The organism is Streptomyces laurentii, from assembly GCF_040635425.1.
Taxonomy (GTDB): Bacteria; Actinomycetota; Actinomycetes; order Streptomycetales; family Streptomycetaceae; genus Streptomyces; species Streptomyces laurentii.
Map to the genome: position 1 here is coordinate 1 of NZ_JBEYHT010000013.1, position 109,073 is coordinate 109,073.

General features: G+C 72.6%; 110 protein-coding genes, 1 tRNA gene and 1 pseudogene (1 of these 112 running past the window's edge). 48 read left to right on the plus strand and 64 right to left on the minus strand.

The genetic code is table 11. From position 1 onward, the window contains the following. Positions 1-175 precede the first annotated feature (175 nt). A pseudogene (locus ABZ693_RS11075) lies at positions 176-622 on the minus strand (ATP-binding protein); the annotation flags it as partial. A 164-nt stretch (positions 623-786) separates the two neighbouring features. Then, the gene (locus ABZ693_RS11080; protein ID WP_359875682.1) at positions 787-1,356 is read right to left on the minus strand and encodes an HdeD family acid-resistance protein; all 570 of its coding nucleotides are present in this window, start codon (positions 1,354-1,356) and stop codon (positions 787-789) included. Positions 1,357-1,480: 124 nt separating this feature from the next. Here ABZ693_RS11080 and ABZ693_RS11085 point away from each other — a divergent pair, with 124 nt between their 5' ends. Continuing rightward, entirely contained in the window at positions 1,481-2,224 is a 744-nt protein-coding gene (locus ABZ693_RS11085) for an enoyl-CoA hydratase/isomerase family protein (protein ID WP_359875536.1), read from the plus strand. Between the two features lie 28 nt (positions 2,225-2,252). Here ABZ693_RS11085 and ABZ693_RS11090 read toward each other — a convergent pair whose 3' ends face one another. After that, positions 2,253-2,900 (minus strand): DJ-1/PfpI family protein, encoded by a 648-nt coding sequence (locus ABZ693_RS11090; protein ID WP_359875537.1) that lies wholly within the window; start codon positions 2,898-2,900, stop codon positions 2,253-2,255. A gap of 48 nt (positions 2,901-2,948) precedes the next feature. Next, positions 2,949-3,926: a GlxA family transcriptional regulator gene (locus ABZ693_RS11095; RefSeq protein WP_359875539.1), complete on the minus strand. Its 978-nt coding sequence runs from the start codon at positions 3,924-3,926 to the stop codon at positions 2,949-2,951. Positions 3,927-4,102: 176 nt separating this feature from the next. On the opposite strand from ABZ693_RS11095, the gene ABZ693_RS11100 reads away from it, so the two are divergent. Both ABZ693_RS11100 and ABZ693_RS11105 read left to right on the plus strand, forming a co-directional pair. Then, positions 4,103-4,966, plus strand: a complete 864-nt coding sequence (locus tag ABZ693_RS11100) for an SCO6745 family protein (RefSeq protein WP_359875540.1) — start codon at positions 4,103-4,105, stop codon at positions 4,964-4,966. Positions 4,967-5,203: 237 nt separating this feature from the next. Then, the gene (locus ABZ693_RS11105; protein ID WP_359875541.1) at positions 5,204-7,645 is read left to right on the plus strand and encodes a Tex family protein; all 2,442 of its coding nucleotides are present in this window, start codon (positions 5,204-5,206) and stop codon (positions 7,643-7,645) included. 61 nt (positions 7,646-7,706) lie between these two features. Here the strand turns inward: ABZ693_RS11105 and ABZ693_RS11110 are convergent, their stop codons facing one another. Genes ABZ693_RS11110 through abc-f form a run of 4 tightly spaced genes read right to left on the minus strand, consistent with a single transcriptional unit; the run spans position 7,707 to position 11,099 of the window. Then, on the minus strand, positions 7,707-8,285 hold the full coding sequence (locus tag ABZ693_RS11110; protein ID WP_359875542.1) for an AAA family ATPase: 579 nt from the start codon (positions 8,283-8,285) through the stop codon (positions 7,707-7,709). A gap of 8 nt (positions 8,286-8,293) precedes the next feature. Next, positions 8,294-8,701, minus strand: a complete 408-nt coding sequence (locus ABZ693_RS11115; protein WP_359875543.1) for a hypothetical protein — start codon at positions 8,699-8,701, stop codon at positions 8,294-8,296. After that, entirely contained in the window at positions 8,698-9,462 is a 765-nt protein-coding gene (locus tag ABZ693_RS11120; RefSeq protein ID WP_359875544.1) for a 2-phosphosulfolactate phosphatase, read from the minus strand. The genes ABZ693_RS11115 and ABZ693_RS11120 overlap by 4 nt, the downstream gene beginning before the upstream one ends. Further along, positions 9,462-11,099 (minus strand): ribosomal protection-like ABC-F family protein, encoded by a 1,638-nt coding sequence (gene abc-f / locus ABZ693_RS11125; protein ID WP_359875545.1) that lies wholly within the window; start codon positions 11,097-11,099, stop codon positions 9,462-9,464. The genes ABZ693_RS11120 and abc-f overlap by 1 nt, the downstream gene beginning before the upstream one ends. 87 nt (positions 11,100-11,186) lie before the next feature. On the opposite strand from abc-f, the gene ABZ693_RS11130 reads away from it, so the two are divergent. Further along, on the plus strand, positions 11,187-12,149 hold the full coding sequence (locus tag ABZ693_RS11130) for an FAD-dependent oxidoreductase (protein ID WP_359875546.1): 963 nt from the start codon (positions 11,187-11,189) through the stop codon (positions 12,147-12,149). A 210-nt stretch (positions 12,150-12,359) separates the two neighbouring features. On the opposite strand, the gene ABZ693_RS11135 is transcribed toward ABZ693_RS11130, so the two are convergent. Both ABZ693_RS11135 and ABZ693_RS11140 read right to left on the minus strand, forming a co-directional pair. Further along, positions 12,360-12,671: a hypothetical protein gene (locus tag ABZ693_RS11135; RefSeq protein WP_359875547.1), complete on the minus strand. Its 312-nt coding sequence runs from the start codon at positions 12,669-12,671 to the stop codon at positions 12,360-12,362. Positions 12,672-12,787: 116 nt separating this feature from the next. Beyond that, positions 12,788-14,098 (minus strand): M14 family metallopeptidase, encoded by a 1,311-nt coding sequence (locus tag ABZ693_RS11140; RefSeq protein ID WP_435842400.1) that lies wholly within the window; start codon positions 14,096-14,098, stop codon positions 12,788-12,790. A 401-nt stretch (positions 14,099-14,499) separates the two neighbouring features. On the opposite strand from ABZ693_RS11140, the gene ABZ693_RS11145 reads away from it, so the two are divergent. Beyond that, positions 14,500-16,041, plus strand: a complete 1,542-nt coding sequence (locus ABZ693_RS11145) for a M1 family metallopeptidase (protein WP_359875548.1) — start codon at positions 14,500-14,502, stop codon at positions 16,039-16,041. A 197-nt stretch (positions 16,042-16,238) separates the two neighbouring features. Here the strand turns inward: ABZ693_RS11145 and ABZ693_RS11150 are convergent, their stop codons facing one another. After that, entirely contained in the window at positions 16,239-16,793 is a 555-nt protein-coding gene (locus ABZ693_RS11150) for a GNAT family N-acetyltransferase (RefSeq protein ID WP_359875549.1), read from the minus strand. 47 nt (positions 16,794-16,840) lie between these two features. On the opposite strand from ABZ693_RS11150, the gene ABZ693_RS11155 reads away from it, so the two are divergent. After that, entirely contained in the window at positions 16,841-17,425 is a 585-nt protein-coding gene (locus ABZ693_RS11155) for a TetR/AcrR family transcriptional regulator (protein WP_359875550.1), read from the plus strand. A gap of 52 nt (positions 17,426-17,477) precedes the next feature. On the opposite strand, the gene ABZ693_RS11160 is transcribed toward ABZ693_RS11155, so the two are convergent. From ABZ693_RS11160 to ABZ693_RS11170, 3 genes are all read right to left on the minus strand, one after another. Beyond that, the gene (locus tag ABZ693_RS11160) at positions 17,478-18,116 is read right to left on the minus strand and encodes a LysE family translocator (RefSeq protein WP_359875551.1); all 639 of its coding nucleotides are present in this window, start codon (positions 18,114-18,116) and stop codon (positions 17,478-17,480) included. 157 nt (positions 18,117-18,273) lie between these two features. Then, positions 18,274-19,209, minus strand: a complete 936-nt coding sequence (locus ABZ693_RS11165) for an oxygenase MpaB family protein (protein WP_359875552.1) — start codon at positions 19,207-19,209, stop codon at positions 18,274-18,276. Positions 19,210-19,480: 271 nt separating this feature from the next. Beyond that, entirely contained in the window at positions 19,481-19,966 is a 486-nt protein-coding gene (locus ABZ693_RS11170; protein ID WP_359875553.1) for a F0F1 ATP synthase subunit B family protein, read from the minus strand. Between the two features lie 173 nt (positions 19,967-20,139). On the opposite strand from ABZ693_RS11170, the gene sph reads away from it, so the two are divergent. Then, complete coding sequence (gene sph, locus ABZ693_RS11175) at positions 20,140-21,138, plus strand: sphingomyelin phosphodiesterase (protein ID WP_359875555.1); 999 nt, start codon at positions 20,140-20,142, stop codon at positions 21,136-21,138. 119 nt (positions 21,139-21,257) lie between these two features. Here the strand turns inward: sph and ABZ693_RS11180 are convergent, their stop codons facing one another. The 3 genes from ABZ693_RS11180 to ABZ693_RS11190 are packed head-to-tail and all read right to left on the minus strand — an operon-like array spanning position 21,258 to position 24,478. After that, entirely contained in the window at positions 21,258-21,812 is a 555-nt protein-coding gene (locus tag ABZ693_RS11180; protein ID WP_359875556.1) for a hypothetical protein, read from the minus strand. 29 nt (positions 21,813-21,841) lie between these two features. Continuing rightward, positions 21,842-24,337 (minus strand): hypothetical protein, encoded by a 2,496-nt coding sequence (locus ABZ693_RS11185; RefSeq protein ID WP_359875557.1) that lies wholly within the window; start codon positions 24,335-24,337, stop codon positions 21,842-21,844. 12 nt (positions 24,338-24,349) lie between these two features. Beyond that, positions 24,350-24,478 carry a hypothetical protein gene (locus tag ABZ693_RS11190; protein WP_359875558.1) on the minus strand — a complete coding sequence of 43 codons (129 nt, stop codon included), beginning with the start codon at positions 24,476-24,478 and terminating at the stop codon, positions 24,350-24,352. Between the two features lie 461 nt (positions 24,479-24,939). Here ABZ693_RS11190 and ABZ693_RS11195 point away from each other — a divergent pair, with 461 nt between their 5' ends. Further along, the gene (locus ABZ693_RS11195) at positions 24,940-25,992 is read left to right on the plus strand and encodes a metallophosphoesterase family protein (protein WP_359875559.1); all 1,053 of its coding nucleotides are present in this window, start codon (positions 24,940-24,942) and stop codon (positions 25,990-25,992) included. Between the two features lie 89 nt (positions 25,993-26,081). On the opposite strand, the gene ABZ693_RS11200 is transcribed toward ABZ693_RS11195, so the two are convergent. Both ABZ693_RS11200 and ABZ693_RS11205 read right to left on the minus strand, forming a co-directional pair. Then, entirely contained in the window at positions 26,082-26,549 is a 468-nt protein-coding gene (locus tag ABZ693_RS11200) for a hypothetical protein (RefSeq protein WP_359875560.1), read from the minus strand. A 90-nt stretch (positions 26,550-26,639) separates the two neighbouring features. Then, positions 26,640-27,122 (minus strand): macro domain-containing protein, encoded by a 483-nt coding sequence (locus ABZ693_RS11205; protein WP_359875562.1) that lies wholly within the window; start codon positions 27,120-27,122, stop codon positions 26,640-26,642. A 77-nt stretch (positions 27,123-27,199) separates the two neighbouring features. Between ABZ693_RS11205 and ABZ693_RS11210 the strand changes: the two genes are divergently transcribed. Continuing rightward, the gene (locus ABZ693_RS11210) at positions 27,200-27,988 is read left to right on the plus strand and encodes a MerR family transcriptional regulator (protein ID WP_359875564.1); all 789 of its coding nucleotides are present in this window, start codon (positions 27,200-27,202) and stop codon (positions 27,986-27,988) included. A gap of 18 nt (positions 27,989-28,006) precedes the next feature. On the opposite strand, the gene ABZ693_RS11215 is transcribed toward ABZ693_RS11210, so the two are convergent. The 4 genes from ABZ693_RS11215 to ABZ693_RS11230 form a co-directional block, all read right to left on the minus strand. Continuing rightward, complete coding sequence (locus ABZ693_RS11215) at positions 28,007-30,187, minus strand: 3-hydroxyacyl-CoA dehydrogenase NAD-binding domain-containing protein (RefSeq protein WP_359875566.1); 2,181 nt, start codon at positions 30,185-30,187, stop codon at positions 28,007-28,009. Positions 30,188-30,226: 39 nt separating this feature from the next. Then, on the minus strand, positions 30,227-31,450 hold the full coding sequence (locus ABZ693_RS11220) for an acetyl-CoA C-acetyltransferase (protein ID WP_359875567.1): 1,224 nt from the start codon (positions 31,448-31,450) through the stop codon (positions 30,227-30,229). A gap of 115 nt (positions 31,451-31,565) precedes the next feature. Next, positions 31,566-32,717 (minus strand): acyl-CoA dehydrogenase family protein, encoded by a 1,152-nt coding sequence (locus tag ABZ693_RS11225; RefSeq protein WP_359875568.1) that lies wholly within the window; start codon positions 32,715-32,717, stop codon positions 31,566-31,568. After that, a complete protein-coding gene (locus ABZ693_RS11230; protein WP_359875569.1) occupies positions 32,714-33,898 on the minus strand; it encodes a CaiB/BaiF CoA transferase family protein in 1,185 nt (394 codons plus the stop codon). The genes ABZ693_RS11225 and ABZ693_RS11230 overlap by 4 nt, the downstream gene beginning before the upstream one ends. 183 nt (positions 33,899-34,081) lie before the next feature. Between ABZ693_RS11230 and ABZ693_RS11235 the strand changes: the two genes are divergently transcribed. Then, the gene (locus tag ABZ693_RS11235) at positions 34,082-35,281 is read left to right on the plus strand and encodes a saccharopine dehydrogenase family protein (protein ID WP_359875571.1); all 1,200 of its coding nucleotides are present in this window, start codon (positions 34,082-34,084) and stop codon (positions 35,279-35,281) included. A 43-nt stretch (positions 35,282-35,324) separates the two neighbouring features. Here ABZ693_RS11235 and ABZ693_RS11240 read toward each other — a convergent pair whose 3' ends face one another. Together ABZ693_RS11240 and ABZ693_RS11245 are read right to left on the minus strand one after the other, a co-directional pair. Continuing rightward, positions 35,325-35,729: a VOC family protein gene (locus ABZ693_RS11240; protein WP_359875573.1), complete on the minus strand. Its 405-nt coding sequence runs from the start codon at positions 35,727-35,729 to the stop codon at positions 35,325-35,327. Between the two features lie 59 nt (positions 35,730-35,788). Further along, a complete protein-coding gene (locus tag ABZ693_RS11245) occupies positions 35,789-36,526 on the minus strand; it encodes an endonuclease V (protein ID WP_359875575.1) in 738 nt (245 codons plus the stop codon). Between the two features lie 186 nt (positions 36,527-36,712). On the opposite strand from ABZ693_RS11245, the gene ABZ693_RS11250 reads away from it, so the two are divergent. Further along, entirely contained in the window at positions 36,713-37,015 is a 303-nt protein-coding gene (locus ABZ693_RS11250; protein WP_359875577.1) for a YciI family protein, read from the plus strand. 72 nt (positions 37,016-37,087) lie between these two features. On the opposite strand, the gene ABZ693_RS11255 is transcribed toward ABZ693_RS11250, so the two are convergent. Further along, the gene (locus ABZ693_RS11255; RefSeq protein WP_359875579.1) at positions 37,088-37,807 is read right to left on the minus strand and encodes a FadR/GntR family transcriptional regulator; all 720 of its coding nucleotides are present in this window, start codon (positions 37,805-37,807) and stop codon (positions 37,088-37,090) included. Between the two features lie 58 nt (positions 37,808-37,865). Here ABZ693_RS11255 and ABZ693_RS11260 point away from each other — a divergent pair, with 58 nt between their 5' ends. The 7 genes from ABZ693_RS11260 to ABZ693_RS11290 all read left to right on the plus strand — a co-directional run bounded on the left by ABZ693_RS11260 (position 37,866) and on the right by ABZ693_RS11290 (position 45,620). After that, positions 37,866-38,669: a gamma-glutamyl-gamma-aminobutyrate hydrolase family protein gene (locus tag ABZ693_RS11260; protein ID WP_359875581.1), complete on the plus strand. Its 804-nt coding sequence runs from the start codon at positions 37,866-37,868 to the stop codon at positions 38,667-38,669. Then, positions 38,669-40,129 carry an amino acid permease gene (locus tag ABZ693_RS11265; protein WP_359875583.1) on the plus strand — a complete coding sequence of 487 codons (1,461 nt, stop codon included), beginning with the start codon at positions 38,669-38,671 and terminating at the stop codon, positions 40,127-40,129. Before ABZ693_RS11260 ends, ABZ693_RS11265 begins: the two co-directional genes overlap by 1 nt. A gap of 337 nt (positions 40,130-40,466) precedes the next feature. Next, a complete protein-coding gene (locus ABZ693_RS11270) occupies positions 40,467-41,636 on the plus strand; it encodes a tyrosine-type recombinase/integrase (RefSeq protein ID WP_359875684.1) in 1,170 nt (389 codons plus the stop codon). A gap of 659 nt (positions 41,637-42,295) precedes the next feature. Beyond that, entirely contained in the window at positions 42,296-44,116 is a 1,821-nt protein-coding gene (locus ABZ693_RS11275; RefSeq protein ID WP_359875584.1) for a tyrosine-type recombinase/integrase, read from the plus strand. Then, positions 44,113-44,649 (plus strand): DUF6262 family protein, encoded by a 537-nt coding sequence (locus tag ABZ693_RS11280; protein ID WP_359875585.1) that lies wholly within the window; start codon positions 44,113-44,115, stop codon positions 44,647-44,649. The genes ABZ693_RS11275 and ABZ693_RS11280 overlap by 4 nt, the downstream gene beginning before the upstream one ends. Before the next feature lie 120 nt (positions 44,650-44,769). Then, positions 44,770-45,111 carry a DUF5713 family protein gene (locus tag ABZ693_RS11285; protein WP_359875587.1) on the plus strand — a complete coding sequence of 114 codons (342 nt, stop codon included), beginning with the start codon at positions 44,770-44,772 and terminating at the stop codon, positions 45,109-45,111. Between the two features lie 101 nt (positions 45,112-45,212). Continuing rightward, entirely contained in the window at positions 45,213-45,620 is a 408-nt protein-coding gene (locus tag ABZ693_RS11290) for a hypothetical protein (protein ID WP_359875588.1), read from the plus strand. 94 nt (positions 45,621-45,714) lie between these two features. On the opposite strand, the gene ABZ693_RS11295 is transcribed toward ABZ693_RS11290, so the two are convergent. Together ABZ693_RS11295 and ABZ693_RS11300 are read right to left on the minus strand one after the other, a co-directional pair. Continuing rightward, complete coding sequence (locus tag ABZ693_RS11295) at positions 45,715-46,272, minus strand: hypothetical protein (RefSeq protein ID WP_359875589.1); 558 nt, start codon at positions 46,270-46,272, stop codon at positions 45,715-45,717. A gap of 72 nt (positions 46,273-46,344) precedes the next feature. Continuing rightward, positions 46,345-46,911, minus strand: a complete 567-nt coding sequence (locus ABZ693_RS11300) for a zinc-binding dehydrogenase (RefSeq protein WP_359875590.1) — start codon at positions 46,909-46,911, stop codon at positions 46,345-46,347. On the opposite strand from ABZ693_RS11300, the gene ABZ693_RS11305 reads away from it, so the two are divergent. After that, positions 46,877-47,092 carry a hypothetical protein gene (locus ABZ693_RS11305; protein ID WP_359875591.1) on the plus strand — a complete coding sequence of 72 codons (216 nt, stop codon included), beginning with the start codon at positions 46,877-46,879 and terminating at the stop codon, positions 47,090-47,092. The genes ABZ693_RS11300 and ABZ693_RS11305 overlap by 35 nt on opposite strands. Before the next feature lie 269 nt (positions 47,093-47,361). On the opposite strand, the gene ABZ693_RS11310 is transcribed toward ABZ693_RS11305, so the two are convergent. Beyond that, positions 47,362-48,459, minus strand: coding sequence for a WD40/YVTN/BNR-like repeat-containing protein (locus tag ABZ693_RS11310; protein WP_359875592.1), 1,098 nt, complete (start codon positions 48,457-48,459; stop codon positions 47,362-47,364). Between the two features lie 84 nt (positions 48,460-48,543). On the opposite strand from ABZ693_RS11310, the gene ABZ693_RS11315 reads away from it, so the two are divergent. From ABZ693_RS11315 to ABZ693_RS11325, 3 genes are all read left to right on the plus strand, one after another. Continuing rightward, a complete protein-coding gene (locus tag ABZ693_RS11315) occupies positions 48,544-49,011 on the plus strand; it encodes a (4Fe-4S)-binding protein (RefSeq protein ID WP_359875594.1) in 468 nt (155 codons plus the stop codon). Positions 49,012-49,256: 245 nt separating this feature from the next. Further along, positions 49,257-49,673, plus strand: a complete 417-nt coding sequence (gene ssgD, locus ABZ693_RS11320; RefSeq protein WP_359875595.1) for a spore wall synthesis regulator SsgD — start codon at positions 49,257-49,259, stop codon at positions 49,671-49,673. Positions 49,674-50,080: 407 nt separating this feature from the next. Then, positions 50,081-51,721, plus strand: coding sequence for an ABC-F family ATP-binding cassette domain-containing protein (locus ABZ693_RS11325; RefSeq protein WP_359875597.1), 1,641 nt, complete (start codon positions 50,081-50,083; stop codon positions 51,719-51,721). Positions 51,722-51,907: 186 nt separating this feature from the next. Here ABZ693_RS11325 and ABZ693_RS11330 read toward each other — a convergent pair whose 3' ends face one another. Beyond that, complete coding sequence (locus tag ABZ693_RS11330; RefSeq protein WP_359875598.1) at positions 51,908-52,318, minus strand: RidA family protein; 411 nt, start codon at positions 52,316-52,318, stop codon at positions 51,908-51,910. Positions 52,319-52,398: 80 nt separating this feature from the next. Between ABZ693_RS11330 and ABZ693_RS11335 the strand changes: the two genes are divergently transcribed. Then, a complete protein-coding gene (locus ABZ693_RS11335; RefSeq protein WP_359875599.1) occupies positions 52,399-52,776 on the plus strand; it encodes a winged helix-turn-helix transcriptional regulator in 378 nt (125 codons plus the stop codon). A 374-nt stretch (positions 52,777-53,150) separates the two neighbouring features. Then, positions 53,151-54,125: an acyl-ACP desaturase gene (locus ABZ693_RS11340; RefSeq protein ID WP_359875600.1), complete on the plus strand. Its 975-nt coding sequence runs from the start codon at positions 53,151-53,153 to the stop codon at positions 54,123-54,125. Positions 54,126-54,281: 156 nt separating this feature from the next. On the opposite strand, the gene ABZ693_RS11345 is transcribed toward ABZ693_RS11340, so the two are convergent. Together ABZ693_RS11345 and ligD are read right to left on the minus strand one after the other, a co-directional pair. Further along, positions 54,282-54,554, minus strand: a complete 273-nt coding sequence (locus ABZ693_RS11345; protein ID WP_359875685.1) for a WhiB family transcriptional regulator — start codon at positions 54,552-54,554, stop codon at positions 54,282-54,284. Positions 54,555-54,742: 188 nt separating this feature from the next. Continuing rightward, entirely contained in the window at positions 54,743-55,738 is a 996-nt protein-coding gene (ligD, locus tag ABZ693_RS11350) for a non-homologous end-joining DNA ligase (protein WP_359875686.1), read from the minus strand. Positions 55,739-55,897: 159 nt separating this feature from the next. Between ligD and ABZ693_RS11355 the strand changes: the two genes are divergently transcribed. From ABZ693_RS11355 to ABZ693_RS11365, 3 genes are all read left to right on the plus strand, one after another. Beyond that, the gene (locus tag ABZ693_RS11355) at positions 55,898-56,956 is read left to right on the plus strand and encodes an ATP-dependent DNA ligase (RefSeq protein WP_359875601.1); all 1,059 of its coding nucleotides are present in this window, start codon (positions 55,898-55,900) and stop codon (positions 56,954-56,956) included. A gap of 302 nt (positions 56,957-57,258) precedes the next feature. Beyond that, complete coding sequence (locus tag ABZ693_RS11360; RefSeq protein ID WP_359875687.1) at positions 57,259-57,513, plus strand: hypothetical protein; 255 nt, start codon at positions 57,259-57,261, stop codon at positions 57,511-57,513. Positions 57,514-57,655: 142 nt separating this feature from the next. Continuing rightward, on the plus strand, positions 57,656-59,758 hold the full coding sequence (locus ABZ693_RS11365) for an MDR family MFS transporter (protein WP_359875603.1): 2,103 nt from the start codon (positions 57,656-57,658) through the stop codon (positions 59,756-59,758). A gap of 57 nt (positions 59,759-59,815) precedes the next feature. Here the strand turns inward: ABZ693_RS11365 and ABZ693_RS11370 are convergent, their stop codons facing one another. The 4 genes from ABZ693_RS11370 to ABZ693_RS11385 all read right to left on the minus strand — a co-directional run bounded on the left by ABZ693_RS11370 (position 59,816) and on the right by ABZ693_RS11385 (position 62,366). Beyond that, positions 59,816-60,277: a YchJ family protein gene (locus ABZ693_RS11370; protein WP_359875605.1), complete on the minus strand. Its 462-nt coding sequence runs from the start codon at positions 60,275-60,277 to the stop codon at positions 59,816-59,818. 52 nt (positions 60,278-60,329) lie between these two features. Beyond that, the gene (locus ABZ693_RS11375; RefSeq protein WP_359875606.1) at positions 60,330-60,923 is read right to left on the minus strand and encodes a GNAT family N-acetyltransferase; all 594 of its coding nucleotides are present in this window, start codon (positions 60,921-60,923) and stop codon (positions 60,330-60,332) included. Between the two features lie 70 nt (positions 60,924-60,993). Next, entirely contained in the window at positions 60,994-61,917 is a 924-nt protein-coding gene (locus ABZ693_RS11380; protein ID WP_359875608.1) for an aminoglycoside phosphotransferase family protein, read from the minus strand. Positions 61,918-61,979: 62 nt separating this feature from the next. Continuing rightward, positions 61,980-62,366: a VOC family protein gene (locus ABZ693_RS11385; RefSeq protein WP_359875609.1), complete on the minus strand. Its 387-nt coding sequence runs from the start codon at positions 62,364-62,366 to the stop codon at positions 61,980-61,982. A gap of 17 nt (positions 62,367-62,383) precedes the next feature. On the opposite strand from ABZ693_RS11385, the gene ABZ693_RS11390 reads away from it, so the two are divergent. Next, positions 62,384-63,724, plus strand: coding sequence for a 6-phospho-beta-glucosidase (locus ABZ693_RS11390; RefSeq protein WP_359875611.1), 1,341 nt, complete (start codon positions 62,384-62,386; stop codon positions 63,722-63,724). A 112-nt stretch (positions 63,725-63,836) separates the two neighbouring features. Here ABZ693_RS11390 and ABZ693_RS11395 read toward each other — a convergent pair whose 3' ends face one another. The 3 genes from ABZ693_RS11395 to ABZ693_RS11405 all read right to left on the minus strand — a co-directional run bounded on the left by ABZ693_RS11395 (position 63,837) and on the right by ABZ693_RS11405 (position 65,836). Beyond that, a complete protein-coding gene (locus tag ABZ693_RS11395) occupies positions 63,837-64,643 on the minus strand; it encodes an SAM-dependent methyltransferase (RefSeq protein WP_359875612.1) in 807 nt (268 codons plus the stop codon). Between the two features lie 74 nt (positions 64,644-64,717). Then, positions 64,718-64,954: a DUF397 domain-containing protein gene (locus ABZ693_RS11400; RefSeq protein ID WP_359875614.1), complete on the minus strand. Its 237-nt coding sequence runs from the start codon at positions 64,952-64,954 to the stop codon at positions 64,718-64,720. Continuing rightward, entirely contained in the window at positions 64,955-65,836 is an 882-nt protein-coding gene (locus tag ABZ693_RS11405) for a Sco1979 family transcriptional regulator (protein WP_359875616.1), read from the minus strand. 258 nt (positions 65,837-66,094) lie between these two features. Here ABZ693_RS11405 and ABZ693_RS11410 point away from each other — a divergent pair, with 258 nt between their 5' ends. The 3 genes from ABZ693_RS11410 to ABZ693_RS11420 all read left to right on the plus strand — a co-directional run bounded on the left by ABZ693_RS11410 (position 66,095) and on the right by ABZ693_RS11420 (position 67,785). Continuing rightward, the gene (locus ABZ693_RS11410; RefSeq protein WP_359875618.1) at positions 66,095-66,523 is read left to right on the plus strand and encodes an ATP-binding protein; all 429 of its coding nucleotides are present in this window, start codon (positions 66,095-66,097) and stop codon (positions 66,521-66,523) included. A gap of 74 nt (positions 66,524-66,597) precedes the next feature. Then, on the plus strand, positions 66,598-66,957 hold the full coding sequence (locus ABZ693_RS11415) for a hypothetical protein (protein ID WP_359875688.1): 360 nt from the start codon (positions 66,598-66,600) through the stop codon (positions 66,955-66,957). Between the two features lie 90 nt (positions 66,958-67,047). Further along, on the plus strand, positions 67,048-67,785 hold the full coding sequence (locus ABZ693_RS11420) for a class I SAM-dependent DNA methyltransferase (RefSeq protein WP_359875620.1): 738 nt from the start codon (positions 67,048-67,050) through the stop codon (positions 67,783-67,785). Here ABZ693_RS11420 and ABZ693_RS11425 read toward each other — a convergent pair. From ABZ693_RS11425 to ABZ693_RS11450, 6 genes are all read right to left on the minus strand, one after another. Beyond that, positions 67,773-68,660 carry an ATP-grasp domain-containing protein gene (locus ABZ693_RS11425; protein ID WP_359875621.1) on the minus strand — a complete coding sequence of 296 codons (888 nt, stop codon included), beginning with the start codon at positions 68,658-68,660 and terminating at the stop codon, positions 67,773-67,775. The genes ABZ693_RS11420 and ABZ693_RS11425 overlap by 13 nt on opposite strands. Further along, on the minus strand, positions 68,657-69,604 hold the full coding sequence (locus tag ABZ693_RS11430) for an ATP-grasp domain-containing protein (protein ID WP_359875622.1): 948 nt from the start codon (positions 69,602-69,604) through the stop codon (positions 68,657-68,659). The genes ABZ693_RS11425 and ABZ693_RS11430 overlap by 4 nt, the downstream gene beginning before the upstream one ends. A 483-nt stretch (positions 69,605-70,087) precedes the next feature. Further along, positions 70,088-70,175: transfer RNA gene (locus ABZ693_RS11435), tRNA-Leu, on the minus strand. A 169-nt stretch (positions 70,176-70,344) separates the two neighbouring features. Next, entirely contained in the window at positions 70,345-70,998 is a 654-nt protein-coding gene (locus tag ABZ693_RS11440) for a class F sortase (RefSeq protein WP_359875623.1), read from the minus strand. A gap of 169 nt (positions 70,999-71,167) precedes the next feature. Next, positions 71,168-71,902 carry a hypothetical protein gene (locus tag ABZ693_RS11445; RefSeq protein WP_359875624.1) on the minus strand — a complete coding sequence of 245 codons (735 nt, stop codon included), beginning with the start codon at positions 71,900-71,902 and terminating at the stop codon, positions 71,168-71,170. A gap of 209 nt (positions 71,903-72,111) precedes the next feature. After that, the gene (locus tag ABZ693_RS11450) at positions 72,112-73,068 is read right to left on the minus strand and encodes a beta-ketoacyl-ACP synthase III (RefSeq protein WP_359875625.1); all 957 of its coding nucleotides are present in this window, start codon (positions 73,066-73,068) and stop codon (positions 72,112-72,114) included. A 222-nt stretch (positions 73,069-73,290) separates the two neighbouring features. Here ABZ693_RS11450 and fdhD point away from each other — a divergent pair, with 222 nt between their 5' ends. Next, on the plus strand, positions 73,291-74,130 hold the full coding sequence (gene fdhD, locus ABZ693_RS11455) for a formate dehydrogenase accessory sulfurtransferase FdhD (protein WP_359875626.1): 840 nt from the start codon (positions 73,291-73,293) through the stop codon (positions 74,128-74,130). A gap of 50 nt (positions 74,131-74,180) precedes the next feature. On the opposite strand, the gene ABZ693_RS11460 is transcribed toward fdhD, so the two are convergent. Next, positions 74,181-75,254, minus strand: a complete 1,074-nt coding sequence (locus tag ABZ693_RS11460) for a bile acid:sodium symporter family protein (RefSeq protein ID WP_359875627.1) — start codon at positions 75,252-75,254, stop codon at positions 74,181-74,183. 168 nt (positions 75,255-75,422) lie between these two features. Between ABZ693_RS11460 and ABZ693_RS11465 the strand changes: the two genes are divergently transcribed. The 3 genes from ABZ693_RS11465 (at position 75,423) to ABZ693_RS11475 (ending at position 79,614) form a co-directional block, all read left to right on the plus strand. After that, positions 75,423-76,331, plus strand: coding sequence for a LysR substrate-binding domain-containing protein (locus ABZ693_RS11465; protein WP_359875628.1), 909 nt, complete (start codon positions 75,423-75,425; stop codon positions 76,329-76,331). 313 nt (positions 76,332-76,644) lie between these two features. Then, positions 76,645-78,474 carry an AMP-dependent synthetase/ligase gene (locus tag ABZ693_RS11470; protein WP_359875629.1) on the plus strand — a complete coding sequence of 610 codons (1,830 nt, stop codon included), beginning with the start codon at positions 76,645-76,647 and terminating at the stop codon, positions 78,472-78,474. A gap of 345 nt (positions 78,475-78,819) precedes the next feature. After that, positions 78,820-79,614, plus strand: a complete 795-nt coding sequence (locus ABZ693_RS11475; protein WP_359875689.1) for an aldo/keto reductase — start codon at positions 78,820-78,822, stop codon at positions 79,612-79,614. 185 nt (positions 79,615-79,799) lie between these two features. On the opposite strand, the gene ABZ693_RS11480 is transcribed toward ABZ693_RS11475, so the two are convergent. After that, positions 79,800-80,729 (minus strand): class I SAM-dependent methyltransferase, encoded by a 930-nt coding sequence (locus tag ABZ693_RS11480; RefSeq protein WP_359875630.1) that lies wholly within the window; start codon positions 80,727-80,729, stop codon positions 79,800-79,802. 74 nt (positions 80,730-80,803) lie between these two features. Then, positions 80,804-81,733: an AraC family transcriptional regulator gene (locus tag ABZ693_RS11485; protein WP_359875631.1), complete on the minus strand. Its 930-nt coding sequence runs from the start codon at positions 81,731-81,733 to the stop codon at positions 80,804-80,806. Between the two features lie 150 nt (positions 81,734-81,883). Between ABZ693_RS11485 and ABZ693_RS11490 the strand changes: the two genes are divergently transcribed. Then, a complete protein-coding gene (locus ABZ693_RS11490; RefSeq protein ID WP_359875632.1) occupies positions 81,884-82,792 on the plus strand; it encodes a Rossmann-fold NAD(P)-binding domain-containing protein in 909 nt (302 codons plus the stop codon). A gap of 45 nt (positions 82,793-82,837) precedes the next feature. Here ABZ693_RS11490 and ABZ693_RS11495 read toward each other — a convergent pair whose 3' ends face one another. Both ABZ693_RS11495 and ABZ693_RS11500 read right to left on the minus strand, forming a co-directional pair. Next, positions 82,838-83,254: an SRPBCC family protein gene (locus ABZ693_RS11495; protein ID WP_359875633.1), complete on the minus strand. Its 417-nt coding sequence runs from the start codon at positions 83,252-83,254 to the stop codon at positions 82,838-82,840. A 27-nt stretch (positions 83,255-83,281) separates the two neighbouring features. Further along, positions 83,282-83,656, minus strand: a complete 375-nt coding sequence (locus ABZ693_RS11500) for a VOC family protein (RefSeq protein ID WP_359875634.1) — start codon at positions 83,654-83,656, stop codon at positions 83,282-83,284. Between the two features lie 150 nt (positions 83,657-83,806). Between ABZ693_RS11500 and ABZ693_RS11505 the strand changes: the two genes are divergently transcribed. Further along, positions 83,807-84,634 (plus strand): helix-turn-helix domain-containing protein, encoded by an 828-nt coding sequence (locus tag ABZ693_RS11505; RefSeq protein ID WP_359875635.1) that lies wholly within the window; start codon positions 83,807-83,809, stop codon positions 84,632-84,634. A 91-nt stretch (positions 84,635-84,725) separates the two neighbouring features. Here the strand turns inward: ABZ693_RS11505 and ABZ693_RS11510 are convergent, their stop codons facing one another. Continuing rightward, positions 84,726-85,694 (minus strand): helix-turn-helix transcriptional regulator, encoded by a 969-nt coding sequence (locus ABZ693_RS11510; RefSeq protein ID WP_359875636.1) that lies wholly within the window; start codon positions 85,692-85,694, stop codon positions 84,726-84,728. Positions 85,695-85,798: 104 nt separating this feature from the next. Between ABZ693_RS11510 and ABZ693_RS11515 the strand changes: the two genes are divergently transcribed. After that, positions 85,799-86,338 carry a hypothetical protein gene (locus ABZ693_RS11515; protein WP_359875637.1) on the plus strand — a complete coding sequence of 180 codons (540 nt, stop codon included), beginning with the start codon at positions 85,799-85,801 and terminating at the stop codon, positions 86,336-86,338. Next, positions 86,338-86,817 carry a hypothetical protein gene (locus ABZ693_RS11520; protein ID WP_359875690.1) on the plus strand — a complete coding sequence of 160 codons (480 nt, stop codon included), beginning with the start codon at positions 86,338-86,340 and terminating at the stop codon, positions 86,815-86,817. Before ABZ693_RS11515 ends, ABZ693_RS11520 begins: the two co-directional genes overlap by 1 nt. Here the strand turns inward: ABZ693_RS11520 and ABZ693_RS11525 are convergent. Then, entirely contained in the window at positions 86,812-88,026 is a 1,215-nt protein-coding gene (locus ABZ693_RS11525) for an RNA-guided endonuclease InsQ/TnpB family protein (protein WP_359875638.1), read from the minus strand. The genes ABZ693_RS11520 and ABZ693_RS11525 overlap by 6 nt on opposite strands. Positions 88,027-88,076: 50 nt before the next feature. Between ABZ693_RS11525 and tnpA the strand changes: the two genes are divergently transcribed. Next, positions 88,077-88,505 (plus strand): IS200/IS605 family transposase, encoded by a 429-nt coding sequence (gene tnpA, locus ABZ693_RS11530; protein WP_359875639.1) that lies wholly within the window; start codon positions 88,077-88,079, stop codon positions 88,503-88,505. A gap of 158 nt (positions 88,506-88,663) precedes the next feature. On the opposite strand, the gene ABZ693_RS11535 is transcribed toward tnpA, so the two are convergent. Then, positions 88,664-89,401 carry a class I SAM-dependent methyltransferase gene (locus ABZ693_RS11535; RefSeq protein ID WP_359875691.1) on the minus strand — a complete coding sequence of 246 codons (738 nt, stop codon included), beginning with the start codon at positions 89,399-89,401 and terminating at the stop codon, positions 88,664-88,666. Positions 89,402-89,487: 86 nt separating this feature from the next. Continuing rightward, the gene (locus ABZ693_RS11540; protein ID WP_359875640.1) at positions 89,488-89,793 is read right to left on the minus strand and encodes a 4a-hydroxytetrahydrobiopterin dehydratase; all 306 of its coding nucleotides are present in this window, start codon (positions 89,791-89,793) and stop codon (positions 89,488-89,490) included. A gap of 113 nt (positions 89,794-89,906) precedes the next feature. Here ABZ693_RS11540 and ABZ693_RS11545 point away from each other — a divergent pair, with 113 nt between their 5' ends. Then, positions 89,907-90,740 (plus strand): MmyB family transcriptional regulator, encoded by an 834-nt coding sequence (locus ABZ693_RS11545; RefSeq protein WP_359875641.1) that lies wholly within the window; start codon positions 89,907-89,909, stop codon positions 90,738-90,740. Here the strand turns inward: ABZ693_RS11545 and ABZ693_RS11550 are convergent. The 7 genes from ABZ693_RS11550 to ABZ693_RS11580 form a co-directional block, all read right to left on the minus strand. Further along, the gene (locus tag ABZ693_RS11550) at positions 90,730-91,146 is read right to left on the minus strand and encodes a hypothetical protein (protein ID WP_359875642.1); all 417 of its coding nucleotides are present in this window, start codon (positions 91,144-91,146) and stop codon (positions 90,730-90,732) included. The two genes, ABZ693_RS11545 and ABZ693_RS11550, sit on opposite strands and share 11 nt — an antisense overlap. A 203-nt stretch (positions 91,147-91,349) precedes the next feature. Beyond that, positions 91,350-93,140: an alpha/beta hydrolase gene (locus ABZ693_RS11555; protein WP_359875643.1), complete on the minus strand. Its 1,791-nt coding sequence runs from the start codon at positions 93,138-93,140 to the stop codon at positions 91,350-91,352. 85 nt (positions 93,141-93,225) lie between these two features. Continuing rightward, positions 93,226-93,558 carry a hypothetical protein gene (locus tag ABZ693_RS11560; RefSeq protein WP_359875644.1) on the minus strand — a complete coding sequence of 111 codons (333 nt, stop codon included), beginning with the start codon at positions 93,556-93,558 and terminating at the stop codon, positions 93,226-93,228. Positions 93,559-93,611: 53 nt separating this feature from the next. Further along, positions 93,612-93,923, minus strand: coding sequence for a hypothetical protein (locus ABZ693_RS11565; protein WP_359875645.1), 312 nt, complete (start codon positions 93,921-93,923; stop codon positions 93,612-93,614). 100 nt (positions 93,924-94,023) lie between these two features. Then, positions 94,024-95,610 carry an amino acid permease gene (locus ABZ693_RS11570; protein WP_359875646.1) on the minus strand — a complete coding sequence of 529 codons (1,587 nt, stop codon included), beginning with the start codon at positions 95,608-95,610 and terminating at the stop codon, positions 94,024-94,026. A gap of 83 nt (positions 95,611-95,693) precedes the next feature. Continuing rightward, positions 95,694-97,853 (minus strand): phage holin family protein, encoded by a 2,160-nt coding sequence (locus tag ABZ693_RS11575; RefSeq protein WP_359875647.1) that lies wholly within the window; start codon positions 97,851-97,853, stop codon positions 95,694-95,696. A 154-nt stretch (positions 97,854-98,007) separates the two neighbouring features. Then, entirely contained in the window at positions 98,008-98,412 is a 405-nt protein-coding gene (locus tag ABZ693_RS11580) for a serine integrase family protein (protein ID WP_359875648.1), read from the minus strand. A gap of 235 nt (positions 98,413-98,647) precedes the next feature. Between ABZ693_RS11580 and ABZ693_RS11585 the strand changes: the two genes are divergently transcribed. Continuing rightward, positions 98,648-99,421: an MBL fold metallo-hydrolase gene (locus ABZ693_RS11585; RefSeq protein WP_359875649.1), complete on the plus strand. Its 774-nt coding sequence runs from the start codon at positions 98,648-98,650 to the stop codon at positions 99,419-99,421. A gap of 70 nt (positions 99,422-99,491) precedes the next feature. Then, positions 99,492-100,166, plus strand: coding sequence for a DedA family protein (locus ABZ693_RS11590; protein WP_359875650.1), 675 nt, complete (start codon positions 99,492-99,494; stop codon positions 100,164-100,166). A 20-nt stretch (positions 100,167-100,186) separates the two neighbouring features. Here the strand turns inward: ABZ693_RS11590 and ABZ693_RS11595 are convergent, their stop codons facing one another. Continuing rightward, positions 100,187-101,437: an aminotransferase class I/II-fold pyridoxal phosphate-dependent enzyme gene (locus ABZ693_RS11595; RefSeq protein WP_359875651.1), complete on the minus strand. Its 1,251-nt coding sequence runs from the start codon at positions 101,435-101,437 to the stop codon at positions 100,187-100,189. Positions 101,438-101,582: 145 nt separating this feature from the next. Beyond that, positions 101,583-103,112 carry a DUF1349 domain-containing protein gene (locus ABZ693_RS11600; RefSeq protein ID WP_359875652.1) on the minus strand — a complete coding sequence of 510 codons (1,530 nt, stop codon included), beginning with the start codon at positions 103,110-103,112 and terminating at the stop codon, positions 101,583-101,585. Between the two features lie 120 nt (positions 103,113-103,232). On the opposite strand from ABZ693_RS11600, the gene ABZ693_RS11605 reads away from it, so the two are divergent. The 5 genes from ABZ693_RS11605 (at position 103,233) to ABZ693_RS11625 (ending at position 107,190) form a co-directional block, all read left to right on the plus strand. Further along, complete coding sequence (locus ABZ693_RS11605; protein ID WP_359875653.1) at positions 103,233-104,411, plus strand: sensor histidine kinase; 1,179 nt, start codon at positions 103,233-103,235, stop codon at positions 104,409-104,411. Continuing rightward, on the plus strand, positions 104,408-105,082 hold the full coding sequence (locus ABZ693_RS11610; RefSeq protein ID WP_359875654.1) for a response regulator transcription factor: 675 nt from the start codon (positions 104,408-104,410) through the stop codon (positions 105,080-105,082). The genes ABZ693_RS11605 and ABZ693_RS11610 overlap by 4 nt, the downstream gene beginning before the upstream one ends. Positions 105,083-105,114: 32 nt before the next feature. Beyond that, the gene (locus ABZ693_RS11615) at positions 105,115-105,645 is read left to right on the plus strand and encodes a GNAT family N-acetyltransferase (RefSeq protein ID WP_359875655.1); all 531 of its coding nucleotides are present in this window, start codon (positions 105,115-105,117) and stop codon (positions 105,643-105,645) included. A gap of 73 nt (positions 105,646-105,718) precedes the next feature. Continuing rightward, complete coding sequence (locus ABZ693_RS11620) at positions 105,719-106,243, plus strand: GNAT family N-acetyltransferase (RefSeq protein ID WP_359875656.1); 525 nt, start codon at positions 105,719-105,721, stop codon at positions 106,241-106,243. Positions 106,244-106,341: 98 nt separating this feature from the next. Further along, positions 106,342-107,190: a methyltransferase domain-containing protein gene (locus ABZ693_RS11625; RefSeq protein ID WP_359875657.1), complete on the plus strand. Its 849-nt coding sequence runs from the start codon at positions 106,342-106,344 to the stop codon at positions 107,188-107,190. Between the two features lie 21 nt (positions 107,191-107,211). Here ABZ693_RS11625 and ABZ693_RS11630 read toward each other — a convergent pair whose 3' ends face one another. Further along, positions 107,212-109,073: the 3' portion of a DUF5107 domain-containing protein gene (locus tag ABZ693_RS11630; RefSeq protein ID WP_359875658.1), read on the minus strand. The gene runs 100 nt beyond the window's last position; 1,862 of the gene's 1,962 nt are visible here — the last part of the coding sequence; its start codon lies off the right edge, out of view; its stop codon occupies positions 107,212-107,214.

The window sequence follows — 109,073 nt, forward strand, 5'->3', positions numbered from 1 at the left end:
GGACGCCCGGGACCGGGAGGCCGGGCGCGTACAGGCCCGGCGCGGGGGCGGACGACGTCGGCGCCTCGGCCGGCGCCCGGAGCCCGGGGGCGGGCGTCCGTTCCGGCACGGAAGCGGCGGGCGGGATGTGCGAGACGGCGGGGGCCGTGTCCGCGGGGGCCGGGCCCGGGACGAACGGATTCAGGGGCAGCGCCGCCCAGATGATCTTCCCGCCGCTCGCGGTGTGCTCCACGTCGCAGGACCCGCCGGCCTCGCGGGCGATCTCGCGGACCAGGAGCAGCCCGCGACCCCCGGTCCGGCCGCAGTCGGCCTCCAGGGCCTTGGGGCGGTAGGGGTGGTTGTCCTCGACGGACACCCGGATCCACTCCGCCCCGATCGCCACCTCCACCGCTATCTCCGGGGAGAGCAGCGCCGCGTGTTTGACCGCGTTGGTGACCAGCTCGGAGATGATCAGGAGGAGTCCCTGGACGGTGTCGTCGTGGATCGGGACGTGCTGCCGGATCAGGAGGTCGCGAACGGCGTGCCGGGCCTGCGGCACGGACACGTCGACCGCGGGAGCGGTGAAGCGCCAGACCCCTTCGTAGGACGATGGCCGGACGGGTACGCTCCCGCGGCTCTCCATAGTCCGGCTCCCACCCTCGTGCTCGATTGTCGCCACGGGGTCGAGTCTTGGGAATCGCGGGCGTCCGCTCCCCCCACTGACCAGAAGTCGACACTTATAGGCCGCTTTCTGATCGGGTGAGTATGCCAAGGTCAGTTGTTCGACTGTTCCTGATCTGCGGTCGACTACTTCGCAGGCGGTGGCGCTGGTGTGACCATACTGACGATCCGGCGGCCGCCCACACCCATCGCCACCAGGCCGAGTCCGTCGAAGAGCAGCGCCAGCGAGAAGAACGTCCCCAGCACGTACAGACTGCTGTGCGGCCAGTCCACGAGCACCAGGATGCCGAGCAGCAGCCCGAACGCGCCCTGGAGCAGCGTCCAGCCGAACTGCGGTCCGCGCACCACCACGCTGCCGACGAGCCGGAACAGCCCGCCGGTGAGGAACAGCAGCGCCGCGAACATGGTCAGCGCCTCGGCCGACTCCACCGGGTAGCGGATGACGATGATCCCGGCCGCGATGTTCAGCGCCGCGACCACGGCCGCCAGCCAGAAGTAGCGGGTCCCGCGCGACGCGACGGCGTGCGCGAGACCGACGACCCCGCCGATCAGCAGCAGCCAGCCGAAGAGCAGCATGGAGGTGAGGGTGGCGACCCCGGTGTAGATCAGGCCGACGATCCCGCCGGCGATGAGCAGGGCACCGAGCCCCGCGAGCAGTCCGAAGTTCCGGCTGAGCCGTTTGCCCTCCCGTGTCATCTCCGCGGCGGCGTCCGGCGGACCCGTCTCCGGGCCGGGGTGCGTCTTCCTGCGGACCATGGGCGTACCTCCTCGCGCCCCCTTCTTGAGCGTACGTACGGGGTGCCCGGATAGCATCCGGCGCATGGAGCCGCAGCTGACCGTCCGCGTCGCCGACGAGGTCGCCACCGTCGTCATCGACCATCCCGCCAAGCGCAACGCCATGACCGCCGGCATGTGGCGGTCGCTGCCCGGCCTGCTCGCGCCGCTCGCCGCCGACCCCGCCGTCCGGGCGCTGGTGCTCACCGGCGCGGGCACCACCTTCTGCGCCGGCGCGGACATCTCCACGCTGCGCGAGCCGGGCGACGAGCAGCAGACGCTGGCCGTGCAGGCGGAGGAGGCGCTGGCCGCGTTCCCGAAGCCGACGCTGGCGGCCATCCGCGGCTACTGCGTCGGCGGCGGCAGCCAGCTCGCCGCCGCCTGCGATCTGCGCTTCGCCGAGGAGGGCGCCCGTTTCGGGGTGACCCCGGCGAAGCTCGGCATCGTCTACGCGGCCTCCTCCACCCGGCGGCTCGCCGCGCTCGTCGGACCCTCGGCCGCCAAGTACCTGTTGTTCTCGGGCGAGTTGATCGACACCGAGCGGGCGCTGCGCACCGGGCTCGTCGACGAGGTGCTGCCGGCCGGCGAACTCGACAAGCGGGTCGCCGAGTTCACCCGTACCCTCGTCTCCCGCTCGCTGCTCACCCAGGCGGCGGCCAAGGAGTTCGCGGACGGCCGCACCGACCGCGACGCCCACTGGGCCGGGCAGACTCACGGCAGCGGCGACACCGCGGAGGGTGTCGCCGCCTTCCTGGAGCGGCGCCCGCCGCGCTTCACGTACGGGCGCTGAAGCCCCGGCGTACCACCGGCCCCGGGCCTCAGCCCTTCCGCGACTCCAGCTCCTCGACCGGCACACCGCGCCAGTACGCGACGACCTCGGCCGGCGCCTTCTCCGGCGATCCGGCGTCGTACGGGGGCTGCGGGTCGTACTCGATGAGCAGCTGGATGGTCTGCGCGGCCGTGTCGCCCGCGATCCGGCCGATCAGGTGCAGGGCCATGTCGATGCCGGAGGAGACCCCGGCCGCGGTCACGTACTTGTCGTCGAACACCACCCGCTCGCCGGTCGGCTCGGCGCCGTACGCCCGCAGCTGGTCGTACGTCAGCCAGTGGGTGGTGGCCCGCCGGCCGGCGAGCAGCCCGGCGCCGCCGAGGACCAGCGAGCCGGTGCACACCGAGGTGGTCCAGGTGCTGGTGGCGTCGACCGTACGGAGCCAGTCCTGGATCTCCGGGTCGCCCGCCGCCGTCCGCGCGCCGGGGCCGCCCGGGACCAGCACGAGGTCGGGGTGCGGCACGTCCGCGAGGGCCCGGTCGGCGACCAGCGCGAGGCTGCCCTGGTCGTTGCGCACGGGGCCGGGCTCCTTGGCCACGAAGACGGTCTCGGCGCCGGGGAGGCGGCCGAGGAGTTCGTAGGGGCCGACGGCGTCGAGCGTGGTGAAGCGGTCGTAGAGGAGAACGGCGATCTGCATGCCGGATCCGGTCCTTTCGGTCGGAGGAACGCCGGGAAGGGGCAGGGGTCAGCCGATGGGGGCGTGGAAGCGGCGCCGGTAGTCCGCGGGCGGGGTGCCCAGGGCCTTCACGAAGGCGCGGCGCATCGCCTCCGGGGTGCCGTATCCGGCGGCGCGCGCGACCTCCTCGACACCGCGCGCGGACTCCTCCAGGAGCCGGCGGGCGTGTTCCAGGCGGACCCGGTCGACGTAGCGGCCGGGGGTGGTGCCGGTCTCGGCGCGGAAGGCGCGGGCGAAGTGCCGCGGCGACAGCCGGGCGCGGGCGGCGAGCACCGGCACCGACAGATCGTCCTCGGGGTGCTCGGCGATCCAGTGCTGGACGTCCCGCAGCGGCTCACGCCGGGCGGTCTGGATGGCCAGCGGGGCGCTGAACTGGGCCTGGTTGCCCGGCCGGCGCAGGAAGACGACGAGATAGCGGGCGACGGTGAGGGCGGCGTCCCGGCCCAGGTCCTCCTCCAGGAGCGCGAGCGCGAGGTCGATGCCCGCGGTGACCCCGGCGGAGGTCGCGATCCGGCCATCCCTGACGAAGATCGGGTCCGGGTCCACCGTCACCTCGGGGTGGTCGCGGGCCAGCGGCTCGCAGGCGACCCAGTGCGTGGTCACCCGGTGACCGTCCAGCTGTCCGGCCTCGGCGAGCAGCACGGTGCCCGTGCACACCCCGACCAGCCGCTCCGCGGCCGAGGCGTGCGTGCGCAGCCAGGCGATGAGCCCCGGGTCGGGTGTGCGGCTGCCGTGGCCGCCGGGCACGAGCAGGGTGTGCGGCGGGCCGCCGGCGACGGCCTCGGCGAGCGAGGTGTCGGGCAGGATCCGCAGCCCGCAACTGGTGCGGACCGGACCGCCGTCCAGAGAGGCCGTACGGATCGTGTACGCGCCGGGCCGGCCCGCGGCCCGGGCGCCGCCGGCGAAGACCTCGACGGGCCCTGTCACGTCGAGGGTCTGCACACCGTCATAGAGGACGACCAGGACAGATCGCGATCGCTGGGTCATACCCTCATCCTTCGCCGGTCCCCGGATGGCCGCAATGACGAACTCCCCACCTTTCCGGCCGGACGAGGCTCCCCGCACGTCCTCTGACGTTCCGTCACATACCGGTTTCACATACCGGTCTCCGTGCCCGATACGGCCGTGCCCGGCCGTCCGGCCCGCGGGTAGGGTGCGGCCCCATGACGAACCCGCCTCCGCACGCCGTGCGCCGCTGCGCCCACCCCGTCAACCTGCTGCACTCGACCCTCTACTTCTCGCCCGATCTGGACGCCGGGTTCCGGCGGCTCGGGATCGAGGACCGGAGCACGCCCGCGCTGGCCGCCCGCAGCGCTCCGCTGGGCGCCGTCGGCGCGGGTACGGTCGCGGCGGCCTTCTACACCTACGACCACGGCTTCCTCGCCGAGCGGCTGCCCGCGGTATGGGAGACCGTCTCCCCCGCCGCCGCGCTCGGGATCCGGCTGGGAGCCGTCGACACCACCCTGCGCCGGCTGCTCGGCGAGGAGGCGGTCGCCTCGCCCGCGATGGCCGAGGCGGCCGACCTGGCGCTGCGCGCCGCCGAGGGCGGCGGCCGGCACGCCCGCCCGCTGTACTCCGGCAACGCCGACCTGCCGGTGCCGGACGCCGCGCACCTGCGCCTGTGGCACGCCGCCACCCTGCTGCGCGAGCACCGCGGCGACGGTCATCTGACGGCGCTGCTCGGTGCCGGGCTCGACCCGGTGGAGGCGCTGGTGAGCCACACCGCCACCGGCCGGGGGCTGACCCCGCGCTGGATCCTCGACACCCGCGGCTGGCGGCAGGACGACTGGGACGCGGCCGTGGAGCGGCTGCGCGGGCGCGGACTGCTCGACGCGGACGGGGAACTCACCACTGCGGGCACCGCCCTGCGCGAGTCCCTGGAGGAGGAGACGGACCGGCTGGACGCCGCGCCGTACGCCCGGCTGGGCGCCGACGGGGTGGCGCGGCTGACCGAACTGGCCAAGGGCTTCCTGGCGACGGCACTGGGCGCGGGCGCCTATCCGACGGGGCTCACCGGCAAGCGCTGAGGGATACGCCGGCGGACGAGCTGCCGAACAAGCCGACGGGCAAGCCGACAGCACGTCGGCGAGGAAACACCGTCGGCGGGCCCGCCGGGGCGTACGCGACCGGGCCGCGGACCCTCGTCGGAGGCTCCCGGGGCGGTCGCGCGGCACGCGCGAGGTCGGGTCGGTTACCGCGTACGGGTGAGCGACCCGGCAGAATGCATCCGCAAGCTTGAGGCACGAGAAGGCGGGTCGGACATCGTGACGACGTCCATCGAAGCAAGGATCGCCGAGGAGCTCGGGGTACGCGAGCGGCAGGTGAAGGCCGCCGTCGAACTGCTCGACGGCGGTTCGACGGTGCCGTTCATCGCGCGCTACCGCAAGGAAGCGACCGAGATGCTCGACGACGCGCAGCTGCGCACCCTGGAGGAGCGGCTGCGGTATCTGCGTGAGCTGGAGGACCGGCGGGCCGCCGTCCTCGACTCCGTACGCGAACAGGGCAAGCTGACGCCCGAGCTGGAGGCACGGATCCTCGGCGCCGACACCAAGGCGCGGCTGGAGGACATCTATCTGCCGTTCAAGCCGAAGCGGCGGACCAAGGCGCAGATCGCCCGCGAGGCCGGGCTCGAACCGCTGGCCGAGGGGCTGCTCGCCGACCCGTCGGTGGAACCGGCCGCCGCCGCGGCGGCGTTCGTGGACGCCGGCAAGGGCGTCGCGGACCCGGCCGCCGCGCTGGACGGGGCACGGTCGATCCTCACCGAGAAGTTCTCGGAGGACGCCGACCTCATCGGCGAGCTGCGCGAACGGATGTGGGGCCGCGGCCGGCTGGCCGCCCGGGTACGCGAGGGCAAGGAGGAGGCGGGCGCGAAGTTCGCCGACTACTTCGACTTCACCGAGCCGTTCACCGAGCTGCCCTCGCACCGCGTCCTGGCGATGCTGCGCGGCGAGAAGGAGGACGTGCTCAGCCTGGAGCTGGAGCCGGAGGAGCCTTCCGAGTCCTCGTCCGTGCCCTCGTCGTACGAGCCGATCGTCGCGCACCGCTTCGGCGTGGCCGACCGGGGGCGGCCCGGCGACAAGTGGCTGCTCGACACGGTGCGCTGGGCCTGGCGCACCCGGATCCTGGTGCACCTCGGCATCGATCTGCGGCTGCGGCTGCGGACGGCCGCCGAGGACGAGTCGGTCCGGGTCTTCGCGGCGAACCTGCGCGACCTGCTGCTGGCCGCGCCGGCCGGGACGCGGGCGACGCTCGGCCTCGACCCCGGTTTCCGTACGGGCGTGAAGGTCGCCGTCATCGACGCGACCGGCAAGGTGGTCGCCACCGACACCGTCTACCCGCACGTGCCGGCCAACCGGTGGGACGAGTCGCTGGCGAAGCTGGCCCGGCTCGCCAAGGAGCACGCGGTCGAGCTGGTCGCCATCGGCAACGGCACCGCGTCCCGCGAGACCGACAAGCTGGCCGGTGAACTCCTCGCCAAGCACCCCGAGTTGAACCTGACGAAGGTGATGGTCTCGGAGGCCGGCGCCTCCGTGTACTCGGCCTCGGCGTTCGCCTCGCAGGAACTCCCGGACATGGACGTGTCGTTGCGCGGCGCGGTGTCCATCGCGCGCCGGCTCCAGGACCCGCTGGCCGAGCTGGTGAAGATCGACCCGAAGTCGATCGGTGTCGGCCAGTACCAGCACGACCTGTCCGAGGTGAAGCTGTCGCGCTCGCTCGACGCGGTCGTCGAGGACTGTGTGAACGGTGTCGGCGTCGACGTCAACACCGCGTCCGCGCCGCTGCTTTCGCGGGTCTCCGGCATCAGCGCGGGCCTCGCCGAGAACATCGTCGCCCACCGCGACGCGCACGGCCCCTTCCGCTCCCGGCGGGCGCTGAAGGACGTCTCGCGGCTCGGCCCGAAGGCGTACGAGCAGTGCGCGGGCTTCCTGCGGATCCGGGGCGGCGACGACCCGCTCGACGCGTCGTCGGTGCACCCGGAGGCGTACCCCGTGGTGCGCCGGATGGTGAAGACCTCGGGCGGCGAGGTCGCCGCGCTGATCGGCAACACGGGTGTGCTGCGCAGCCTGCGCGCGGACGACTTCGTCGACGAGACCTTCGGTCTGCCGACGGTCACCGACATCCTGAAGGAACTGGAGAAGCCGGGCCGCGACCCGCGGCCCGCGTTCAAGACGGCCACCTTCAAGGAGGGCGTCGAGAAGATCGGCGACCTGGTGGCGGGCCTGGTCCTGGAGGGCGTCGTCACCAATGTCGCGGCCTTCGGCGCGTTCGTGGACGTCGGCGTGCACCAGGACGGTCTGGTGCACGTGTCGGCCATGTCGAAGTCCTTCGTCAAGGACCCGCGCGACGTGGTGAAGCCGGGCGACGTGGTGAAGGTGAAGGTCCTGGACGTCGACATCCCGCGCAAGCGGATCTCGCTGACGCTCCGGCTGGACGACGAGGCGGAGCGGGAGCCGGGCGGTGCCGCGCCGAAGCGCGAGCGGGGTGAGCGCGGCCAGCGAGGCGAGCGGGCCGAGCGCGCGGACCGCGGCGAGCGGGGCGGGGACCGGGGCGGCCAGGGCGGCCGTCCGCCGCAGCAGCGGCGCGGTGACCGCGGTCAGGCCGCCGCTCCCGCGCCCGCCAACAGCGCGATGGCGGACGCCCTGCGGAAGGCCGGCCTGCTGAACGAGGGCGGCTCGGGCGGCCGGGGCGGTCGCGGCAAGCGCTGACGCGTCGGGGCGCGGGCCTGTACGCGGGTCCGCGCCCGCCGGTGCGGAAGAGCGGTGTGCCTCAGCCGAGCCGGCCGACGATGAACCGGACGCGTTCCGCCACGGGCACGCGCGGCAGTTCGACCAGCTCGTAGCCGTACGCGGGGTACGTGGCGACCATCGAGGCGTGGGTCCGCTCCGCCTCGTCGGGGGACTGCCGGCGTTCGGCGTCCTGCCGGTAGATCTCCGGCCAGGGCGGCGCGATGAACACGCGCGGGTGGTAGCGGACGGTACGGGCGGCGGTGTGCAGCGCGGCGGGCACGGTCCGGCCTTCGAGGCGGAGGTAGCCGACGATGTCGGGGATGCCCCGGTCGAAGAAGACGGCGGGTCCCGGCCGCGCCGCCGCGTCGCGATAGGAGCACAGCTCCCGGCGGAGCATCAGCTCGGCGAAGAGGCCGGGGTCGCGCCACGGGAGCCCGTGGCCGCCGGCGGCGAGCTGGTCCTGGATGACCCGCCGCCCGGCCTCGTACGAGCGCGGGAAGCCCGCCGCCTCCAGGTGGTCGATCAGGGTGCTCTTCCCGGACCCGGGCCCGCCGGTGATCACGACGAGACGGTCCGGGTCCGGCGGCGGGCCGGACCCGGTGGGGTCCCCTCCGGGCACGGTCACGATCAGGGCGCGAAGCGCAGCGCCCACTCCGCGCGGTTCGCCACCGTCAGGTCGTCGTCCTCCGTCAGGGGCCGGAGGAGACGGCCGGCCGTCTTCGGGTCGGCCTGGACCAGATCGACGATCTCGGCGGCCAGGCCGTCCTGGTCGTCGCCGAGGTCGACGGCGGAGGCCCGGACGAGGACCGGGAGCCGGTCCGTACCGCCGAGGCCCGCGATGACACCGCCGAGCAGTTCGCGGCCGTAGGCGTTGCGGTCGGCGATCGTGCGGCCGAGCGCGTCCTCCAGGCGCGGGAGCAGTCCCGTGTCCCCGCTCGCCGTGATCTCGTCGGCGAGGTCGATGGTCTCGTCGACGTCGGCGTCGAGGTCGTCGAGCATCGCGATCAGCCGGGTCAGACGGTCGTCGTCGGTCATGGTGCCTCCTGGAATGCGCCGTCCACGAGGACGGGGACGGTGGTCGACGCGTCGATCTCGGCGGCCACCTCCACGTCCTGCGGACAGCCGTACGCGTACAGTTCACGGCCCGATGCGCAGCCGTGCAAGGCGGCGACCGGGTCCTTGGTGGCGGTCCACAGCGTGGCCGCCGCGGTCGCCTCGGGGGTCAGGGTGAGGTCCGGGCACGCGGCCCGCAGCGCGGCGAGGACGGCGCCGGCGCCGAGCAGGTCCTCCAGGGCGGGGCGCAGGGAGCCGTCGGGCCACCGTTCCCCGGCGGCGACGACGGCGAGCGGCCGGCCGGCGGTGCCGTAGCCGTGCGCGGCGAGGCGGCGGGCGACGGCGGTCGGGTTGCGCAGCGAGGCGGCGATCACCGTGGCGTCCCCGGCCGCGGCCTCGGCGCTGATCGTGGAGCCGTTCGGGGACGGCAGGACGAGGCGGGCGGGCAGCGGCGCGGGGGCGGCGCGCAGGGCGGCCGGGGAGAGCGAGTACGGGTGCTCCGGGGTGACGGCGCGGCGGCCGACGGCGAGGACGGCGTCCTTCTCGCGCGCGTACGTCTCGGCGCTCGCGTCGCGCCGGCGGTACGGGTGGACGGCGCTGCCGGCCTCGACGGCGACGCCGACGGTGGTCGTGAACGACAGCACGTCGACCACGACCACGCACGCCGTGCGGGCCGCCCCGGCCGGTTCCGGCCCGGTGAGGGCGCGTGCCTCGGCCGGCCCCCACCCGAAGGAGACCGTCATCAGAGTTCGGTGACCTTGCCGCCGGCGACCTCGATCCGCCGGGTGGTGCGCACCGCGTCGAGCATCCGCCGGTCGTGGGTGACCAGGAGCAGGGTGCCCGTGTACGACTCCAGGGCGGACTCCAGCTGCTCGATGGCGGGCAGGTCGAGGTGGTTGGTCGGCTCGTCGAGGACGAGCAGGTTCACGCCGCGGCCCTGGAGCAGGGCGAGCGCGGCACGGGTGCGTTCGCCGGGCGAGAGGGTGGTGGCGGGCCGCAGCACGTGGTCGGCCTTGAGGCCGAACTTGGCGAGGAGGGTGCGGACCTCGGCCGGCTCGGTGTCGGGGACGGCCGCGCAGAACGCCGCGAGGAGGCTCTCCGTACCGTGGAAGAGCTTGCGGGCCTGGTCGACCTCGCCGACGACGACGCCGGGGCCGAGGACGGCGTGGCCCGCGTCGAGCGGGAGGCGGCCGAGGAGCGCGGCGAGCAGGGTGGACTTGCCGGCCCCGTTGGCGCCGGTGATGGCGACCCGGTCGGCCCAGTCGACCTGGAGGCTGACGGGCCCGAAGCGGAAGTCGCCGCGGCGGACCTCGGCGTCGCGCAGGGTGGCGACGACGGAGCCGGAGCGGGGCGCGGCGGCGATCTCCATCCGCAGCTCCCACTCCTTGCGGGGCTCCTCGACGACGTCCAGGCGCTCGATCATGCGCTGGGTCTGGCGGGCCTTCGCGGCCTGCTTCTCGCTGGCGTCGGCGCGGAGCTTGCGGGCGATCTTGTCGTTGTCGCCGGACTTGCGGCGGGCGTTGCGGACGCCCTTGTCCATCCAGTTGCGCTGCATGAGGGCGCGCGATTCGAGGGACGACTTCTTGTCGGCGTACTCCTCGTACTCCTCGCGCGCGTGCCGGCGGGCGGTGTCCCGCTCCTCCAGGTACGCGTCGTAGCCGCCGCCGTAGAGGGTGATCTGCTGCTGGGCGAGGTCGAGTTCGAGGACCTTGGTGACCGTGCGGGTGAGGAACTCGCGGTCGTGGCTGATGACGACGGTGCCGGCGCGCAGACCGCGGACGAAGTCCTCCAGGCGTTCGAGGCCGTCGAGGTCCAGGTCGTTGGTGGGCTCGTCGAGGAGGAAGACGTCGTAGCGGGAGAGGAGCAGCGAGGCCAGACCGGCGCGGGCGGCCTGGCCGCCGGAGAGCGAGGTCATCGGCTGGTCGAGGCCGACGGTCAGGCCGAGGCCGTCCGCGATCTCCTCGGCGCGCTCGTCGAGGTCGGCGCCGCCGAGGTCGAGCCAGCGCTCCAGGCTGACGGCGTACGCGTCGTCGGCGCCGGGCGTGCCGTCGACGAGGCCCTGGGTGGCCTCGTCCATGGCGCTCTGGGCGGCGGCGACACCGGTACGGCGGGCCAGGAACTCCCGGACGGTCTCGCCGTCCCGCCGCTCGGGCTCCTGCGGGAGGTGACCGACGGTGGCGGTCGGCGGGGAGAGCCGCAGCTCCCCTTCCTCAGGGGTGTCGAGGCCCGCGAGCAGGCGCAGGAGCGTGGACTTGCCCGCTCCGTTCACGCCGACGAGACCGATCACGTCGCCGGGGGCGACGACGAGGTCGAGCCCGGCGAAGAGCGAGCGGTCGCCGTGGCCGGCGGCGAGGTTCTTGGCGACGAGGGTGGCAGTCATCAGGGTGAATTCTACGGGGACGGCCGGCCCGCCCGTCCCGTGAGACGGCCCTGTCCGGACGGCCGGGCCGGGGGTACGGTCCCGGCCATGGACAGCGACGTGATCGTGGTGGGTGGCGGAGTCGTCGGACTGACGGCGGCGGTACGGCTGGCGGAGCGCGGGCGGCGGGTCCGGGTGTGGTCGCGGGACGAGGCGGGCGCGACGACCTCGGCAGTGGCCGGGGCGCTGTGGTGGCCGTACCGGATCGAGCCGGAGGCGGAGGTCGGCGACTGGTCGCTGGCCACACTGCGGGTGTACGAGGGCCTGGCGGCCGACCCGGCGGCGACCGGGGTCCGGCTGGTGCCCGGGGTGCACGCCGACACGGCGCTGGACACGCTCGGCGCCTGGGCGAAGGAGGTCGAGGGGCTGCGGCAGCTGGCGCCGCACGAGGTGCCGGGGCCGTACCAGGCGGGCCTGGCGGCGCGGCTTCCGCTGGTGGACATGCCGGTGCACCTCGCGTGGCTGCGCGGGCGGCTCGAAGCGGCGGGCGGGAGCGTCGAGCGGCACGTGGTGACGGATCTCGGCGAGGCGTTCGCGGCCGGTGCGCGGGTGGTGGTCAACTGCACCGGGCTCGGCGCGCGCGGGCTGGTCCCGGACGCCGGGATGCGGGCGGTGCGGGGGCAGCTGGTCCTGGTGGAGAACCCGGGTGTGGACACCTGGTTCACGGCGGCCGACGGGGCGTCGGCCGAGACCACGTACTTCTTCCCGCAGCCCGGCCGGCTGATCCTCGGCGGCACCGCCGAGGAGGACGACGAGCGGCTGTCGCCCGATCCCGCGGTCACGGCCGGGATCATCGCGCGCTGTGCGCGGATCCGGCCCGAGATAGCGGACGCCCGGGTACTCGGGCACCGGGTGGGGTTGCGGCCGGCGCGGGCCGGCGGGGTACGGCTCGAAGCCGAGCGGCGGCCGGACGGCGGGCTGCTCGTGCACGACTACGGGCACGGGGGCGCGGGGGTCACGGTGGCGTGGGGCTGCGCGGACCGGGTGGCGGAGCTGGTCGGCGACGCGTGACGCGCGGCGGGGTTGCGTGAAGCGGACGCTGCGAGGGGGATGACGTGAGGCGGGCGCGCCGCGAGGACGCGTGGCGCCCGGCCGGCGAAGCGTGGGGATTCGCCGGACGGGCGGTGGACCGGCCGGCGCGGTGTGAGGCCACGCCGGCCGTTTTCATGCGAGGTGAGGCGCTGCCGTGCGACGCGGCGGGGTGTGGACCGCGCCCGCCGGTCAGCCCGGGAAGGGCTTCGTGGCGTGGTCGTCCGCGTCCTGGCAGGCGCGGATGCGCTTGTCGATCGCGTTGGCCTGGGCGGTGGCCTTGCGGGCCTCCTCGCGGGCGCCGAGCTTGTTCAGCTTGGCGGCCTTGGCCCGCAGCGCGTGGGAGTCCGCCCGCATCTTCGCGATGTTGCAGGTGACCGTCTTGCCGGCCGCCTGGGCCGGCGCGGCGGTCACGGTCTGCCCGAGCAGCAGGCCCCCGGCCAGCAGCGTCGTGGCGGCGAGAGCCGACAGCGTGCGGCGCAGCGGCGTCGCGTGGGTCGTCATGGTGTCACTCCGTGTCCCGGGCCGAGAACGCCCGTTGGGTATGGTCAGTACCGAGGGACGACCCTAGCCCTTGATGATCAAGAACTTCGCGGCGGATGACGCCGGTCACCGGTTCCTCAACACCTCTCCACAGGCTCTCCGCGAGTCAGCCCGTGTTCCGCCCGGGGATCGAGGAGCAACGGGACGAGCGCCCGCAGGGACTGGCGCAGCGGGACGAGCACGCCCGCGTCGCCGTCCGGCCGTACGGTCACTCCGTGCAGGGCCAACTCGTCGCGGTATTCCCGGTACTGATCTCGCGTCAGGCGATAGGCGCAGGGCGGGTCCTGGAGGATGTCGGCGGGCTCGGCGGGATCGTTGTCGGCGCCGCCGAGGAGGACGGGTCCCCGGTCGGCCAGGCCGGTGCGGCGGGCCGCGGCGGTGGCGGCCATGAGCGGGCCGCGGCGCTCGTCGAGGTAGCCGAACGTCCCCTGGAGCGCGGCCTGTTGGGTGGCGACGCGGCGCCGGTGGTTGAGGGCCGGATCGTTCTGCTCGGCCGGGTCGAAGGCATCCTCGCGGGTCTCGACGAGCAGCCCGACTCCGTGTTTGAGGCCCGCCGTATTGCGCAGGATGCGTTCCTGGCCGTCGCCCGCGACCTGTCTGACCGGCTCGCCCGTGACGGGGTCGGTCCAGATCCCGTAGATCCCGCTGCTGAATCCGGCGCGCCCGGCGGTGGGCCGCACGTACGACTCGGACAGGGTGCGCGCCTCGTCGTGAACCCGGGGCGCGGTATTGAGGTTGCGCGGCCAGAGCGCGAGCAGGTCCTTGTCGTAATAGCCCGGGGTGGCGCTGTACTCGTGGAGGTCGTAGACGAGTTCGGGGCGCCGGTCGCGGATCACCGCGGCGAGGGTGCGGGCCTCGGCGGTGGTCAGGGCGAGGTGGTCACGGTTGATGTCGATGCCGACACTGTTGCCGCGGGTGTTCGCCTCGCGGCCGTCGGGGTTGGCGGTGGGGACGACGAGAAGGGTGGTACGGGCGAGGAAGCGGCGGGTCGCCGCGTCCTGGGCGTAGGCGAGATCGCGCACGGTGCCGAGGCAGGTATCGCGGCCGGCGGGTTCGTCGCCGTGCTGGGAGCAGATCAGGAGCACGGTGGTGGCGCCGGTGCCGAGGGTGGCGAGCCGGAGCGGGCGGCCCTGCGCCGTGGCGCCGACGGAACGGACGCTCAGCCGGGGGCTGTCGCGGTCGACGGCGGCCAGGAAGGCGGTCTCCTCGGCCTCGGTGGTCCAGCGCGCGCCGTCGCTCGTCTCGAAACCGGTGCGCGGGAGCGCGGCCACGGGCGCGGGCGTGCTGCCCGCCGCCTCGGTGGGGCCGGCGAGCAGGGGCAGGCCGAGCGCGGCGACGGCCGCCGCGCCGGTGAACACGCGTCGGCGCCTTCGGGGTGTGCGGGTCATCGGGCCTCACCGGGGGTCGGGGCGCCGGCGCGCGTCGCGTGCGCGGGGGCGCCGGTCGGGACGGCACGGTGCGGGACGGACGCGACCCGGGCCCTGGACGGGGGTGTACGCGCCCCGGGCCCCGGACACAGTGAGGCACGGCCGGGTGGCCGTCGCGGGCGCTTCGCACACGTGTCGGCATGGGGCGGAACGTATCCCGGTCTCCCCCCGGCGCGGAAGAGTCCCGGCGGGAACGGGGACACGTGTCGCGGGTGGTACGGGCGGGTTCGTGTCGGCCGGATGGCGATCATGTGACGGGGGGCGCTCTGGACGTGCCAGAGCTCCCAGGGTCTGATGGGCTCGCCATGGACACGGCCACGCGCACCGGCGGCCGTTCGTTTCTCACGACTTGGGGAGCACCCGTGCACCGCAGAATCATCGTTCCGAGCGCCCTCGCGGCCGCCCTGCTGCTGGCGGTCCCGATCACGGCGGACGCCGTCGGCCGCGGGCCCTCGCCCCGGGCGGGCGCCACGCCGGGCGCGCCGGGTATCGGCGACTCGTACTACCCCGCCAGCGGCAACGGCGGCTACGACGTCTCGCACTACGACCTGCGGCTGACGTACCAGCCCGCGACGGACCTGCTGGAGGGCACGGCGACGATCCTCGCCACCACCACCCAGGACCTGTCCCGCTTCAACCTCGATCTCGGACTGCGGGCCGGCGAGGTGCGGGTGAACGGCCGCGTCGCGGCGTTCGCCGCCTCCGGCGAGCACGAGCTGGAGATCACCCCGGCGGCCCCGCTGAAGAAGGACACGCCGATATCGGTGGTGGTCCGGTACGCCGGCAAGCCGTCCGAGTTCAAGGTCGGCGGCTGGTCGGCCTGGCAGCGCACCCCGGACGGGGGCGTGGCGGCGCAGGAGCCGGACGCGGCCGCGTGGTGGTTCCCGTCGAACGACCACCCGCGGGACAAGGCGACCTTCGACGTCTCCGTCCGGGTGCCGGACGGCACCCAGGCGATCAGCAACGGCGTGCTGGTGTCGCAGTCCTCGAAGCTGGGCTGGACCCGCTACAACTGGCGCTCCGACAAGCCGCAGGCGACGTACCTGGCGACGCTCGCCATCGGCAGGTTCGACATCACCACCGATGTCACGGCGAACGGCCTGCCGGTCCTCAACGCGTACAGCAAGGACCTCGGCGCCAACGCGGGCGCGGCGCGCGCCTCGGTCGAACGCAGCACCGAGGTCGCGGAGTGGCTGGAGTCGGTCTTCGGCCCGTACCCCTTCAGCGCGCTGGGCGGATACGTGCCGAACGTGCCCAGCGGCTTCGCCCTGGAGACGCAGACCCGGCCGTTCTACAGCCCGCGGCAGTTCGCGAACGGCTCCAACGTGTCGGTGGTCGTGCACGAGCTGGCGCACCAGTGGTACGGCGACAGCGTGTCGGTCGCGGACTGGAAGGACATCTGGATCAACGAGGGCTTCGCCCGCTACAGCCAGTGGCTGTGGTCGGAGAAGGAGGACGAGGGCACGGCCCGCGAGCTGGCCGACTACACGTACGCGTCGCGGCCGGCGGACGACCCGTTCTGGACGGTGAAGCCGGGCGACCCGGGCGCGGACGACCAGTTCCACGCCGCCGTGTACGACCGGGGCGCGCTGGCGCTCCAGGCGCTGCGCGACGAGATCGGGGACGCGGACTTCTTCGCGATCCTCAAGGGCTGGCCGAAGGAGCACGCCTACGGCAACGCGCACGTGTCCGACTTCGTACGGTACGCGGAGCGGGTCTCCGGCAAGCCGCTGGCGGGGCTCTTCGACACCTGGCTCTACCAGCCGGTGAAGCCGGGGGCGCGGGCCGCCGCGGCGGCGGGCCTGGCGGCCGCGCCGGGCGCGAAGACGGCGAAGCCCGTGGCACCGAAGTCGTGGCGGAAGATCGCGGCGACGAACAGCGTCCACGCGCGCGACGGGCGCTGACGGCCGAGGCCGGCCCGGCCTTCCGGCTACGGGCCGGTGTCCCGGGGGCTGGTCCGGTCGTCCGGGTACGGGCCGGTCTGGTCCGGTCTCCCGGGGCCGGTCCGGATTCCCGGGGCCGGTCCGGATTCCCGACTGCGTGGGCCCGCCGTCGCTCCACGGGGAGGGGGGCGGCGGGCCTGTGGCGTCAGTCGGTGCCGTCAGACGGCGCGGTGGGCCTGCCACTCGCGGGCGAGGACGGCCCACTGCTGCTTGTCGTAGCGGGCGCCGTCGTAGGTCCAGGTCTCTCGGCTGACACCCTCCAGGGTCATGCCGAGCCGCTGGGCCACGGCGGCGCTGCGCGCGTTGTCGGCGCGGCAGTGCCACGCGGCGCGGTGCAGACCGCGCTCGACGAAGGCCCAGTCGAGGAGGAGGGCGCAGGCGTCGGTGATCAGGCCGTGGCCCTCGCCGGCCGGTTCGAGCCAGCAGCCCAGCTCGCAGTTGCCGGACTCGGCGTCGAAGGCGACGAACATCACGCCGCCCACGAGGGTGCCCTCGCGCCAGATCCCGTAGAGCCGCCCGCCGTCGGCGGCCTGCCGCTCGCCGTAACGGACGAGGGTGGCGCGGGCGCCGTCGACGTCGGTGGTGACGAAGGCCGGCCCGACCCAGGGGCGGATGTGGTCGCGCGCCCGGTCGAGGTGGGTGGCGAACTCCTCGGCGTGCGAGGTTTCGAGCGGCCGGAGGACGGCACCGTCCCGCAGGGGGAGGGAAAACATGGGGACCCCATTCACACAACAGGCGTTATGACTATTACCGTAGCAGCATGGCACGTACCAAGGGGGACCACGAGGCCCGCCGCCGCGATGTCTCCGAGGCGGTCTGGCGGGTCCTGGCCGCGCACGGGTTCAGCGGGCTCACGCTGCGCGCCGTCGCCACCGAACTCGGGGCCACCACGGGCCTGTTGACCCACTACTTCCCGGCCAAACGCGACCTCGTCGCGTACGCCCTCGATCTGCTCCACGAGCGCACCGCCGCCCGCCCGCGGCGGGCCGCCGAGCAGGGACGGGCCGCGGTCCGCGCCGCGCTGCTCGACATCCTGCCGCTCACCGACGAGGCCACGGCGAGCAACCGGATCTGGGTCTCCTCCTGGGACACCGCCCTCTCCGACCCGGCCCTGGGGGCCGACTACGCGGACAAGTACGGCGCCAGCCGCGACCGGCTCGCGAAGCTGATCGCGACCGCGCAGGACCTCGGCGAACTGGCCCCGGGCGACCCGTCCGACCTGGCCACCGCCGCGCAGTCGTTCGCCCTCGGCCTCGTCGTCCAGGCGCTGTTCAACCCGGCGGCCTTCCCGCCCGAGCACCAGACCGCCCTGGTGGACGCCTATCTCGCCGCGCTGGCGCCCTGAGCGCGCGGCCGGGCTGAGTCCGAGGCCATGGAGCGCGGCTCGCGCCGACCGCTCAGTCGCCGAGAGCGAGCCGGACGCCGAAGGCGGCGATGACGGTCCCGGTGATGCGGTCGAGCAGACGACGGGCCTGAGGACGTCGCAGCTGTCCGTTCAGCACTCGGGCGAAGCCGATGAGGACGGCCGACCACATCAGGCCGATGACGATGTGCACCGTGGTGAGCAGCAGCCCCATGGTGAAGTGGTGTGCGCCGGCGGGGACGAACTGGGGCAGGACGGCGACGTAGAAGGCACCCATCTTCGGATTGAGGAGGTTGGTGAGCGTCCCCTGCCGCCAGCCGCCGGTGAACGAGTCCTTCCCGGTAAGCGGGTCGGATGCGCCGGCGCCGGTCGTGGGCAGGCCCCGGAAGGTGTCCCGCAGCATACGGACGCCCATCCAGACGAGATACGCGGCACCGATCCAGCGCAACGCCATGTAGGCGAGGTGCGAGGCGGTGAAGAGCGCGGTCACCCCGAGGGAGGTGAGCGCACCCCACAGGAGGGTGCCCGACTGGATTCCGAGGACGACGCCCCAGGCTCTGTTGCGCCTGCCGAGGGCGGCGGTACGCAGGATCAGAGCGGTGTCGAGGCCGGGAGTCAGCGTGAGAAGCCCTACGACGAGGGCGAAGGACCACAGCGATGTGCTTATTGCCATGGAAGGCCAGCCTATGGCACCGGCCTTCCGACCTGCGCACGCACCCCTTCGCGGGCTGCTCGTACCGGTCCGCCGCCGGCCCGGGAGACGACCCTAGTGCTGTGACCGGAAAGGTTTGCCGGGCGTCGCGAGCCGGTGAACCGTTCCGGTCGCAGCACTAGGCACCCGTCCGGGCCGCGCGGCGGGCGCGGCGGGCCAGCGGGAGGTAGCGCAGGCGCTCGGGCAGGACGGGCACGACCAGGCGGATGATCCGGGCGAAGCGGCACAGGCGGCGGTCCTGCGCGGCCGTCCACTCCAGACCGAGGGCGGCCCGGGCGTCCGGGGGCATGAAACCGACGGTGGCGAAGGCGCGGACCCGCTGGAGCGGGCCGCGCAGCCACGGCCACAGCGTCCGGAGGACGAGCCGCAGCGGCAGCGGGCCGCGGTCGGGGGCCGGGACGAGCGCGTCGGGGTCGAGCAGTTCACGGACGACGACGGTGGCTTCGAGCTCCTCGTCGAGGACCCGGTGGTAGTACGGCCAGAACTCCTCGATCGTCTGCGGCATGTCCCGGTCGTGGATGCCGAGAATCCGGCCGACCTGGAGCCATTCCGCGTAGAGCTGCCGCTCCTGCGCCTCGGTGAGCGGACGGGCCAGGAGACGGAGGCCGTGCCGGAAGACGGGGTAGCCGGTGGCGTGCACCCACGCGTAGTGGGCGGGGGTGAGGGCGTGGTAGCGGCGGCCGTGGGCGTCGGTGCCCTGGATCCGCTTGTGCATCGCACGGAGCCTGCGGCCCTCCTCGGCGGCGGCCGGACCGCCGTAGATCCACAGCTGGAGCGAGCGCAGGGAGCGCTCGCCGCGGCCCCACGGGTCGGTGCGGAAGACGGAGTGGTCGTCGACGCCGGCGCCGACGGCGGGGTGGGCGACCTGCAGGGTGAGGGCGGCGGGCAGCATCAGCAGTCCCCGTATGTCCCCGGCGACGGTCCACAGCACCCCGCCGACGGGCGGCGGTACGGGCTCGCGCTCGGATATCCGCTCGGACACCCGCTCCGGACGGCGGGCGGGCCGTGCCGCGGGGTCCGGTGCCGGACGGGACGTACGGACGTTCTCGCTCATGCGGTTCCCTCGTGCCTTTTCGCTGTTCGCTTCTCAGGCTGCCTCGGACCGTGTACGGCCTGCAAGGCCCGAACGGCCCGGCGGCCCGGCAGTCCGGCGGTCCGGCAGTCCGGCGGTCCGGGTGCGGCCTGCCGGTTCACCGGCCTCGTACGGCCTCGTCGAGCCGGTCGCGGACGTGTTCCGTCCGGCCGGGCGGTCGCGGATACGACGCGGGGCCGTGACCCGGGCTCGATGGCCCGGGGCACGGCCCCGTACGGGTGTGCGCGGTGCGTCAGGCGCGCTGGGCGCCGACCGGCTCGCCGACGATGCGGCCGGCGAGGGCGTGGGCCCAGGAGTCGACGTCACCGGCGAGCTCGCGCTCGGCGGTCTCGCGCTCCGCGGCGATCTGCTGGTGGCCGGCGGCCAGGATGCCGTCGCGCTCGGCGATGCCCTCGGCACGGGCGGCGGCGATGGCCTTCGAGCCTTCCTCGGTGGCCTGCGAGCGGATGCGGGCCGCGTCGTGGCGGGCCTCGGCCAGCTCGGCCTCGTACTGCTCACGGACGGCGGTGGCCTCGGCGCGCAGGCCGTCGGCGCGGTCGGTGCCGCCGTCGATGGCGTCCTCACGCTCGGCGAGCGTGCGGTTGATCTTCGGGAGGATCCCCTTGGCCAGGATCAGGAAGGTCAGGGCGAAGAGGATGGCACCGAGGATGAGCTCGGCCCAGACCGGGTTCAGGGGACCCAGGTCGATGGGGAAGATCTGCTTGTTGGCGAGGGTCATGCGCGCATTCTACCTGCCTGCGAGGGGTGCCTTTCCTGGACCCGGGGCAGTGAAGTTGGCCGGCTCGTGCGCGGCGGGCCATATTCGCGGCACCCAAAGGCTACCCGAAGGTAACTACGGCTGCTTTGATGTGCGGCGCCGGTTCAAACCCCCACCCTTCCCGGGAGTTATCAGTGCCGCTCGCCGCCCTTCGCCGGATCCCTGGCGCCGCCCTGTCCACCGCCCTGTCGGTCACGCTGGCCGCGGCCGCGCTGACGGCGGCGGCCCCCGCCGCCTCCGCGGCCCCTTCGGCCACTGCCGCCCCGCGCCTGAAGGTGCTGACGTACAACACCTTCCTCATGTCGAAGAACCTGTACCCGAACTGGGGACAGGACCACCGGGCCGCGGCGATCCCGGCCGCGTCCTTCTTCCAGGGCCAGGACGTCGTGGTGCTCCAGGAAGCCTTCGACAACTCCTCGTCCGACGCCCTGAAGGCGAAGGCCGCCGCGCAGTACCCGTACCAGACCCCGGTCCTCGGCCGCTCGAAGTCGGGCTGGGACGCCACGGGCGGCAACTACTCGGCCCTGACCCCGGAGGACGGCGGGGTGACGGTGCTCAGCAAGTGGCCGGTGGTCCGCAAGGAGCAGTTCGTGTACAAGGACGGCTGCGGCTCCGACTGGTTCTCGAACAAGGGCTTCGTCTACGCGGTCCTCGACGTGAGCGGCAGCAAGGTGCACGTGGTCGGCACGCACACCCAGTCCACCGACCCGGGCTGCGGCGCGGGCGAGGCGGCCCAGGTGCGCAGCCGCCAGTTCAAGGCCGTCGACTCCTTCCTCGACGCCAAGAACATCCCGGCGGGCGAGCAGGTGATCGTGGCGGGCGACCTGAACGTGGACTCGCGCACGCCCGAGTACGCGACGATGCTCGCGGACGCGGGCCTGGCCGGCGCGGACACCCGCGACGGGCACCCGTACTCCTTCGACACCCAGCTCAACTCGATCGCCCTCGACCGCTACCCGACCGACCCGCGCGAGGACCTCGACTACGTCCTGTACCGCGCGGGCAACGCCCGGCCGGCGAGCTGGACGAACACGGTGGTGCGGGAACAGACCGCGCCGTGGACGGTCAGCAGCTGGGGCAAGGACTACACGTACACCAACCTGTCCGACCACTACCCGGTCACCGGCCAGTGACGTGACCGGCTGACACCCCCACCACAGCACCAGGCACGACGAGGTCCTTCCCCCGGAGGTACGCGGGAAAGGGCCTCGTCCGCGTCGGCGCCCACCGGGTCCCCGTGGACCGACTTCACTCACCCCTCCACGGGCGCGCACCCGACCTGCGCGGCGACGTAGCGGGCGGCATCTCCCACCAGCCGTTCGAATTCCTCCACCGGCCGGTCGCCGCGTGCCACGACGTGCATCCGCGTCTGAACCTGCACCTTCAGCGTTTCCTCGCGGCCCGAGGACGGAGAAGGACAGTCCACGAACAGCACGGCCTTGCTCTCATTCGCGTAGCCGTGTGCCGTCCCCCGCCGGATCCGGGCGTTGGCGGGGCTCCGTGACTGCTCGGCGAGCTCCTCGTCGTACGCCGAGGAGACGTCACGCCAGTAGTCGAAGTCCAGGTAGACGCCCCCTGCCGTGACTCCGCACCAGAATCCGCTCGGCAGTGTGAAGTCCGGCGTGAGCCTCTCGGCGTAAGGAGCGCCCTCGGCCGGCAGCAGCGCCGCGACGCTCCGGCCGGCGGGAAGAGCGCCTCCGCACACCTCCGGCGGCACCGCCACGGGCTCCGGCTCCGACCTGCCCGCGAGCCACCACCAGACCCCGCCACCCGCCAGAAGCGCCGCGGCCCCCAGGGCGGCGGCCATCCGCGCACGTCGCGAGCGCGGCAGGACAATCACCCGTCGCCTCCGCTCTTCGCCGGCGGCACGTAGCCGCTCTGCCGGCCCCGGCCTTCGTCGTACCCGGCGTTGGCCGCGTTCTCGGCGTCGTCGCCGAACTTCCGCTGTTCCTCCACGCTCAGACCGGCTTCCTTGGCCCCAAGTTCGGCGGCCTGGCGCGCGGCCGTGGCGCTCGCCTGCCGCTGCTTGTCCAGATATTCGCTCGAGCTTGTCACGGCCTCCTCCCCTGTGTCCCTCTCATAGTTCTTCGTGACGGATTCCTTGATGTCCTCGACGACCCAGGCCAGCGGTGAGCCGACTCCGGAGGCCTCCAGCGGCTTGCTGACGACTCCGAAGGCGCGGTCGGCCCACTTCGTACCCTCCTTGAGGCCCTCGTTGAACTCGGAGTCCCCCGCCGTCTTTTCGACGTACATGGCTTCCGCCCGCGCCTCGGACACAATGCCCGCGATCGTCGCTCCCGGCTTGGTGTACGTCTCCACGTCCTTGCGTACGTCGCCGAAGTCGTCCTTCCTGCCGCCCTCCACGTATCCGTCCGCGAGCCCGTTCATCAGGTCGGTCGTCGTGGCCTGCTGGGCGTTCACGATGGCGCCGTAGGCATCCGGATCCTTTCCGACGGTTCCCAGGAAGCGCGTGATCTGACCGTCGTTGAGCGCCTGGAGGTCGGCGTCGCACCCGTTGGTCTCGATACGCGAGGCACCCATGCCCTTCTGGAAGTCCCGCATGTACTCGGCCGTCATGTTGCCGAGACTGTCGTTCATCGCGGTCAGCGGGCCGCGCTTCTGCTCTTCGCCTTCACCCTTCACGGAGATCAGCTCATTGCCTGGGTCGTTTCCGAACTTCTCCACGACCCGGTGCATCAGCTCCGCTTGGTCATCGGTGTGAGGCACCGGCTTGGCGTGGCTTGTCTCCTCGTCATACGCCCGCCCCGAGACAGCCGCCTCCAAGGCGTGGCCGAGGGCGTTCGGACCCGCGTCGTTCGCCTTCTCGGCGGCCTTCTCCCAGGCTTCCTCGCCATCGCCGTCGCCGATGGCCGGCCCGGTCTCCGAGCGGTCGTCGAACCAGGGGTAGTCCTTGTCGGTGAACATCTCGAAGTAGTCGGCGTACGTCTTGCCACCTAGGCCGCTGTCGGGCTGGAGATCCTTCAGGTAAAGGTTTCCGTCGGCGTCCTGACGTAGATTCCAGCTGTCGAGGGTCTCGACGCCGAGGCCGCCCGTGACCTCGCGGTCGAAATACGCCTTGTCCATCTTCTGGCCGTCCAGGGAGTACGGCGTCATCTTGCCGTCGAAGAAGTCCTTCGCCGCTTCCGGACTGTGCCCGAGCGCCTCAAGGATTCCGGTCATGGCATTGAATCCGGAGCTACCATCACCGCCAGCGGGGTTGAGGTTGATGCCGATGTACGGCTCGTTCTGCGGAACGCTGCGCTTCCAAATCTCGGGGTCGTTCGCCTGAAGCTGGGCCGCGTGTTCGGCAAGCGGTGTAAGGAATCGCCGGTCGTACTCGCCGTATCGCAGGATGTTGCCGAGTATCTGGTAGCCGTACGGCTGATAGTTGGCCCGGCGCCCCGGGTCCACGTCGATGAGGCTCGCTCCGACACGCCGCAGGTCGGTCTGCCACTGCTCCGACAGGTGGGGGCGGTGGTCGCCGTCGGTAGCGGTGGCCAGCGCGAGGCCAAGGTCCTTCTGCAGGGCCTTGACCGTCTGAGCCCGTTCCTTGCTGTCCCCCTCTCCGTTCAGAGTGAGATCCGCGAAGAACTTCACACTCTGGTCGGGGCCTAGCCGCTCGTAAAAGGCGGTGGCGAACTCGGGCGACCGAGAGTGATCGTGGAGAAGCCCTCGAAGTTCCTTGAGCTCTTGGTCCGTCGCCCTGTCACCCTTGCGCGCGAGGTCGGCGGCCCGGGCGGCGTTCATCTCGTCAGTGCCAGCGTAGACCGGGGAAGTGAAGTCGTGGGGGTTGTCCCCAAGATTAGCCCGCAGTGTCTTGGTGATGTCGCGGTCGGCCTCGTCGGCCTCTTCGAGGACGGATCGAATCCGGCCTTCGATGTACGCGATGTCCGCCCGCTCCTTACGCAGGGCCACCTGGTAGTCCGGATCGTGCTTGCCCGCCGTGTCAACGCTCTGTTCGAGCGGCGAGGACGCCCGCACGGTGCCGTCCGCCGCGACCGAGACCCGCCGTGCGGGAGCCTCCTCGTCCACGATCTTCCAGAGTGCTTGCTTGGCCCTCTGAAAGGACGCGTATCCCTCTTCCAGGACGCTGTGGACACCCTTCGCGGCTTTCGCCGCATCGTCGAACTCCTTGGCCGTCTTGGCGATGAACGGCCTGGTGACGTCGGCGTTCACTCCCTTCCAGTCCGCTCTGTCGGACTTGGCCTTCATTCCCTTGCCCGCGTCTTCGGCCAGAATTTCCAGCTTGGACACCATCTGAGACCAGTCCGTCACCGCTTCCTTCAGTTTCCCCAGTGGGGCGTGCAGTACATCGTCGAATCCGAGCGCCACAGTCTCCACCCCTCAGGTGACGTGTCCGTCGATCCGGGAAACGACCGCTGAGCCCACGATGTCGCCGTCCTTCTTGTGGGACGCGGCCGAGCGGTCGAGGACTCCGCAGAACCTGTACGCCTCGCTCGCGACCGTGCCCACGTCAGTAACTGACGGATCGGACCACATCGTCGGCTCCGCACAGGTCGAGGCGGTTCGGGCCCGTGCCGGCGTTCGCGGCAACGGTGCGCTCGGTCGCCGTCCCTCCCAGGTCGAACGACATCCACTCCCCCAGTTGTTCACATGTGCAATGCCTGAGCCGATACTTTCGAGGACCGGCACGAAGATCCAGCCGGGCGCCTTTTCTTGACACGTTTCATACGGCGGCCAAGGCCTCGGGATGTTGCCATCACGGGATCGCCCCCGCTTGCGGGATCCGGGCGGGACGAGACGGTCCCAGCGAGAGCGGCCGGGACCGAGCGACCAGAACCACGGCCGACGGCCGTCGGGATGTCGGGGCGCGTTCATCTGGCTGCCCGCTTGATCGCTTACTCATAACGGGTCTAGCCCCATGCGCGGGGCAGACCTCCCCCTGCCCCGCGCGACAGACGAGAGGAACGTCCGTGGAACGCAGATCCCTGCTGGGTGCGACCGCCGGAGCCCTGATGCTCGGTGGACTCGCCCAGGTGCCCGCAGAGGCCGCACCGTCCGCCGCGCGCGGCGGTCACGCCGACAACGACAACGACGGCAAGGGCGGTGGCAAGCTCGTCACCACGTTCAACGTCATCAGCGACATCCAGGGCGACCTCGGCGACTTCACCCAGGCCCTGGCGGACATCAAGGCGTCCAACCCGCACTCCTCCGGCATGGCCGTCGCCGGGGACATCACCCCGCGCGGCTACGACTTCGAGTACGCCGACGTGAAGAAGACGCTGGACCGGGGCCCGAAGCCGCGCGAGGTCGCCTGGGCCATCGGCAACCACGAGTTCTACGTCCCGAAGTGGTCCGACCCGAGCACGCTCGCCCAGGACACCTGGCCCAACGGCACCACCGAGGATTCCCTCTTCCGGAGCTTCTACCGCTTCGCGGGGCGTTCCCGGACCTACGCGGAGACCACGTTCGGCGGGATCCCGGTGCTCACCATCGGCACCGAGCGCTACATGCACTTCCACGACAAGTCCCTGTGGGACGAGGTGTGGATGAGCGAGGCGCAGTTCCAGTGGCTCGAGGACCGGCTGCGGTACTGGGAGCGGCGGCGCAAGCCGGTCATGGTGATCACCCACCACCCGCTGCCGAACACCGTCTCCGGTACGCGCAGCAAGATCTACACGAGCGACTATCTCCAGCCCGACCGGCTGCTCGGTCTCCTCGGGCGGCACCGCGACGTGTTCCTGTTCAGCGGCCACACCCACTGGGACCTGAACCTGTCCGACTGGTACGTGCGCCGGGTGGTGCCGGGCACCGCCAACCTCGACGGCTTCTCGGTGATCAACACCGGTGCGGTGCAGACCGGCTTCGCCGACAACGGCCAGGGCGGCGAGATCACCGTCCCCGGTCACTTCAACCAGGGTCTCCAGGTGGACGTGTTCCGCGATCGCGTCGTCATCAAAGCGCGGGACTTCGCGACCGGCAGCTGGATGAAGCGGATATCCGTCCCGCTGGCTACCCGGATCTGATCACCGGGCCGGACCGCGCCGCCAGGGCCCGGTGGCGCGGCCCGGCCCCCTACCCGCTCCCGCACCAGCTCCCGTTCCCCGCCCCTCCGTCAGTAGAGGGTGCCGTAGTAGCTGTACGCCCAGAGGGCCACCACGCCCGCGACGCACAGCAGCACCACCCACGAGCCGAGGCCCGTGTGGCGCCCCGCACGCGTGCGTGCCGTACGGCCGGCGGAGCGCGGCCGGGTCCGGCGCGGGGGTTTCGGCGCGGCAGCGGAGGGGGCCGCGTCGGCGGCGGTCTCGGCGAGCAGGCGGCGGCAGACCGCGGCCAGCTCGGCCGTGCCGGAGGACAGGTCGACCACGGCCTCCAGGCGCGCGGGCGCGGTCGTCCCGCCGTCCAGGATCCGTCCGGCCCGGACCAGCGCCTGGTCCCGCCCGCCGGTCGGCGCGAGGCTGATCCAGCGCCGTACGTGCTCGCCCCGGATCACCACCCCGCCGCCGCGCTCGCGGTACACGGTGTGCTCCCGCCACAGGACGGCGGCCAACTCCCTTGCCGTCTCCCTGAGTTGCGTCTGCATACGCCTCCCTCTCCCCTCCCCTGATGCAAACAGGCGCACGACTCTAGCGTCCGCCACGCCCTCTCCCCCGCCAGGGTGTCCCGTGGTCCACTACGCCCCGAAGTCGTACACGGTGACCGCTATCCCCCGCGCCGTCAGCCGCTCCGTCACCAGCGGCTCGACCCGCGCCCACTCCCCGCCCGCGAGCCCGCAGCCGATGCGCGGCATGTGCACGGACGCGCCCAGCTCCACCGCCTTGTCGGCGAGCAGCCCGAGCGCCGCGTCGATCGCCTCGTACCGCACCGGCACCCCGCTGCTCCGGCCCCGGCGCATCCCCCGCTGCCCGACCATGTTGGCCACCCACAGATACGGGGTCACCTGGACGAACTGGGCGGCGCCGAGCCCGAAGTCGTTGCCGGCCCGCTCGCGGTGCCAGCGGCGGTACGCCGCCTCCGGCTCCGGCCAGCGGCGCGAGAGCGCGAGGACGAAGCCCTTGCCCCAGCCGCCGAGGTCGTTGCAGACATGCGCGACGATCTTGACGCCCTTGCCGTGCGGCGTGGTGGCGTCCCCCTGTACGTACGCGATCGCGTTCATGGGGTCACCGTACGAGTCGGCACCGACAACGCCCGCTGTCTTTTACAGCGCCGGTGAGACAGCAATACTGTTGAACCATGGTTCACGCGAGCGACGAGCACGACGGCGGGCAGCGGGCGAGTGCGCCGGGCGGTCCCGGCGACCCCGTCTACACCGTGGACGAGCTGGCCGCCCGGGCCGGGGTGACCGTGCGGACGGTGCGGTTCTACGGGACCCGGGGGCTGCTGCCGCCGCCCGTCATCGGACCCCGCCGGGTCGGCCACTACGGGCCCGCCCATCTGTCCCGGCTCGCCCTCATCGAGGAGCTCCAGCGGCAGGGCATGACGCTCGCCGCGATCGAACGCTATCTGGAGCAGCTGCCGTCCGATCTCAGTGCCCAGGACCTGGCGGTGCACCGCGCCCTGGTCGCCTCCTGGGCGCCCGAGTCGGCGGAGGAGATCACGCTCCAGGAGCTGCGGCGGCGGGCCGGGCGGCCGCTGGCCGACCGGGACGTGGACCGGCTCGCCGCGATGGGGGTCCTCGAACGGGGCCCCGACCCGGACGTGTTCCGGCTCGACGGCTCCCTGCTGCGGCTCGGCGTGGAGCTGCTCGACGTCCCCATCGAGCACGAGACGATCCTCGCCTCCCGCGCCGTGCTGCTCGCGCACGCGCGCGGGGCCGCGCACGAGCTGGCCCGGCTGTTCCAGGAGCAGGTGTGGAACCCGTACCGGGAGAGCGGCGAGGACCCGGACCACCTCAGCGCGATGAAGTCGCTGTCGGCGCACATGCAGCCGATGGTGATCCAGGCCCTCGTGACGGCCTTTCAGCGGTCCCTCAGCGAGGAGCTGAGGAGCGCGTTCAGGACGCCGCCACCGCCGGCGTCCTGAGCGCGCCCGCCCCGCCGGCTACGCCGGGGCGTCCGTGAAGACCTCGCCCCGCTCGGCCTTCTCCACCAGGAGGGCGGGCGGGGTGAAGCGCTCGCCGTAGATGGCGGCCAGCTCGCGGGCCCGCGCGACGAAGCCGGCGACACCGCCCTCGTAGCCGTTGACGTACTGGAGCACGCCGCCGGTCCAGGCCGGGAAGCCGATGCCGAGGATGGAGCCGATGTTGGCGTCGGCGACCGAGGTCAGCACGCCTTCCTCGACCAGCCGTACGGTGTCCAGGGCCTCGGCGAAGAGCATCCGCTCCTGCATGTCCGTGAACGGGATCTCCGCGTCCGGCTTGGCGAAGTGCTCGCGCAGGCCCGGCCACAGCTTGCCGCGCGCGCCGTCCTCGCCGTACTCGTAGAAGCCGCCGCCGCCGCTGCGGCCCGGGCGGCCGAACTCGTCGACCATGCGGTCGATGACGGCCTCGCCGGGGTGCGAGGTCCAGGTGCCGCCGGCCTCCTCGACGGCCTTCTTCGACTCGTTGCGGATCTTGCGCGGCAGGGTGAGGGTCAGCTCGTCCATGAGGGAGAGGACCTTGGCCGGGTAGCCGGCCTGGGCCGCGGCCTGCTCGACGGAGGCGGGCTCGATGCCCTCGCCGACCATGGCGACGCCCTCGTTGATGAACTGGCCGATCACCCGGGAGGTGAAGAAGCCGCGCGAGTCGTTGACGACGATCGGCGTCTTGTTGATCTGGCGGACCAGGTCGAAGGCGCGGGCCAGGGCCTCGTCGCCGGTGCTCTCGCCCTTGATGATCTCGACGAGCGGCATCTTGTCGACCGGCGAGAAGAAATGAAGACCGATGAAGTCGGCCTGCCGCTCGACGCCCTCGGCGAGGGTGGTGATGGGCAGCGCGGAGGTGTTGGAGCACAGCAGCGCGTCGGGCTCGACGACGTGCTGGATCTCCTGGAACACCTTGTGCTTGAGCGCGGTGTCCTCGAAGACCGCCTCGATGACGGCGTCGCAGCCGGCCAGGTCCGCCACGTCGCCGGTCGGGGCGATCCGGGCGAGCAGCGCGTCGGCCTTCTCCTGGGTGGTGCGGCCCCGGCCGACGGCCTTGGCGCACAGCTTCTCGGAGTACGCCTTGCCCTTGGCCGCGGCCTCGGTGCTGACGTCCTTGAGGACGACGTCGATGCCGGCCCGGGCGCAGGAGTACGCGATGCCGGCGCCCATCATGCCGGCGCCGAGCACGGCGACCTTGCGGACCGGGCGCTTCTCGATGCCCTGGGGGCGGTTGGCGCCGGAGTTGACGGCCTGCAGGTCGAAGAAGAACGCCTGGATCATGTTCTTCGCGGTCTGGCCGGTGACCAGCTCGGTGAAGTAGCGGCTCTCGATGACGAGCGCGGTCTCGAAGTCGACCTGGGAGCCCTCGACGGCCGCCGCCATGATGTTGCGGGGCGCCGGGTAGGGCGCGCCGTTCAGCTGCTTGCGCAGGTTGGCGGGGAAGGCCGGCAGGTTGGCGGCGAACTTCGGGTTCGACGGGGTGCCGCCGGGAATCCGGTAGCCGGGCACGTCCCAGGGCTGCTGCGACGCGGGGTGCGCGTCGATGAAGGCGCGGGCCTTCGCGAGCAGGTCCTCCGGGGAGTCGGCCAGCTCGTGCACGAGGCCGCTCGCGAGCGCCCGCTGCGGGGTGTACTGGGTGCCCTGGAGCAGCACCTTCAGCAGGGCGTCGGTGATGCCCATGAGGCGTACGGTACGGGCGACGCCGCCGCCGCCCGGGAGCAGGCCGAGGGTGACCTCGGGCAGGCCGATCTTGGAGCCGGGCGCGTCGAGGGCGACGCGGTGGTGGGAGGCGAGCGCGATCTCGTAGCCGCCGCCGAGCGCGGCACCGTTGATCGCGGCGACGACGGGCTTGCCGAGGGTCTCGATGCGGCGCAGCGCGTCCTTCATCTCCAGGGCGGCCTCGAAGATCGGCCGGGCGTCCTCGGGACCGGCCTTGATCATGTCCTTGAGGTCGCCGCCGGCGAAGAAGGTCTTCTTCGCGGAGGTGTAGATGATGCCGCGGATGGAGTCCTTCTCGGCCACGGCGCGGTCGGCGACGGCCTTGATGGAGGCCCGGAAGGCCTGGTTCATGGTGTTCGCGGACTGGTCCGGGTCGTCGAGGACGAGGGTGACGACGCCGGTCTCGTCCTGCTCCCAGCGGATGGTGGTGCTCTCGCTCATGACTGATGCTTCTCCGTAAGAGGGGTTCGGACCGGGCGGTCAGAAGCGCTCGACGCGCTCGACGATGGTGGCGATGCCCATGCCGCCGCCGACGCACAGGGTGACGAGGCCGTAGCGCTTGCCCTGCCGCTCCAGCTCGTCGACGACCGTGCCGAGGATCATCGCGCCGGTGGCGCCGAGCGGGTGGCCGAGTGCGATGGCGCCGCCGTTGACGTTGATCTTGTCGAGGGAGACGCCCATCTCCTTGGCGAAGCGCAGGACGACGGCGGCGAAGGCCTCGTTGATCTCGATCAGGTCGATGTCGTCGATGGTGAGGCCGGCCTTGGCGAGCGCCTTGCGGGCGGCCGGGGCGGGGCCGGTGAGCATGATGGTCGGCTCGGAGCCGGAGACGGCGGCGGAGACGATCCGGGCGCGGGGCGTCAGCCCGTACCGCTCGCCGGTCTCGCGCGAACCGACGGCGACGAGGGAGGCGCCGTCGACGATGCCGGAGGAGTTGCCGGCGTGGTGAACGTGGTCGATCTCCTCGACCCAGTGGTACTTCTGCAGCGCGACGGCGTCGAAGCCGCCCAGCTCGCCGATGTCCGCGAAGGACGGCTTGAGGCGGGCGAGCGAGTCGGCGGTGGTGCCGGGGCGCATGTGCTCGTCGTGGTCGAGGACGGTGAGGCCGGCGCGGTCCGTGACGGGGACGACGGAGCGGTCGAAGCGGCCCGCCTTCCAGGCTTCGGCGGCGCGCTCCTGGGAGAGGGCGGCGTACTCGTCGACGTCGCGGCGGGAGAAGCCCTCGATGGTGGCGATGAGGTCGGCGCCGATGCCCTGGGGGACGAAGTTGGTGGCCATGTTGGTCATCGGGTCGGCGAACCAGGCGCCGCCGTCGGAGGCCATCGGGACGCGGGACATGGACTCGACGCCGCCGGCCAGGACCAGGTCCTCCCAGCCGGAGCGGACCTTCATCGCGGCCATGTTGACGGCTTCGAGGCCGGAGGCGCAGAAGCGGTTCTCCTGGACACCGGCGACGGTGTCGGGCAGGCCGGCGGCGATGGCGGCGATCCGGGCGATGTCGGAGCCCTGGTCGCCGACGGGGCCGACGACGCCGAGGACGATGTCGTCGATGGCGGCCGGGTCGAGGCCGGGCTGGCGGACCTGGATCTCCCGGATCAGGCCGACGACCAGGTCGATCGGCTTGGTGCCGTGCAGGGCCCCGTTGGCCTTGCCGCGGCCGCGCGGGGTGCGGATCGCGTCGTAGACGTACGCTTCGGTGGTCACGGTGGTGCCTTTCACATGAGGGTCGGACGCGAGGGCCGGGCGGCGCGCGGGGGGCCGGGGCGCTCGCGGAGGTCGAGGGCGGGCCCGGGTCGGATCCGGGCGGGCGGCGGCGGGGTCAGCCGAGCAGGGAACGGCCGATGATCTCCTTCATGATCTCGGTCGTCCCGCCGTAGATGGTCTGGATCCGGCCGTCGGTGAACGCCCTGGCGACCGGGAATTCGCTCATGTAGCCGTATCCGCCATGCAGTTGCAGGCACCGGTCGGCGACCCGCTTCTGCAGTTCGGTGGCCCACCACTTGGCCATGGAGGCGTTCACCGCGTCCAGGCCGGTGCCGTTCGGGTCGATGTGCTCCTCGACGCAGCGGTCGACGAAGGTACGGGTGACGGCGCACTCCGTGGCCATCTCGGCGATCTCGAAACGGACGTGCTGGAGCTTGGCGAGCGGGCGGCCGAAGGCCTCGCGCTCCTTGACGTACGTGCTGGTCAGCTCCAGCAGGTGCTCGGCCCCGGCGATGGCGGCGACCGCGATGGCGAGCCGTTCCTGGGCGAGGTTGGTCATCAGATGGACGAAGGCGCCGTCGAGCTGCCCGAGCAGGTTCTCCTTGGGGACGCGGACGTCACGGAAGAAGAGTTCGGCGGTGTCCTGGGCCTTCTGGCCGATCTTGTCGAGGTTGCGGCCGCGCTCGAAGCCCTCCATGCCGCGTTCGACGACGAGGAGGGAGAGCCCGTGGGCGCCGCCCTCGGGGGTCGTCTTGGCGACGACGACGACCAGGTCGGCGAGGATGCCGTTGGAGATGAAGGTCTTGGAGCCGTTGAGGATCCAGTGGTCGCCGCGGTCCTCGGCGGTGGTGCGGATCGCCTGGAGGTCGGAGCCGGCGCCGGGCTCGGTCATGGCGATGGCGGTGACGGTCTCGCCGCTGCAGAAGCCGGGCAGCCAGCGGCGCTTCTGCTCCTCTGTGGCGAGCGAGGTGAAGTACGGGCCGATGATGTCGTTGTGCAGCCCGATGGCGAGGCCGGGGGTGCCGGCCCGGGTGAACTCCTCGGCGAGGACGACGCTGTAGCGGAAGTCCGGGATCCCGCCGCCGCCGTACTCCTCGTCGACGTCGAGGCCGAGCAGCCCCTGCCGCCCGGCGGCCCGCCACACCTCTCGGGAGACGACGCCGTCCTTCTCCCACCGCTCGTAGTGCGGCAGCACCTCCTTGGCGAGGAAGGTGCGGACCGTCCGGCGGAACGCCTCGTGGTCGTCGGTGTAGAGCCGGCGCTTCATGCCTGCTGCTCCTTGGCGTCGTCGGGCTGGTCGGTCGGGGCGGGAAGCCCGGATGGGCGGAGGGCTGGTACGTCCCAGTCGCGGGCGACCTCGTCGGTGTCGGCGCCCGGCAGGACGGGTCCGGTGCGGACCGTGCCCGGGGTGGCGGAGAAGCGCGGCGCGGGCGCGGGCTGGACCTGGCCGGCGTGCTCGACGAAGGTGCCGCGCGCGGCGAGGTGCGGGTGCGCGGGCGCCTCGCGCATCGAGAGGACGGGGGCCACGCAGGCGTCGGTGCCCTCGAAGACGGCCGTCCACTCGGCGCGCGTACGGGTGCGGAAGCGGGCGGCGACGGCGGTCCGCAGCTCGGGCCAGCGGGCGAGGTCGAACCGGGCCCCGGCGGCCTCCCCGATGCCGAGCAGGCGGGCGAACTCGTCGTAGAACCGCTGCTCCAGCGCGCCGACGGCCATGTAGCCGCCGTCGGAGGTCTCGTACGTGCCGTAGAAGGGGCAGCCGCCGTCGAGCAGGTTCACCCCGCGCCGGTCCTGCCAGCCGCCGGCGGCGAGCATGCCGTGGATCATGGTGGCGAGGTGGGCGGCGCCGTCGACGATGGCGGCGTCGACGACCTGGCCCTCGCCGTGCTCGCGGGCGTGCCGGAGGGCGGCCAGGATGCCGATGACGAGGTAGAGCGAGCCGCCCGCGTAGTCGCCGACCAGGTTGGCGGGGATGGTGGGTGGCCCCTCGGGGTCGGGGCCGATCATGCCGAGGGTGCCGGTGACGGCGAGGTAGGAGATGTCGTGCCCGGCGGTGGGGGCGAGCGGGCCGTCCTGGCCCCAGCCGGTCATCCGGCCGTAGACGAGCCGGGGGTTGCGGGCGAGAGCGGCGTCGGGGCCGACGCCGAGGCGTTCGGCGACACCGGGTCGGTAGCCCTCGACGAGGACGTCGGCGCGGGCGACCAGGTCGAGCACGGTGGCCGGGCCGTCGGCGGCCTTGAGGTCGACGCGTACGGACCGCTTGTTGCGGTTGGTGAGGTCGTACGCGGGGTCGATGCCGAGGGCCGTGCCGCCGGGGCGGTCGACGCGGACGACGTCGGCGCCGAGGTCGGCGAGGACCATGGCGGCGAAGGGGCCGGGGCCGATGCCGGCGAGTTCGACCACACGGATCCCGGCGAGCGGGCCGGTGCGGGACGGTCCGGGTGTCGTCATCAGGCCCCCAGGGAGTTGCGCCAGTGTGTGACATCAATGCTGTAACACCGGAGATGCTAGGAACGTGTTCCACTCCGCACAAGCCCCCGGGCCGAGCAAGCGCTTACCTCGGCTGGATCGGACGCTTCCGCTAGAGTCCGCCGACGACATACGGGCCGGGGCGCGAGGGGAAGGCGAGAGGCCGTGGAGACTGGGGCGGAAACGAGGGCGGCCGAGCGGCCGTACGACGTGGTGCTCTTCGGGGCGACCGGGTTCGTGGGCGAGCTCACCGCGGAGTATCTGGCCGCGCACGCGTCGGCGGACTGCCGCTGGGCCCTGGCGGGGCGCAGCCGGGACCGGCTCGCCGCGCTGCGCGACCGGCTCGCCGACCGGTGGCCGCACTGCGCCGCACTGCCGCTGCTCGTCGCGGACAGCGAGGACCCCGTGTCGCTGCGGACGCTCGCCCGCTCGGCGCGGGTCGTGGCGAGCACGGTCGGCCCCTATATCCGGTACGGGGACGAGCTGGTCGCCGCGTGCGCGCGGGCCGGCACCGACTATCTGGACCTGACCGGGGAGCCGGAGTTCGTCGACCGCGTGTACGTGCGCCACGACGCCCTGGCCCGCGAGACCGGCGCCCGCCTCGTGCACGCCTGCGGCTTCGACTCGGTCCCGCACGACCTCGGCGTCTACTTCACGGTGCGGCAGCTGCCGGAGGGGGTGCCGTTGCGGGTCGACGGGTTCGTCCGGGCGGGCGCGCTCTTCTCGGGCGGCACCTTCGCCTCGGCCCTCTCCGCGTTCGGGCGCGGCCGGGAGATGCTGGACGCGGCGCGCGAACGGCGGCTGCACGAACCGCGGTCGGTGAACCGGCGGGCCCGGGCGCCGCTCGGCGGGCCCCGGTTCAGCCGGGAGACCGGCACCTGGGCGCTGCCGCTGCCCACGCTCGATCCGCAGGTGGTGGTCCGCTCGGCGCGGGCCCTCGACCGCTACGGGCCGGACTTCCGCTACCGCCACTACGCCTCGCTGAAGACCCTGCCGGTGGCCCTGGGCGGCTCGGCGGCGGTCGGCACGGGCGTTCTGGCGGCGCAACTGCCCGCCGTACGCGCGTGGCTGACGAAGTGTTACGCGTCGGGGAAGGGGCCGAGCGCCGAACGGCGGGCCCGTAGCTGGTTCTCCGTGCGCTTCGTCGGGGAGGGCGGCGGCCGACGGGTGTTCACCGAGGTCTCGGGCGGCGACCCGGGCTACGACGAGACGGCGAAGATGCTGGCCGAGTCGGCGCTCAGCCTCGCCTTCGACCCGCTGCCCGCGACGGCCGGGCAGGTCACCACGGCGGTCGCGATGGGCGACGCGCTCCTCGGCCGGCTGCGGGCGGCGGGCCTGCGCTTCCGGGTGGCGCACTCGGGCTGAGCGGGGCCGCCGGCGACCGCGCTCAGCGCCGTACGAGACGGAATCAGTGGCGTACGAGACAGAAGGGGTGACCGGCCGGGTCGGCGTAGATGCGCCAGGACCGGTCGCCCCCGTCGTCGTCGAGCCGCCGCGCGCCGAGCGCCAGGACCGCCTCGTGCGCGACGTCCAGGTCGGCGACCCGTACGTCGATGTGGAACTGCTGCTCGGGCGCGCCCCACACCGGGGGCCGGTGGTCGGCCACGCCCTGGAAGGCGAGCACCGGGGCGCCGGAGGCGTCGTGCAGAGTGGCCCACGCGGCGCCGACGGCCCACTGGGCGTCGGGCCTGTTGATCTCACCGCCGAGCAACCGCTGGTAGAAGCGGGCCAGTTCCATCACGTCGGGGCAGTCGAGCACGAGGCACTGGAAGGTGCCGATCGCGGAGGGAAGCGCCGTACCGGGGGAAGTCATGGAGCCACTCTGCCGTCCTTGATCACACCCCCGGTATCCGTACGGATACTTACGGGTACTCAGGCGTCCCGGCCGGTCGTCGCGCCCTCGGCCGCTTCCTGCTCCGTCGCCGCGAGCGCCTCGGCGAGGGCCCGGCGGCAGAGCGCGTCGGCGTGCCGGGTGGTCTCGGGGAGGCGGTAGCGCGGGCTCAGGTGCAGGGTGTGGGCGCAGGCCCGGTCCAGGGAGACCCGGTGGCCGACGGAGACGTACACCGGCTTGACCCCGGCGCGGGTGCGCAGCGCGCGTCCGACGGTCTCGCCGTCGGCGACGAGGTCGCCGAACGCGCCGCGCTCCGGGCCGGGTTGCTCATAGGTGAAGGTGAACGGGTTCTTGGCGACACCGATCGACGGCAGCCCGGTGAGCACCCCGAGGTGACTGGCGAGCCCGAAGCGGCGGGGGTGGGCGAGGCCGTACCCGTCGCAGACCAGCACGCCGGGGTCGGCGGAAAGCCGGTCGAGCGCGGCGACCACGGTGGGGATCTCCCGGAAGGCGAGCAGCCCGGGCACGTACGGGAAGGAGACCCGCCCGACGGCGGTGGCCTCCTCGACCACCTCCAGGGTGCGGGCGTCGAGGACCACGGCCGCGGCGGCGACCAGGTCGCGCTCGTCGTCGTAGGCCACGTCGAGCCCGGTGACGTGCCCCGTCCCCGCCTCGGGCCCCTCCTCCCCCAGCACCAGCCGCCCGCGCAGCTCCTCCTGCACGGCCAGCGCCGCACCCTCGCCGGCGGGCCACCCGGCGGGAATCTCGATGATCTTCATGCTCCGGACCCTACGCGCCACCCGCGCGGGCACGCGCGGGCACGCGCGGGCATTCGCCGGTCCCTCGCGGCGCCCTCGCGCCGGGGACGAGGGCGGGGAGCCGGCATGGCGGAGCCGGCATGGCGGAGCCGGGCGCCAACCCCCTCGCCGGGATGGGCTCTCGGGGCGAGGCGTAGCCTGGCTCGTATGTTCGTACTGGAGTTGACGTACACCGCGCCGATCGAGCGGATCGACGAGCTGATTCCCGCGCATCGCACCTGGCTGGAAGCGCGGTACGCCGAGGGGGTGTTCCTGGCGTCGGGCCGGAAGGAGCCGCGCGAGGGCGGGGTGATCCTGGCCGGCGGGGTCGGCCGCTCGGAGATCGAGATGATCGTGGCGACCGACCCGTTCAGCGTCGCGGGCGTGTGCACGTACCGGATCATGGAATTCCTCGCCACCAAGACGGTGAAGGAACTCGCGCCGTTCCGGGACGAGTTGCCCGCCTCGTAACGAAGGATGCCGTCGGGAGCCGGCAGGCGTACCCCCTGCCGGTCTCCCCGTACCACCTCGCGGACCTGTCGCCTACTGGACGAAGGGGAGGAACAGGTCCGCCGTGGCCTCGGCGTGAACGGTGAACTGCTCGCGGGCCTTCGCCGGATCACTGCCCTCGATCGCCGAGACCAGACCGCGATGCTGCTGGCCGGGCGTGCTCCGGGCCTCCACTCCGCCGGGATGGTCGGCCAGCAGCCGGGTCAGCTCGTCCTGGATGCCCCGCTCGGCCTCCACCAGCCGCCGGGAGCCGGAGAGTTCGGCGATGTGCAGGTGGAGCCCCGCGTCCAGGGTGCGATACGCCTCCGCCTCCGCGATCGCCGCGTCGGCGGCGGCCTCGAGTTCACGCAGCCTGGCCAGCCCCGCCTCGGAGGCGCGCCGGGCTGCCCTGGCCGATGCCTCCCCCGACACCGCGATCCGCCAGACCGTCAGCTCTTCGATGTCGTCCAGCGTGTACGGGTGGAGAGCGGTCAGCTCCCGGATCCGGGTGAGGACATCGGGGACCACGTAGGTTCCCGCGCGGTAGCCGCGCCGGGTCTCGATCAGGCCCTCCTCCCGCAGGACCGCCATCGAGTGGCGAATGGTCATGACGGCGACGTCGAACATCTCGGCCAGGGTCTTCTCCGGCGGGAAGCGATCACCGCCGACGAGAATCCGCGCGCCGATCAGCTCGCTGAGCCGTCGTGCGATGGCCTCCGCGGCCCCGGCGGCACGCACGGGCGCAATGTGACGCGCCCAACCCTTGTCGTCCATGAAACCTATCCTCTAGATTTCGCATTTCTGCTGCAAGTCTGCGATCACTGGAGAGCCTATGAGTACGACTGAGCCCACGGCACCCCGCATCGGCATACCCGTGCGCCTCAGCGACGCCGACGCGCCCGGCGCCGACCAGCGCGTCGTCGAGGCGAACCGCATCTTCGACGACGTCGTCACGCTCATCCGCGACGCCGGTGCCGAGCCCGTCCTGCTTCGGCCCGGCTCCGACGGGACCCCGCAGGACTCCCTCCTCGCGGACTGCCGCGGCTTCGTCGTACCGGGCGGAGGGGACGTCGACCCGGCGCTGTACGGGGCCGATCCGGCGCACCCGGCCCTGTACGACGTCAACCCCGCGCAGGACCGGCTCGACACGGCCGTCATCCGCTACGCCCTGGAGAAGCGGCTGCCGTACCTCGGGATCTGCCGCGGCATGCAGCTGCTCAACATCATGCGGGGCGGCACCCTCCACCTCGATCTGCCGAAGACCTCCGTGGCGCACGACCCGGAGCCCGGCGACGAGTGGGCGGTCCACGAGGTGGCGCTCGTGTCCGGCACCGCGGTGGCCGAGGTCTTCGGTCGCGACCGGATGCCGGTGTCCTCCGGCCACCACCAGGCGGTCGACCGGGTGGGCGCCGGACTGCGGGTGGCCGCCCGCGCCGACGACGGCTGCGTGGAGGCCGTCGAGGCGTACGCCGGCCCCGAGGACTCGGGCACGACGCCGTGGACCGTCGGTGTCCAGTGGCACCCCGAAGCGTTCGTGCCCAGCTCCGAGCTGCGACTGCCGCTGTTCCGCGCGCTGCTCGAACAGGTCGAGCGGGCCGAGCGCGAGGACGCCGGGCCCCGGACGGGTGACCGGTGATGGGGCAAGGAAACGGGACGGCGACGCGCCGCCCGGACACGGGCGGGGCTCCGGCGGCGGGTGACACCGCCACCGCCGCTGGAGCCGGATCCGGCGGCGGCGCGACCACGCTGGCGCGAAGCCTCCACAGCCGCCACATCACCATGATCAGCATCGGTGGTGCGGTCGGCGCCGGACTCTTCGTCGGCTCGGGAGTCAGCATCCAGCAGGCCGGCCCGGGCATTCTGATCGCCTACGCCCTCACGGCCGCCATCGTCGTCCTGATCATGCGGATGCTGGCCGAGATGTCGATGACCCGGCCGGACACCGGCGCCTTCGCCGTCTACGGCCGGCTGGCCTTCGGCCGCTGGGCCGGATTCACCAGCGGCTGGATCTACTGGATCGGCTGGCCCCTGGGCCTGTGTGTCGAGGCCATCGCGACGGCCCGGATCGTGCACGGCTGGATCCCGGCCCTGCCGGTCTGGCTCACCGCCCTGGCCATGGTCGGCCTTGTGACCGCCGTCAACCTCTTCTCGGTACGCGCCTACGGGGAGATGGAGTTCTGGGTCGTCTGGATCAAGGTCGCGGTGATCGCCCTGTTCATCGCCGTCGGCCTCGTCGCGGTCGCCGGCCTGCTGCCGGGAACGCCCACGCCCGGCGTCGGGAACCTGGTGGACCACGGAGGCTTCCTCCCCATGGGGCTCGGCGGCGTCGTCATCGCCACCTCGGGCGCGATGTTCTCCTTCTCCGGTACCGAAATCGTGACCATCGCCGCGGGAGAGGCCCAGGACGCCGCGACCGCCATCCGCAAGAGCACCCGCACCATCCTGCTCCGGGTCACCGTCTTCTACCTCGGCTCGCTGGCGGTGATCGTCCTGCTCCTGCCCTGGAACAGCACCGCCGTGGGCGAGAGCCCCTTCGCCGCGACCCTCTCCCATCTCGGTCTGCGCGGCGCGTCCACCGTGCTGAACGTCGTGCTGTTCGCGGCGATGCTCTCCACGATGAACTCCCAGGTCTACGCCAGTTCCCGGATGCTCTTCGCGCTGGCCCGGGACCGCGACGCCCCGTCCCTCTTCGCCCGCGTCTCCCGCCGCGGTGTGCCGCACACGGCCATTCTCCTGACCGTCTCGGTCGCGGTGCTCTGCCTGCTGCTCCAGGTCTTCCATCCGACCACGGCGTTCAGCCGGCTCGTCAGCATCACCGGAGACACCGTCTACGTCACCTGGATCGGCATCGCCGCGGCGCACCTGATGCTCGGCCGCCGCGACCGCTCCGAGGGTCTCCGGCCCGCCTCCGGTACCGGGGTCTGGCTCTTCCCCTGGCTGACCTGGGCGACCCTGATCGCTCTCCTCGGGCTGTACGCGGTGATGATCGTCCTGCCGGAGTCGCGCGTGGACGCCGTGCTGGCGCTCGGGTTCACCGTGGCCGTGGCCCTCGCGGGCCTGTGGCTGCAGCGAAGGGACGCGACACCTGCCGCGTGATCCGGACGGTGGCTCCGGCCCCGGCCCCGGCGGGGCCAGAGCCAGGGCCGGGCCAGAGCCGGGGCCGGGCCAGAGCCGGGGCCGGGGCGTGGCCACCTCCGACAGGCCTCGACAGGCCCCGGCCGGCACTCCGACCGGAAGTTCGCCGCCGGGTCGGCGCGGCAGCGGCACGGGTTTACATCGTGACGACGAGTTTGCCCGTGGTGTGCGTACGGACGTTCCCTTGGGTTGCAGGAAGTGTCGTGCACTGTCGCGTCACCCTGGGCGGTGAATCTGTGGCCGACAGTTCCTGAACCGGTGTCGCGGACGTCGCAGGTGTTGCTGAGATGCGCCCGTGATGGAGAAGAGGAAAGTGCGGTTGCGGCCGTTCGTGGTGCGGATGCCGTCGGGTGACCGGTACTGGACGGTGCTGGACGAAGACGAGCTCGCGCCGATTGCCGAGGTGGATGAGTTTTTGCGGCACGTGCGGTTCGGCCGGGACCAGGCCGAGTCGACGACCGCGACGTACGCGGGCGCGATGAAGCTGTTCCTGATCTGGTGTGCCCGGTCGGGTCTCGACTGGCGGGAGTGCGCGGGTCGTCTCGGGTCTTTCATGTTCTGGCTGCGGCACGTCCGGCTAGATGGGGATCTGGTGGTCCCTGGACCGGGGCAACAGCCGGTTCGAGGCCCTCGCCGGGTGAACACGATCCTGGCCGGGGTGCGGGAGTTCTTGAAGCACCAGGTCGCCGTGGGCAACGCTCCGGTGGCGGTGCTGGGCATGCTCTACGAAGTGGCTGATGATCGTGACCTTCCTGTCGAGGTTCGTGGTGAGGCGAGCGGGCCCCGCTTCTACGCCCGAGCCCGGCATCGGGCCGCGGTCCCGGACGCACCAGTCGACCGGGCCAGCGACGACGAGGTAGTGGCTCTGCTGCGGGCCTGCCGGACGGCACGGGATCGACTGATCGTCCTGCTGATGGCGCGCGCGGGTCTGCGCCGCGGGGAAGCGGTGGGTCTGCGCCGGGAGGACATCCACTTCGTCGTCAGTGCCCGACACCTGGGTTGTTCGGTGCCGGGCTCGCACCTTCACGTGGTGCGTCGGGACAACGGCTCGGGCGCGTGGGCGAAGTCGCGTCGGTCCCGGGCAGTGCCGGTGGACTTTCTGGTGGTCCAGGCGTTCGACCAGTACGCGGTGGAGCGTGCGAGATGTGCTGAGGCGGCACTCAGCGACATAGTGCTGGTGAACCTGGCCCGGCCGCCGGCCGGGGCACCGGTGAAGCCCGGGGCGGTCAACGAGTTGCTCGTGCGGCTCTCCCGGCGGGCGGGGCTGGAGCGGGTGATCCATCCGCACTCTCTGCGGCACGCCTTCGCCACCAACGTGGTCGAGGCCGGTGCCGCCATCGACGAGGTCCAGCAGTTGCTGGGCCATCGGTCGGTGACCAGCACGCAGGTCTACCTCCACCCGTCGCCGCAGCGCCTGCGGGCCGCGGTCGACCGCGTGGGATCGCTCATCGGGGAGGTTCGCTCATGAATGTTGAGGCCGCGCTGGCACCGCCGCCCGACAGCGGGCGGGAGGACGCCCAGGCCGAGCGGCTGTTCTCGCGAGTGCGGCAGGACTTCTTGGTCCGGCTGGGGTGGGACGAGCGGCTGCGGATCGCACGGCCGTCGCCGGATCATCCCTTGATCGGGTACCGGTCCTGTACCGTGCGGAACTGCATCGCGCCTGCCCGTCTGGGAGGTGGCGCTCCCCTGTGTGCCACCTGCCGAGGACGGTGGCGGGCCGGCGAGCAGGACTTGGAGGACTTCCTGACAACAGCGGTTCGGATCTTCACGGGCACCGATGGCCCGTGCCGGGTGCCGGGGTGCGAGCGGGTCTGGAGGTCGTTCGACAACCCGGTCTGCCTCAGCCACATGGATCAGAAGTACCGCCTCGGGATCGAGACGATCGAGGACTTCGTCCTCGATCCGCGGGTGGGACCGAAGCCGGCGTTGGAGCCGTGCTCGGTGGCAGCGTGTCACCGGCAGAGTAAGGACCGCGGCGGATTCTGCGCGGGGCACCGATGGAGCTGGAACGAAGCCAGGCGAAAGGATCCGGACGTCGATCTCGGGCTGTGGTCCCGGACCGCGCCAGCGGTCCACGACGGCACCTTGATCAGCTTTCGCGGATTACCGGACCTCGTTGTCGCCGAGTTGCTGTTCGGAACTCAGCAGCGCCTGGACCGGCACGTCCGGCTGCTGCACACGGCGTTCAAAGGCCTGTGCGACACGGCTCGCGCCCAGCAGGTCACCAGTCTGAGCCAGCTGGCGGTCGAGGCGAACACGCGGATGGCGGGGGTGTGGAAGTCGATGACGGCCGACATCCGCGTCGGTCTGGCCACGCCGGAACTGGAGCAGCTCAAGGACGTGTGGGACGCGGAGGTCTTCGGGCTGGGCAAGGGCCGCACCATGAACTTCACCGGCCTGAGCCAGGAGTGGCTGCGGCGGGCGGCCAAGGCGTGGGTGCTGGATGCCATTCCCCGCCGCTACGGCCGGAACATCCCCAACTCCCTCATGGCCATGGTCGTCTGCTTGGAGCGGCTCTCCGACAGCCTGCGCATCAATCGCGAGGACCACGGGGACGCCCCAGAGCGGCTGCGCCGCACCGACGTCGAGGTCTTCCAGCAGCGCCTGGCCTACCTGGAGCACACCGGGCAGATCAGTCCGAACCTGCGAGTGACGATCTGCCGATGGTGCGCACGGTTCCTGCGCGAGATCCGTGAGATGGGTCTGACCCGGCCCCGCCAGATGCTGGCTGGGCTGCCCGACGACTTCTCGTTCCGCAAGGGCGACATTCCCCGGCCACCAGAGGACGAGGGCGGCGGGCGGGCTCTGCCGGAGGAGATCCTGGCCCAGTTGTGCGCACGGCTGGACACCCTGGAGACCAGCCGACGCAACGGCCGGTCGGGAGCCCCGGCCGGAGGGCGGCACGTTCGGATCGCGGTAGAGATCCTTATCGACACCGGCCGGCGCCCAGACGAGGTGCAAAAACTTCCCTGGGATTGTCTGGAGACCGACGCGGACGGCAAGCACGTCCTTGTCTACACCGACTTCAAGAACAACAGGCTGCGATGCCAGCTGCCGATCCCGGACACCACCGCCTCGATGATCCGCGAGCAGCGCGACCTCGTCCGCGGCCGCTTCCCGGACACCCCCACGGACCAGCTCGTGCTGTTCCCGAACCCGAACTTCAACCCGGACGGCACCAAGCCCTACCGGTCGATGTTCCTCTCCCAACTCCATCGCGAGTGGCTGAACACCATGCCGCCCCTGCTCACCGCCGCGGGGGATGAGTTCGACAAGGCACGGATCACGCTCTACGCCTACCGGCACAGCTACGCCCAACGGCACGCCGATGCCGGGACGCCGGTGGACGTGCTGCGGGAGCTGATGGGACACAAGACCCTCGGCACCACACAGACGTACTACCGGGTCTCCGAGAAGCGCACGCGTCAGGCCGTCGATCGCCTGGTCACCCTCCAGTTCGACCGACACGGCGGCCGGCTGTGGGACGAGGCCAAAGCCCTCCTGGACCACGAGCACACCCGGATGCGGATCGGGCAGGTCGCCGTACCGTTCGGGATCTGCGCCGAACCCAGCAACGTCAAAGCCGGCGGACACGCCTGCCCCTTCCGGTTCCGGTGCCTGGGCTGTGATCACTTCCGCACCGACCCCTCCTACCTTCCGGACCTGCGGGCCTACCTCGACACCCTGCTTCGAGACCGGGAACGGCTGGCCGCGGCCACCGAGCTCGACGCCTGGGCCCGGGCGGAAGCAACACCGTCCGAGGAGGAGATCAGTCGCCTACGGCGTCTGATCCGCAGGCTCGAGAGCAACCTCGACGCCCTCACCGCCGAAGAACGGGAGGAGATCCGTCAGGCCACCTCGGCCCTGCGCCGGTCCCGCGCCGTACAGCTCGGCATGCCCACCCTCCGGCCAGCCGCCGGTGGCCCTCCACTCGAACGGGAAGCATGAAGCCAACCTCTCCGGCCGACCGGCTCGCCCAGGCCCGAACCGATGACTCCACCCGCCGCCGCAGGCGCGTGCTGGCCGCACTCGACGACCTGACCCGCGACGGCCAGCCGATCAGTGTTTCCGCCGTCGCCCGCTTGGCCGGCGTCCACCGCAGTCTGATCTACCGCCACGGCGACCTCCACGCAGCCGTGGCGGCCAGGGCGGCCCAACCACCCAACAACACCAGCGGACCGCAGGTCAGCCGGAACTCCCTGCTGAGCGATCTGGCCAACCTCACCGAACGCAACACCCGCCTTGCGGAGCACGTGGCCCGCCTCGAACAACGCCTGTCTGAAGCCTTTGGCCAGGACGCCTGGCGCGCCACTGGCCTCGGTGCTCCTACCGACACCGACACCCTCCAGCGGAAGATCGACCACCTTGAACAACAGGTCGCCGAGCTCCGCGACCAGCTCTCCGAACGCGAAGAAGACCTCCGGGCATCCCGAGCCACGAACCGGGAGTTGATGACCCAGCTCAACAGCACCTCTCGCTGACCTCATTACGGCCTGTCGTGAAAGTGCTGGTCACGAGTGATCTGGCATGCATGAACAACGTGGCTGTCAGTGGTGTCGTGCATGATCAGCGCGTCAGTTCTCTGTAGACGGGAAGGCGCCATGCCGATCACAAATCAGCAGGTAGCAGGGCACGCGTTTCTGCGGCCCATGTACGAGGACTCGTACTTCCCCGATCACGTCGTCGACCAGGGCAGGGCGATCCTGCTGCGGCTGTGCGAGCGGATCGAGGCTGAGCAGCCGCCGAATCTACAAGCCTTGTACGCGCTCACCCAGGCCGCGACGGAGGAGTTCAACCTTCTGGAAGCGGAGTTCGAGGCAGCTGGCAGTGAGATCGAGACAGTCGCGCGTGAGTGGATCGCTGAGGAGTTCTGGCTTGTCGCGTCGGCATACGGGTTCGCAGACGCGGATACAGAGGAGCTGATCGCCGGCAGAGACTGGTGAGCAAAGGCCAGCCTGATACCCGCCCGGTCACCTGCCCCATGGCGCTGTCAGTGCGGAGACCTATCCTCCAGGGACATCACGGATGGCACAGGAGTCGCACGATGCAGATCGCAGGTATCGACCTGTACGTGAATCACCCAGTGTTGGCCATCGGTTCGACCGAGTGGATCCCCACGACACTGGCTCTCAACAATGAGCCCGCAGCTGCCTGCGACACTCACCTCATCGTCCGCGTGCAGGCCCAGACCGTGCTGGTCAAGGTACGGATCTTCCAAGATCACGATGACTCGGATAGCCAGGGACGGGATATGGAAAGCCTGAGCACGGTGTTCGACGGACATCTTCTGCTAAGCGATGGCCGCCTCGTCGTCGGGGACGTGGTCGGCGAGAGCCGGTTCACCACTTCCCTGCTCGGCATGCCGGGCCGGCGGCGAGTCCGGGTATCTGTCGACGACCCGCAGGGACGGGCTCGTGCCGTTGACATCGTCATCAGTGCCGAGACGGCGTGACGGAGCCGATCCCCTTCGCTGAACAGCACACCTCGCGCGTTCACCCGCGGGGCGAATTCCCTGAGCAGCCAGGACCGCCCGAGCCGATCGTCGCTCAGGGCTGCCAGCGCGGGGCCTCATCATCGGGTGTGTCCGGGCTGGCGAAGTGGAACGGTACAGAGAGGTACTCAGCAAGAACACGCCCCGCCCGCTCGACAGCTACCGCTGCGGGGTGGCGCGGGTCGCCATCCGCGTCCTCGGCGAGGTATCGCTTGGCCGTTGACCAGTAGACGGTGGCCATGTGGGCCTCTCCCGCCGGATCGGCGGTGATGGCTAGCAGCCGTACGAACCAGTCGTGGACGGTGTCACCATCCCAGATCGCCTCGATCGCCACGATGCGGCCCTCGCACCCGGCCGCCCGATAGGCCAGCGACTCCAGATCGAGGGAGCTCTCCGGCTCGCGTGCAATCCGGTCCCCGTAGTGGAGATAGCGGTCATTGGCGATCAGCTGAGCAGTACCAACACCGATCCCGTGGGGAACGAGGCCGATGGCGACGATGACACGCACTGCCCCGAGAAGGGAGTCCTGAAGGATGTATCCGTCGATCTCGTCGCGGATCCCGGCAGGCAGACTCTCCCACCACTCGGTCCTGGCCGCCTTGTTCATGCCCATCGAGAGCCCCCGTCCCCTTGGAGGCCCCAACAGTCGAGCCTCGGGCCACTCTACGTCGTCGTCCAGCACCGTCTACGACAGCTGTCGCGCAGCGACCCGTCTGGTCGCAGCGTTTCTGATCAGGGACAACACCGGCCGACCAATATCTCGACCCGCAACCAACCAGACAGAAAGGCAGAAGTCGACACATGCCCGCGGGCCCTCGTCGAGGCGGTAGCGGCGCCCGATCGTGGCGCGCAGCTCTCCCCGTTCCGCCGCTTCACCGATGTCGCGCATGCCGCGCATGTCGCGCATGTCGCCGAGCACGACGTCCAGGCCGATGACGAAGTGCAGTTCGATGCCGTCGCGCCCGACCATCTCCGTCGTGGGCACTGGATGGGTGACGGTCAGCAGGCGGCCGCCGGGACGCAGCGCGCGGGCGAGAACGGACAGACGGTCGCCCGGCAGGACGGCGTTGACCACGACGTCCACGTCGGCCGGATCATCCGAAGCCCGATAGCCGATCGTCTCGTCGGCGCCCAGCGCGCGCAGCACTTCGGCGTCGCCGTCGGTCGCCGTGGCGATCACGTGGGCCCGCGCGGCGGCGAGCAGCGGGATCAGCGCGGTGCCGACACCGCCGGTCGCCCCGACGACCAGCACCCGCTCGCCCGGCCGGACGTTCCCGGTCCTCGCGACCGCCCGCGCGGTCAAGCCCGTCGTGGCCGGCTACGTCCCCGCCGCCTCACCCGAGTTGTGGCGGCGATACCTCGCGATCATCTTCGACGGCCTGCGCCCGGAAGGTGCCCACACACCGCCTCAGCCGCCTCCGGACGCGCTGTGAGGCGGCACCGGCGACCGGCCGGTGTGCTGTGACGTCCGGTGTGCTGTGCCGTCGGGCGGCTCCGCCTACGTCCTGGTCCGCTGGAAAGGTGCTCCCGCGACGGCGAGCGGGCGTCTTCGCCGGCCCGCGACAGCTTCGCGGCCATCGGCACCGGTTCCCCCCGGCCGAGGCCGACGACAGCATCGTGCGCCGGGCAGCGCACCGAACAGGTGCCTCCCCGGCGCACGAACCGCTGCGGCTTCCGCCCCTCCCGGTCGGTCGACCTGAACCTAGCGGACGGCCGAGCGCGCGATGCGGCCCTTCTCGCCCGCGGCCCAGCAGGCGCCGTCGGCGGTGCAGGAGACCGTGTCGTACGAACCGGTGTCGATGGTCCGCCAGGTACGGCCGCCGTCAGTGGTGAGGTCGGTGCCGGTGGGACCGACGGCGAGGGCCGCGGACGCGCTGTGCGGGAGCCAGGCGACACCCGAGCGGTAGGCGGACGGCGGGGTGGCGGAGGCGGTCCAGCCGCGTCCGCCGTCACCGGTGACGGCGGCGGCCCGCGGGGAGGCCTGGTCGGCGCGGTAATCGCCGCCGACCGCGAGGCCGTGCCGGCGGTCGCGGAAGGCGAGCCCGAAGACGCCCTTGGCGCCCTCCCCGGCCGGGATGGTCGTCTCGGCCGCGGTCCAGTTCAGCCCGCGGTCCGCCGAGTGCAGCACGCGCCCGGCCGGGCCGCCGCCGGTGGCCAGCCACACGTCCTTGGGCCCGGACGACACCAGGCACTGGCCGCTCGCCGCGAAACCGGCCTCGCCGGGCTGGGCGGCGGGCATGCCGGCGTCGGGCAGGACCCGCCAGGACCGGCCGCCGTCGCCGGTGGACAGGATGCGGTACTTGCCGTCCACCGGGTCGCTCATGGCCAGCCCGTGGCGGTTGTCGAAGAAGGTCATGCAGTCGTAGAAGGCACGCGGGTCGGTGTTGCGGAAGGACTCGGTCCAGGTCCGCCCGCCGTCCTCGGTGCGCAGGACGCGGGACGCCTCGCCCTCGCCGATGGCGAGCGCCACGGCCCGCCGGGCGTCGAACGCCTCCACATCGCGGAACTCCAGTTCCCCGGCCCCGGCCGGAGAGACGTTTCGCCAGGTCCGTCCGCCATCGGTGGTGCGCAGCACCGTCCCCCTCGTACCCGCCGCCCAGGCCACCGACCGGCTCACCGCGGCGAGCCCCCGGAACCGGGCGTCCGTGCCGGTGGCGGTGAGCTGCCACGCACCGGGCTCGGGCGTCCGCCCGTGCGCGCCGGCCGGGACGGCGGGCGCCAGCGCGAGCACGGCCCCGGCCAGCCCGAGAGCCGCCACCAGTCGCCGCCTCAGCGGGCTCTTCTGTCTCGTCTTCCCCATGGACGTCATGGCGGGCGAAGCTAGCCCACCGGGAAGATCCCGTCCAGAGTGCGCACCGGACCGCACCTTCCTAGGCTGGGAGGCATGACGGACCGCAGCGGGGCCGACCCCGCCCCGGAGGAGAAGCCGAAGGTCAAGGAATACGACGGCGCGGGCATCACCGTCACCTTCGAGCCGCGCCGCTGTCTGCACGCCGCCGAGTGCGTACGCGGCCTGCCGAGCGTCTTCGACCTGGAGCAGCGGCCCTGGGTGCAGCCCGGCAACGCGGCCCCCGACCTGGTCGCCGAGGTGGTCCGGCGCTGCCCGTCGGGCGCGCTGCAGTACCGGCCGGAGGACGGTTCGGCCGAGCCCGCCGACACGCCCACCACCGTGACCCGGATGCCGGACGGTCGGCTGCTGATGCGCGGCGACCTGCGGGTGCGTTCCGGCGCGGGCGAGCGGCGCGAGACGCGGGTGGTGCTGTGCGGCTGCGGGGCGTCGGGCAACCAGCCGTACTGCGACCACTCCGGCGCCTGCGCGGGCGGCGACTTCGACCACGCCGACGAGCGCTGACGAACACTGACGAACGCTGACCAGCGCTGACCTGGGCGGACGGCCATCGGCGGGGGGCTTTCCCGAGCGAATACGGCAGGTCGGGGCGGGGGCGGCGGACGCGGCGGGGTGGAGTCGGGTCCGCGGCGAGCCGGACGGTGACGCAGCTCACGTACCCCCTCGGTACACGATCCGGCGCTCTGGTTCGTCCTTCCCTGTGTCAGGGAGATGCCAGAGAACGCAGCCGCGCGACAGGAGGCCGATCCATGTCCACCGTCTTCGAGCAGCCCGTGCAGGCCCGACTGGTGGCGTCCGCGCCGCGGACGGAGGCCGTCGCCGCCACCCTTCGGTACGACCGCGCGGACCCGTACGCCGTGAGCATGGCCTTCCCGCCACCCGCCACCCTGGAGGGGGTCGAGGTGTCCTGGGCCTTCGGGCGCGAACTGCTCGCCGAGGGCGTCGAAGGGCCCGCCGGGGTCGGGGACGTACGGCTGCGGCCGTACGGGGACGACCGCACGGTGGTCGAGTTCCACGCGCCCGAGGGCGTGGCCATGGTGCACGTCCGCACGGCCGAGCTGCGTCGCTTCCTGGAGCGCTCGCAGCGCGTGGTGCCCTGGGGACGCGAGCACCAGTACCTGGACTGGGACGCGGACTTGGCGAACCTGCTGAAGGACCGCCCGTGACGGAGGCCGAGCGCCGCCGTCCCGTGTCGCCGGTAATTCGATTGCGGCCGCCGACGGCCGCGCCCTAGCCTTCTTCCCGGCCCCATACAGTCGCCTGATCGGAGAAGGCCGTTGCTTTGCTGAGATTCGAGACACCGTGCCGCGCGTGCCGCATCGCCGCCGCGTGTGCCGTCCTCGACCTCGGCGTATGAGCGAACGAGCCCTGCCTTCCCGCTGTTTCGGCTGATACAGCTTCAGCTTCCTGGGTATTCCAGCTTTCCAGGCTCTCCTGGCTGATCTGGCTATACCGGCTGATCTGGCTGATCTGGCTGATCTGGCTGATCTGGCTGCCGCTCTGTCACGGCTTTCGTCCGCGCCCCGGTGTCTCACGCGATCCCCTGACCGTGAACTGCGACCGGGAGGCCTCCATGGCGACTCATCCCACTTTCCTCACCTGCACGAACCTTTCCTTCTCCTGGCCCGACGGGACGAAGGTCCTCGACGACTTCCGGCTGACCGTCGGCCCCGGCCGGACCGGTCTGGTCGGCCTCAACGGGGCCGGGAAGTCGACCCTGCTCAAGCTGCTCGCCGGGGAACTCGCCCCGGCATCGGGATCCGTCCGCGCCGCCGGCGAGATCGGGTATCTGCCGCAGAATCTGGTGCTGCGCACCGACCTGCGGATCGACCGGGTCCTCGGCATCGAGCGGACCCGGGCGGCCCTGCACGCGATCGAGTCGGGCGACACCGCGGAGGAGCACTTCACGGCCGTCGGCGACGACTGGGACGTGGAGGAGCGGGCGCGGGCCGTACTCGACCAGCTCGGGCTCGGGCACATCGGCCTGGACCACACCGTCGGCGAGATCTCGGGCGGCGAGTCGGTGCTGCTGCGGCTGGCCGCGCTGCTGCTCGCCCGGCCGGAGATCCTGCTGCTCGACGAGCCGACGAACAACCTCGACCTGTTCGCACGGCGTCGGCTGTACGAGGCGGTGGACGCCTGGTCCGGAGTGCTGGTCGTGGTGAGCCACGACCTCGAACTCCTGGAGCGGGTCGACCAGATCGCCGATCTGCGGGACGGCGAGGTCACGCTGTACGGCGGGACGTGGTCGGACTACCAGAGGGCGCTCGCGGTCGAACAGGAGGCGGCCGAACGGATGGTGCGGGTCGCCGAGGCCGACGTCCAGCGGCAGAAGCGGGAACTGGGCGACGCACACGCGAAGTTGGCACGTCGCAGGCGCTACGGGCAGAAGAGCTTCGAGAACCGGGTGGCCCCGAAGATCGTCGCCAACACCCGCAAGGCCGCCGCCGAGGTGTCCTCGGGCAAGCACCGGGCGGTGCACGCCGAGCGGCTGGCCGAGGCGCGGTCGCGCCTGGACACGGCGGTGGAGGCGGTGCGGGACGACGACGAGATCCGTATCGAACTGCCCCGCACGAAGGTCCATCCAGGCGGGGACGTACTACTGCTGCGCGACCTGGAGCTGCGGCACGGGTCGCGGGTCGACGGCGGGTTCGAGCTGCGGGGCCCGGAGCGGGTGGCGCTGCTCGGCCGGAACGGCGCGGGCAAGACGACGCTGCTGCGGACGATCGCGGGCGAACTGGCCCCGGCGGAAGGAGAGATGGCGGTGCATGTGCCGCTGCGTTTCCTGCCGCAGCGGCTGGATCTGCTGGACGACGGACTGAGCGTGGTGGAGAACGTCAAGCGGTTCGCGCCGGCGGCGACGCCCAACGAGATCCGGGCGCGACTGGCGCGGTTCCTGTTCCGGGGCGCGCGGGCGGACCGCCCGGTGGAGACGCTGTCGGGCGGCGAACGCTTCCGCGCGACGCTGGCGGCCCTGCTGCTGGCCGAGCCGGCACCGAAGCTGCTCATGCTGGACGAGCCGACCAACAACCTGGACATGGCGTCGGTGCGGAGCCTGACGGCCGCACTGGAGGCCTACGAGGGGGCGCTGGTCGTGGCGAGCCACGACGTCACGTTCCTGCGGTCGTTGGGGATCAGCCGCTGGCTGGTGCTGGACGGCACGTTGCGGCCGACGACGGAGGGGGAGGCGAGGGAGGGGTTCGCGGATCGGTGAGCGGGTCTGGTTGATGACGTTCGGGCCTGCCTGGTGGGTTGGGGCTGGGCAGGCCTGGGCGGGGAGGCGGCTGTACGGGATGGGGCGGGGGTGAACTGGTGTGACTTCAGAGGCGACCCAGGAGTCTCCCGTGACGAATCAATTCGCCCCACGCCCCCTACCGGGGATCTCCGAATGTGCGGCGAATTAGTCGATCATCGCGGTCGCTTCGACCTCCACGAGGACATCCGGCTCAAAGAGAGAGTCCACGCCTATAAGCGACGCGGGCGGCATGGGGATTCCGAGTCCGACCTCCTCCGCGACCGCCTCCACCCCGGCCATGAAGTCACCGATCTTCTCCGGACTCCACTGGGTCACGTAGAACGTCAGGCGCACGACATCCGCGAATGAGGCACCCGCACCCGCCAGGCCGACAGCGGTGTTCCTCAACACCTGAGCCACCTGCCCCGCCAAATCACCCGGCGCCACCGGGGTTCCGTCCGCTTGCCGTGCGACCTGCCCGCTGACATGCACCTGAGTCGTGCCCGTACCGACGGACACATGATGGTACGGGGTGGGCCGCAGCATGCCCGCGGGCGTGAAGTGCCTGACTGCCATGACTATTTCCTCCTGCTCATCCAAGGTATCCGTAAGCTACTTAGTGACCAGAAGGCACTTCAACGAGACCAGGTTTCGCCATGGATACCGCCGACGAATTCCGCATCGACACCCCGCACCGCGAACTCCTCGACCAGGTGCTCGACAAGTGGTCCCTCAGCATCCTCGACGAACTCTGCGAACGCCCCTGCCGCTTCAACGAGCTGCGCCGCGCCATCCCCGAAGTCACCCAGAAATCCCTGACGGCGACCCTTCGGCGGCTCGAACGCAACGGCGTGATCCAGCGCGACGTCCTCTCCACCCGTCCCGTCGCGATCAGCTACCGCATCACGCCTCTCGGCAAGACCCTCCGGCAGCCCATCGACGTACTGCTGGAATGGGCCGCGGAACACCTGCCCGCCATCGAAAGCGCCCGCGAAGCCTTCGACACACAGGAAGATCCCACCCACGGGCAGTGACCAGCGGGGCATGAGTCCCAGCCGAACGACGGCGGCCGACCGCTCAGCCGTGCCCGGATGCCCCATTCCACGACCGCGCGCCCCCAACCGGCAGACGTGGCCCCCCTCGGATCAGCCGCAAACCGAGCCCCACCCCACCGGTCCGCACGCGCCACAGCGCCTCGGAGCGATCCCCGGTGGAATCGCGTGAACCCCCACCCGTCACCCCGACGACGCTTCCCCCACCGCCCCCGCACACCCATGACCTGGGACTCCTCCCCCAATCCCCTCGGCCCCGGATTGGCCCACCCCTTATCGGCCCTTTAACCTACGGTCTCGTAACCTACGTATCCGTAGGTAATTCCGTATGCCCTTCTCCGTCCCCAGGAGTTCCCGTGACGCTCACCTCTCCCCACCTCCCTGGCACCGCCGGGTGGACCGACGCGCGCCTGTTGTACGCGCTGGAAGAGGTGGTCGGGAGGGAACTGGACCGGCACCTGAAGATCTCCAAGGACTGGATGCCGCACGACTACGTGCCCTGGTCCGAGGCCCGGAACTTCCCCGCGTTCTTCGAGGACGGCGAGGCCTGGGACCGTTCCCAGTCCAAGGTCAGCGACATCGGCCGCACCGCTCTGGTCGTCAACCTGCTGACCGAGGACAACCTCCCCAGCTACCACCACGAGATCGCCACCCTCTTCGGCCGCGACGGCGCCTGGGGCACCTGGGTGCACCGCTGGACCGCCGAGGAGGGTCGCCACGGCATCGTGATGCGCGACTACCTGCTCGCCTCGCGCGCGGTCGACCCCGACGAGCTCGAGAAGTTCCGCATGGCCCACATGTGCGAAGGCTTCGAGTCCGACAACCGCCACTCGATGCTGCACTCGATCGCGTACGTCGCGTTCCAGGAACTCGCCACCCGCATCTCGCACCGCAACACCGGACACCACTCCGGCGACCCGGTCTGCGACCGCATGCTCGCGCGTATCGCGCTCGACGAGAACCTGCACATGATCTTCTACCGCAACCTGCTCGGCGCGGCCTTCGAGCTCGCTCCCGACCTGACGATGCAGGCCGTGCGCGACGTCGTCGTCCACTTCCGGATGCCCGGACACGGCATGCCGGGCTTCGAGCGCGCGGCGGCCCAGATGGCGATCGGCGAGATCTACAACCTGCGCATCCACCACGACGACGTGCTCCAGCCGGTGCTGCGCTTCCTCAAGGTCCTCGACATCGACGGGCTCGGGCCGGAGGGTCTGCAGGCGCAGGACGAGCTCGGTCTCTACATGGACGGCCTGGACACCGAGGCGTCGAAGTTCGACGAGCGTCTGGCGGCCCGCAAGGCGCGGATGGCGGCCCGAGCGGCACACTGACGCGCTGACCGCGCACGGCCGGGACGAACGGCGGATAAGGCGGGAACGACGGGCAGGAGCGGGCTGCCGCGGGAGATCCGTGGCGTAAGGCTCAAAGGGACGGGCGTACGGAAGGGGCGGCGCGGCCGGCCGGCGGGGCGAAAGCCCCACGGCGGGTCAGCCCCGGACGCGCTTGAGCCGGATCCGCTCCTTCTCCGAGAGCCCGCCCCACACGCCGAACCGCTCGTCGTGCGCGAGCGCGTACTCCAGGCACGCCACCCGCCCCTCGCAGGCCCCGCACAGCTGCTTGGCCTCGCGGGTCGAGGAGCCCGGCGCCGGGAAGAAGAACTCCGGGCCCGCCTGGGCGCACAGCGCGTTCTCCTGCCAGGAGAGGTCGGGGACCAGGGGGAGCAGGTTCTGCGGGGCGGCGGGAGCGAGCGGGGCGATCATCGTGTCGGTCATGAACGCAGCTTCTCCGACCGTCGTAAACGCGCCATCAACGTCCGATCAACGCGGCGCGCCGAGATCCGGTGAACCTGTTCCGGCCACCCCTACGCTTCCCCGGTCGGACGGCCCGTACTCCTCTTCCGGGCGCCCCTTCTTCCCCGCCGTTATCCGGCCATCGGCCACTCGCGCCGTCATTCCTTCCGGGCCCGGCTGGGCTGGACCCGTTTCGGCTCGCCGGGCATCTTCGGGTATTCCGGCGGATAGGGCAGGTCACCGAGGCCGTGCTCCGCCTCGTCGCGGCGGGCCAGTTCGAGGAGCGAGTCGAGACTGAAGCGCTGGTCGTCCATGTCCGCGTGCACGTCGCCGAGTTCGGCGTACCGCTTGGGCATCGTCCGGATGTCGAAGTCGCGCGGCACGGCGTCGTCGATCTCCTCCCAGCGCAGCGGTGCGGAGACGGGGGCGTGCGGGCGGGGCCGTACGGAGTAGGCGGAGGCGATGGTGCGGTCGCGGGCGGTCTGGTTGTAGTCGACGAAGATCCGTTCGCCGCGCTCCTCCTTCCACCACTTGATCGTGACCCGGTCCGGCATCCGCCGCTCAAGCTCCCGGCCGCAGGCGATGGCGGCCCGCCTGACCTGGGTGAACGTCCACTTCGGCAGGATCGGCACGAACACGTGCAGGCCGCGTCCGCCGGAGGTCTTGGGCCAGCCGCGCAGCCCGTGCTCGTCGAGGACCGCGCGCAGTTCGTGGGCGGCGCGGACGGCGTCGGCGTAGTCGGTGCCGGGCTGCGGGTCGAGGTCCAGGCGGAGTTCGTCGGGGTGCTCGGTGTCCTCCCGGCGTACCGGCCAGGGGTGGAAGGTGATCGCGCCGAGGTTGGCCGCCCACAGCACGGCGGCCGGTTCGGTGGGGCACATCTCGTCGGCGGAGCGGCCGCTGGGGAAGGTGATGTGGGCGGTCGGGATCCAGTCCGGCAGGTACTTCGGCGCGCGTTTCTGGAAGAAGGACTCGCCGGTCACCCCGTCGACGTACCGTTCCAGGGTGGTGGGCCGGTCGCGCAGGGCGCGGGTGATGCCGTCGCCGACGGCCAGGTAGTAACCGGCCATGTCGAGCTTGGTGTAGCCGGGCTCCGGGAAGTAGATCTTGTCGGGGTTGGAGATGCGTACGGTCCGGCCGCCGACCTCCAGCTCCACCGCCGCCGCCTTGCCTCCCCCCTTGCTCCCTCCCGTGCCTCCCGCCGCCCGTCCCGCCTTCCCCTCTGTCGTTCCCTCTGCCATGGCGGCCAGCCTAGGCCGGGCACCCCGCACACGCATATCGGGGCAGAAGGCGTGAATCCTCCCTAGAATCGCGGCATGGACCTGCCGGTGATGCCGCCGATCAAGCCGATGCTGGCGAAGGCCGTCAAGAAGATCCCGCCGGGCATGCAGTACGAGGCCAAGTGGGACGGATTCCGCGCGATCGTGCACCGCGACGGCCCGGAGGTCTTCGTCGGCAGCCGGACCGGCAAGCCACTGACCCGCTATTTCCCCGAACTGGTCGAGGCCCTGCTCGGCCGGCTGCCCGAGCGCTGCGTGGTCGACGGGGAGATCGTCATCGAGCACGGCGGACGGCTGGACTTCGACCGGCTCACCGAGCGGATCCATCCGGCGGAGTCCCGGGTGCGGATGCTGGCGGAGACGAACCCGGCCCGGTTCATCGCCTTCGACCTGCTCGCCCTCGGCGACGAGGCCCTCCTCGACACCCCGCTCACCGAGCGGCGGGCCGCTCTGGAAGGCGCGCTGGCCGGGGTCGACGCGCCGGTCCATCTCGCCCCCGCGACCCGGGACCCCGAGCTCGCCGCGCGCTGGTTCGAGCAGTACGAGGGCGCGGGCCTGGACGGGGTCGTCGCCAAGCCGCTCGATCTGCTGTACCGGCCGGACGAACGCCTCATGTACAAGATCAAGCACGAGCGCACCGCCGACGTCGTCGTGGCCGGCTACCGCTTCCACAAGAGCGGTCCGGTGGTCGGCTCGCTGCTCCTCGGCCTGTACGACGACCAGGGCGCCCTCCAGCACGTCGGCGTGTGCGCGGCCTTCACCGCGCGCCGGCGTGCCGAGCTGGTCGAGGAGCTGGAGCCGCTGCGCATGGACCCGCCGGCCGGACACCCGTGGGCGGCCTGGGCGGACGCGTCGGCGCACACCTCGTCCCGGCTGCCGGGGGCGCCGAGCCGCTGGTCGGGGAAGAAGGACCTGTCGTGGGTGGCGCTGCGCCCGGAGCGGGTCTGCGAGGTCGGTTACGACCACATGGAGGGCGACCGGTTCCGGCACACCGCCCAGTTCCGGCGCTGGCGTCCGGACCGTGCCCCGGAGTCCTGCGGGTACGCGCAGTTGGAGGAGCCCGTCTCGTACGACCTCGCCGAGGTCCTCGCGTAAGGCGTCCGGGGAAGCCACGGCGGGCGTGATATCGCACACATCTGACAGGGCGACAACTGCGCTTTTTTGCCCGTACGTTCGGTGGACTGACGAGCGAACCGTCCGGCGCACCCGCGCGTACCTGCGGCAACGCGCGCCGCGGCCGCGAACCCGTCCGAACGCCAGGACGCGGGCGGCGCACGGCTGTTGCGGCGCGGTGACGCCGCCGTCGTCCAACCGGCACCGGGATCCGGTACGTATGGAGGGTGGGAGCAATCCTCCCGCCGACCGACATCCCCCACAGCCCACAAGGACCGACCGTGATCACCTCGCCCTCGCCCCTCGTCCCCGTGCCGATTCCCGACCATGTCGCCGCGCTGATCGGCTCCTGCCTGCCGGTGCACGTGCTCCAGGCCGAGGTCGACGCCGACTGCGCGGCACGCGAGGTGTACCGGTTCCGCGGTCCGCTGTGTCCGGAGGACCGGGCCGACCGGGAGTACGCGCTGGCCGCGCTGGCCAAGGCCAACAAGATCCTCGCCAAGCACCACCCGAAGCTGCCGGTGCGGCCCGGCTGGTAGGGCCCGGCTTCCCGGACCGGACCCCGGCGGTACGGACCGCGCGAGCGCCGCGCCGTCACCTCCCGGCGGTCCGCCGCGCGGGCCGCACCGGTTCGGGTGTGCCCGGCATGCGGGGCACGGCCATCGGTGTGACGCTGCGAGGGTGACCACCACCAGCGAAGCCGCGCCCGCGCCCCCGGCCGTCGAACCCCCGGTGCTCGACAACCGCCGTCGCAACATCGTCTTCGGCACGATCATGCTCGGTGTGCTCCTGGCCGCGCTCGACCAGACGATCGTGGGCACCGCCCTGCCGACGATCGTCTCGGACCTGGGCGGCGCCGCCCACATGTCCTGGGTGGTCACCTCGTACCTGCTCGCCGAGACCGTCGCCACCGTGCTCGTCGGCAAGTTCGGCGACCTGTTCGGCCGCAAGGTGATCTTCCAGATCTCGGCGATCGTCTTCATCACCGGCTCGTTCCTGTGCGGCCTCGCCACCAACATGACGCTGCTGATCGTCTGGCGCGGCCTCCAGGGCATCGGCGCCGGCGGGCTCATGGTCACCTCGATGGCGCTCATCGCCGATGTGATCCCACTGCGCGAACGCGGCAAGTACCAGGGCGCGATCGGAGCCGTGTTCGGGGTCTCCACCGTCATCGGGCCGCTGCTCGGCGGCCTGTTCACCGACCATCTGACCTGGCGCTGGGCGTTCTACGTCAATGTGCCCATCGCGATCCTGGTCGTCGTCGCGGCCGCCCGCACCATCCCCTCCGTACGCTCCGCGAGCCGCCCGGTCATCGACTACCTGGGCATCGCGCTGGTGGCGATCGGCTCCAGCGCCCTGATCCTGGCGACGAGTTGGGGCGGCAACGAGTACCCGTGGGGCTCCGCCGCCGTCATCGGGCTGTTCGCGGGCGGAGTGGTCGCGCTCGGCCTGTTCTGCTGGGCCGAGACCCGGGCGGCCGAACCGATGCTGCCCATGCGGCTGTTCCGCAACCCGGTCTTCACCGTCTGCTCGGTGCTCAGCTTCGTCGTCGGCTTCGCGATGCTCGGCGCGATGACCTTCCTGCCGACGTATCTCCAGTACGTGGACGGCGACTCGGCCACGATCTCCGGCATCCGCACCCTGCCGATGGTCGCCGGTCTGCTCGTGGCGTCCGTCTTCAGCGGCAACGTCGTCAGCAAGACCGGCCATTACCGGATCTTCCCCATCGTCGGCTCCCTCGTGATGGGGCTCGGGCTCTATCTGCTGTCCCTGATGAACCCGTCGACCGGCGCCGGCCTCGCCTCCCTCTACATGGCCGTGCTCGGCATCGGCATCGGCCTGTGCATGCAGGTGCTCATCATCGCCGTGCAGAACACCGTCGAGTACGCGGACCTGGGCACCGCGACCTCCGGCGTCACCTTCTTCCGTACCCTCGGCAGCGCCTTCGGCACCGCCGTGTTCGGCACCATCTACACCAACGCCCTCAAGCCCAACCTCGCCGACGGCATCGCCGGGGCCTCGGCCGTCGGCGCCCGGCTCGGGATCGGCCCGGCGGCCGTGGCGCGGGCCGCGGTCAGCCCGTCCGGGCTGCACGCGCTGCCCGGCCCGGTGGCGGCGCCGATCGTCCGGGCGTACGCGGACACCCTGCACACCGTCTTCCTCTGGACGGTGCCGGTGGCCGCGGTCGGCTTCGTGGTGGCGCTGTTCCTCAAGCAGGTCGCGCTGCGCGACGCGGCCCGGGAGTCCGCGCCCGACATGGGTGAGGGCTTCGGGTCCCCGACCAGCGGCGGCGACTCCGCCAAGCTGCTCGAACTGTCCGTCGGCCGGATCATCCGCCGGACCGATCTCGACACGGCGCGGCGGATCGTCGACACCTCGGACACCCGGCTCGACGCGGCGGGCGCGTGGGCCGTCATGCAGGTGGAGCTGTTCACCCGGATGGTCGGCCACGCCAGCCTCGGCCTGATCTCGGCGGGGCGCCGGGTGCCGCCGGAGGTGCTGCTGCCGGTCTTCGACCGGATGGTGGACGAGGGCTATCTGACCCGGGACGGCAGTCTGCTGTCGCACACCGCGGCGGGGAAGCGGGAGGCCGACGTCATCACCCGGGCGTGGGGCGACTGGCTGTCCCGGAAGGTCGAGACGGAGCAGGGGCGGCCGAGCGGCCCGGAGCTGCGGGCGGCGACGGACGCCATCGCGAAGAAACTGGTCGCGGAGGACCTGGCGCAGGGGCTGCCGCGGGCGGCCCGGCGGGAGCCGGTGGACGCGGTGGCGGGGCGGCGGTGAGCCCCCTACGGCCGAACGCCCGGGGCCCGGGCCCTGATGTCCCGAGGCCCCGAGGGCTCAGTCCAGGAAGTCCCCGTCGACGTACACCCACGCCCCGTCGTGCCGCGCGAACCGGCTCCGCTCGTGCAGCTCCCCCGGCTCGCCGTCGTGGCTGAAGCGCGCCCGGAAGGTCACGGTCCCGTGCTGGTGGAACGCGGTGCCGTCGCCGGTCTCCTCGATCTCCAGGCCGGCCCAGCGCATCCCCGGGTCGAAGTCGACCTCGCCCGGCCGGGTCTCCGGCGCCCAGGTGCGCAGCAGATAGCCCTCGTCGCGGACGACGAAGGCGCTGTAGCGGGAGCGCATGAGGAGGGCGGCGGTCGGTGCGGTGGCGGGCCCGGCGTGGAAGCGCCCGCAGCAGGCGCCGTAGGCGGCGGCCAGTCCGCAGGGACACGGCGACTCGGCGGCGACGGGGGCCGGCGCGGGAGCGGCCGCGCGGGCGGGGCGGGAGGTACGGGCGGGGCGGGCCTTGCGTCGGGACATGCGCTCATTGTCGCGTGCCGGCCGCCGCCCGCCCCACCGGGTGTCGCGGCGGTCAGCGCGCGTCGCGCCACATGCCCCACAGCGTCGGACCGCCGCCGGGCAGGACGAACTCCTCGCGCACGGTGAAGCCGAAGTGCTCGTACACGGGGAGGTTGGCGGCCTTGGACGACTCCAGGTAGACCGGCTGACCGGCCGCGTCGGCCTGGGCGAGGCCGGAGCGGAGCAGCGCGCCGCCCTGTCCGGTGCCCTGGGCGGCGGGGGCGGCGCCGATGAGCGCCAGCGACCAGTGGGGTTCGCCGGGGGTGTGCGCGGCGGCGGTCTCGACGGCCTCCTTGAACAGGCCGGCCCGCTCGCCGAGGATCCCGATCAGCAACTGGATGGTCTCGGCGTCCGGGACGGCCTTCTCCTGCGCCTCGGTGGGCACCCAGAAGGCGGCCGCGTCGGCGGTGCGCTCGACCACGCCGTTGAGCAGGTACTGGCGGGTGAAGAGGGTGGAGAAGTAATCCGCGAGCGTGGTCGCGCGCGTGGCGTCCTCAGGGAAGAACCAGCGCATCATCGGGTCGTCGTCGAAGGCCGGGGCGAGGGCGCGGCTGATGTCCGCGGCGTCGTGGAGTTCGGCCTTCTTGGGTGCGTTTGTCATCGCCATGCGGGCCATTCTGCCCTTGGATGATCTTGAACGATCGGCGGGGGTCCTGCTGCCCGCCTAGGTCCTTCGGTCAGGCCGTGCCGAACCAGGACTCCGCGAGCGCGGGCAGTTCCGGCTCGCCCGTGACGCCGAGTTCCCGCAGGTACCAGGGAAGATTGCTGTAGACGTGCAGCAGCGTGTAGGCGAGCAGGACGGACGGGTCGAACGTCTCGCCGTACGCGCGGAACAGCCGGCCCAGCAGGGCCGGGTCGCCCCGGGTGACGAACAGTCCGACGCCGACGAAGTCGTACGCCCGGTCCCCGATCATGGCCGGTTCGAAGTCGTAGAAGCCGGTGAGCCGCCAGGTGCCGGGGTCGGCGAAGAAGTGCTGTCGCATCACCTCGGTGTGCAGCAGGCTCGGGCGCGGCGCCCTGGGCAGCGGCACGGAGGTCAGGAAGTCCTCGATCCGGTCCAGCCAGACGGGCGGCAGTCCGCGGTCGCGCTGGCGCCGGACGGCGCCCGCCCGCTGCCGGTCGACGAAGGCGCCCCAGTCGCCGGGGCCGATGACGTCCGCGAGCGAGCCGTGGTCCAGGGCGTGCAGGACCGCGAGGGACTCGCCGATCCCGGTGACCATCCGCTCCTGTTCGCCGCGCGGCGCCCGGTCCCAGACGTGGGCGAGGTTCTCGCCGGGCAGCCGCGACATCAACACGTACCGCCAGCCGTTCTCGTACGCTCCGGCGTCGCGCACACGCGGGGTCTCCACCGGCAGCCGGCCCTGGACATGGGAGAGGACCCGGGCCTCGGCGATCCCGTCCTGGGCGGCGGACCCGGGAAAGAGCTTGAGCACCAGCTCGTCGCCCACCGCGTAGACCGGCTGGGACCCTTCCGCGAAGCGGGTGAGCGGCACGTCGCCCAGGCCGAGGCGGGCGCACAGGTCCCGCGCTCCGGGGCGCATCACGGACTCGTCGGAGACGACCGTACGCCAGTCATCGTCGGTCTCGACAGGAGGCAGCATGATCGTCAGACTAGGTCACCCGACAGGGCCGGACCAGCGCGTTTCCGTGCCGCGGAGAGGCGTTACGGCCGGTGGCGCAGCGGGTGCCGTTCCGGGACCTCCACGACCACGATCGGGACGCCGTCGGGGTCCTCCAGCCACATCTCGATCAGGCCCCAGGGTTCGGTGACCGGTTCGCGGACCACCCGGACGTCCTTGCCGCGCAGTTCCTCGTGCGTGGCCCGGACGTCGGCGACCTGGAGCCAGAGGCGCGGCCCGGGCGTGGCGGGCGGTGCGGGCGCGCGGCCGGAGAGTTCGAGGAAGCCGCCGCCGAGGAAGTAGACGGTGCCGCGGTCCGGTCCCGTGCCGAACTCGCGGTAGACGGCGAGGCCGAGGGTCTCCCCGTAGAAGCGGCGGGACCGCTCGGGATCGGCCGGACGAAGCAGAATCCTGCTACAGAGGACGTGCATCCCAGTAGCGTACGAGCATGAGACTGACGATTCTCGGAGGCGGCGGATTCCGGGTGCCGCTCGTGTACAGCGCCCTGCTCGGCGATCATGCCGAGGGGAGGGTCACCCATGTCACCCTGTTCGACCTGGATCAGGGGCGTCTCTCGGCGATCGCCCGGGTGCTGGCCGAGCAGTCCGAAGGGGTGCCGGACGCGCCGGTGGTGAGCGTGACCACCGATCTCGACGAGGCGGTGCGGGGCGCGGACTTCGTGTTCTCGGCGATCCGCGTGGGCGGCCTCGCGGGGCGCGCGGCCGACGAGCGGATCGCGCTCGCCGAGGGGGTGCTGGGCCAGGAGACGGTGGGCGCCGGCGGCCTCGCGTACGGGCTGCGGACGCTGCCGGTGGTGACGCACATCGCCCGCCGGATCGCCGCGCTCGCGCCGGACGCCTGGGTCATCAACTTCACCAACCCCGCGGGCATGGTCACCGAGGCCATGGGCCGGGTCCTCGGCGACCGGGTGATCGGCATCTGCGACTCGCCGGTGGGGCTCGGCCGCCGGGTGGCGCGGGTGCTCGGCGCGAATCCGCGGGAGGTGTGGATCGACTACGTGGGGCTCAACCACCTCGGCTGGCTGCGGGGGTTGAAGGTCGGCGGGCGGGATCTGCTGCCCCGGCTCTTCGAGGACGACACGCTGCTCGGCTCGTTCGAGGAGGGCAAGCTGTTCGGTACGGAGTGGCTGCGCTCGCTGGGCGCGATCCCCAACGAGTACCTGCACTACTACTACTTCAACCGTGAGGCGGTGCGCGCGTACCGCGAGGCCGAGCGCACCCGCGGCGCGTATCTCCTGGACCAACAGGCCGGTTTCTACGAGGAGATGGAGAAGCCGGACACGCCCCCGCTGACCACCTGGCGGCGGACCCTCGCCGACCGCGAGGCGACGTACATGGCGCACAACCGGGAGGCGGCCGGGGTCGGCGAGCGGGCCGAGGAGGATCTGGAGTCGGGCGGCTACGAGCAGGTGGCGCTGTCCCTCATGCGGGCGATCGCGCGCAACGAGCGGGCCACCCTCATCCTCAACGTCCGCAACCGGCAGGTCCTTTCGGTGCTCGACGCGGACGCGGTCATCGAGGTGCCGTGTTTCGTCGACGCGGCCGGCGCCCATCCGGTGTCGGTGGATCCGCTGCCGTATCACGCGGTGGGTCTGGTGACGTCGGTGAAGGCGGTGGAGCGGGAGGTGCTGGCCGCGGCGGAGTCGGGCTCGCGGGCCACGGCGGTGAAGGCGTTCGCGCTGCATCCGCTGGTCGACTCGGTGGCGGTGGCCCGCCGGCTGGTGGAGGACTACACGGCCGAGCACGCGGGGCTGTCCTACCTTCGCTGACGGCCTGAAAACGGAAAGCCGGGCGGCCCGCCGTCCCAGGAGGACGGCGGGCCGCCCGGTCGTACGAAAGCGGGACGGGGAACCGAAGTCCCCCTGGCCGCGAGGCGGTTCGTCAGCGCACGCGGCCGACGCCGGCCCAGCCCGGGATCGGGTCGTCGCCCTGGACCGGGACGGGCTCGCCCAGCTCCGGGTGCCACTCGGCGACGAGCGAGACGCCCGGCTCGACCAGGTCGAGGCCGTCGAAGAAGGCGGCCAGCTCGCTCTGCGAGCGGGGGCGCAGGGTCAGGCCGCGCTCCTTGTACATGGCGGTGGCCTTCGCCGCGCCCTCCGGGTCGAAGTCCCCGGTGACGTGCGAGAGAACGAGGTAGCTGCCCGGCGAGAGCTGGGCGACCAGTTTGTCGACGAGGTCGGCGGCGCCGTCCTCGTCGCCGATGAAGTGGAGCAGGGCCAGCATCGACAGCGCGATGGGCTTGTCGAAGTCAAGGACCTTTCCGGCCTCCTCCAGGATGTGCTCGGGGTCCCGGGCGTCGACCTGGATGTACTCGGTGGCGCCCTCGGGGGTCGAGCGCAGCAGGGCGGCCGCGTGGGCGAGCACGATGGGGTCGTTGTCGCAGTAGACGACCCGGGACTCCGGCGCGGCCTGCTGCGCGATCTGGTGCAGGTTGGGCTCGGTCGGGATGCCGGTGCCGATGTCCAGGTACTGGCGTACGCCGTTGGCGCTGAGCCAGCGGGTGGCGCGGTGCATGAAGGCACGGTTGGTGCGGGCCATGTCCCGGCCGCGCGCGTCGAGGGTGAGGAGCTGGCGGGCCATCTCCTCGTCGACGGGGTAGTTGTCCTTTCCTCCCAGGAACCAGTCGTACATCCGGGCGGGGTGCGGCTTGCTGGTGTCGATCCGGATGGATGCGTGGTCCTGGCTCATCGGTTCTCCTCGGCGGGACGAAAGGTGACGCGTGGTGCAAGAGTTACGCGATGTGAGGGGTGGCGCGGAAGATCTCAGGTGAGCAGGAAGTCAGCCTGTCCGGATTTCGCCCCCTGGATGAACGCGGCGATCTCGCGGTGCGTGTAGATGAGCGCGGGGCCTTCGGGGTCCGCGGACTGGCGCATGGCGATCCTGCCGTCGGCCAGCTTCATGGCCTCGACGCAGTTGCCGCCGTTGCCGCCGCTCCACGGCTTGTGCCAGCCCTCGGCACCGAGGTCGGCGGCGGGCATGCCGTTGTATACGCGGTCCATTCACAGCTCCTTGCGGAGATACCGGAGGATCTCCTTCGTGCGTTGTGCAGTCGCGGCCTGCGCCGCCATGCGGTCCATGACCTCGAGGTGGGAGGCCACCTCGGGGCGTCCGTCGAGATAGACGGCGCCGGTCAGGTACTCGCTGTAGACCATGTCCGGGAGTTCGGGCATGGCGAAGCGGAAGAGGACGAACGGTCCGTAGGTACCGGGGTGGTGCCCGGACGCGAACTCCGCGATCTGCAGGGTGACGTTCGGCAGTTCCGCCGCCTCCATGAGGCGGTCGAGCTGGGCGCGCATCACTTCGGGCCCGTCGCCGACCGGACGGCGGAACACCGTCTCGTCCATGATCACCCAGAACTTGGGTGCGTCCTCCCTGGTCAGGAGGGCCTGGCGCTCCATCCGGAGGGCCACATGACGCTCGGTCTCCTCGTCGTTCTCGACGCTGTCGGCGTTTCTGCCGCCGACGGCGCCGCTGCGCAGGATGGCACGGGCGTAGTCGGGGGTCTGCAGCAGGCCGGGGACGAACTGGGGCTCGTAGGCCCGGATGAGGCCCGCCGCCCCCTCCAGGCTGACGTACATCGAGAACCAGCCGGGCAGCACGTCGTGGAACCGCTGCCACCAGCCGGGGAGGTTGGCCTCCTCCGCGAGGGCGATGAAGCCCTCGGCCTCGGAGTCGGTGACGCCGTACGACCCCAGGAGCATCTGGACGTACGGGATCTTCAGCGCGACCTCGGCGGTCTCCATGCGCCGGATCGTCGCCGGGGCGACCCGCAGGATCTTGGCGGCTTCCTCGCGCTTGAGGCCCGCGCGCTCGCGCAGATCCTGCAGGCGTCTGCCGAGAACGACCTGTCCCACCGTGGGGGCGGACCGCGGCTCGCTCACTCTGAAGACCTCCCCGACGCGCTGTTTTCGACGAGTGTGCCATGAACACCCTCGGGGGAGAACACCGCACTCTGCAATTTGCAGAGTGCCACTTGCCAAGTGTCGGAGTCAGGAGCACAGTATTCCGGTGAACCAGTACACACGCCGACGTGCACATCGTCATGAAGGCGTGCGTACCGCTCTCCCGCCCATAGTTGTGAGGATCCGGTCGTGGCATCTGGTAACGCGCACTCCTCAGGTCTCATGAGCCCCCGCGTCATGCCTCAGCGCCCGCGGCCGCGGATCGACGAACGCCGCTTCGCCTTCGAGCTGCCCGCCCGCACCGAGTCGGTGGCCCGGGCGCGCAGGCTCGCCGAGGAACGGCTGATCCTGTGGGGCTGCGGTGCGGACGTCCGTGACACCGTCGTCCTCGTCGTCTCCGAGCTCGTCACCAACGCCGTCGTGCACACCGCGAGCGCGCGTTTCGTGTGCGAGCTGCGCGAGGGCGAGGAACGGCTGCGGATATCCGTGCGCGACGAGGGCGGCCCCGCCGGGCCCCGGATACGCGACTGTGGCGCGGAGGAGCGCGGCCGCGGCCTGATCCTCGTCGACGCCCTGTGTTCGGCCTGGGGCGCGGACCGCACCGGCCACGGCACGGCACAGGTCGTCTGGGCGGAGCTGGCGCACGGTATGGCGGAGCCGTGCTGAGGTCCGTGGCGGACCTGCTGATCCCGCGTCCTCGCAAGAGCCCCGAACGTCCCACCCTCCCCGCGCCCGTCGGCGTGACCTCGCTCCACCTCCCGGCCGGCCTGCCCGCCACGCTCGGCTGCGACGCGGTGGGCGTCCCCGCCCGCCACGGCTTCCGCATCCTGTCCCGGCTGCCCGCCAAGGGCTGCGTCTACGCGGACAGCCACTGGTGGTGGTGGCTGGTCCCGGCCGGCTCGAATCTCGACCTGCCCTGGCCGCTGCCGTCCTGTTACGCGGACGGTGCCACGGTCCCGGACCGCGGGCCCCGGCTGATCCACCACCCCGACAGCGGCTCGCTCTACACCCCGCCGATCCCCCTCTACCTGCTGATCTGCCAGCTGACCGGCATCGCGCCGTCGTGGAGCAGGCCGCCCCAGGTGCGCAGCGCGCTGTGACCCCCTCCCCGCACTGACGGGATCCCGCCCGGCCGGTCACGTTCCGTGATGCGGCCGCGCGACGGGCCGGCCGGGTCGTAGGGTCGGATCATGTTCTCCCCCGAGGGGCCCTCGTTCCCCGCGCTGGTCCGGCAGGCGCTGTCCTCCGTCGAGCACGGCTACGACCTGCTGGCGGACACCTTCGACGCCACCCCGTTCCGGACTCCGGACCGGGTGCTCGACGCGGTCGCCGAGGCCCTGGAACCGCTCGGGCCGTTCGACTCCGGTCTGGACGTCTGCTGCGGTACGGGCGCCGGGCTCGCGGTACTGCGTTCGGCGTGCGCGGGCCCGACCGTGGGCGTCGACTTCAGCGCCGGCATGCTCGCCGAGGCCCGCCGCGCCCACCCCGGCGCCACGCTCGTACGCGCCGACGCCCTGGCCCTGCCCTTCGCCCCGGTCTTCGACCTGGCGGTCAGCTTCGGCGCCTTCGGCCACTTCGAGCCCGCCGCGCAGCGCGGCCTGTTCGCTCAGGTCCACGCCTCGCTGCGCCCGGGCGGCACCTTCGCCTTCCCGCTACCGGCGCCGCCGCGGGTGGGCTCGACCCCGTACTGGACGCTGTGGGGCTTCGACGCGGCGATGCGGGTCCGGAACGTCCTGTGGCGCCCGCCGTTCGTGATGTACTACCGCACCTTCCGCCTCGCCGACGTCCGCGCGCGCCTCACGGACGCCGGTTTCGGCGTGGACCTGCTGCCGGTCCGGTCCCTGGGCACCCGGGAGGACGGCAGCCCGCGCTGCCGGCTCGTGGTGGCCCGCAAGAGCGGACGGGCCGGGGCGCCTCAGACCCCGTAGGCGGGAACGCCGGACGGAACGGATGGAACGGACGGAACGGACGGGGCGGGCGGGACGACGGGCCGGGGGTCCCGCAGGGCCAGGGCCGCGAGCGCCGCGGGGGCGCCTTCCGGTCCTCGGATGCCGGGGAAGGCGTTGATGTCGACGACGACGGGCGCCCCCGCGCGGTCCAGTACGTCGACCCCGTAGACGTCCAGGCCGAAGACCTCGCCCGTACGGAGCGCGAGCCGGGTCCAGGAGGCCGGCAGGTCCCGGACCAGCGGCGCGGGCCGCGCGCCGTCCGGCGGGGCGCCCACGGGCGCGGGGCGCACCGCCGTGAACACCTCGCCCGCGATCACCCACAGCTTGTGGTCCCAGCCACTGTTCGCGACGAACTCCTGCAGGACGACGGGCTCGTGGGGCCACGCGGCCACGAGGTCCCGCAGCTCGTCCGGGCCGTCCACGCGGGCGACGAGGTCCGCGCGCCGGCTGTGGCGGCTCTTGACCATGACCGGATAGCCGTCCTGCGGCCACCCCGGTCCGTCGAGGATCTCGGACAGCGCGTTCAGGGTCCGCGTCCGCGGCATCGGCAGCCCGGCGGCGTCCGCCACGGCGGCGATCCGGCTCCGGTCCTGGCACAGCTCGGTCGCGGCGGCGGAGTTCACCACCCGGGCGCCCCGGGCCTCGGCGTGCCGGGCCAGGGCGAGGGCCCGGGGGGTGTGCGCCTTGAGGAGGTAGACATCGGCGGGATCGTCCGGAGGGATCGGCTCCGCGGGGGATCCCGGTCCGGCGTCCGGGTCCAGGAACGCCACCCGGTGCCCCGCCTCGATCAGCACGGAGGAGGCGGCGGCGAGCAGCGGGTGGTCCGGCTTGTCGGTCAGCAGGCACACTCTCATATCTGCGCGGCCCCGGGCATGGCCGCCAGCCGGTCCGTGTCGGGGCCGGGATCGGGGTGCGGGCGGGCCGGCACGTGCGGGAGGTGCGGCTGCGCGGGAATGTGCGGGGCGGGGGCGAGCACACCGGTCCTGGCCGCGCCGCCCGCCTTGGCGAGGTCGAGGACGGCGCCGGCCAACCGGGTCACGGCGTCGGGTACTTGGCGGAAGCTCGGGAAGTCGTTGACGTCGACGACCACCGGACCGTCGGGGCCGAGCACCACATCAACGCCGTACAGGTCGAGGCCGAAGACCGCGCCCACCTTCGCCGCCACCGCGGCCACTTCGGCGGGCAGGGGCACGGCCCCCTCGTCGGCCGGCCCGTCCGGGTGGAGCGGGGAACGGCGCAGGGTCGCGTGGAACTCGCCCGCGAGACAGTAGACCTTCAGGTCGGTGCCGGAGTTGGACACGTAGGGCTGCGCGATGAGTTGGCCCTCCCCCGGCTGCTCCGCCTCCGCCAGCCGCCCGGGATTCGCCACGAGCCGCACCCCGCGCCCCGAACTCCCCTCGGCGGGCTTGACCACCAGGGGGAAGAGCTCTTCGGGGACATCCGCGAACAGCGTGACCCTCGGCGCCGAATAGGTCACCGGGACCGGCAGTCCGTGCTGTCGCGCGATGATCGAGGTGAAGACCTTGTCGCGCACCGCGCGGATCGACCGCGCGTCGTTCACCGTGGTCAGGCCCACGGCCGCGGCGGCCTCCAGCAGGGTGAGCCCGGGGCCGCCGGACACGGTCTTGAGCACCCAGGCGTCATGGGTCCCCGCCCGCACCTCCTCCGAGATCCGCAACAGCGAACCGCCGGGCCGCACCACGTCCACCTGGTGCCCCCACGACGACAGCCGCCGGACCACGTCAAGCGGCATGCCGTCATGCCGGTACAGCTCTTCGACGAGGAAGCAGAGCTTCATCTCAAAACCCCTCGGTGCCCCACATATGGGGACACGACGATGCCTCGCGGTGCACTTCCGAACACCGCCAAAGGGGCAACGCTACGTCACGCTCGGCCCAAGACCACCGTCGCCAGGGGTTACTGACGGAGCGTCGTCTTCTCTCCACGGATCGCCATCGGGCGCTGCCCGGACCGGTCACGAGGGTGCCTGCCGGGCCGCGGGGCTTCGCGACGCCGCGAGGCAGCGGACGCCGAGAGGCGGGGTGGGCCATCCAGGAGAACAGCGGCCAGGAGATCCGTCTCGGCACCACCGGCTTCACCGCGTACCACCGCCTGCCGTCCGGCTCCGGCGGGCGACTCCCCCACTCCACCGAAACGGCGTTCTCGCGGGCTCCGGGACGCCGCCCCCATGCGATACGCGTACGCGATCCGGGGCGGCCGGTCGGTGCGGGGAAAAGCGAATGAGTCGGCATCGTGATCACGATGCCGACTCATTCGTCAGTGGTGTCCGAGGGGGGACTTGAACCCCCACGCCCGATAAAGGGCACTAGCACCTCAAGCTAGCGCGTCTGCCATTCCGCCACCCGGACAGGGTGTGTGTCGCTGGTGTCACTCCAGGGTGTTCCCCGTGGCGACATGGACAACTCTATCAGGGGTTCGAGGTGGGTTTCACCAGCGTTTTCCGTGGTCAGCGGGGGGACGGGGGCGGATGTACGGAGGGTGTCCGGGCGCGTACGGACCGCGCGCGTACGGCGTCGGTCAGCGGGTTCCGGTCAGGCGGGCCGAGACGACCACGTTGTCCGGGTAGCCGCCGCCCTCCGTGTAGGGGCCGCCGCAGGTGATGAGGCGGAGTTCCGGGGTGCCGGTGGAGCCGTAGACCCGCTGGGCGGGGAAACGGTCCTTCGGGACGAGTTCGACGCCGTACACGGTGAAGACCGCCGTACGGCCGTCGGCGCGGGCGATCTCGACCCGCTTCCCCTTCGCGAGCGCGCCGAGGCCGTAGAAGACGGCGCGGCCCTCGGGGGTGTCGACGTGGCCGACGACGACGGCGGTGCCGCGCGCGCCGGGGGTGACGGAGCCGGTGAACCAGCCGGCGAGGTTGCGGTCGCCCGGAGGCGGGGCGTCGATCCCGCCGTCGGCGGCCAGGCCGACCCGGGTCACCGGGGCGTCGACGCCCACGGCGGCGACGCGTACCCGGAGGGGTGGCGCGGCGGGCAGCGGGGCGGGGGCCGACGGGACGGCGCGGGAGGCCGGGGCCGCCGCACGGGCGGGGGCGGCAGCCGCGGCGGGGCGCGGGGGCCCGTCGGCGGCCGGGTCCGTCAGGCCGCCGCGCAGGAGGTGGACGCCGACCAGGAGAACGACGGCGACGACACCCCAGGCACCACGCTGGCCCGGCTCGTTCTGCCCGTACACGTGCGGCCCTCTCGTTCGTCCGTCCGGTGGATCGGTGGCTCGGTGAAGCCGCGGCTCGGCGGCTCGTGCGGAAAGGGCGCCCCTCCCTCCCGGTCCTCGTCACACCGGGAGGGAGGGGCTGTCTTCAGGTCTCCTTCGGCCGCCAGGCGCCGGCCTCCGGCCTCGGGCGTCAGCCGTCGGTGCGCTCGCGGCGGCGGGTCAGGACGACGGCCGCGCCGAGCGCGCCGGCGATCAGGACACCGCCCGCGACCGCCCCGGCGGTACCGAACCCGCCGGGCTCGCCGGTCACGGCGCCGGAGGCGCTGCCGAAGCCGGCGTTCACGCCCCGGTGCGCCCCGATCGGCGGGAAGCCCTCCTGGTCGCGCCCGCCCCTCTCGTCGCGCTCGTGGTCACGGCCCTGGTCCCTGCCGTGGTCCCGGTCCTGGTCGCGACCCGGCTCGTGGCCTTGTTCGCGACCCGGCTCACGGCCGTGGCCGCCGCCTCCGGTGACGGTGAGGGTGGTGCTGCCGCGCTCGCCCTTGCAGTCGAAGGTCACCTCGTACCGTTCGCCGGGCTTGGCATCGGAATCGACGGTGGCGGTGCCCGGACGGCCGTCCCGCAGGGTGACCGCGTCGAAGGCGTCGGACTCGACGGTCGCCATGGGCGCCCGGCAGCCGTCCGCCCGGAGGGTGACGGTGCCGCCGGGGGCGACCTGCCGGGGCGTGACGGAGACACCGAACACGGTGCCGCCGTGCCCGCTGCCTTCCAGCTTCGGGAGGACACCCGCGGGACCGCCGCTCTCCTTCGGGAAGACGCCCGCGGGACCGCCGTCCTCCGCCGAGGCGGCCGGTGCCATCAGGACGGCCGCGGCCACAGGGGCGACGGCGAGCAGGGCTGCGGACGTTGCGGCCTGTATCACGCGCATGACGGTCCTCCAGATCACGAGGGCGGACGCGGAGCGTTTCCGCGGAGAGGCCGGTAGAAGACCCTCGCCGCGATCGAAGCTAGGTCCGCCCCCCGCACCCCCGCCACCGGGCACCGCCGAACGGCCCACACCCGGTTGCTCCCCCTCCCCGGCGCCGCTCCCGGGCCGCCGCGAGGGCGCCCGGGAGTGGCGGGAGTGACCGGGAGCCCCTACGGGACCCGGACGACCTGGCCCGCGTACGAGAGGTTGCCGCCGAAGGCGAACAGCAGCACCGGCGCGCCGGTGGCGAGTTCGCCGCGCTCGACCAGCTTGGCGAGGGCGAGCGGTACGGAGGCGGCCGAGGTGTTGCCGGAGTCGACGACGTCGCGGGCGACGACCGCGTTGACCGCGCCGATGCGGGCGGCGAGCGGTTCGACGATCCGCAGGTTCGCCTGGTGGAGGACGACGCCGGCCAGGTCCTCGGGGGCGATGCCGGAACGGGCGCACACCTCACGGGCGAGGGTGGGCAGCCGGTGGGTGGCCCAGCGGTAGACGGCCTGGCCCTCCTGGGCGAAGCGGGGCGGGGTGCCCTCGATCCGGACGGCGTGCCCCATCTCCGGGACGGACCCCCACAGGACCGGGCCGACGGCCGGGAGTTCACCCTCCGCCGGAGCGTCGCACGCCTCGACGACCGCGGCGCCCGCGCCGTCGCCGACGAGCACACAGGTGGTGCGGTCGGTCCAGTCGGCGATGTCGGTCATCTTGTCCGCGCCGATGACGAGGACGCGGCGGGCGCCGCCCGCCCGGATGGCGTGGTCGGCGGTGGCGAGGGCGTGGGTGAAGCCGGCGCAGACCACGTTGAGGTCCATGGTGGCGGGCGAGGTCATGCCGAGCCGGGCGGCGACCCGGGCCGCCGTGTTGGGCGAGCGGTCGATGGCGGTGGACGTGGCGACGAGCACCAGGTCGATGTCGTCGGGCGCCCGTCCGGCGGCGGCGAGGGCCTTCGCGGCGGCGTGCGCGGCGAGTTCGTCGACCGGCTCGTCCGGTCCGGCGACGTGCCGGGTGCGGATGCCGACCCGGCTGGTGATCCACGCGTCGTTGGTGTCGACGATGGCGGCCAAGTCGTCGTTGGTGAGCACCTTGGCGGGCTGGTAATGCCCGAGCGCGGCGATTCGAGTACCCGTCATACCCGGGCCCCTCCGGTGGTTCGGTGATGCGCTGGTTCGGTCGTCGTACACGCTTCCGCCCTTCGTTCCGGCGGAAGGCCTCCCAGTCTCGCGAGCGACTGACGGGTAACAAGTGGGGTGAACCACCAAGATTCCCCTGAACCGGCTGTACGGCGCTGACAAGGGAGAATGGTCCGGTCGGGCCCACCGAGGGCAGCGGGCGGCGAAGGGACGGGCGGTCACATGGGACGGGTCACCGAACGGCGGCGGGTCGTACGCGTCCGTGGCGGGGCGGTGAGCTCCCGGCCGGACACCCTGGTCGCCGAGGAGCCGCTGGAGATCCGGCTGAACGGCCGGCCGATCGCGATCACCATGCGCACGCCCGGCGACGACTTCGCGCTGGCGGCCGGGTTCCTGGTGAGCGAGGGCGTGCTCGCGGCCGCCTCGGACGTACGGAACATCGTGTACTGCGCGGGGGCGAAGGACGACGGCACCAACACGTACAACGTGGTGGACGTACGGCTCGCGCCGGACGTGCCGGTCCCCGACATCACCCTGGAGCGGAACGTCTACACCACCTCGTCGTGCGGCCTGTGCGGCAAGGCGAGCCTGGACGCGGTGCGCACCACGGCCCGGTTCCCGATCGCCGACACTCCCCCGCTGCGGCTCGCCCCGGCCCTGCTGGCCGCGCTGCCGGACCGGTTGCGCGCGGCGCAGCGGGTGTTCGACCGGACCGGCGGGCTGCACGCGGCGGCGCTGTTCTCGGAGGACGGCGAACTGCTCGACGTACGCGAGGACGTGGGCCGTCACAACGCCGTCGACAAGGTGGTGGGGCGGGCGCTCACGGAGGGGCGGCTGCCGCTGGAGCGGGCGGTGCTGCTCGTGTCGGGGCGGGCCTCGTTCGAGCTGGCGCAGAAGGCGGTGATGGCGGGGATTCCGGTGCTCGCGGCCGTGTCGGCGCCGTCCTCGCTCGCGGTGGACCTGGCGGCGGAGACGGGGCTGACCCTGGTCGGCTTCCTGCGCGGGCAGGACATGAACGTGTACGCGGGTGAGCACCGGATCGCCCTGGACGCGACCGCCTGATCGCCTTCTCCGCGCTTACGCGGGTGTCCCGGTGGTCGGATTCTCCGCGCCTACGCGGGTGTCCCGGCGGTCGGAAGCGTCGCCGCCGGGACCGGCCCGCCCGTCGCCGTCCCGGCCGCCTCCGGGTCGCGGGCGCGGCGGCGGGCGAGCACCGCGCAGACCATGAGCTGCATCTGGTGGAAGAGCATCAGCGGCAGCACCGCGAGCGACGCCTGCGCGCCGAAGAGGACGCTGGCCATGGGCAGTCCGGCGGCCAGGCTCTTCTTGGACCCGGCGAACTGGATCGCGATCCGGTCCTCCCGGCCGAACCCGAGCTTCCGCGCCCCGTACCAGGTCAGCGCCAGCATCACGGCGAGGAGCACCGCCTCCACGGCGAGCAGCAGCCCGAGCCGGGCCGGCGTCACCAGGTGCCAGACGCCGCGGGTCATGCCCTCGCTGAAGGCCGTGTAGACGACCAGCAGGATCGAGCCCCGGTCGACGTAGCCGAGCACCTTCCGGTGCCGGGCGACGAATCCGCCGGTCCAGCGGCGCAGCGACTGGCCCGCCAGGAACGGCACGAGGAGCTGGAGCACGATCTTCAGCAGCGAGTCGGCGGAGAAGCCGCCCGCGCTGTGCCCGAGCAGCAGCGCCGCGAGCAGCGGGGTGAGGACCATGCCGGCCAGTGAGGAGAAGGAGCCGGCGCAGATCGCGGCGGGCACGTTGCCGCGGGCGATCGAGGTGAAGGCGATCGAGGACTGGATGGTGGACGGCACCAGGCACAGGAAGAGCAGGCCGTTGTAGAGGTCGGGGGTGAGGACCGCCGGCACGAGCCCGCGGGCCGCGATCCCGAGCACCGGGAAGACCAGGAAAGTACTGGCCAGTACGGCGAGATGCAGCCGCCAGTGCCGCAGCCCGTCCATCGCCTCACGGGTGGAGAGCCGCGCCCCGTAGAGGAAGAAGAGCAGCGCGACCGCCCCCGTCGACGCCCCGCCCGCGACCGTCGCCGCCGTCCCGGAGGCGGGCAGCAGCGCGGCGAGTCCGACCGTGCCGAGCAGCGCCAGGATGTACGGGTCGACGGGCAGCCAGGCCGGCAGCAGGGACCGGCGGGGCGGGGCGGCGGCCGTGCGGGAGGAGGGGGAGGTCATGCGTCCATCCTGGTCGACGGCCCGGAGATCGGGAATCCCGTACAGCACACTGACTGTCATCACGTGTCGCGATAACCATCCTCAGGACCGCGCACCCTCTCCCTGCCGACCCGGGTCCGAACCCGGGCCCGGCCCTGGGTCCGCCCCTCAGCCCCTACCCTGTCGCCCATGCCCGCCCTCTACGAGCCGACCCAGCTGCGCACCTTCCTCGCGGTCGCGCAGACCCTGAGCTTCACGCGGGCCGCCCGGCGGCTCGGGCTGCGCCAGTCGACCGTCAGCCAGCACGTACGGCGGCTGGAGGAGGCGACCGGCCGGCCGCTGTTCGTCCGGGACACGCACGCGGTGGAGCTGACCGAGGACGGCGAGGCGATGCTCGGCTTCGCCCGCGCGATCCTGGAGGCGCACGAGCGCGCGGCGGCCTTCTTCACCGGGACGCGGCTGCGTGGACGGCTGCGGTTCGGCGCCTCGGAGGACTTCGTGTCGACCCGTCTGCCGGAGATCCTGGAGGCCTTCCGGCGCGAACACCCGGACGTCGACCTGGAGCTGACCGTCGAACTGTCCGGCACCCTCCAGGCCCGCCTCGAAGCGGGCCGGCTCGATCTGATCCTGGCCAAGCGCGGCGGTGACGCCGGAAAACCGGCCTCCGGCACGGCGGTGGAACCTCCCGGGGAGGAGCTGGTCTGGCAGGACACGCTCGTGTGGATCGGCGCGCCCCGGCTGCGGCTCGACCCGGACCGCCCCGTTCCGCTGATCGTCTTCCCGCCGCCCGGCATCACCCGCGCCCGCGCCTTGGAGGCGCTGCGGACGCAGGGCCGGGCGTGGCGGATCGCGTGTACGAGCACGAGCCTGAGCGCCAATGTGGCGGCGGCCCGCGCCGGCCTCGGGGTGATGGCGCACACCCGTGGCCTGATCCCGCCCGGTCTGGCCGAGCTGCCCGCCCGGGCGGGGCTGCCGGAGCTCGGCCCGGTCGATTTCGTGCTGCGCCAGGGACGTCGGCGCGGGGCGGCCCAGGACGCGGCGGATGCCCTCGCTGCGGCGATCCTGGCGAGCGGCGACCGGCTGCGCCGTCCCCGCTGAGCGGACCACGGGCATGGCCGGATCCGGCCGCCTGACGGGGAGTCCGCGTGGTGCCGCGCGGTGCGCCGGTGAGCACCCCGTACAGATTCGGTGGAGATTACCCCCGACCAGGACTTACCGGCGGTCACACTCCGGGGCTCCGCGGGCCGCGCCACCCCTGCTTCGCCACTCCTGACCAGGCGATACGCGGAATGTCGCGGCTTGGTGAAGGGCCTCCCGCCGCGGCGCGGCGTGGGGTAGGTTCCGCGCCGTACGGAGCGTGCCGCGGAGCGCGACGCCGAACGGACCGGGTGTGGGTGAGGGGAGCAGGCCAGTGCGCGAGTTCACCGTGCCGCCCGTCGAGGCGGCGCCGTTGACCGGCGGCCTGGCGGACGCGGTGTTCGACCACGCCGAGCGGGATCCGGACCGGCCCGCGCTCGGCCGCCGGGACACCGCCGGACAGTGGCGGGACGTGACGGCCGCCGGGTTCCGCGACGAGGTGCTCGCGCTCGCCAAGGGGCTGATCGCGCAGGGCGTACGGTTCGGCGACCGGGTCGCGATCATGGCGCGAACCCGTTACGAGTGGACGCTGTTCGACTTCGCGTTGTGGACCCTCGGGGCCCAGCCGGTACCGGTCTATCCGACCTCCTCCGCCGACCAGGTGCGCTGGATGCTGCACGACGCCGAGGTCACCGCGTGCGTGGTGGAGCACGAGGACCACGCGATGACGATCGGTTCGGTGATCGACCGGCTGCCCCGGCTGCAGCGGCTCTGGCAGCTCGACGCGGGCGACGGCGCGGTGGCCGAGCTGACGGCGGCCGGCGCGGACATCGACGACGAGGTGGTGCACCGGCACCGCCGGGCCGTGACGCCGGACTCGGTGGCCACGATCATCTACACCTCGGGGACCACGGGGCGCCCCAAGGGCTGCGTGATCACCCACGCGAACCTGATGTTCGAGGCGGACACGATGGTCGGCCGCTGGGAGCCGGTGTTCCGGTCCCGGCCCGGCGACGAGGCCGCCACGCTGCTCTTCCTGCCGCTCGCGCACGTCTTCGGGCGGATGGTGGAGGTCGCGGCGATCCGGGGCGGGGTGAAGCTCGGCCACCAGCCGGTGATGGCCGCCGCCGAACTGCTGCCGGACCTCCAGGCGTTCCGGCCGACTTTCGTGCTGGCCGTGCCGTACATCTTCGAGAAGGTCTTCCACGCGGCCCGCCGCAGGGCCGAGACGGAGGGCCGGCGGGCGGCGTTCGACAAGGCCGTGGACGTGGCGGTGCGCTACGCGGAGGCGCTGGAGCACAAGTCCTTCGGGCTCGGCCCCGGACCGTCGGCGGGGCTGCGGATGCAGCACCAGTTCTTCGAGAAGACGGTGTTCGCGAAGGTCCGCACCGCGCTCGGCGGCCGGGTCCGGCACGCGATGTCGGGCGGTTCCGGCATGGACCGGCGGCTCGGACTGTTCTTCGAGGGCGCGGGCGTGACGATCTTCGAAGGGTACGGACTGACGGAGTCCACCGCGGCGGCGACCGCGAACCCGCCGGAGCGGACCCGGTACGGAACGGTGGGGCAGCCGGTGCCGGGCACGACGGTGCACATCGCGGAGGACGGCGAGGTGTGGCTGCACGGCGGCCATGTCTTCTCCGGGTATCTGAACAACCGGGAGGCGACCGGCGAGGTCCTCCACGACGGCTGGCTGGCGACCGGCGACCTGGGGGCGCTGGACGAGGACGGCTATCTGACGATCACCGGGCGGAAGAAGGAGATCCTGGTGACCTCGGGCGGCAAGAGCGTCTCGCCGGCCGCCCTGGAGGAGCGGGTGCGGGCGCATCCGCTGGTGGCGCAGTGCATCGTGGTCGGCAACGACCGGCCGTACGTCGCCGCCCTGGTCACCCTCGACCAGGAGTCGGTGGAGCACTGGCTGGCGATGCAGGACCGGCGGCCGCTGCCGGCGGCCGAGCTGGTGCGCGACACGACCCTGGAAACGGAGATCCGGCGGGCGGTGGTGGCGGCGAACACGCGCGTGTCGCAGGCCGAGTCGATCCGGACCTTCCGGATCCTGGCGCATCCGTTCAGCGAGGAGCACGGGCTGCTCACCCCGTCGCTGAAGCTGAAGCGGAGGGCGATCGAGCAGGTGTACGCGAGCGAGGTCGAGGCGCTGTACCGCTGAGCGGAACGCCGAAGCGGCCGAGGGAGCGTCCGGTGGTCGGGGGCCCTTCAGTGGCCCCTGGGGCGCTTTTCGGCAGCTTTGCAGCGGTTTTGCGGCGTTTTTGCGGCGCTTCTCGGGCGGCCCGCAATGCCTCGGAAGAGCTCGGAAGGGCTCGCCCGCGGCCCGTGACGCCGTCTCCGGGGCTCCCGGACATTCCGTGGACCTGCGGAATCGTCCTCGTGAACGGAATGCGATCGCTGCCGTCTTCGTTGAGGCTGAGAGTAATACCCCCGACGACGTAAGGAACGCTTCCCCGTGAGCACGGACAGCAAGGTTCCCTTCCTCACCCTCAACAACGGCGTGCGCATGCCGCAGCTGGGCTTCGGCGTATGGCAGGTGCCGGACGACGAGGCCGAGAAGGCCGTCGCCACGGCGCTCGAGGCGGGCTACCGCTCCGTCGACACCGCCGCGATCTACGAGAACGAGGCCGGTACCGGCAAGGCCCTCGCCGCCTCGGGCCTCCCCCGCGAGGAACTCTTCGTCACCACCAAGCTGTGGAACGACCAGCAGGGTTACGACTCGACGCTGCGCGCGTTCGACTCCTCGCTGGAGCTCCTCGGCCTCGACTACGTGGACCTGTACCTGATCCACTGGCCGGTGCCGGCGAAGGACGCGTACGTCGACACGTACAAGGCGTTCGAGAAGATCCTCGCGGACGGCCGCGCCAAGGCCATCGGCGTGTCGAACTTCCTTCCGGAGCACCTGGAGCGACTGATCGGCGAGACCTCCGTGGTCCCCGCCGTCAACCAGATCGAGCTGCACCCGCAGCTCCAGCAGGCCGCCTCCCGTGAGACGCACGCCAAGCACGGCATCGCGACCGAGGCCTGGTCGCCGCTCGGCTCCGGCAAGGGCCTCCTGGAGGTCCCGGCGATCGTGGCGATCGCGCGGAAGCACGACCGCTCGCCCGCCCAGGTGGTGCTGCGCTGGCACCTCCAGATCGGCAACGTGGTGATCCCGAAGTCGGTCACCCCCTCCCGTATCCGGGAGAACATCGACGTCTTCGACTTCGAGCTGGACGCCGAGGACCTGGCCGCGATCACCGCCCTCGACGAGGGTCGCCGTCTGGGCCCGAACCCGGCGGAGTTCAACGTAGGCGCCTGATCGGACCGGAGCGGCCCGGCAGCGGTCCCCCGCACGGGGTCGCTGCCGGGCCGCTTCTGTGCGCGGTGCTTGTGTTCGGCGCTTGAGCTCGGCGCTTCAGTTCGGGCTCCTGCGTCCGGGCTCTTGCGCTCGGGCTCTTGTGCCCGTCCGGTGGGCTCGGCCGGTCGCTCGGTTCGGGGACTTGCTCAGCCCTTGCGGGCCGTGTGGACGGTACGGGCCGCGAGCAGGAAGACGTCGGGGCGGCGGTGCAGCGAGAGCGGGTCGGCCGGGTCGAGCAGCCGGTCGACGGCGGCGCGGTCGTCGTCCGCCAGATGCTCGGCGAGTCCGTCGCGCTGGCGCTCGTAGTGCGCGACGATCTGCCCGCGGACGGCGTCCGGGAGCGGCGCGGGGACGTCGGACAGGAAGCTGCGGGTGCCGCTCGGCGTGAGCCCGGCGGCGGACAGCAGCGCGTTCCAGTCGTCGACCTCCTCCTTGCTGTCGGGCAGCGCCGACCGCATCTCGCCGAACCAGTCGGCCTGGGCGGCGTCGAGCCGGGCTTCCAGGCCCGGGCGGCCGACACCCGCGTTCCACGGCAGGTGGCGGGCCGGCAGGCCGCCCTCGGCGAGGGCGATCAGACCGCCCGGGTTCAGGACGCCGGCGAACGCGGCGAGGGCGGCGCGCTGGTCGCCGATGTGGTGCAGGGAGTTGCTGGCCCAGACGAGGTCGGCGGTGCCGAGGGCGTCGAAGTCGCCGGGGAGTTCGGCGCGCAGGGTGGCGACCCGGTCGCCGAGGCCGCGGGCGTCGGCGCGTTCACGGGCGAGCGCGAGGAGTTCCGGGGTGGCGTCCACGGCGACGACCTCGGCCTCGGGGAACGCCTCGGCGAGCAGCGCGGTGACGACGCCTGGGCCGCTGCCGACGTCCAGCACCCGGCGGACCCGCCCGGCCGGGGCGAGGGAGGCGAGCCAAGCGGCGGCCTCCGCGTAGAGCGGGCTCTGGGTCTCGGCCTGCTGGATGAGCAGGGGCGCCATCTCGGCCCAGTCGAGGTGGGTGTGGTCGTGGCCCCCGTGACCCCCATGGCCCTGACCGTGGCCGTGGTGTCCGTGACCGTGCTTCGCGTGCCCGTGGTGTGCGCTCATGGGGACAGCGTGCGACACCCGGCGCCGTACTCGCGAACGAACTTGCCGTTCCGGCAACAACCGGCCGGTGACGCTCAACGCCCCCGGTGTTCCTGCGGGCTGATGCCGCGCACCCGTTTGAAGGCGGCGCTCAGCGCGAAGGCACTGCTGTAGCCGACCTGCCGGGCCACCGCCTCGACCGTGGCGTCCGTCTGCCGCAGCAGGTCGGCGGCGCGGGTGATACGCCAGCCGGTGAGGTATGCCATCGGGGGCTCCCCCACGAGTTCGGCGAAGCGACGGGCGAACGCGGCCCGCGAGACACCCGTCTCGTCGGCGAGGGCGGCGACCGTCCAGGCGCGGGCCGGGTCGTTCTCGAAGAGGCGCAGGGCCCGGCCGACGACGGGGTCGCCCATCGCCCGGTACCAGGCCGGGGCCGCCGCCCCGGGCCGGGCGAACCAGGCCCGGACGGAGGCGATCAGCAGCAGATCGAGCACCCGGTCGAGGACGACGCTCTGGCCGGGGTCGTCCCGGGCGATCTCCTCGTCCAGGAACGGCATCAGCGGGCAGTTCCACGCCTCCGCGGGCAGGTGCAGGAGGGCGGGCAGCGCGTCGAGGAGGCGGCGGCCGACCTCGCCGGCCAGCTGATAGGTGCCGACGAGCACGGTGGTGTCACCGTCGGGCGCGTTGCCCCAGGTCCGTACGCCCAGACTCATCGACTGGGCGAGCGGCTCCCCGCTCAGCGTGGCGCAGTGCCCGCCGGGGCCGATGACGGCGCTGGGCGGGGCGTCGACGGCGTGCGCGACCGTGTACGGCTCGGGGCCGCGGGCGACGGCGAGGTCACCGGGCCGCAGCAGGACCGGCTCGCCGGCGTCGGGAACGATCCACGCCTCGCCGCTGGTGACGCACATCAGGCAGAGCGGCGCCTCGTCCGCGATCCGTACGGACCACGGCGGGGCCATCACCATGCGCAGCACGAAGGCGCCCTTGGCCCGGGGCCCGTCGAGGAGACCGGCGAGTGCGTCCATGGCGGTCAGCCTAGACGGCGGGGCGGAGCGGACCGGACCGGACCAGGGAAGGAGCGGGCCGGACCGGGGGATCGCGCGGCGAGACGCAGGCGTATGCGGGTGAGTCACCGGAGCATGGCCCCGGGGTGCGCGGGGCGCGAGTCTGGGGACATGACGACGCAGACCTCTCACGACAACGGCTCCCCGCGGCACGCGGAGTCCATCGACTCCCCCACGATTCCGGCTGGTTCGCCTTCGGCCGCCGGACGGACGATCCTGGTGACGAGCGCGACCGGCAAGACCGGGCGCCGGGTGGCGCGCGGCCTCGCCGGGCGCGGCGCACGGGTCCGGTCCGGGTCCCGTACCGGGACCACCCGCTTCGACTGGACGGACCCGGCCGGCTGGGGCCCGGCGCTGGACGGCGCGGACTCCGCGTACGTGAGCTACTACCCCGACCTCGCCGCACCCGGCGCGACCGACGCCATGCGCGCCTTCGGCGAGCTGGCGACGGCCCACGGGATACGCCGGATCACCCTGCTCTCCGGGCGCGGCGAGCCCGAGGCGGTCATCGCCGAGGAAGCGCTGCGGAACGCCGCACCCGAGACCGAACTCACCGTCGTACGCGCCGCGTTCTTCGCCCAGAACTTCGACGAGGGCTTCCTCGCCGAGGGCGTCGCGTCCGGCACGATCGCCTTCCCGGCGGGAACGACGGCCGAACCGTTCGTCGACGCCGACGACTTGGCGGACGTGATCGTCGAGACCCTGACGGCCGACGGCCACGCGGGCCTGATCCACGAGGTCACCGGGCCGGAGGCGCTGACGTTCGCGGAGGCGGCCGCCGAGATCTCCCGTGCCGCCGGCCGGACGGTGACCTACGCCCCGATGACCGCGCCCGAATACGCGGCCCTGCTGGCCGGGTTCGGCCTGCCGGAACCCGAAGCGGACTGGCTGGCCGAGCTGTTCGCGACCCTCCTCGACGGACACAACACCCCGGTGACGGACGGCGTGAAGCGCGTCCTGGGCCGCGACCCGCTCCCCTTCTCGGTGTACGCGAGGGAGACCTTCGAGACCTCGGACTAGCGCTCCGTAGCGGCTCCGGCCCGACCGAGGGGGTGGGCGAAGGCGTCAGGAGACCCGGGCGGCCGCGGCCTCCAGGGTCCGCTGGATCACCCGGATGCCCTCGTCGACCATCGCGGCGATGGGCTCCGCCAGGCTGTGCGGCAGTACGTCGACGATCCAGACGAAGCGGCTACGGCCGCCGGCCTCGGCGAACACCTGCATGGAGGCGTGGTGGTGGACGACGTCCAAGGACCCGTCCACCACCGCGTAGGCGATGCGCCGGGCGTCGTCGTCGAGCGAGACGACGACCTCGCGGAGCACCGTGCCCTCCGTGAACATCACCACCCGGGCTTCGCCGTCGACGCGGGTGTCGACGACGTAGCCCGGTACGAGTCGGTGATGAACCTCGCCCCAGTCGCGGATCGCCGCCCAGACCTCCTCGGGGCCGGCATCGATCGGGACCTCTCGGTGGACTGTTGCCATGGACGGCTCTCCGTATCCCTCGGGCTGTCAGTTGGCGGCGGTCGCGGGGATCAGGCAGAACGGATTCCCCTGGGGGTCGGTGAGGACGACCCACTGCCCCTCGCCCGGCTGGAAGTCGGGCTTGGAGGCCCCGAGGGCGAGCAGCTCCCCGACCGCGCCGGCCAGGTCGGAGACGGTGAAGTCGAGGTGCAGGTGCTTGTTCCCCTCGGGCCAGGTCTGCGCCTGGTGGCCTTCGACGCGGACGAAAGCCAGCCCGGCCCCCGCGCCGCCCGCGTCGAGGGAGGCGAAGTCCTCGTCGCTGTAGCCGAGTTCCCAGCCGGTGGCCTTCTGGTAGAACGCGGCGAGCGCGGCCGGATCGGCGCAGTCGACGACGACGGTGGCGAGTTGTGCGAGAACGGACATGTGCGGGCTCCAAATTCGTGAACGGCAGGAAGCCTCACGGGCTTCGGTGAGGAGCCTGGCCCAGCGGCCCCGCCCGGGTCTTGAACATCCTTGCGCGACTGAAACCCGCTACGCGTATCAATGTCAGACCCGGCCCGTAATGTGCGAAGGATGCTCACCTCCGTTCCTGTCGCCGCCCGCCCCGACTTCGGCATCAGCGCGGTGTCCTGCCGTGCCGACCACACCCGCTGGTCGGCGCCCGAGGTACGTGCCGACTACCGGGTGGTGCTCGTGCGCCGCGGACTGTTCCGCAGGAGGGCGGCCGGCGTACCCGCCGACGTCGACACGACCCTGGCCTACGTGGGCGTCCCGGGCGAAGAGGAGAGCTTCGCTCACCCTGCCGGGGGCGACGTCTGCACGTCGATCAGCGTGACACCGCGGCTGTGGCGTTCCCTGGCCGGCGACAGCGGACCGACCGCGCGGACGATCTACATCGACCCGAGGATCGACCTGGCCCACCGGCGCCTGCTCACCGCCGCCCGTTCCGACGACGTCGACTACGCGACCGCCGAGGAACTGCTGGGTCTGCTGTCGACGGTCGTCAGCCGCGGCGCCACCGGACCGACCCCGCTCGGCAACGCGTCCGTGGACCGCGACCGGAGTCTCGTGGCGGCTGCTCGCGAGGCGATCGCCGAGGGAGACCCGTCCGCGGACACGCTGTTCGCGCTGGCCGATTCGCTCGGTGTCTCTCCCTCCCGCCTGAGCCGGGCGTTCCCGCGCCACCTCGGCGTCTCGGTGACCCGCTATCGCCACCGTGTCCGCATCGGCCGGGCCCTGGACCGCCTGGAGGCCGGCGAGACCAGTCTCAGCGCCCTCGCCGCCGACCTCGGATACGCCGACCAGGCCCACCTCACCCGCACCATGCGCCAATACCTCGACCACACACCGACCGCCTTGCGACGGCTTCTGGCCCCCGCGCCTGAAAGCGCGCATCCCTGACGGACCACCAGCGATGATCAATCTCCCGATCGGCTGTCGCCGAATGGGCCAGGGCGGGTCGGTCGCCCGCCCGGCCTCGGCGGAGGGGAGTTCAGGAGGAGGCGTACCGGGCGGCGAGGGCTGTGACGGTGGCGGCGATGCGGGTCCGTAGCTCCTCGGGGCCGAGTACTTCCACCTCCGTGCCGAGGGCGAGCAGCATGCCGTACGCGTGGTCGGGGCCCTCCATGGGCAGGGTGGCGCGGATCCAGCCGTCGGGTTCGGCGGTGCCGTGTTCCGTGACCGCGCGGGCGGCGGCGCCGGTCAGGCGGGCGGCACCGCGCGGGGAGACACGGACCACCGCCTCGCCCCGGTGCAGGCGGTCGTGGAAGTCGCGTTGGGCGTCCCGCCAGTACGTGGCCAGGTCGAACTCCGGGGGAATCACGACGGGTTCGTCGGTGAGGGAGAGGCCGAGGATCTGGTCGACCCGGTAGGTCCGGGGGTCCGGACCGGCGATCAGGTACCAGCGGCCGGCCTTCAGGACCAGGCCGTACGGCGCGAGCCGCCGGTCGACGTCGGTCGGTTCGCGCCAGCGGCGGTAGCGCACGGCGAGTACGAGGCCCGCGCGGACGGCGTCGGCGACCTGCGGCAGGTACGGGGCCGCGACGGCGTGGTCGTCGGCGTACCAGCCGTCGACGTCGATGTGGAAGCGGGTGCGCAGCCGGTCGACGTGCTCGCGCAGCGGCGGCGGCAGGGCGGCGTGCAGTTTGCGCCGGGCGTCGGCGAAGGAGCCGCCGAGCCCCAGCCCGTCGGCCGCCGCCGGCAGCCCCGCCAGCACCAGCGCCTCGGCCTCGGGCGCGTACAGGTCGGTGAGCCGGGCTCCCGGCCCGCCACCGCCGAGCAGCCGGTAGCCGCCCCGGTGCCCCGCGTCCCCGTACAGCGGCACCCCGGCGGCGTGCAGGGCCTCGACGTCCCGGTAGACGGTCCGGACGGACACCTCCAGTTCGGCGGCCAGCTCGGCGGCGGTCATCCGGTCCCGGGTCCGCAGAAGCAGCAGGATCGAGAGCAAACGGCTGGATCTCACCCCGACCGCACCCCTTCCACCGGCTTCACCGTGCGCGCCGGCTCCGCCGATTCCTCGTTTTCCACTGACACAAGATGTCAGTGGACCGCTCCTACAGTCCAGCCATGGCTTTCACGGAGAAGTACCTCGTCGTCCGGGATCCGGTCGACATCGGCGGCCGGCACATCAAGCGCTACCACGTCACCGACGACCCGGCGGGCATCGCGCCGGAGGTGGAGCGGGCGGCCTCCGCCATGCTGCCGGAACTGCTGCCGGAACCCGACGGCACGCCGGCCGCGAGCTTCGCGGTGCTGCACCGGGGCGGTGACACCGGCGCGTATCTGAACCTCTACAGCTGGGTGTGGGACAACGTCCTGCGCTTCGCGGGCGCGGCGGCGGGTCAGCCCGCGCTGGACTGCCCCGACACCGACCCGACCCACTTCGTCCGGCTCACCGGCACGGGGATCGCGCACGAGCGCTTCTGGATCGGCTGCGTCTGGGAACTGGCCCCGCTCGACCACGAACGGAACGCCTGGGTACGGCACATGCTGGCCCCGGAGGTGCCCGATCTGGCGGGCTACCTCGCGGACTCGCTGCGTTCCGGCACCACCGGGCCGCGCCACCCGGGCACGGCTCTCCCCCACGACCGGCAGGTGCCGGCGTGATGGAGGAGTACGGCTTCGGCTTCCTCGACGGTGCGTGGACCGTCCGCAACCGCCGCCTTGTCGACTGCCTCGACCCGGACAGCAGCTGGGACGAGTTCGACGGGCACACCGCCGGCCGGCTCTTCCGGGAAGGACGTGCCCATGTCGACGAGATCGCTTTCCCGTCACGGGACTTCAGCGGGATGACGCTGCGGCTGTACGAGCCGGAGACCGGCGAGTGGACGCTCAACTGGTCCGACAGCCGCACCGGACGGCTGGACCCGCCGGTCCGGGGCCGGTTCGGCGCGGACGGTACCGGGGTGTTCCTCGGCGACGACCACTACCGGGGCACGCCGGTGCGGGTCCGGTTCCGCTGGTCGGGGATCGGCCCGGACACCGCCCGCTGGGAGCAGGCGTTCGCCCCGGCCGGGACCGAGGCGTGGGTCGTGAACTGGGTGGTGACTCCTCCCCCTCGTGAACGAGGGGGCTTCTCGCTATGACTGGTTGGCGTCGCGACGGACCAGCCCGGCCCGTAGAACGTTGAGGGCGCCCACCGTGTCGGCGTGCGCGTTGTGGCCGCACGCCTGACAGTGGAACTTCTCCTGTGTGGGCCGGTTCTTCTTGGCGGTGTGCCCGCATTCGGGGCACCGCCGTGAGGTGTCGCGGGGGTCCACGGCCATCACTTCCCGCCCGGCACTCTCAGCCTTTGCGTTCAGGATCGCGAGGAACACCCCCCACCCGGCATCAGCGATCGAGCGGTTCAGCCCAGCCTTGGACGAGGCCCCGTTGGGCAGGAAGCCGCCCGGCTGGTCGGGGTCGGGCTTCGGCGCGGGGGCCTTGCTCATGTTGCGGATCTTGAGGTCTTCATGCGCGATGAAGTCGTGTTCGCGGACCAGGTCGAGCGCGGTCTTGTGCGCGTGGTCGAGGCGCTGGCGACGCACCTTGCCATGCAGGGCCGCGACCTTCTCCACGGCGCGCTGATGATTGCGGGTGCGGTCCTTGGCCTTGCAGCGGGGGAACCGGCTGAGCGCCTGCTGTGCCGCTTCGAGCCTCTTGGCAGCCTTGCGGGCGTAGCGCGGGTTTGCGATGTGCTCGCCGCTGGACGTGGTGAGGAACGAGGCGATACCCAGGTCGATCCCGACCGCACTGCCCGTCGCGGGAAGCGGCTCGGACCGCTCCTGCTCGGCAGTGAGCACGACGAACCACTTACGTCCCTCACGCTTGACCGACACGGTCTTGACCTTGCCGACCACCGCGCGGTGCTGGTTGACCCTGACGTGCCCGACGCCCTGGAAGCGGACTCGGGTGACGGGGTCGTGCGGGGTGGAGTCCCACCGGCAGCCGTCGCCGTCCCTGGGGAAGTCCACCGTGTCGAACCAGTTCACCCCGCGAAAACGCGGGTAGCCCGGAGTGTCACCGGCCTTGATCCGGCGGAAGAACGCCTGGAATGCCTTGTCCAGACGACGAAGCGTCGCCTGCTGCGAGGAGAAGGACCAGCGTCCCTGACGCTCCGGATCGAACACCCGGATCTCCTTGAGCTGCGCGGACTGCATCCCGTACTTGACGCTCGTCTTCGAAACGTGCCGGTACGCGTCACGGCGTTCCTGCAAGGCCCCGTTGTAGAGCGAGCAGTGATCACGCAGCATCTCGCCGAGCGCGATCGCCTGGCCCGCGGTGGGCCGCATGAGGAACTTGTACGCACGGATCACCCAGCCCACCCCCTTCGGTCAAGTCAGCTTGATCACACTACATTTGGCGTATGTCACCACGCTGGGAACCAAACCCCGATATCCGTACCGGACGTCACGTAGCCTATAACCTCCATGCACACTTGGTGTTCGTTACGAAATACCGGCGTGATGTGTTCGACGACCACATGCTCAAGCGGTGTGAAGAGATCATGCGGGAGGTATGCGGCAGCTTCGAGACCGAGCTGCGCGAGTTCAACGGCGAAGCCGACCATGTCCACCTGCTGGTGCACTACCCGCCGAAGGTCGCCCTGTCGAAGCTGATCAACTCGCTCAAGGGCGTCAGCTCCCGGTATCTGCGGGCGGAGTACACCGGCCGGATCAGCCGGATCGGCATGGGCTCGACGTTCTGGTCCCGCTCATACTTCGCCGGGTCCTGCGGCGGCGCACCGCTGACCGTTATCCGCCAGTACATCGAAGGACAGAAGCGACCCGTCTGACCGTCAACCCAAAGACGCAGAGAACTCCGCCGCTTCGCGCCTCCGGCCCGAGGATGCGTTTCCCTCCCCTGCTGAAGCCGGGGATACCCACGCAAGATCAGGGATGGATCTCCGCCGCGTCCCGGGCCCGCACCCGGCCGCGGCGGAGGCGAGGCCGGCTACGCGGCTCGCTTGACGAACGGGGCCAGCCGGTACGCCGGGTCGGGGCGGCGCCGGTCCTGGTCCGGCAGCGCGGCCAGCGCGGCGCACAGCGTCTCCACGTCGGCCCCGGTACCCCGGAACCAGGAGGCGTAGTAGCCGCGCCGCAGCTTGCCGGCGGTGTCGCGCGGGGTGGTGCCCTGGCCGTGCCCGGTGAAGACGGTGCCGGGCGCGGGTTCGAGGCCGTGGGCGGCGGCGTATCCGCTGATCCTGTCGGCCCGGTCCGTCCCCGCGTCGCCGCTCCGGTACGGGCGGAGCACGGCGTCGATGTCGCTGCCGACGTCGTGCGCCGCGTCCTTGTCGACGGTGGCGACGAACACGCCGCCGGGCCGCAGCACCCGCGCCGCCTCGGCGACGATCTCCTCGGCGAACGGCACCAGATGCAGCAGCCAGACCGCGCTGACCGCGTCGAGGGCACCGTCCGGCAGGGGCAGCCGGCGGGCGTCGGCGCGCACGGTCCGGCCGGGCAGCCGGCCGGCGGCGGCGCGCAGCATGGCGTGGGCGGCGTCGGCGCCGTACACGGCGAGTCCGGGCCGGGCCAGGCGTTCGGTGACGAGGCCGGTGCCGCAGGCGAGGTCGAGCAGGGTGCGGGTGCCGGGCGGCAGGAGTCCGCGCACGGCGGCGGCCGCGGCCTCGGCGCGCGGCACCCCGCCCCGGGTCTCGTCGTAGTGCGCGGCTTCGGTCTCGTAGTCGAGCACGGTGGCGGGGTCACGATCACGCACGGCCGCGGGCCCGGTCGAGTGGGCCCGCGAGCCGGATATACGGGGTGAGGTCATGGGTCCGGTCACGCCGCCCCGTGCCCCGGGGCCGCCGCCCGGACCCGTTCGGCGAGGGCGAAGTCCTTCTCCGTGAGGGCGCCGCCCGCCGAGTGGGTGTGCACGGAGACCGCGACGGTGTCGTACCCGAGCGTCAGATCGCTGTGGTGGTCCAACTCCTGCTGGATCTGGGCGATGTGGACGACGAAGGCGGTGGCCGCGAAGTGGTCGGCGAGACGGTAGTCGCGGGTGAGCCGGCTGTCGGTGACGGACCAGCCGGGCAGCTCCCGCAGCCGGTCCTCGATCTCCTTCTGCGACAGGGGTTCTGTGGGCACGTGGTGCTCCCTCCGATAGCGACGGGACGGCGGTGACGCCGGCGATGACAGTGGGGACGGAGAACGGTCCTGGTCGAAAAATACCCGGTCCCCCTCTGGGATACCGTCTGCCCATGACGACTGTCGCGACCGACACGAGTGTGAGTACGAGTGTGGGCACGAGCGTGGGCCCGCTGCTGCGCCGCTGGCGGCTGCGGCGGCGGCTGAGCCAACTGGAGCTGGCGCTGCGCGCCGACTCGTCCGCACGGCACATCTCCTTCGTCGAGAACGGCCGCTCGCGGCCCAGCGAGGAGATGGTGCTGCGGCTCGCCGAACACCTCGACGTACCGGTGCGCGAGCGCAACGCCCTGCTGCTCGCGGCGGGTTACGCCCCGCGCTACGCGGAGTCCGCCCTCGACGACCCGCGGCTCGACACGCTGCGGGAGGGCATCGAGCGGCTGCTGCGGGGCTACGAGCCGTATCCGGCGATCGTCGTCGACGGCACGTACACCGTGGTGGCGGCCAATCAGGGCATGCAGGCGTTCCTCACCGGTCTGCCCGAGCATCTGCTGACCCCGCCGCTGAACGCCATGCGGATCACCCTGCACCCGCAGGGTCTCGCGCCGCGCATCCGCAATCTGCGCGAATGGCGGGGCCATCTGCTGGCCCAGATGGAGCGTCAGATCGCATTGGCCCGTTCGTCGGCGCTGCGCGCGCTGTACGAGGAGGTGGCGGCGTACCCGCTGCCCGAGGGCACCACGGACCCGGACGACCGGGAGGACCCGGAGCCCTACCCGTACTTCGCGCTGCCGCTGCGGATCGAACATGATGGCCGGCTGCTGTCGTTCGTGTCGTCCATCTCGACCTTCAACACGCCGATGGACGTGACCGTCGCCGAGCTGGCCATCGAGACGATGCTCCCGGCCGACGAGGCGACGGTCTCCTATCTGCGGTCGCTCACGGCGTAGCGGCGCGCAGCGCGGCCCACTGGAGCGCGGCGAAGCCCGCGACGGTGCCGGCCTGGAGGAGGGTCCAGACCTCGCCCGCGACGGTCGGCTCCAGCCAGAGGACCAGGGCGGCGACGCTCGCCACCACCCATCCGAGATTGGCCTCGATGACGGCGCGGACGCCGAGCGCGGCCGGCCGCGGGCGGCTCGCGAGCCAGGCGACGCCCGCCGCGTACACGGTGAGGAAGGCGCCGATGCCGAGCAGCAACGTACGCCCGACGCCGAGGAGTTCGGCGAGCGGGCCGGAGGCGGCGAGGTAGGCGATGCCGTTCGCGCCGGTGACGACGGCGTCAAGGGCGAGGAAGCGGCGCAGCGCGGTGCGCGGCACGGAGGTGCGGGCGAGACCGGTGAGCAGGGCCTGGGACATGGCGGATTCCCCTTCGAAGGGCACGGGACGCGGAGGTGAGGGCCGGCGCCCCAGGCGGAGTGCGCCGCCCGGGACCCGGTGCTCCGATCATGTCGGGGTCCGTCGCGCGGGTCGATGACCTCGGAGGTAAGGCCAGGGCTCACCCCTGGCCTGCCCCGGCTTGCCCTCGGCTTGTCCTCGGCTTGTCCTCCGTCCTGCCGCCGTCAGTAGGCGGCGGGGCGCTGTCCGATGTACGCGCGCAGCCGGTCGGTGTCGGCGGCCGTCCAGCCGTCGGGCGGGACGACGGCGGCCCAGCCGTCGACGGCGCCGGTGCCGTAGCGGTGTCCGTGCGGTGCCTGTACCCCGTACGACACGGCCATGTCGACCGATGTCTGCCAGAAGGCGACGAACGGGAACCAGTCGATCTCGGGGGTGATGTCCGGGCCGAGCTGTCCATCGAGCCAGGCGGGACGCTTGAAGAGCAGGTCCGGGGACCACCAGACGACCGGGTCGGAGGCGTTCTGGAGGTAGACGGCGCGCGGGAACTCCCAGCGGGCCGGGGGCCGGGCGAGGTCCGTCCGCGGGAACTGGGCGAAGCGGTAGTGCGCGCCGTCCTCGTATTGGGGGCGCCAGACCGGGCTGCCCGGGTCGCGGTCGCGGCGGATCTCCTCGGAGATCGGGGAGAAGTTCGGCGCGCCGAGCAGCAGCGCCCCGTCGGTCGAGGCCAGCAGGTCGTCGGCGCTGTCGAAGGACGTCTCGACGGCGTAGGCGCCGAGGCTCTCGCCGGTGACGACGAGCCGGGGCCGGCGGTCCGCGGGGCGGCGGTCGAGTTCGGCGCGGACGGCGTCGAGGAGGGCGCGGGTGGCCTGGCCGGCCTTCTCCTTGTCGACGAGGAAGGACACCCAGGAGGGCAGGTACGAGTACTGGACGGCGACGATCGCGGTGTCGCCGCCGTACATGTACTCCAGCGGCTCGGCGACGTTCGGGTCGATCCAGCCGGTTCCCGTGGTGCCGGCGACGGCGAGGACCGCGCGGTCGAAGGCGCCGGTGCGGGTGAGTTCACGGACGGCGAGCCGCGCCTGGGCGGCGAACGGCCGCTCGTCGGCGAAGACGGCGGGGAGCGCGGAGGGGACGTAGACGCGGACCGGGTCGCGGGCGGGCTCGCCGGTCCAGGCTCCGATGCGGTCGCGGGTGGGGACCGAGCCGGTGAAGTTGCGGCCCTGGTAGCCGAGGTCCCGCCAGTCGATCAGGGAGCCGGGGCCGCCGGAGACGTGCCGGGACGCGGGGCGGTGGATGCCCTCCTTGGTTCCGTCGTTGGTGGCCTCGGCGATGCGGTCGGCGAGGTCGACGACCCCGCGGTCGAAGACGACGTCGCGGACGCCGACGAGTACGGCGAAGGCGGTGAGCAGCGCGCCGAGCGCGTGGGCGGCGGGCCGGGGCAGCAGCCGTCCGAGGAGGCGTATGAGCGCGCGGGCGCCGAGCCGGACGCCGCGGCCGGCGAGCAGCAGGGCGAGCCAGATGGCGACCGCGATGAGCGCGATCACCGGGGCGTGCCAGGTCAGCGAGGGCGGCAGTTCCTGGAGGACCCGCAACTGGCGCTGGAGCCGGGCGCTTTCGGCGATGCAGCCGACCGAGAGGGCGGGGGCGAGCAGCCAGTACGCCTGCCAGAGCCGGGCCCGGAGGCGTTCGCCGGGACGGCGGCGGAGCAGCAGCCGGACGACCCAGGCGAGGGTGGCGCCGAGCGCGTAGCCGATGGCGGCGGTGATGCCGCCGATCACGCCCTGGAGATACCAAGGGCGGGGCACCAGGGAGGGGGTGAGGGAGGCCCAGAAGAAGAGGGTGGCGGCGCAGAGCGCGACGAGGTCGGGCCAGTGGCGGTCGGTGTACGGACGGCGGGCGAAGGCGCCCACCCGGCCCCGGACGCCGGGGCGTCGGGGGCCGGGGGTCGAGCGAGTCGACGCGGCCGCCGCGGCGGACCGGTCGGGTGCGGAGGACGGCCGGCCGGTCGAAGTCATCCGCACAGCCTCGTACACCGCACAGACGTTCGCAAATCATTTCGCCCGGGGCGAATACCGACCCGATCAGGGCGAAATGATCGAATCAGCCCACGCGGCTGTCCACGTCCGGCTCCGGTTCGGCGCGCGGCGCGGTACGGGGTTCGACGCGGGGTTCGCTACGGAGTTCGGCACGTGGTTCCGTGCGTGGCTCGGTACGGGCTTCGGGGCGGGAGCCGGCCTCGGGTTCGGCGGCGCGGGGCACGAGGACCGGGCCGGACGAGCCGGACGAGCCGGTCGAGCCGCACGAGCCGGACGAGCCGGATGGACCCGATGAACCGGTCGGGCCGGCGGGGCGGTCCTCGCGGGTGCGGCGGTCCTTGCGGGAGGCTTCCGCGCGCAGCAGCGCGTTGAGCACGGCGAAGAGGTCGACGGGCATGACGGGACTCCTGAGGTTCGGAGGTGAGGGGGGTGCGCGAGAGGCCGGGCCTCTCAGCACCGCATCACCGTCGAACGGGAGACACCGTCACCCAGGGCGGGCGGGGGCGGTACGGGAACGGGGGCGGGGGCCGCGGCGGCCGGTACGCGCCGGGCCCGCCGGGGCGGCGCGGGACGCCGTACCCCTCCTACGGGCACCGCGTCCTCGTCCTCGGCCTCGTCGTGGGTCTCCGGCCCGGGATCGGCCGGCGCGGCCGCGCTCCGCGTCTCGGTCTCGGCGGCCGCGGCCCCCGCTCCGGCGCCCGCGCCGAGCAGCGCGGCGAACACGAGCAGCACCGCGAGCGCGTACCGGACGAGAGACCTCACGGTGGTCCGTCCTGCCCAGCACGAGGCCCTGGTGCGCCGACCCGCCCGGGGATCCCCCCGAACGGCCTACACCAGGGCCTCGCTTTTCACCCCCAGGAGGTCACTCCGCGGCAGTGTTGACCAGCGGCGCGCCCACCTCGGCACCCTTGCCGTTCTCGCCGTTCTCGCCGTTCGCGCCGTTCGCGGTCCGGGCGGCGCGGCCCTTGCGGGCCGCCATCACCGCGTACACGAGAACGCCCACGAAGAGGAAGAGGACGCCCTGGTAGACGGCCTCGTATCCGGCGCCCGCGACCAGCCAGATCGAGAAACCGAAGGCGGCGAGGGCCAGCACGCCGTCGCGGACGAGGTGCGCCCGGGAGACCTTCTCGCCCTGCCCGGAGAGCAGGAAGTAGATCTGGGCGGCCGTGGAGAGCAGATACGGCACGGTGGCCGTGAAGGTGGTGACCAGGACCAGCATCTCGAAGACGCCCTTGGTGCCGGCCGTGTAGTTGTAGATCGTCAGCATCGAGGCGAGGGCCACGGTGACGACGACGCCGAACGTGGGGACGCCGCGCCGCTTGATGGTGAAGGCCTTCGGGAACAGCCCGTCGCGGGCGGCGGCGTACGGCGCCTGGGCGCTGAGCAGGGTCCAGCCGTTGAGCGCGCCGAGGATCGAGACCATCGCCATGCAGGCGACGGCCACACCGCCCCAGGACCCGCCGAACATGATGTTCGTGGCGTCGGAGAAGGGCGCGGTGGAGTGGACCAGCTTGTCGTGGGCGACGGTGCCGAAGACCGAGAGAGTGCCGACCAGGTAGAGCACGGCGGCGCCGAGGGTGCCGAGGACGGTGGCACGGCCGACGTTGCGGCGCGGGTCGCGGACCTCGCCGGCGCTGACGGCGGCGGACTCGACGCCGAGGTAGCTGAACAGCAGGATCGCGGCGGACGCCGAGATCGCGCCGATCGGGCTGCCCTCGCTCGCCTGGAAGGGCCCGAGGTTGGCGGGGTCGAAGAAGAAGAACCCGCCGACGGCGACCAGGAGCAGCGGGACGAACTTGAGCACGGTCGCGACGACCTGCACGGCGCCGACGTACCGGGTGCCGGCCAGGTTGGCGAGGCCGGGCAGCCACTGGAAGGACAGCGCGGCGACGATGGTCAGGAGCTTCGACTCGTGTACGGGGACGAGGACGTCGAGGTAGCCGACGGCGGCCACGGCGAGCGCCGCGTTGGAGACCCAGGCGGTGATCCAGTACGACCAGGCGGCGAGGAAGCCGGCGAAGTCGCCGAAGGCGGCGCGGGCGTAGACGTAGGGGCCGCCGGTCTTCGGGAGGCGGCGGGCGAGCCGGCCGAAGACCAGGGCCAGGGCGATCGCGCCGAGGGTCAGCACGCCGAAGGCCAGCAGGCTGATGGTGCCGAACGGGGCGACGGACGCCGGAAGGAGGAAGATGCCGCCGCCGATGATGTTGCCCATGACCAGGGCGGTGGCGACGGGAAGGCCGAAGCGGCGGGCGTGCTTGCCGGCCGGGTGTCCGTCCGGGCTCCCGCCCTCCGGAGTGGTGCCGTCCGGGGTGGTGCCGGCGACCGGTGCGGTACCGGTGACGGGGTCGCGGTCGAGGGCCGGGTCCTGGTCGAGGACCGGGGCCGTGACCGGGTCGCAGGCCGGGACCGGGGTGGGGTCCTGGCCTGCGGCGGTGGGGGCCGTGCTCATGCGGGTGGTGCGCCTCTCGTCGGACAAACCTCTCGTCACGTAAACGTCACCCATGGTCCGTCCGGCTCGACGTGCCCGCAAAATCACCCGTGTTTGTCCCGCCGCGGCGGTCCATCAACCGGAAGAACTGCTTCCGTTTGGTCGCTCGGCAGGGAAATCTCCAGCGGTACCTGCGGGCCGCCGCTCTCCCTCAACCAGCCCGCCAGCACCCGGTGCACCCGCTCGGCCCCCACCAGCCCCTCCGGGGGCGGCGGCGTCAGCTCGCGCGGCCAGAGCAGGAACGGTTCGCCCTGCTCACCGCCCAGGCCGCCGTGCGACCCGATCTGCTCCTCGAAGGCGTGCACGCCGCCCGTCGCCGGGTCGTGCATCGAGTTGACCATGATGTCGGCGACATGCGGGAAGCCGTCGGTGCGCCGCACCGCGTCCGCCGCGCCCGGCCCGAACCCGGCGAGCGGCCCCGGCGCCTCGTCGGTCAGCTCCGCGAGCGGCGCCTCGACCCCGCCGCGGGCCAGCACCACCGAGCCGTGCTCCTCGCTCGCGACCAGCAGGAACCCGATCCCCGGGTGCTCGGCGAGGGTACGCAGCAGCGCCGGGTGCAGCCGGTCCATCTCCTCCCGGGTCATCCGGTGCGGCACGCCCGGGAACGACACCAGGCCCAGGTTCCCGGAGGCCAGCACCACCGGCTCGGGCGCCCGGGCCGCGGCCACCGCCGCCGCCTCCTGCCCCTCCGGACCGGCCTCGCCCTCCTGGTCCACCGGCCGGTGCAGCGCGCCGCGCAGCGCCTCGCGGGCCGCGTCCCGGGCCTCCGATCCGCTGTGGGTCCGGCGGACCCGGCGCGGCACGGCCAGCCCGCACCCGGCCCGTACGAGATCGCGCAGCGTCAGCCCGTACGCGGAGGCGAAGGTCTCCCCCGGGCTCTGCCCGTGGTCGGACAGGAGCACGATCCGGTACGGGCGGGGCGCGTGCTCGGCGACCTTCGCGATCAGGGCGATCGACCGGTCGAGCCGGGCGAGCACCTGGTCGGTGTCGCGGCCGCGGGGGCCGGAGTGGTGGGCGACCTCGTCGTACGCCACCAGGTCCGCGTAGACGGCGCTCCGCCCGGCGAGCATGTCGCCCATCACGGCCGAGACCACCACGTCGCGCTCCACTACCGTGGCGAAGGCCCGGACGAAGGGATAGAGCCCGCCGCGCGAGACGCGCGGAGTGTCGCGGCGCAGCAGGGCGCGGGTCGACTGGACCATCTCGCGCAGCACCTCGGCGAGGAGCGAGCCGGCGGTGCGGACGGCGTTGGCGGGGTCGGAGAAGTACGCGAAGTAGCCGGCGCGCGAGCGATTGAGCGGGCCCCGGCGGGCCGCCATCGACAGGACGAGCGCGAGCTGCTCGGCGCCGCCGCTGAACAGGTTGCCGCGCGAGGCGCCGTCGTGGGCGAGCAGTCCGCCGTGGCCGGTGCGCTCGACGGCGCGGCGCTGGAGTTCGACGGCGCTCGCCGGCCGGTTGGACACCATGAGACGGCCGGTGTCCTTCTCGTACCAGCGGAAGGCGGGCACGTCCTCGTTGGAGCCGTGCAGGATGCCGAGTTGGCTGGCGCCGGTCTGGCTCGACCAGTCCGTACGCCACGGGGTGAGGGTGTGGGTCCGGTCCAGCCACTCGGCGACGGTGGGCATCCGGCCGTCGGCGACGGCGTCGCGCAGCACCCGGTGGCCGACGCCGTCGAGCTGGAGGAAGACGGTGCCGGGGGCGGCCTCGGGGCCGCCGCGGGCGATCCGCGGGCGGGTGCGGTCGGTGAGCCGGTACAGCCGGCGCCGGTACGCCTCGTCGTCCCGGACCGCGAGGGCGGTGGAGGTGGCCGAGGCGACGGCGGACATCACGGCGGCGACCACGACGGCCGTCTCCGGGGCGACGGCGCCGCGCCCGTCGGGGATGAGCCGGAGCGCGAGGAGCAGCAGCGAGCCGTTGAGGAAGAACACCAGCAGGCCGAGGACCAGCGCGGGCACGAGCAGCAGGGCCCGGACGATCAGCCGCCACACGAGCGCGCCGAGCAGGCCGAAGGCCCCCGCGCCCCAGGCGGCGGTGAGCGCGATACGGGTGACGCTGTCGCCGTCGTGGGACTGGAGCCGGAAGTCGGGCAGCACGGCGGCGAGGACCAGCAGGGTCAGGGTGGAGACGGCCCACACCGTGATCACGCGCAGCAGCGCGCTGCCCGCGCTGCGCCAGCGGCCTGACCGCCCTCGCCGTTCACCCACGCCTTGTTCGCCTTTCACCTGTTTCCTGCCTCAAGACTGGCACAGCGGGTCCGGGACAGTGCCGGTCGTGCGGTGCCGGGGCGGGGCGAGAGGCCGGAAGGGGGTGAGGCGAGGGGCTGGGGCCGAGGAACCGGGGGCCGAGGAGGCGTGAGGCTCAGGAGCCGTCGTATCCGGCCGTGGGCATCGAGAGCCGGCGGTGCACACCCGCCTTCATGGGCCCGTCGTACGCCGGTTCGTCGAACCCCGCGGTCTCCAGGCGCACCCCGCGCCGGACGCACTCCGCGAGGAAGCCGGAGACGTCCGTCAGCGCGCGGGCCAGCACGCGTTCGTTCGGCGCGACGAAGACGTCCACGGCCCCCTCGTCGACGTCCGCCCACAGCGCGTCGTGGTCGGGTCTGAGGCCGTAGCAGAGGAGTCTCCGGGTCACCACGTAGCCGTTGTCGTCGGCCCAGCGGGCGCACATGGCGTGCTGGCTGCGGGTGTCGACCAGGAAGGGGTCGTCGTCGAGCTCTTCGAGCGGGGTGAGGCTGGCGATCGCCGCCACCCGAACGTCGTCCATGGGGCGACCCTACTGCGTCGGCGGGTCCCCGAGGAGAGGTTCGGCGTCCCGCCGGGGCACCGCCCGGGGCCGGATACGGCGCGGACCGGCCGACGGGGCACGGTGACGCCGCCGGGCCTCTACCCTCGATACGGAGGCGGGCGCCGTCGGGGCGGCCACCGGGCGCGGAACGCGGGACGCGAGGGCGTTCCCGTCCACGCGAGAACACGGGAACGGGACGGAGAGGGCGGCGGCGGTGGAGATCACCTGGTGGGGTCATGCCACCTGCACGGTCGAGGACTCCGGGGTCCGTTTCCTCACCGATCCGCTCTTCGCGCGCCGGTTCGCGCACCTGCGGCGCCGGCGCGGCGCCGTGCCGCCGCCGCAGGCCGCCCACGCCGAGGCGGTACTCGTCTCCCATCTGCACGCCGACCATCTGCATCTGCCCTCCCTCGCCCGGCTCGCCCCGGGCACCCGGGTCTTCGTGCCGCGCGGCGCGCTCGCGGCCGTACCGGCGCTGCGCCGGCTCGGCGGGCGGGGGCTCCGGCTCACCGAGCTCGCGCCGGGCGAGTCGGCGGCGGTCGACGGCGTACGGGTACGGGCCGTGCCCGCGTCGCACGACGGGCGCCGGATCCCGGTCGGCCCGCAGCGCTCCCCCGCGCTCGGCTACGTGGTCGAGGGCGAGGCCCGTACCTACTTCGCCGGGGACACCGGACTGTTCGACGGCATGGCCGACGCGGTCGGCCCGGTGGACGTGGCGCTGCTGCCGGTCGGCGGCTGGGGTCCGTTCCTCGGGCACGGTCATCTGAACGCCGGGCGCGCCGCGGAGGCCCTCGCCGCGCTGTCGCCGGCCGCCGCGGTGCCGGTGCACTACGGCACGTACTGGCCCATCGGCATGGACGCGGTGCGGCCGCACGAATTCCACTCCCCCGGCGACGAGTTCGTCCGGCACGCCACCCTGATCGCCCCGAAGGTCGCGGTGCACCGGCTCGGTCACGGCGAACGGGTCCGGCCGGAGGTGGCGCGGTGAGCGGGGGCGGCAGACGGACGGGGCCGGGCGACGCGGGGACGGACCAGACGGCCGACGCGAGGGGCGGCCGGTGATCGAGCGTCTCGTGACGGTGGTGCCCGTGGCTCCGGTGCTGCCGCCGGAGTCGACGCAGCAGGCCGTCGGCTATCCCTCGCTGTTCCTGCTGGTGGCGCTGGGCGCGCTGGTGCCGGTGGTGCCGACCGGCGCGGTCGTGAGCTCGGCTGCGGTGGTGGCCTTCCACCAGACGTCGCCGCTGGCGCTGCTGTTCGTGTTCCTGGTGTCGTCGTTCGCGGCGTTCCTCGGCGATCTCGCGCTGTACTGGCTCGGGCAGCGCGGGGTGCGCTCGCGCGGCGGGTCGCGCTGGCTGGCGTCGCTGCGCGGCCGGGTCACCCCGGAGCGACTCGTCCACGCGCAGGAACGGCTGGAGACCCACCAGGTGCCGGTGCTCGTCCTGTCGCGGCTCGTACCGGCCGGGCGGATCCCGGTGATGCTGGCCTGTCTGCTCGCCGGGATGCCGCTGCGCCGGTTCGCCCGGGGCGATCTGCCGGCTTGCCTGGCCTGGGCGGCGACGTACCAGCTCATCGGCATCCTGGGCGGTTCGCTCTTCCCGGAACCGTGGCAGGGTGTGGTGGCCGCGGTGGGGCTCACGGTGCTGGTCAGCGCGCTCCCGGCGCTGTGGCGGCGGCTGCGCGGACGGCACCACCACGAGGTGCCGCCGGCGGGCCGGGGCGGCGAGCACGCGTAGCCCTGAGGGATGAGTACTCGTCAGCTCCCGTCCCTCCCCGCGCGCGGGTCGCCTGCCTCGGCGAGTTCCGCGAGGACGGCCGCGAATCGGCTCAACGCCGCCGCCACGTGCGGGAGTTCCTCGGGCCGGGGGTCGGCGAGGGCTTCCGCCCGTTCCGGCTCGGTCTCCCCCAGGAAGGGCGCGGTGTCGAACCGGGCGCGCAGAGCGCCGAGTTCGTCGCCGAAGCGATGGCCGCCGGGGACCGGGGTGCGGAGCACCTCGGTCAGATGGTTCTCCAGATCGAGGGAGTCCTGCACGCCACGGGCGGTCAGCCCCGCGCGCAACGGGCCCAGATCGGCGTAGAGATGACGTCCGGCCCGCGGCGGCAGGGCGAGCGCTCCGGCGGCCAGCACGGCCCGGTGCGCGGCGGTGGCGATCCTGGCGTGCAGGGCGGCGGCGAGCCGGGTCCGTTCGGCGACGTCCGGGGGTTCGCCGAGCGCGTACGCGGCGGCGGGGGCGACCGGGGCGGCGACGAGGGCGCCGAGCGCGGTGAGGATGTCGAGCGTACGGGCCCGGTGGGCACCGGCCGCCCCCGGTGGGAAGCGGGCGACGGCGCAGGGCCAGCCGGCCGGGGTGAACGCGCCGGCCAGATCGGTGAGGACTGTGACGTCCTCGGGGCACATGTCGGCGGGGCTCAGCAGCACGGTCTCGCGCGGGCGGTGCAGGGTGTCGCGCCAGGTCTCGTCGCTGACGATGTGCAGCCCTTCGGCGACCGTCGCCTCGCATGCCTCGCGCAGGAGTTCGGGCGGGGCGACGGTGGCGGTGGGGTCGTCGGCGACGGAAAGCAGCAGCAGCCGCGGGCTGCCACCCTCGGCTCGGATCCGGCGCACGGTCTCCAGCAGGGCGTACGGGTCGGGCACGCCGCCACACTCGGCCGGGGTGGGCACGGCGTACGCGGGCCGGCCGAGGAGCCGGATCTGCGGGGTCCACCAGGCGGGGCAGGGCCGGGGCAGCAGCACGTCGCCGCCGTGGGCGGTGAGCAGGGCGAGCAGGAGCGGCGGGGCGCCGGAGGCGGCGACGGTGTCCTCGGGGTGGGTCCGCAGTCCGCGTCGCCACCAGTACCCGGCCGCCGCCTCACGCAGGACGGGCCCGCCGCCGGGCGGCTCGGGCGCGGTGTGGTCCGCGGCACCGGCGAGCAGGGCGGCGAGGCGGGGCAGCACGGGCAGCCCAGGGCTCGGCGCGAGGGGCGCGTACCGCACCGGCCCGCGCCCCTCGGGGAGGGTCAGCCGCATGTCCCGGACCTCTCTGTGATGTCGCTCCCCTGCCTTTATACGGAGGTCCGGGAGGTTCTGCCGCTCGTGCCCGCGGACGGGCGACGGCAGGCCTGTCCGAATCGACTCGCCACGCCGGGAACGCGAGTGCTCCCGCGCCGCCGCGTCACCGCCGCGTCACCACCCGCCCGTCCTGGCGGCCGGATCGTCGGCCGCCCTGCGGCAGGCGGCGCAGAGCGAGGCCCAGAAGCGTCGTCACGTACGCGCCCAGCACGGCGGCCCCGGCCCACCACGGAAGCGGGAAGTACCCGGCGGAGGGCGCGTAGTGGGCGACGACCTGCGGATAGGCGACGAGCGTCTGCTGGGTGGCGAAGCCGGCGGCCGGGGTGACCCGCAGCAGCCACTGCGCCAGGCCGTCGGGAAGCAGCGGGAACGAGGTCACCGCGTACGGGACCGCGATCGCCAGGACGGCGACCGGAATCGCGATCCGGGCGCGCCGCAGCAGGGCGGCGAGCGCGACGGCCAGCATCGCGGCGAGAGCGAGCACGGCGGCCGTACCGACGACGACTCGCGCGCAGGTGGACGCGGTCGCCCCGACGACGGGGATCCCGTTCCCCCGCAGGATCACCGTGCCGACCGGGAGCACGACGCCCAGGGCGACAAGACCGGTCACCCAGGTGGCGGCCCCGGCGACGACCGCCTTGGCGGCGAGCGCCCGGCGGGTGAGCGGATCGTCGCGGCGCTCGGCGGTGACGAAGCGCACCGCGACCACGAGTACGACGAGCAGCGCCAGGGACAGGCCGCCGAGCGTCCCCTCCAGCGGGCGGCCACCGTCCTCGGCACCGGCAGGCCCGATGTCGCCGACGCCGGTGACGGTGATCGTGCCGCCGTCCACCACCGCTCCGGACGCCTTGTACTCCTTCTCCCAGTCGGTCCGGTTCATCTCGCCGACGGTGTCGCTCCGCCAACTCCCGGCGGCCACCGCTCCCTTGACGCGGACGTGGTCGAAGACGCCGGATGCCTGGGTGAAGCGCACCTGTTCCGTGGCGCCGCCGAGGCCGACGCGCCGCAGCGTCAGGTCGCCGGGAGAGGTGGCGAACAGGCCGACCCGCACCGTCTTCGGCAGCCCGGACGGCCGCACCGTGCCGACCTTCGTCCACGTCTCGCCGTCGGCCGACTCATAGCCGGTGAGGGTGTCACCCGACCGAGTCAGCCGCAGCCAGCGTGGCGACGTGGCCGAGACCCCGCCGCCGCTGCCCGCGATGTCATGGCGGTAGTCGTACTGCATCCGCACACCATGGCCGCCGGTGAGCATCAGCGCCGCGTAGGAAGACCCCTGGCGGACCCCGTCCTTGACGAGGATTCCGGCCTTCGCCCAGGGGACCAGGCCCGGGACGATCGTGTCGTGATCCGGTGGCGGGTAGGTGATCGTGCCCGTCATGGCCGTCATCCGGACCGTGATGCTGCCGTGCTCGCCCAGATCGCGATGCAGGAAGGCGAACTGGTCGTGGACGAGGGAGCCGTCGGGCCCGGTCGGCGCGGCCGGGCACGGCCCGTCGCAGGACGCGTGGCCGCCGGACGCCTGGAGCAGACCGAGGGCGATGACGACGAGGGCCGCGGCCGCCATCGCGAGCAGCCTGCCCGGTCGCCGGAATCCGGTCCACTCCCGCCGGAGTATGTCGTTGGTCGTCAGCATGGTCTTGGTTCTACGGGCGCGGCCCTCACAGGGGCCGAACCGCCTTTGTTATGCCGCTGTGAGGTGCGGCGGGGCATCCTGGCTCCGAGCCGGACCCGCGCGAAGGGGAGAAGCATGGGCATGCCGTGGAGCGGAACCGTCGGACGGCGGTTCACGATCCTTTACACCGCCGGGTTCCTCGGGTCGGGAGTCGTGCTGCTCGCCCTGACCTATCTGATGTCCGGTGGACGGTTGACCAGCGTCGCTCCGGAACAGTTCCCGGCCGGCCCGCCCGGCGTGGCCGCCGAGCAGCGGATCCAGGATCTGGAGCGGCAGCTCGCGGACGCGCACGCGCAGCAAAGCCGTCGGCTGCTGGTCGGCTCGCTGATCGCGCTGGTCGTCATGGTGGGCGTGTCGCTCCTGCTCGGCCGGGTCCTCGCCGGCCGGGTCCTGCGCCCGCTGCGGCTGATCACCGCGGCGACCCGGCGGATCTCCGCGGAGAACCTGGATCAACGGCTCGCCCTGACAGGCCCGGTCGACGAGGTCAAGGAACTCGCGGACACGATCGACGGTCTGCTGGAACGCCTCGGGGCCTCGTTCGCCTCGCAGCGCCGCTTCGTCGGCAACGCCTCGCATGAACTGCGCACGCCGCTGGCGACGATCCGGGCATCACTGGACGTCGCCGTCGCGAAGCCGAAGCCCGCGGCGCAGACCGTCGCGCTCGCCGACCGGGTACGCACCGAACTCGACCGGGTCGATCACCTCCTCGACGGCTTCCTCGTCCTCGCCCGGGCGCAGCACGGCCCGCTCGCCGACCGGACCCCCGTGTCGCTCGGTGCGCTGGTTCGGCAGGCGCTGGCCGACGGGGCCGCCGGAATCGCGGCGAAGGCGCTGACCGTCGACGGCGCGGTGCGGCCGGAGGCCTGGACGCGGGGCAGTCCGGCGTTGCTGTCCCGAATGGTGGAGAACATGGTCGCCAACGCGATCGCGCACAACCAGGACGGCGGCTGGATCCGCGTCTCCACTGAGGACGACGCCGGCGAGACGCGCCTCGTCGTCGAGACCGGCGGGCCCGTTCTCGACCAGGAGGGGGTGGACCGGCTGACGCAGCCGTTCGTACGGCTCGGCGCCGACCGGACGGGACCGGAGGGGGGTTCCGGCCTGGGGCTGTCGATCGTGGCGGCGATCGTCACGGCGCACGGCGGCCGCCTGGCCCTGCTGGCCCGGCCGGAGGGCGGCCTGCGCGTCGTGGCGGCGCTCCCGCGGGACGCCGCGACCGGTCCGGTCCCCGCGTCGGGGTCCGGCGGCGTCACGTGGTGAGGATTCTGGTCGTGGAGGACGCGCGCTCGCTCGCCGAGGTCGTCGCCGAGGGACTGCGGGACCAGGGGATGGCCGTCGATGTCGCGCACGACGGCCTCGATGCCGCCGCCAAGCTTGGCCTGAACCCGTACGACGTGGTGGTCCTCGACCGCGATCTGCCCGGTATCCACGGCGACACGCTCTGCCAGATGATCACCGAGCGGGACGATCGCGCGATGGTTCTGATGCTGACCGCGGCGGGCGCCCCCGGCGACCGGGTCAGCGGCCTCACCCTCGGCGCCGACGACTACCTCGCCAAGCCGTTCCACTTCCCGGAACTGATCCTGCGCATCCGGTCCCTGGCCCGCCGCCGGCCGGCCGGCCGGGCCCGCGTGCTGCGGGCCGCCGGCCTCGAACTCGACCCGGTGCGCCGGACCGTCCTCCGCGACGGCCGTCCGCTGGATCTGTCCGTCAAGGAGTTCGCCGTCCTGGAGGCGCTGCTGCGCGCGAGCCCCGGCTTCCTGAGCGCCGAGGGCCTCCTGGAACAGGTATGGGACGAGAACGCCGATCCCTTCACCCACACGGTGACCGTCACCGTCGGCCGGTTGCGCCGCAAGCTGGGCGGTCCACCGGTCATCACGACCACACCCGGGGTGGGTTATCGCATCGCCGACGGGCCCCAGCGGGGCTGACGGGGCCGTTCGTCGCAGGGCAGTCTGTACGGATGAACGCACCCGACCCGCTCGGTCTCGCCGCCGTCCCGCTGCGCACCGCCCGGCTGGACCTGGAGCCGCTACGGCTCGACCACGCGCCCGAGATGGCGGTGGCCCTGGCCGATCCGGCGCTGCACTCCTTCATCGGCGGGGTCCCGCTCACCGAGCCCGGACTGCTGGCCCGTTACGCCCGGTTGGTCGCGGGGCCGGCCGAGGCCGGATCGGCCGCCTGGTGCAACTGGGTGCTGCGGTTGCGCGGCGACGGCCCGGACGGGGGCAGTGCGGTCGGCACCGCGCAGGCCACGGTGGTGCGCGACGGCGCCGAGATCGCGTGGGTGGTCGGTACGCCCTGGCAGGGCCGGGGGCTGGCCCGCGAGGCGGCGGTGGCCCTCGCCGACTGGCTGCGCGGGCAGGGCGTACCGTCGCTCGTCGCGCACGTCCATCCCGAGCACCACGCCTCGGCGGCGGTGGCCGCGGCGGCCGGGCTGACGCCGACGGACGTCTTCCAGGACGGGGAGCGGCGCTGGGCGTCGTCCCGCTGACCGGCGCGCATCCGCCCTGGCCCGCGGGATAAGGCGTGGCGGAAGCGGACGGGCGCCCTCGACAATGCCGGGCATGCCGATCCGACACGCCCTCCCGTCCGACGCCGCCGCGATCGCGGCCGTCCATGTCCGTTCCTGGCAGGCGGCCTACCGCGACCTGCTGCCCGCGCCGTATCTCGACGCGCTCGATCCGGCCGAGCGGGCGGTCGCGTGGCGCGAGCGGCTGACGGATCCCGCCGGGCCGGTGGTGCTGGTGGCCGAAGGAGCGGCTGAGGCGGGGGCCGTGGACGCGTTCGTCGCCTTCCGTGCGTGGCGCGGCGAGGAGGCCGCGGAACCGTCGGCGACGGCGGAACTGTCGGCGCTGTACGCCGCTCCGGAGGCGTGGGGCCGCAGGGTCGGGCGGGCGCTGCTCGCGGCGGCGGTGGCGGCGATGCGCGCGACCGGCTTCCGGGAGGCCGGGCTGTGGGTGTTCGAGGACAACGCCCGGGCGCGGGCGTTCTACCAGGCGGCCGGCTGGAGCCCGGACGGAGAGGCCGTCGTCGAGGAGACCGGGGGCCGTGAACTGCGCGAACTGCGCTACCGGTTGTCCATATCCTGAGAAGGGGGTCTCGCCATGCGAATACGGGGCGTAGCGTGGCCGCACCGCACGCCCCACACGCACCGCTCCGCACCCGATCCCCGTGAGGAAGCCCGGCCATGACCGACCGCAGCGCCACCCGCCCGGAACCGTCCACGCCCCGCGAGACGGCCGTCTACACCCACGGCCATCACGAGTCCGTGCTGCGGTCGCACCGCTGGCGCACGGCGGAGAACTCCGCCGCCTATCTGCTGCCGGAGCTGAAGCCGGGCCTGACGGTCCTGGACGTGGGCTGCGGACCGGGCACGATCTCCGCCGATCTGGCCGCGCGGGTCGCGCCGGGCGGCCGGGTCGTCGCGGTGGACTCGGCGCCGGACGTCGTCGACGCCGCTCGGGCCGTCGCGGCCGAACGAGGCCTGGACAACGTCGAGTTCGCGGTGGCCGACGTCCACGCCCTCGACTTCGCCGACGACTCCTTCGACGTCGTCCACGCCCACCAGGTCCTCCAGCACGTCGGCGACCCGGTACAGGCACTGCGCGAGCTGCGGCGGGTGTGCCGGCCGGGCGGCGTGGTGGCCGTGCGGGACAGCGACTACGACGCGTTCACCTGGTTCCCGTCCGCGCCGGGCCTGGATCGCTGGCTCGAGCTGTACCGGCGGGTCGCCCGGTCCAACGGCGGCGAACCCGACGCCGGTCGCCGCCTGGTGTCCTGGGCCCGCGCGGCCGGGTTCACCGACGTCACGGCCTCGGCCGGGACCTGGTGCTTCGCCGCGCCGGAGGAGCGCGCCTGGTGGAGCGGGATGTGGGCGGACCGCACCACCGCGTCCGGATACGCCCGCCGGGCGGTCGAGGGCGGTCACGCGACCCTGGAGGAGCTGACGGCGATCGCGGACGCGTGGCGCTCCTGGGGTGTGCAGGACGACGGCTGGTTCGTCGTCCTGCACGGTGAAATCCTGTGCCGGGTCTGACCGTTCAAGGGACCCGCCGGATCACTCGGGCGGGCGCATCCTGAACTCGTAGGCGTCCGGCAGGGGTTCGTCGGTGATACGAGCCCAGGTCTCGCCCAGCTCCTCGGCGCCCTCCCGCAGGTCGGCGACCTCGAAGCCCGCGTCGAAGACGGCGCGGGCCTCGTCCTTCCGGCCTTCCGCGAGGAGCAGCCGGGCCGCCAGATACCGGAAGGCGCCGCGGGCGCGGACCTCCTCGGGGAGGCGGTCCAGGATCCGGCGGGCCCGGTCGGCGCGATGGGCGGCGAGCAGGGCGGGCACCGCCTCGCGGGCGAGCGCGGCGGCGACGAGCGGATCGCCGGTGCGCCGCTGCGCGTCGTACGCCTCCGCGAACCGCTCGGCGGCCCGCATCGGGTGTCCGCTCTCCCGGTCGGCGACGGCCAGGCAGAAGAGCAGGGGCCAGCGCTCGGTCGCGTTCTTCAGGCCGCGTTCCCAACTCCGTACCGCCTGGGCCAGATCGCCCGCCGCCCACTGGGCGATGCCGAGGTGGTACTCGGTGGACGGTCCGGCCGGGGCGGCGGACTCCAGCAGATCGCGCCAGGCGTCGTTCACCGGCGTGGTCCAGCGCGCGGCCTCGGACTCCGGGGCGTCCGGCAGCCCGCCCGTACGCAACAGCTCGGCCCACGGCCGCTGTTCCTCGCCCAGCAGCTCTGGTGGGAACGGCGTCCCCGGCAACACATGGGCGTCGCGCAGCACTTCGAGCGCGCCCCAGCCCGATCCGGTCGCGAGGAGCGGCCCGGGCTCGGTGTCCGCGGCGTGGGCCCGCCACCGCGCGTACGCGGTGTCGACCTCGGCCCGCGGCAGGATCCGCTCCAGTTCGTCCTCGACGCTCGCGCCCGCCGCCCCCCAGTCGGCGCCGTGCACCGCCGCCGGGTCGGCGCCGAGCGGCCCGTACACCTCCAGCCAGGAAACCTCCTCGCCCGCTTCGAGGGGCGGGTGTTCCAGCTGGGTGCGGGCGAGACCGGCCTGGATCTCGGCGTATCCGGGGGTGCCGGGCGCGGTCAGCCACTCCTGCCAGCGACGGCTTCCGCGCGCCGTGCCCCAGAGGAACAGTTTGCGGCCGAGCAGGGTGTCCGTGGAGGTCTGCACGAGCCCGGTGCCGTCCTCGCCGAGCGCGGCGGTCCAGCGGCGCCGTCCGTCGGCGAGCGCGTAGAAGTAGTCGGCGGCGTGGGCGGATCGGAGCGGGTACGTGTGGTCGGCGCCGTCCGCGGAGCGGGGTACCGGGACCCGGCGCAGGGTGCGCTCGTAGCCGAAGTGCCAGGCGCTGTCGGCGGGTGCGAGGACCCGGCGGTCCTCGGGGACGGCGGTGTTGGACCACCAGTAGCAGGGCACGGCGCGCGCGTGGGGGTTGCGGATCCGGACGGCGACGCGCAGGTGTTCGGCGCCGTCGGGCAGCCAGAGGTCGACCTGGAAGGGCAGGTCACGCAGCCTTTCCCATTCCCACAGGCGGAGCATCGGGCCGCCGTCGGGCGCGGGGACGACCGCCGCGTGCAGCGGGGCGCAGGAGAGGGGGCCGTGGCCGTGGGCGCCGATGTTCCACTCGATGCCGCCGGAGAACCAGGCGCCGTTGAGGGCGAAGGCGGCGGGCTGGAGCACCGGGTTGCGGTAGACGAGGTCGCGGCCGGTCGGCTTGTGGAGGAGGGAGTGGACGCGGCCGCCGAGTCCGGGCAGGACGGTGACCCGTAGATGGTCGTTCTCGATCACGATCGTGTCGAGGTCGGTCGGGGTGCGATCGCGTCCGTAACCGTCACGGACGCGGGTGGGCAGCAGGGTGCGCAGGGGGGCGTGCCCGAGCTGGCGCGCCATGTCGCGGGGCAACCCGGCCCGGTCGCGTGCGTCGACCGCGG

Excerpts from the sequence above, each read along its gene's own strand:
- ABZ693_RS11170 (WP_359875553.1), bottom strand. The coding sequence starts at position 19,966 with ATGACCCTCGCCAACAAGCAGATCTTCCCCATCGACCTGGGTCCCCTG.
- ABZ693_RS11615 (WP_359875655.1), top strand. The coding sequence starts at position 105,115 with ATGAACGCACCCGACCCGCTCGGTCTCGCCGCCGTCCCGCTGCGCACC.
- ABZ693_RS11100 (WP_359875540.1), top strand. The coding sequence starts at position 4,103 with ATGACGAACCCGCCTCCGCACGCCGTGCGCCGCTGCGCCCACCCCGTC.
- ABZ693_RS11605 (WP_359875653.1), top strand. The coding sequence starts at position 103,233 with ATGCCGTGGAGCGGAACCGTCGGACGGCGGTTCACGATCCTTTACACC.
- ABZ693_RS11270 (WP_359875684.1), top strand. The coding sequence starts at position 40,467 with ATGGAGAAGAGGAAAGTGCGGTTGCGGCCGTTCGTGGTGCGGATGCCG.
- ABZ693_RS11375 (WP_359875606.1), bottom strand. The coding sequence starts at position 60,923 with ATGGCGATGACAAACGCACCCAAGAAGGCCGAACTCCACGACGCCGCG.
- ABZ693_RS11410 (WP_359875618.1), top strand. The coding sequence starts at position 66,095 with ATGCCTCAGCGCCCGCGGCCGCGGATCGACGAACGCCGCTTCGCCTTC.
- ABZ693_RS11420 (WP_359875620.1), top strand. The coding sequence starts at position 67,048 with ATGTTCTCCCCCGAGGGGCCCTCGTTCCCCGCGCTGGTCCGGCAGGCG.
- ABZ693_RS11095 (WP_359875539.1), bottom strand. The coding sequence starts at position 3,926 with ATGACCCAGCGATCGCGATCTGTCCTGGTCGTCCTCTATGACGGTGTG.
- ABZ693_RS11450 (WP_359875625.1), bottom strand. The coding sequence starts at position 73,068 with ATGACGGGTACTCGAATCGCCGCGCTCGGGCATTACCAGCCCGCCAAG.
- ABZ693_RS11325 (WP_359875597.1), top strand. The coding sequence starts at position 50,081 with ATGGCGACTCATCCCACTTTCCTCACCTGCACGAACCTTTCCTTCTCC.
- ABZ693_RS11085 (WP_359875536.1), top strand. The coding sequence starts at position 1,481 with ATGGAGCCGCAGCTGACCGTCCGCGTCGCCGACGAGGTCGCCACCGTC.
- ABZ693_RS11150 (WP_359875549.1), bottom strand. The coding sequence starts at position 16,793 with ATGTTTTCCCTCCCCCTGCGGGACGGTGCCGTCCTCCGGCCGCTCGAA.
- ABZ693_RS11460 (WP_359875627.1), bottom strand. The coding sequence starts at position 75,254 with ATGACCTCCCCCTCCTCCCGCACGGCCGCCGCCCCGCCCCGCCGGTCC.
- ABZ693_RS11295 (WP_359875589.1), bottom strand. The coding sequence starts at position 46,272 with ATGGGCATGAACAAGGCGGCCAGGACCGAGTGGTGGGAGAGTCTGCCT.
- ABZ693_RS11520 (WP_359875690.1), top strand. The coding sequence starts at position 86,338 with ATGGAGGAGTACGGCTTCGGCTTCCTCGACGGTGCGTGGACCGTCCGC.
- ABZ693_RS11550 (WP_359875642.1), bottom strand. The coding sequence starts at position 91,146 with ATGTCCCAGGCCCTGCTCACCGGTCTCGCCCGCACCTCCGTGCCGCGC.
- ABZ693_RS11255 (WP_359875579.1), bottom strand. The coding sequence starts at position 37,807 with ATGGACGACAAGGGTTGGGCGCGTCACATTGCGCCCGTGCGTGCCGCC.
- ABZ693_RS11215 (WP_359875566.1), bottom strand. The coding sequence starts at position 30,187 with ATGAGCGAGAGCACCACCATCCGCTGGGAGCAGGACGAGACCGGCGTC.
- ABZ693_RS11395 (WP_359875612.1), bottom strand. The coding sequence starts at position 64,643 with ATGAGCCAGGACCACGCATCCATCCGGATCGACACCAGCAAGCCGCAC.
- ABZ693_RS11545 (WP_359875641.1), top strand. The coding sequence starts at position 89,907 with ATGACGACTGTCGCGACCGACACGAGTGTGAGTACGAGTGTGGGCACG.
- ABZ693_RS11155 (WP_359875550.1), top strand. The coding sequence starts at position 16,841 with ATGGCACGTACCAAGGGGGACCACGAGGCCCGCCGCCGCGATGTCTCC.
- ABZ693_RS11625 (WP_359875657.1), top strand. The coding sequence starts at position 106,342 with ATGACCGACCGCAGCGCCACCCGCCCGGAACCGTCCACGCCCCGCGAG.
- ABZ693_RS11490 (WP_359875632.1), top strand. The coding sequence starts at position 81,884 with ATGACGACGCAGACCTCTCACGACAACGGCTCCCCGCGGCACGCGGAG.
- ABZ693_RS11465 (WP_359875628.1), top strand. The coding sequence starts at position 75,423 with ATGCCCGCCCTCTACGAGCCGACCCAGCTGCGCACCTTCCTCGCGGTC.
- ABZ693_RS11280 (WP_359875585.1), top strand. The coding sequence starts at position 44,113 with ATGAAGCCAACCTCTCCGGCCGACCGGCTCGCCCAGGCCCGAACCGAT.
- ABZ693_RS11090 (WP_359875537.1), bottom strand. The coding sequence starts at position 2,900 with ATGCAGATCGCCGTTCTCCTCTACGACCGCTTCACCACGCTCGACGCC.
- ABZ693_RS11505 (WP_359875635.1), top strand. The coding sequence starts at position 83,807 with ATGCTCACCTCCGTTCCTGTCGCCGCCCGCCCCGACTTCGGCATCAGC.
- ABZ693_RS11345 (WP_359875685.1), bottom strand. The coding sequence starts at position 54,554 with ATGATCGCCCCGCTCGCTCCCGCCGCCCCGCAGAACCTGCTCCCCCTG.
- ABZ693_RS11165 (WP_359875552.1), bottom strand. The coding sequence starts at position 19,209 with ATGAGCGAGAACGTCCGTACGTCCCGTCCGGCACCGGACCCCGCGGCA.
- tnpA (WP_359875639.1), top strand. The coding sequence starts at position 88,077 with ATGTCACCACGCTGGGAACCAAACCCCGATATCCGTACCGGACGTCAC.
- ABZ693_RS11500 (WP_359875634.1), bottom strand. The coding sequence starts at position 83,656 with ATGTCCGTTCTCGCACAACTCGCCACCGTCGTCGTCGACTGCGCCGAT.
- ABZ693_RS11400 (WP_359875614.1), bottom strand. The coding sequence starts at position 64,954 with ATGGACCGCGTATACAACGGCATGCCCGCCGCCGACCTCGGTGCCGAG.
- ABZ693_RS11430 (WP_359875622.1), bottom strand. The coding sequence starts at position 69,604 with ATGAAGCTCTGCTTCCTCGTCGAAGAGCTGTACCGGCATGACGGCATG.
- ABZ693_RS11390 (WP_359875611.1), top strand. The coding sequence starts at position 62,384 with ATGAGACTGACGATTCTCGGAGGCGGCGGATTCCGGGTGCCGCTCGTG.
- ABZ693_RS11135 (WP_359875547.1), bottom strand. The coding sequence starts at position 12,671 with ATGACGACCCACGCGACGCCGCTGCGCCGCACGCTGTCGGCTCTCGCC.
- ABZ693_RS11250 (WP_359875577.1), top strand. The coding sequence starts at position 36,713 with ATGTTCGTACTGGAGTTGACGTACACCGCGCCGATCGAGCGGATCGAC.
- ABZ693_RS11480 (WP_359875630.1), bottom strand. The coding sequence starts at position 80,729 with ATGAGCGCACACCACGGGCACGCGAAGCACGGTCACGGACACCACGGC.
- ABZ693_RS11120 (WP_359875544.1), bottom strand. The coding sequence starts at position 9,462 with ATGACGGTCTCCTTCGGGTGGGGGCCGGCCGAGGCACGCGCCCTCACC.
- ABZ693_RS11425 (WP_359875621.1), bottom strand. The coding sequence starts at position 68,660 with ATGAGAGTGTGCCTGCTGACCGACAAGCCGGACCACCCGCTGCTCGCC.
- ABZ693_RS11080 (WP_359875682.1), bottom strand. The coding sequence starts at position 1,356 with ATGACACGGGAGGGCAAACGGCTCAGCCGGAACTTCGGACTGCTCGCG.
- ABZ693_RS11225 (WP_359875568.1), bottom strand. The coding sequence starts at position 32,717 with ATGAAGCGCCGGCTCTACACCGACGACCACGAGGCGTTCCGCCGGACG.
- ABZ693_RS11315 (WP_359875594.1), top strand. The coding sequence starts at position 48,544 with ATGACGGACCGCAGCGGGGCCGACCCCGCCCCGGAGGAGAAGCCGAAG.
- ABZ693_RS11310 (WP_359875592.1), bottom strand. The coding sequence starts at position 48,459 with ATGGGGAAGACGAGACAGAAGAGCCCGCTGAGGCGGCGACTGGTGGCG.
- ABZ693_RS11180 (WP_359875556.1), bottom strand. The coding sequence starts at position 21,812 with ATGGCCGCCGCCCTGGGGGCCGCGGCGCTTCTGGCGGGTGGCGGGGTC.
- ABZ693_RS11290 (WP_359875588.1), top strand. The coding sequence starts at position 45,213 with ATGCAGATCGCAGGTATCGACCTGTACGTGAATCACCCAGTGTTGGCC.
- ABZ693_RS11230 (WP_359875569.1), bottom strand. The coding sequence starts at position 33,898 with ATGACGACACCCGGACCGTCCCGCACCGGCCCGCTCGCCGGGATCCGT.
- ABZ693_RS11285 (WP_359875587.1), top strand. The coding sequence starts at position 44,770 with ATGCCGATCACAAATCAGCAGGTAGCAGGGCACGCGTTTCTGCGGCCC.
- ABZ693_RS11620 (WP_359875656.1), top strand. The coding sequence starts at position 105,719 with ATGCCGATCCGACACGCCCTCCCGTCCGACGCCGCCGCGATCGCGGCC.
- abc-f (WP_359875545.1), bottom strand. The coding sequence starts at position 11,099 with ATGACTGCCACCCTCGTCGCCAAGAACCTCGCCGCCGGCCACGGCGAC.
- ABZ693_RS11130 (WP_359875546.1), top strand. The coding sequence starts at position 11,187 with ATGGACAGCGACGTGATCGTGGTGGGTGGCGGAGTCGTCGGACTGACG.
- fdhD (WP_359875626.1), top strand. The coding sequence starts at position 73,291 with ATGGGACGGGTCACCGAACGGCGGCGGGTCGTACGCGTCCGTGGCGGG.
- ABZ693_RS11560 (WP_359875644.1), bottom strand. The coding sequence starts at position 93,558 with ATGCCCGTCGACCTCTTCGCCGTGCTCAACGCGCTGCTGCGCGCGGAA.
- ABZ693_RS11355 (WP_359875601.1), top strand. The coding sequence starts at position 55,898 with ATGGACCTGCCGGTGATGCCGCCGATCAAGCCGATGCTGGCGAAGGCC.
- ABZ693_RS11475 (WP_359875689.1), top strand. The coding sequence starts at position 78,820 with ATGCCGCAGCTGGGCTTCGGCGTATGGCAGGTGCCGGACGACGAGGCC.
- ABZ693_RS11140 (WP_435842400.1), bottom strand. The coding sequence starts at position 14,098 with ATGACCCGCACACCCCGAAGGCGCCGACGCGTGTTCACCGGCGCGGCG.
- ABZ693_RS11115 (WP_359875543.1), bottom strand. The coding sequence starts at position 8,701 with ATGACCGACGACGACCGTCTGACCCGGCTGATCGCGATGCTCGACGAC.
- ABZ693_RS11445 (WP_359875624.1), bottom strand. The coding sequence starts at position 71,902 with ATGCGCGTGATACAGGCCGCAACGTCCGCAGCCCTGCTCGCCGTCGCC.
- ABZ693_RS11160 (WP_359875551.1), bottom strand. The coding sequence starts at position 18,116 with ATGGCAATAAGCACATCGCTGTGGTCCTTCGCCCTCGTCGTAGGGCTT.
- ABZ693_RS11570 (WP_359875646.1), bottom strand. The coding sequence starts at position 95,610 with ATGAGCACGGCCCCCACCGCCGCAGGCCAGGACCCCACCCCGGTCCCG.
- ABZ693_RS11335 (WP_359875599.1), top strand. The coding sequence starts at position 52,399 with ATGGATACCGCCGACGAATTCCGCATCGACACCCCGCACCGCGAACTC.
- ABZ693_RS11240 (WP_359875573.1), bottom strand. The coding sequence starts at position 35,729 with ATGACTTCCCCCGGTACGGCGCTTCCCTCCGCGATCGGCACCTTCCAG.
- ABZ693_RS11265 (WP_359875583.1), top strand. The coding sequence starts at position 38,669 with ATGGGGCAAGGAAACGGGACGGCGACGCGCCGCCCGGACACGGGCGGG.
- ABZ693_RS11485 (WP_359875631.1), bottom strand. The coding sequence starts at position 81,733 with ATGGACGCACTCGCCGGTCTCCTCGACGGGCCCCGGGCCAAGGGCGCC.
- ABZ693_RS11580 (WP_359875648.1), bottom strand. The coding sequence starts at position 98,412 with ATGGACGACGTTCGGGTGGCGGCGATCGCCAGCCTCACCCCGCTCGAA.
- ABZ693_RS11370 (WP_359875605.1), bottom strand. The coding sequence starts at position 60,277 with ATGTCCCGACGCAAGGCCCGCCCCGCCCGTACCTCCCGCCCCGCCCGC.
- ABZ693_RS11515 (WP_359875637.1), top strand. The coding sequence starts at position 85,799 with ATGGCTTTCACGGAGAAGTACCTCGTCGTCCGGGATCCGGTCGACATC.
- ABZ693_RS11380 (WP_359875608.1), bottom strand. The coding sequence starts at position 61,917 with ATGCTGCCTCCTGTCGAGACCGACGATGACTGGCGTACGGTCGTCTCC.
- ABZ693_RS11205 (WP_359875562.1), bottom strand. The coding sequence starts at position 27,122 with ATGAACGCGATCGCGTACGTACAGGGGGACGCCACCACGCCGCACGGC.
- ABZ693_RS11260 (WP_359875581.1), top strand. The coding sequence starts at position 37,866 with ATGAGTACGACTGAGCCCACGGCACCCCGCATCGGCATACCCGTGCGC.
- ssgD (WP_359875595.1), top strand. The coding sequence starts at position 49,257 with ATGTCCACCGTCTTCGAGCAGCCCGTGCAGGCCCGACTGGTGGCGTCC.
- ABZ693_RS11555 (WP_359875643.1), bottom strand. The coding sequence starts at position 93,140 with ATGACTTCGACCGGCCGGCCGTCCTCCGCACCCGACCGGTCCGCCGCG.
- ABZ693_RS11330 (WP_359875598.1), bottom strand. The coding sequence starts at position 52,318 with ATGGCAGTCAGGCACTTCACGCCCGCGGGCATGCTGCGGCCCACCCCG.
- ABZ693_RS11245 (WP_359875575.1), bottom strand. The coding sequence starts at position 36,526 with ATGAAGATCATCGAGATTCCCGCCGGGTGGCCCGCCGGCGAGGGTGCG.
- ABZ693_RS11200 (WP_359875560.1), bottom strand. The coding sequence starts at position 26,549 with ATGCAGACGCAACTCAGGGAGACGGCAAGGGAGTTGGCCGCCGTCCTG.
- ABZ693_RS11210 (WP_359875564.1), top strand. The coding sequence starts at position 27,200 with ATGGTTCACGCGAGCGACGAGCACGACGGCGGGCAGCGGGCGAGTGCG.
- ABZ693_RS11495 (WP_359875633.1), bottom strand. The coding sequence starts at position 83,254 with ATGGCAACAGTCCACCGAGAGGTCCCGATCGATGCCGGCCCCGAGGAG.
- ABZ693_RS11385 (WP_359875609.1), bottom strand. The coding sequence starts at position 62,366 with ATGCACGTCCTCTGTAGCAGGATTCTGCTTCGTCCGGCCGATCCCGAG.
- ABZ693_RS11595 (WP_359875651.1), bottom strand. The coding sequence starts at position 101,437 with ATGCGGCTGACCCTCCCCGAGGGGCGCGGGCCGGTGCGGTACGCGCCC.
- ABZ693_RS11600 (WP_359875652.1), bottom strand. The coding sequence starts at position 103,112 with ATGCTGACGACCAACGACATACTCCGGCGGGAGTGGACCGGATTCCGG.